This window comes from Salinimicrobium soli (assembly GCF_048323655.1).
GTDB classification, from domain to species: domain Bacteria; phylum Bacteroidota; class Bacteroidia; order Flavobacteriales; family Flavobacteriaceae; genus Salinimicrobium; species Salinimicrobium soli.
On record NZ_JBLUWW010000002.1, the window covers coordinates 346,029 to 461,371 of the forward strand.

A 115,343-nucleotide genomic window follows, 5' to 3' on the forward strand; every position below is an offset into this window, starting at 1 on the left:
CACAGGTAAATCCAAGAGAGATCAACCTCTTTTATATGGCAGAAGGTTTGCGGGAGCGGATCCTGGAAAAGGATGGAAGGTTTTTTGTCCACGACACACAACTTTCCTGGAGCAGGGAGGAAATGCTGGAACTTTTGGAGCAGCATCCCGAACGCTTTAGCCCAAATGTTATCATGCGCCCCTTGTATGAGGAAGTGGTGCTGCCCAACCTTTGTTATATAGGCGGCGGCGGAGAGCTGGCTTACTGGTTTGAGCTGAAGAAGTACTTCGAAAAGGTAAATATTTCTTTTCCGGTTCTTTTACTTCGGAATTCTGTATTGATCCAAACCGAAAAGCAGGACCAAAAAAGGCAAAAACTGAATATATCCTTAAAAGAATTATTCCTTAAACCTCATGAGCTGATCAATCGGAAAGTGAGGCAGATATCCAATATTGATATTGATTTTTCTCCTCAAAAAGAACATCTGGTTAAGCAATTTCAGGAGATGTATGAAATTGCCGAAAAGACTGACAAGTCATTTCTAGGTGCTGTAAAAGCACAGGAAGTGAAGCAGCTAAAAGGACTTGAAAACCTGGAGAAACGCCTGCTGAAGGCTCAAAAAAGAAAACTTCAGGATGAGGTCTCCCGAATAGCCATGCTTAAAGAAGATCTCTTTCCGAATAAAGGATTACAGGAACGGCATCACAATTTCTCAGAATTCTACCTTGAGTACGGAGAGGACCTTATCCCGGCCTTAATACAAAATCTTAGACCCCTGGAATTAAAATTCGACATACTAACCCTATGAGTAAAATGCATAAAATTGACATCGATTTGGTGGAGATGACCCTCGATGTCATGAAATATACAATTGACCGGATTTCAAATGTTACGCCTGAACTTGGCGCCCCAAAAAAAGAAGAAGATCTCTATAAAATTATTGGCGAAACCATTACCCCTAAAGGAATAGGAGGGGAAGTGGCTTTCAAGATGTTCCGCGACACCCTCGTAAAGGCGACCGTGCCAATTGACCATCCGAGACACCTGGCTTTCGTTCCAGCCGCTCCTACGAGGGCAGCTATTATGTTTGACCTTGTCACCTCTGCTTCCAGTATTCATGGAGCTTACTGGATGGAGGGAGCAGGAGGGATCTTTTGTGAGAACCAGGCAATGAAATGGCTGGTTTCCCTTACAGGGCTTCCTGAAAGCGCGTTCGGCGTGTTCACCAGTGGTGGAACAGCAGCCAATCTTTCGGCACTGGTTGCAGCAAGAGGAGCCTGGCGAAAAAAGGATCCTACCAATAATGGAGTAAGGGCCTTGTTAATGACCTCTAACGGAGCTCATTCTTCAGTACAGGCAATGGCAAAAGTGATGGATGCAGATGTGGTGTTGATCGACTGTCCTGATGAGAACCTTCGCGGGAAGGTCTTACAAGAGGCAATCGACGGTCTGGAAGAGAAGGATCGAAAAAGGCTTTTTGCAGTAGTAGCTACCGGAGGAACTACCAACGCCGGAATTATTGATGAACTGGATTCTGTGGCTGCGGTATGTGAACGGGAAGACGTGTGGTTCCATGTAGACGCTGCCTACGGTGGTGGTGCCCTTGCTGCACCTTCGGTAAGGCATCTTTTTAAAGGAATAGAAAAGGCCGATAGTATTACGATTGATCCGCATAAATGGCTTTTTTCTCCTTATGATTGTGGGGCTGTGATCTATAAGGATATGGAAGTGGCAGCCGATGCGCATTCCCAAAAAGGGGCTTACCTGGAGATCTTCAAAGACGAGGGTGCCCAGGGTTTTAATCCTTCAGATTACCAGATACAACTCACCCGTCGTTTGCGCGGACTGCCATTGTGGTTTTCGCTTGCTATGCACGGGACCGACAAGTACCGGGATGCCATTGAGAGAGGAATAGAACTCGCCAAGATCGCAGAGAAGAAGATCCAGGAAAATGAGCTATTGGAGATGGTGAGACCTGCGAGTCTTTCAGTAGTATTATTCCGAAGAAAAGGCTGGAAGGCCGAAGATTATAGAGACTGGACGTATAAAAATCACAAAGAAGGGATCGCCCTGGTCACTCCTACCAAATGGAGAGGAGAGAATGGGGTGGAGACAATTTCCCGTTTCTGCTTCATTAATCCTGACACTACCGAAGAAGATATAGATATCATTTTGGAGACCATGAAATAAGTCTCGGGCAGCAGAAGGAAAATTCTGCTAAAAAACATGCTTTTCATCGATAATATTTGCTGTTGGTCGAAATATACCCGACCTTTGCGGTATAAATACCCTACCTCGTGGAAATGTTTTTGCTGGCTTGTGCCGTCTTCCTTTGTTCGCTATTTCTGGTGTTACTCATTAGGACCAGGATGAGCATTAAGGCAAATCAGGATCTTATTGACCAGGAATTGCAAAGAAACAGCGCGGAAAAGAAGGATTAATTTCTTTTTTCTCCGGGCTACTTTTTTTTCCGGTCCTTTAAAAACAGAATTTCTTTTGGCACAGCCATGAAAATTGGCTCAAATTCCTATTTTTGCACATGCAAAACAACGTACTCATTTTAGATTTTGGGTCGCAGTATACCCAGTTAATTGCGAGACGGGTCAGAGAGCTCAACATTTACTGCGAAATTCATCCCTACAACAAGATTCCTGAAGAAATAACCAATTTTAAGGCTGTGATCCTTTCCGGAAGTCCATTTTCGGTAAGAGGCGAACAGGCTCCGCATCCCGATCTTACAAAGATCAGGAAGAAGGTGCCGCTTTTAGCTGTTTGTTATGGTGCTCAATACCTTGCTCATTTTAACGGCGGAAAAGTAGAGGCTTCAGAAATCAGGGAATACGGAAGAGCAAATCTTTCGGTCATCAAAGACGGGGAAACTCTCTTTGAAGGCATAAAGGAAAATTCCCAGGTCTGGATGAGTCACAGTGATACCATTAAAGAACTGCCCGAGAATGGAGTGCGGCTTGCAAGTACTGCAGATGTACTTAATGCTGCCTACCGCATCGACGGTGAGGAAACCTACGCTATACAGTTCCACCCGGAAGTGTATCATTCTACTGACGGAAAACAATTGCTGGAGAATTTTCTGGTGAAGATCGCGGGAGTAGAGCAGGAGTGGACTCCTGAAGCTTTCGTAGATATGACCGTTGCTGAGCTAAAGGAGAAAGTGGGGGATGACAAGGTAGTACTTGGATTGAGCGGCGGAGTAGATTCTACTGTGGCTGCTGTGCTTCTGCACAAAGCTATCGGTAAGAACCTGTATTGCATCTTCGTTAATAACGGGTTACTACGAAAAGGAGAATTCGAAAGCGTACTTGATCAATACAAACATATGGGGCTTAATGTGCGAGGGGTAGATGCCTCGGCACGTTTTTTGGAAGCCCTTGCTGGGATCTCAGATCCTGAAGGAAAGAGAAAGGCGATTGGAAAGACCTTTATTGAGGTTTTTGATGATGAAGCCCATCGTATTCAGGATGTGAAATTCCTGGCTCAGGGAACTATTTATCCTGATGTTATTGAATCTATATCTGTAAAAGGGCCTTCAGCGACTATAAAATCTCACCACAATGTGGGAGGTTTGCCAGATTTTATGAAATTGCAGGTGGTGGAACCACTGCGAATGCTGTTCAAGGATGAAGTGAGACGTGTGGGTGCTGAATTGGAGATCGATAAAGAATTGTTGGGAAGACATCCTTTCCCGGGACCTGGTCTGGCTATCAGAATCCTTGGAGATATAACTCCGGAAAAGGTGAGAGTGCTGCAGGAAGTGGATGCGATCTTTATCAACGGACTAAAAGAATGGAAGTTATATGACAAGGTCTGGCAGGCGGGTGCGATCCTGTTGCCGGTAAGTTCAGTAGGAGTAATGGGAGATGAACGCACCTATGAAAAAGTGGTCGCTTTACGTGCTGTGGAATCCACAGACGGAATGACTGCAGACTGGGTGAATTTACCTTATGATTTTTTACAAAAGACTTCCAACACAATAATTAACCGTGTAAAAGGCGTTAACAGGGTAGTATATGATATAAGCTCCAAACCCCCGGCCACTATTGAGTGGGAATAAAATTTGACCTATGAAGAAATTACTTGTTCTTTTCCTGTTTTTCCAGATGTTGACTACAGCTGCTTTTGCGCAGCAGTATAAATATCACATAGTGAAACGCGGAGAAACTACTGCAGACATCGCCAGGATGTACAATATTACTGAAGCCACCCTCTTCAAGTATAATCCCGATGCGCGAAACGGCATTAGTCCCGAGACCAAACTGGTGGTTCCGCTAACAGAAAGTGTCAGGCAGGAGAACGTGAAATTTGAAATTCATAGGGTTAAGAGAAAAGAGACCCTCTTTAGTCTTTCACAGCAATACGGGGTGGAAATTGAAGATATCAAACGCTTTAATAAACATCTCTACTCTCAGGAATTGAAAAGGGGAGAAAAGATCAGGATCCCGGTAAACCTTCCGGTGGTGGAAAAGGAGGCTACAGAAAAATCTGTTGGAAACCCTTTAGATCTTACTATTAAAGAGCATGTGGTTCTTCCGAAGGAAACCCTCTACGGAATTTCCCGCAAATACAATATTACCATTGCTGACCTTCAACGCCTGAATCCGAACCTGGAGAATCTTCAGCCGGGAATGGTGCTTAAGGTAAGAAATGGTTCTTTTGAAAAGGTTGTGGATGTTGAAGGCGATCTTTTTAAGTATTACCAGGTAAAGCCGCAGGAAACCCTTTACAGGCTTACTAAAAAATTTGGGATCAGCAAAGATTCACTGATCGAATTGAATCCGGCTTTGGCCGACGGATTGAAATCGGGTATGGTATTGCGGGTTCCAAATGTTGAGCTGTATGAGGAAGGGGATTTTTCCGAAGAAAACCTGGTGAATCTGGAGAACCGGCTTAATAATTTCAGGACAAAGAACCTGGTGGTGATGCTGCCTTTTAATCTTGATAAGGTCGTGAAGACTGACACCAGCAGTAATTCTGCTGAAAGAATTAGAAAGGATAAAGTGATGCAGATCTCCCTGGATTTCTACAGCGGAGTTCTTATGGCAGTTGATTCAGCAAAATCCCTGGGCATAACTACAAATCTTCGATTTTTTGATACTGAACAGAAGGCCGAGAAGGTACGTTCTATTATTAATACCAATGATTTTAGTAATGTGGATGCAGTTATTGGTCCGCTGCTTCAGTCGACTATTGAAGCTGCAGCTTCTTCTCTTGAAAGACAGAATGTTCCGGTAATTTCACCACTTACCAAGAAACAGGCGGGTTCTATGGGCAACTTTTTGCAGTCCAGGCCTACAGATGAAATGCTGAGCGAGGCAATGATCTCCTATATTTCAAGGAACGCTTCCGGAAAGAATATTATAATTATTGCAGATGCTGCCGCAAGTGCTAAAAAAAGCCGACTATTAGCAGCATTTCCAGATGCCAAAACGGTGAACCCGAGAGAAGGTAGTTATCTTAATGAAGCAGAACTGGCAGGTGCCCTGGTTGCAGGAAGGCCTAACTGGGTGATCCTGGAAGCGAGTAAGATTGGGGTGCTGAGCAATGCTACTTCTTACCTCAATTCTATGGCAGACAAATTTCCTATCACTCTTATGACCACTGATAGAAATAATTCGTTTGACAGTGATAACGTATCAAACCGTCACCTTGCGAAATTAAAATTCCACTATCCTTCGGTTGACAGGGCTTTTTCTCCGGAAAAGAGCAGGTCTTTTGTAAAGAAATACGAGGAAAAATACGGTGTAATTCCTAATATCTATGTTATCCGCGGATTTGACGTGACCTATGATGTTTTATTGAGGTTGGCTTCCGCAGAAGATCTTTACGCTTCCATTGCACAGGAAGGGATGACTCAGTATGTGGAAAACAAGTTTGACTACGAAATGCGTCCCACCGGAGGTTACCAGAATAAAGCTATTTATATTATGGCTTATGACAAGGACCTTAATCTTAACGTGGTAGAGTAATGACGTCAAAAGTGACTTATCTGGGCGATCTTCGCACGGAATGTGAACATTTGCAGAGTGGCCGTAAGATCATTACCGATGCTCCGTTGGACAATCAGGGACAGGGGGAAGCTTTTTCTCCTACAGATACTGTTGCCACGGCGTTGGCCAGTTGCATGTTCACCATCATCGGGATCAAAGCCCGGGACAATGGACTGGATGTGACCGGAGCAGTGGCAGAAGTCACCAAGGTCATGGCAGCCGATCCCCGTCGCATTTCGGCCATTAAAGTCGGCATTACCTTTCCGCGGACTTATTCGGAAAAAGATCAGAAAATATTGGAAAGGGCTGCTAAAACCTGTCCTGTTCTATATAGCCTTCATCCCGACATTGAACTGGATGTACATTTTTCCTATAACTAAAGCCCTGTGAAAATCCCATTTTTGAGTCTGCTATTAGGAATGGTCTTAGTGCCGGTTTTGCAGGCGCAAACTCCTGAAAAGAAACTGGCCTGGAATAACACTCCTCTTAGCTGGCAGGATTTTGAAGGGGTACCTGATGCTTTAAATCCTTTTGATGCCAATACCAATTCCGGCTTTTCCTATTCGTGGTCCCTTTCAGTAAAAGGAGGAGAATCTGTTTTTCTTTATGAAGTGAAAAGTTGGTTCTTTCCGGAACTTTCCTGGGTAAAGAACGGAAAGAAGTCACAGGAGCTTTTAGACCATGAACAGTTGCATTTTGACATTTCTGAATTGCATGCGAGAAGGCTGCGCAGTACACTGGAAGAGCTGAAAATCGATCCTTCTTCAGATGTAAAAAAGCAACTCAGGGTGCTTTACGAAAGAACGGAAGCGGCAAGGATTGAGATGCAGGAGCAGTATGACGCTGAAACGCGGCATGGAGAAAATACTGCAGCCCAGCAAAAGTGGGCGAAAAAGGTTAAAACTGATTTAGATTCTCTAAGCGGGTTTAGAACTGAAGATCAGTAACCTCGGCCTTAGCCTCATTGAATTCACTGATCATATCACGAAGGATCTCTGCGGCAGGTTTAATATCGTGTATAAGTCCGGAAACCTGGCCTATTTCAAGTTCTCCTTCTTCAAGATCACCTTCAAACATGCCCTTTTTGGCTCGCGCTCTGCCCAGCAATTTGATCAGATCATCTTTGGTAGGATGTTTAGAATAGAGCTCATTTATCTGTTCAAAAAAGTGATTTTTGAGCAGTCTTACGGGAGCAAGTTCTTTTAGTGTGAGAATAGTGTCTCCTTCCTGAGCCTTTACTACCATCTCTTTGAAAGCCTGATGTGAAGAAGCTTCGTTGCTAGCTACAAACCTGCTGCCCACCTGTACCGCATCAGCGCCCAGAACCATAGCGGCGAGCATTCCCCGCCCAGTGGCAATACCGCCTGCCGCGATCAACGGTATGCTGATCTTTTCGCGCACCATAGGGATCAGCGTAAAAGTGGTGGTTTCGTCCCGTCCGTTATGACCTCCGGCTTCAAAGCCTTCAGCTACCACGGCGTCTACTCCGGCTTCCTGCGCCTTAAGAGCAAACTTTACGCTACTTACCACGTGAACTACGGTAATTCCTTTTTCTTTTAAATGGGCTGTCCAGGTTTTGGGATTTCCCGCAGAAGTAAAAACTATCGGAACTTTTTCCTCAATAATTATTTCCATGATCTCCTCCAGATTGGGGTAAAGCATGGGAACATTTACCGCAAAAGGTTTATCGGTCGCTTTTTTGCATTTTTGAATGTGCTCTCTAAGGATCTCCGGATACATGGAACCGGCACCAATAATTCCCAATCCTCCTTCATTACTAACGGCACTGGCAAGTTTCCAGCCGCTGGCCCAGATCATGCCAGCTTGAATAACAGGATATTTTATATTGAAGAGTTCGGTAATGCGGTTGGCCATAAATTTGGGGTTAAGATATTACACCAGATCCCAGCAATTCTTCTCCGTCATACCAGGCGACGAATTGTCCTTCGGTGATCGAAGCCTGGGGTTCCTGGAAAACAATATATAATCCGGTGTCGGTTTGGTGCAAAGTAGCTTTTTGAAGAGGTTGCCGGTAACGAATTCGCGCGTCAACTTCCATTTCTTCGTTTGGTTGCAGCTTTAGGTCTTCCCGTATCCAATGTATCTCATCCTGGGCCACAAAAAGTGCCTGTCGGTAAATTCCGGGGTGATCTTTTCCCTGTCCGGTATAAATTACATTTTCTTCTACGTCAGTTTCAATAACGAAAAGAGGCTCGGGAGTTCCACCCACAGCCAGACCTTTTCGCTGTCCTTTTGTAAAATAATGTGCACCCTGGTGTTTCCCAACAACTTTTCCGTCATTCGGGGAATAGGTGTATTTACGGGAAAGGTAGGCGAGCTCTTCTTCTTTATTAGAAAAAGCAGCTTGTTCTTCACGGTATTTTTCTTCGGAAGCATCTATTTCAACGATAGTTCCTTCTTTGGGTTGTAATTTCTGCTGAAGGAATTCCGGAAGGCGAACCTTTCCGATGAAACAAAGTCCCTGAGAATCCTTTTTTTCAGCGGTAACCAGGTTCTGTTCTGCAGCTATTTTACGCACTTCGCTCTTCTGAAGCTCGCCAATAGGGAACAGGGTTTTTGAAAGTTGCTCCTGGGATAACTGGCAAAGGAAATAGGATTGATCCTTGTTCGCATCTTTACCGGACAACAGTTGATACGTAGGTTTTCCGTCTACTGAAATCTCTCCTTTTCGGCAATAATGCCCGGTGGCCACAAAATCGGCACCCAGGGAAAGGGCAATTTTCATAAAGACGTCGAACTTAATTTCGCGATTGCAAAGTACATCGGGGTTAGGCGTGCGCCCACGCTCGTATTCGTTGAACATATAATCAACAATGCGCTCCTTATATTCTGCACTAAGATCAACCGTCTGGAACGGAATGTTCAACTTTTCGGCAACAAGCATGGCATCATTGGAATCATCGAGCCAGGGACATTCCTTGGAAATGGTCACGGAATCATCATGCCAGTTCTTCATAAAAAGACCGATCACCTCATACCCCTGTTCCTTCAGCAAATATGCTGCAACACTGGAATCTACTCCTCCCGATAAACCAACAACTACTCGTTTCATGCTTTTAATTCCTTTCAAAAAAGCCTTTTTTCACCTGCTTTTCTGCGAGGCAAAATTACATAAAATATGCCACTTTGAAGGGCTCCGGAATTTCCGCTTTATGGAAATAAAAAAGGTGACTAACGGCCACCTTTGAATATATTAAGAATTAGATTCTGCCTATCTCTGGAAGGTAAGGGTCACCGGAAAAGAATTATAGCTGGTAATAAAAGTGAATTCATTCTTCCCATTGAAATTGACGGTTCCTATAAAAGTTCCAAGATCAGGAATGGTGACGGTATAAGTCCCATTGGTATTTTCTTGCCATTCGCCTGACGATTCTGAGGACTGGCAGTTATTTTCAGGGTCATACACGGTCCAGTCCGTAGTATCATCCTGGTTAAAGGTAATAACAGGTTTATTTGGGCAGGCTGACAGGTCATAGACCTGAGAAGGTGTAACACTTACGAGAGTCCAGGTGGCAATCAGGGAAGGATTACCTGCGTCGTCATCATCGCTGCAGGAGGTGAAGCCAAGAAGACTTACTGCTAAAAATAAGATAAGGTACTTTTTCATATTAGATTAGGTTTTTTGTTATCTAAATGTATTCAAAAAATCCAGAGATGGAAAATGTTTTGATTTATCCCTACTTTCTTTCGAAAGTAAAGATCACAACCTGCTCATTTATTTGAGTAATAAAGTTGAAGATGTTGATGCTTTCAAATTCCACATTACCTTCAAGAAGACCATAATCCGGAAAAATTTCCATGGTATAGAGGGAATCTTCAAGAAACTCCCATTCACCCTGAGAGTTCATTTCTGTACAATCAGAATCTGTATCAAAATAAGTTGTCTTGATTACATTTTCCTTTAAAACAGAAATTTGTGTTTCCTGCAAACAGGCATCGGGGTCATAAAACTCTGATCTATTAATATCTATAAGAGTCCATTTTCCGACAATTTTTTCACCGGGTTCTTTGTCATAATCTACGCTACAGGAGTAGAAAATTGAAACAAAGAGGAGGAGGAAGAGGGGCAGTATTCTTTTCATTTATTCATTTTTAATGCAGTTCAAATTTAATGGATTTGTACTGAACTAGTGGAAAAGGAAGGGCTCTAATTTGTACTGTTAATAAAAGATTTGGGGTTTAAAAACAGAACAGCCGGCACTTGCCGGCTGTTTCATTGATTTTTTATATTACTGTCTTAATTGGAACGCCTGAAGCGAAGAACAGCACTGGTGGAGGTTGTCATTGTAAAGACATCATCAGTTTCAAAAATTACAGTTCCCTGGATTGCTTCTAGCGGTGGAATAACTACAGTGTAAGAATTAGATCCTGTTTTCTCCCATGTACCAGTGACGTCCAGGAGATCACAATTATTTTGCTCGAGGTAAAGTGTTCCGTCCAGGCTTCCGTTGGCATTGAAAGTTATGGTCGAGTTTGGAGAGCATGCCTGGGGGTTAAGAAGATCGGAAGGGGTAACATTTACAAGGATCCATGTCCCCGTAATTACCCTGGGGTTTTCATCATCATTGCTGCATCCGGTTATTGTTGCAAGTCCTGCGAGCAGGAATAAGATCAAATACTTTTTCATAACGTTGGTTTTTGGTTGTACTTAAATATAACCAATTTTAGAGGAAAATATTTTATAAATGCCTAAAAATAAGTTAATTAATTGAGGTTTTAGGGCTTTTATAGAGGGGGTTGGTTCGAAATAATTAGGACACTTTTGTCTTATTCCCCCTTTAAAATTACCCCTCCTTACTAAAAAAATGATTTCTCTTCTTTCAGCTCTCCATTCTCATAGTACCTCCAGATCCCAAAATGTTTATCCCTTTTATAATTGCCTTCACTTAAGAGTTCTCCCTTTCCGTTATAGAACTTTGCAGGGCCGTGCAGTTCTCCATCCTCATATTGGAGATCTTCCAGGACCACTCCTTTTACCGAATACAGAAACCGCTGTCCATGTAGAAGTCCTTTTTGGTAGTTCGATCTTTCGGCCAGAGTCCCATTGTCATAGTAAACCAGTTTTTCCCCTTCCAAAACTCCATTTTTGTAATTTTCGAGCATCATGAGCTTATCCGAGTCGTCATGATAATACTTCCAGGTACCTGTTCTTTCCGTTCCAAGCATTTTTCCTTCACTAACGATCTTTCCTTTCTGGGTAAGGAAGGTAACCACTACCGTGTCTGAGCCCGGTTGAAAAAATTTGGTAGCTACCGGATTTTTGTGTCCCCTCTGGTAGAATTTAAAAAGCCCTTTCTCTTTTCCGTGAACAAACTCCCCTTCATATTTTAAGTGAGTGGAGTCTTTATCATAATACCCTTTAATATATCCGTTTCTTACTGCGGATTCCTTCTGCGCCAGGGAAGATAAAGGGCAAAGCATTATTAGAAATGAGGTTGCCAAAAACAATTTTTTAAACATCTTCGTGTAGGTTTTGAGTGGTTTTAATAGACAAAATATTTATTGACAGAAATAAAATAATTTATTGTTTAAATAAATTTAACTAAACTTAAACAGAATTGAATGTTCTTATGTTTTACTTTTACGGTATAACTTAAAAATAGAAATATGAAAACTTTTTCAAAATTAGGTAAAATCACTGCAGCGGCATTGTTGTTTTTTAGTTTTGCTTATTGCAGCGATGATGATGATGCTATGAGGGACGTGGAGGTAAAATCGAATACCATTGTGGACTTTGTAGCTGCTAATGACAATTATTCTTCCCTGGGAGCGGCCCTTGAGGTTACAGGATTGAATGCGACCCTTGACGGGACAACTAACTTTACAGTTTTTGCGCCCGATAACGATGCTTTTGCGGCCTTTCTGTCAGCAAACAATTTTAGTTCTCTGAACGAAGTTCCTACAGAACTTCTAAGACAGGTACTTCTAAACCATGTACAGTCCGGAGAGATCATGTCTTCTGCACTTTCTACCGGGTACATTGAAAGCATGGCAACCAGTACTGTGACCGGAGAAAAACTCAGCATGTATATCAATACTGAGAGCGGAGTTTCCATTAACGGTGTTGCGAACGTTGTGAGCGCAGATATTGAAGTAGATAACGGGATCATTCATGCGGTAGATGAAGTTATAGGTTTGCCTGATATTACCACTTTTGCTACCGCAGATCCTACTTTCGAGATCCTGGTAGCCGCTTTAACACGCGAAGATGACTTTACTTTCGTGCAAACTTTAATGTCCTCTTCATCTCCTGCACCGTTTACTGTTTTTGCACCAACAAATGATGCCTTTGTGGCCTTACTTGGTGAGTTGGAAATGTCAAGTCTGGCTGATATTCCAACAGATGTATTGTCAGCTACTTTAACTTATCACGTTGTTGCCGGAGCTAATGTTACTTCTGGCGACCTTACAGATCAAATGGAAGTCTCCACCCTGGCGAACCAAAGTTTTACTGTGAACCTGGGAGATCCTGTGACAATAGTAGATGCGAATGGACGTCCGTCAACTGTATTGGCTACAGATGTACAGGCTAACAATGGAGTGATCCATGTAATTAATACTGTGTTATTACCCGAATAGTTAATACAGTAAGCCCCCTAAAACCTGTTTTTCAACAGAAAAGCCCGGAATTTTCCGGGCTTTTTATATTTATAAGGTTGGAAAAATTATTTCTTTCCTTTTTTCTGCTGCTCTGCCTGCTCCATCATTTCCTGCATTTTACGGGCGAACTTTCCTTGTTTTTTAGGTTTTTTCTTATTCTCCTGTATCTTGGCGTGGATCTTATCTTCATCTATAATGAAGTTCTTGATCACCAGCATGATCCCTATCGTAATAAGGTTTGAAACAAAATAGTAAAGTGAAAGTCCACTCGCATAGTTATTAAAGAAGAACAACATCATGAGGGGAGACAAATACATTATGAATTTCATATTTGGCATTCCCGGCTGCTGTGTGTTTTGCATGTTCTGTCCGGTAGTCATCATCATGTAAATGAAGATCGCAATTGAAGCCAGAATAGGGAACAAACTCACGTGATCTCCATAAAACGGGATGTGGAATGGTAAGCGAGCAATGGTATCATAACTCGACAGGTCATCTGCCCATAAAAATCCTTTCTGACGTAACTGGAAAGCACTCGGGAAGAACTGGAACAGGGCATAGAATACAGGAAGCTGCATCAGTGCCGGTAAACATCCGCTCATAGGACTGGCCCCTGCCTTGCTGTAAAGCTTCATGGTCTCCTGTTGCTTCTTCATTGCATTATCCTTGTACTTCTCATTGATCTCATTGATCTCCGGACGTAACACCTTCATCTTAGCCTGGCTTAGGTAAGATTTATAGGTTACCGGTGAAAGCACGATCCTTACAACTATGGTCATTACTATAATAGCAATACCGTAGCTTGGAAGGAAGGAACTCAAAAATGCAAAGAACGGAATGAAAACATATTTGTTGATCCACCCGAAAATACCCCAGCCTAACGGCATAATCTCATCCAGGTTTCGGTCGTAGTCATTCAGGATCTTGTAATCACTGGGCCCGTAGTACCAGTTCATATTGTAGTTAAGTTCACCACCCTTTAATTCCAATGGAAGAGTAGAGGCGAAGGCCTTAGTGTATAAAGTATCGACTTCCTCATCCTGTACAAGATTTTCGGAAACAAATTTTCCGGTCTCAAAAGGAGTGTCAGTTAACAGGATTGAGGTGAAGAAATGCTGCTTGTAAGCAACATAGGAAATATCTTCTTCCTCATCTTCTGAACGATCTCCCTGCCCCAGATAGTCATCATCGCCACCGCCATATTCATAGACAAGTTCGGTGTACCTGTTTTCATAGGAGATACTCTTGGCGTGACGGTAACCTTTCAGTTTCCAGTCAAGAGTAACAGGTTCAGATTGGCTAAGTACGTTGTTCAAACCTTGAGAACGCACAGAGAAATCCATCATGTATTCTCCCGGTTTAAGGACATATCTGTACTCAAGATATTCCTGAGGAGAAACCTTTAGTTTCATAGAAACCACAGTGTTTTCGCCACTTTTGGATACCGAAGGTTCGAAATAAAGATCTTTGGTATTGAGCACCCTTCCGTCGTTGGTGCTGAATTTCAGGTTGAATGAGGCATTCCCATCCCTTATCAGGTAAATGGGAATAGAATCATAGGTCTTGAAATTTTTAATTTTTGCCTCGGAAATATATCCTCCCTTATTTTCAAAGGTGAGCTCCAAAAGATCATTTTCTACCGTAGTAGTACCATTTTCTTTTGCTGAAGGCAGGGTGGCCGAATAACCGAATGCGCCTAACCTGCTTTGAGCCTGAGCCACAGCAGCAGAGTCCGATGCCTGAAAGCTTGCCACCTCAGCTTCATCGGGGGCAGTTTCTGGGGGAGTGACTACTACTTCTTCTTCAGGGATTTCCTCAACCGCTTCGGGAGCAGTTTGATTCATGTACAACATCCAGATCAGAATTCCTCCAATTAAGATGAATCCTATCAACGAGTTGATATCTAACTTTTTTTCTTCCATTCTAAGGTTTAAATAAAATTGCGGACTTTTCCGCTGTCATTGTGCTGGTCAACTTTCTGACCAAAAGAGGTTACTGTGCCATCCTGGCACCTTTTTTTTCTTTTGAATATTCTTTAGCTGCCTTTACAAAAGCTACAAATAGCGGGTGCGGATTTGCTACTGTACTCTTGTATTCAGGATGATATTGTACTCCAACGAACCATGGATGCTCCGGGATCTCAATGATCTCCACCAGTCCTGTTTTAGGATTGATCCCTGTACTTTTCATTCCGTGGGATTCCAGTTGGGAGCAATATTGGTTGTTGTATTCGTATCTGTGTCTGTGTCGCTCTTTGATAAGGGTATTTTTATACACCTCGTAAGCAATTGAGTCTTCTTTGATCTCACATTCCCAGGAACCAAGTCTCATGGTTCCTCCCATATGTGTGATATTTTTTTGCTCTTCCATAAGATCGATCACCGGGTGCGGAGTCGCCTTGTCCATTTCGGTAGAATTCGCGTTTCTCAACTTCAATACGTTGCGGGCAAATTCAATAACGGCCATTTGCATTCCCAGACAGATGCCTAAAAATGGCAGGTTATTTTCCCGTGCAAAACGAACGGCATCGATCTTTCCTTCAATTCCTCTTTCTCCAAATCCGGGAGCTACCAGGATTCCGTCTAAATGAGAAATAGTTTTTTCAATGGTGGTGTCATTGATAAATTCTGAATGTATACTCTCAATGTTCACCTTTACTTCATTGGCTGCACCGGCATGGATAAAAGCTTCCAGAATTGATTTATAAGAATCCTGAAGTTCCACATATTTCCCAATAAGACCAATGGTCACTTCATGTTTAGGATTCTTATGTCTTTTCAGGAATTCGTTCCATTGTGTAAGATCAGGAGCTTTATCATCGGGTAAAGCAAGTTTCTTCAGGGTCACCGTATCAAGACCTTCTTCCAGCATCATGTTTGGAACATCGTAAATGGTAGAGGCATCTATTGACTGGATAACCGCTTCCTGCTTCACGTTACAGAACAACGCCAGCTTCCTCCTAATGTCGTCAGAAAGTTGATGTTCTGTGCGGCAAACAAGGATATCAGCTTTGATCCCGCTTTCCATCAGGGTCTTTACGCTGTGCTGTGTAGGTTTGGTCTTCAATTCTCCGGCAGCAGATAGGTACGGCACCAAAGTAAGGTGGATCACCAGCGCGTTGTCATCGCCCAGCTCCCACTTTAACTGTCGAACCGCTTCTATATATGGCAGGGACTCAATGTCACCCACTGTACCACCTATTTCGGTGATCACAATGTCGTATTCATGATTTTTTCCGAGTAATTGTACCCGTTCTTTGATCTCGTTGGTAATATGAGGGACAACCTGAACCGTTTTTCCAAGGAATTCTCCGCGGCGTTCCTTTTCAATAACGCTTTGGTAGATCCTTCCGGTAGTTACGTTGTTGGCCTGGGAAGTGTTTACATTCAGGAAACGTTCATAATGCCCAAGGTCAAGATCGGTTTCCGCTCCATCTTCGGTCACATAACACTCCCCATGTTCATATGGGTTGAGCGTTCCGGGGTCAACATTGATGTAGGGATCCAGTTTCTGAATAGTGGTCTTATAACCGCGCGCCTGCAGTAACTTTGCCAGCGAGGCAGCAATGATGCCTTTTCCCAGAGAAGAGGATACACCGCCAGTGACAAAAATATACTTGGTTTCAGCCATTTTAGAGAGGTATTTGGTGCGTTTTTTATTCAGGGCGCTAAATTACGAAGAAGAAAAGAAAAAGAAACCATCTAAGACGGAATATGTTATGAAAATATTAAGGTTATTTTCCTGCGGAATGAGCTTTTTTCCTATCGTGGATATCGCTGCCTGATACTGCGCAGGATCTGTTCCATTCCGTTGATCTTCAGATCCAACACCTGCTGCAGCTGGTCTCCCAACTTATTCTGCGGAAACCCTTTTTGTCTGAACCACAGGAGGTAGTGCTCGGGAATTTCGGAAAGGAATCGGCCTTTATATTTCCCAAAGTGCATTTTTGCATGGGCAAGGTCGAGCAGGGCTTTGTGATCTGGCTGTATTTGCATCCTGCGAATTTGAGAAAAAAATGCAGGTAATTTTTCCTTTTTTGGAAATTTAATGGGAGCCGGGAAAGGTTAAAGTCTTGGTAATTCAAATTAACGATTCCACCTTTTTAGGGCATTTCATTATCTTCCCAAAAACCCGATTTTATGGCCGTTATTGGATCACTCATTAAAGGACTTATTCACGCTACCGATGCTGTTACTTCTGAACCTGACGGAATTGAAGCGCAGGAGAAGGTGCTGCGGGAGTTATTGAAAAAGGCTAAGGATACTGCTTTCGGAAAGCATTATAATTTTGAAGAACTTCTGAAGTCGGACGATCTGCGGAGGGAATATGCTTCAAAAGTGCCCTTTTTCGATTACAATAAGATCAACAAAGAATGGTGGCAAAAGATGCACGAAGGAGAGGAGAGTGTGACCTGGCCGGGAAAACCACCGTATTTCGCCTTAAGTTCAGGGACGACGGGAAAGTCAAGTAAAAGGATTCCCGTGACCGAGGATATGGTGGAGGCAATTAGGCAAACGGGAATCAAACAGGTAGCCAGTTTAGCCAATTTTGATCTCCCTTCCGATTTTTTTCAGAAAGAGATCATGATGTTGGGTAGTTCTACAGATCTGGATAAGAAAAGTGACCATGAGGAAGGGGAGATCAGCGGCATTAGTGCCAGTAATATTCCTTTCTGGTTCCGGAATTTTTACAAGCCGGGAACCGACATAGCCGATATTGAAGATTGGGACGAGCGCGTAGCGGAGATCGCCAAAAATGCCAAAAACTGGGACATTGGGGCAATCACGGGAATTCCTTCCTGGACAGAGCTAATGATCAAAAAGATACTGGAGTACCACGACGCGAAAAACATCCACGAGATCTGGCCGAACCTGCAGGTGTATTCCACCGGAGGGGTCGCCTTTGAACCTTATGAGAAGACCTTTGAACAATTGTTCGCCAGGCCGGTAACTGTAATAGATACCTACCTGGCTTCCGAAGGTTTTATGGCTTTCCAGGCACGCCCGGAAACCCGTTCCATGAAACTGGTGCTTGACAACGGCATCTATTTCGAATTTGTGCCTTTTAAACCTGAATACATCGAGGAAGATGGTTCTTTAAATCCCGACGCACCGGTAGTGCCATTGGAAAAAGTGGAAGTCGATCAGGATTATGTGTTGGTTATTAGCACAGTCTCAGGAGCATGGAGATATCTGATAGGGGATACCATCAAATTTACCGATGTGAAGAAAAAAGAGATCAGGATCACCGGACGCACTAAATTCTTCCTGAATGTGGTGGGATCGCAGCTTTCTGTCAATAAAATGAATGATGCTGTCAAAGAGCTGGAACAAAAATTTGGGATCACCATTCCGGAGTTCACTATTTCCGCAGTAAAAAAAGATGGAGAGTTCATCCATAAATGGTACCTGGGAGTGGAGGAAAACGGGAAGGTGAAAAATGAAGAGATGGCCAAAGCTTTGGATGAGTTGTTGAAAGATGCCAATAAAAATTACGGCGTAGCCCGAAAAAAGGCATTAAAAGGGGTAGAAGTTGTTCAGGTGCCGCCTTCAGTTTTCTTCGAGTGGAGCGGTAAGAACAAGAAAAAAGGGGGACAGGTAAAAATGGAAAAAGTAATGAAGGAGGAAAAGTTTGCTGATTGGGAAGAATTTGTGCAGCAACAATTATCCTAACCTCCAGATTCTGCTTTTTCAAGATCCTCTTCCAGCTTATTCACCAGAACAATGATCTCTTCCGGACTCAAATAAAGGCGGGCGATTCGCTCTTTATACGCATCTGACAGTGAACTGTTGTTGAGTATAAAATCTTTGGTGGCCAAAATGTAATCTCCCATGCCGTGTGTGACAGCAAAAGTATCTGCTGCTCTTTCGGCTTCCTTGATGTAATTGGAGGATGTGATATATCTTAACCCAAAAATGATCAATCCTGCAGCAGTTTTTTCCCGGTAATCCATTATGTGTCCCAACTCATGGCCCAGCCAGCCTATAAGTACTTCAGAAGGAACTTCTTCCATGGAGACTTCTTCCTCTTCGATCACAAATTTACTGCTTATGTAAATGTTGTAGCGCCTCTTGTTCTTCCCTTTAAAAAGATTGCTCAGCTGAGGTTGTGCCTGCATAAAAGACTTTTTGATGTTGTCTTTGAATTTAAATTCTATGTGCACATTCTCAAGTTCGGGGTAATAGGAAAGTGCCTTTTTAGCCTCTTTTAAGATCTTGGATGGAATTACTTTATTATCCTGGTAAACTACTTTTTCTTTCATATCTTTTTTAGCTGCACAGCCATTAAGCGCCACTAAAAGTGGCATTGCAATCACTGTAAGTATAATTCTTTTGATCAAGGTCATAAGGTTTTTAGCAGTCTTTTTCTCTGAAGACCGCTCTCTATAATTTAAAAAATTCCGAAGGGCTAAAAAAGAAAACCGCCTGAAAATATGGCGCAGCAGCTTGTTTTTGAGTAAATTAAACCCGTTAACCAACTTTCAATCATTATGCCGGAACTACCCGAGATCACCTTGTTCAAGAGTTATTTTGATGAAACTTCCCTGCACCAGAAGATCAAGAGTATAGATTTTTTGCACACGGGCTCATTACAGTCTTCAAAAAATGATTTTGTCAAAGCCCTGGAGGGAAAAGAATTTACTGAAACTCGAAGGTTGGGAAAATACCTGCTGATCAAAACCTCGGGAGATAAAGTTCTGGTGATGCATTTCGGAATGACCGGAGAACTGGAATACTACAGAAATCAGGATCCTCCAAAATATGCCCGGGTGATCTTCAATTTTTCTGATGATGCCCATCTTGGCTATTTATGCCGAAGAAAACTCGGGAAGTTGTTCCTCGCCGATAGTGAAGAGGAATTTAAAAAAGAACATTCTCTTGGAACCGATGCGCTGGAGCTGAAGGAGAAGGATTTTATGGAGCTTTTGGAAGACAAGACCGGAAGCATCAAAGGGGTTCTTACAGATCAACACACTCTTTCGGGGATCGGGAATGTCTATTCGGATGAAATGTTGTACCAATGCGGAATTCATCCGAAAACCAAAACCGATACTCTTGATGAGGACCAGAAAAAACAGCTTTTCAAAGAGATGAAAAATGTCCTGAAACTGGCTATCAAGAAAGAAGGGAAACGCTCTGAATTTCCTTCTGATTTTCTTATTCGTCATAGAAAGGAAGGGGAGGATTGTCCGAAATGTAAAGGCAAGATCAAAAAGATAAAAGTTTCCGGGCGCAGTACCTATTTTTGCCCATCCTGTCAAAAGGAAAGATCCTGATCTTCTTGCTTAAAAAGGTCAGATTTCCAGCTCCATTCCGTCGTGAGCACAAATGAGTTCAATTTCACCAGACAGCGCTTTGATCTTTTTCTTTGCTTCCGAAATATCTTCAAAGAACCAGTTTCCGTAGTGGGTAAAAACTATCTTATCGGTTACAGGTTTCAACAGGTTTATAAGGTTTGGAATTCCTGTATGCCCAAAAATGCGATTTCCCTTTCTGTTTATCCTGCCACCTTTTTCTACAAACGAAGCCTCGGTAATGACAAGGTCAATTTTCGGAAAGTCTGAAAAGTTAGCTTTTTCGATCCAGGCTACATCTCCTGTGATAAAAATTTTCTTTCCGTTCTTTTCAATCAGATAACCACAGGATTTGAGACTTAGTGCATGGATGACAGGCACGGGAGTAAAGGAATAGGTTCCCACCTCAAATTTTCCGGAGATCACTTTTAGATCAGGTATCAGCTCATTTTTTTCGGGTCCAAAAAGGGGAATTTCAGGAGTGAATTTTTCATTGTCAAAAACGAAGAATGCATGATCAGGATGAAAATGGGTGAACACAATTGCCTTCGGATTATTTTCCAGGTATTGCTTTTCTCCAATGTCCACCAGAATTTTGTCATCGATCAAAATTCCGCTGTAATTTTTATGATGAGGGGCAGAAGGTTCTACTTTTCCCCGTGTGCCAAGGATCTTTAACTTCATTGAGGCCACTTTTTAAATTCCGAAGGGATAGGTGTCGGGCACCTGATGGCCATCCGGTTTGAGGTGTAAGGGGTGGAGACCCTGCGTCTGATCAAGAAAGAGGAAAGCATCATAGCGGTCTGAGAGCCGGGTAGGCACATAATTACCGCGTTCGTGGTGCGGATCATACACTACGCCCACGGCCCGGTGTCCCATTCTTTCCTCAAAAATTTCTTTTAATGGCGAGTCATCATCAAAAATGAGCATCTTGTCTTTTGCGCCGTTCTGGTGTAAAAGTTTTTCCACGCTTCCTTCAATGCCTTTTGGTAGTTCCATTTCCTTCATTTCGGCACCCCAAAAACTACCGGCGACCACAGAACCTTCATATGAACCGAAACCTACAAGGACTACTCCTTCATCCTGATGTTGCTGCCTTACCAGCTGCCCCACGTTATGCATACCGTGAGCGGCCATATCGGTTGCCCGGGCATCTCCTATATGAGTGTTGTGCTCCCAAACAATGACCTTGGCATCTTTGTGTTCACTTTGGGCATTATGATATTTCATCAGTGTATTCAAGGTTTCTACCATATGAGAGTCCCGCACATTCCAGGAGGAACTGTCAAAACTTGCCATCGCTTCGTAATATTTTTCGGCATTTTTGAGGACCAGGGAATTGAGTTCGGCGTTCAATCCGGCTTCAGGTTCATTTTCGTAAAAATCGGTTTTTTGACGCACCTCTGTCAATAACTGAACCACCTCATTCCGGCATTTTTGATTGAGTCCGCGATAGGCGGTAACATAGGAATCATTCTTGCGATAAGGTTCAAAACAATCTGCAGCCTGTCTGGCAAGCACCGCCGTATCCGGATCTTCTTTTTCCAGATATTTGACAATGATCTCCATAGATTCCCAGAGGCTGTAAACATCGAGCCCGTAAAACCCGACCTTTTTCTTTTGTTCCAGGTGTTTGTTATGTTTTCTCAACCAGGTAGCGAAGGCGGCAATTTCCCAATTAGCCCACATCCAGGTGGGCCAGCGCTTGAACTGACTGAGGACATCTTTAATGGAAACTTCGGAATCAGTCATCCCTTTGATCCACCGATTGATCTGGAAACAATCGGGCCAGTCGCCTTCCACAGCTACAAAAGAAAAGCCTTTCTCTTCTATCAGGCGTTTGGAAATTTCGGCTCTCCAGGTATAATATTCGTGGGTACCGTGGCTGGCTTCGCCTAGCAAAACGTACCGGGAATCTCCTATTCGCTCCAAAAGGGGATCGAGATCCTCAGCATTTTCCAGCGGCCTGATATGTTTGGTGGAGGCATCAGGTTGAGACGTGAAATTTGAAATCCAGTTTGCCATAGCAGTATAAATTATGTTTTAAATTAATTTACGAAATATTGAGGGGCTGCAGCCTTCAGCAGGTGAGGCTTTAGAAAAGTTTAAGTCCTTCTCACAAAATTTTAAGGTGGTTTTAGTTAATTTAGTGATATGCAGGAACTTCAAATAGGCGTTGGCTTACTTATCATCGTCTTTACTTTTCTTGATTTTTTTCATACAACTCTCTCGGGTAATGGTTTCGGTTGGCTCTCCGGAAAACTTAACCGGGGCCTCAACATTATTATCCTTCAAAACCGAAGCAGGCAAATTTTCGGATTTTCTGGACTTATTCATCTACTGGTGACCACCTTCATGTGGTTCTCCTTGCTGTTGTTGGGGACCTTTATCATATTTACCAGTAGCCAGGATATGGTGGTGAATGGATCAACATTTGTTCCCGCAACCTATATCGAGCGTTTCTATTTTACCTGTTACCTGCTTTCTACGGTAGGGATCGGGGATTTTATTCCGGGGAACAGTACCAGCGAATTACTTGCCGGAATCTTGTCTTTTTCAGGATTCATTTTGATCACCACCGGACTAACCTATCTGCTGAGTGTTGTAAACGCGGTGCTGAATAAGAAGGAACTTTCTTTGTCTATTGCCACTTTAGGTCAGGATTTAGAGGAAATGTACAATTACTTTAAAAATGAAGATGACCTGGCTTCCCTGATGTCTGACAGTAGTGACCTGCGCCAGCAGATACTGAGAAATTCCAGTAGTTATCTCGCTTTTCCCATGGTTAACTTTTTTCTTACCAGGGATAGAGAGTTTGCCGTAATTGTCCAGCTGGCAAGGCTGTATGAAGTATTGGTGGTCCTGCGAATGGATTGGCAGGAAGGCACACGGCAGTATTCTAAGATCTGCAGTATTATAAAAGCACTTGAATATTATCTCCAATTGGGACTCGAAAAACCTGAGTCTGCATCAGACTGTAAAGAAAAACTGGATACCCTTAGGAGTTTTTGGATGGAGAAAGGGCACGTCTACAAGAGTTATAAATTAATAGATAAACAATTTACAGCCAACCTCGAGTATGCCGGCTGGCAATGGGAAGACGTGTACAAATATTCAGATCAGGAATAAAAAAAAAGCGGCAAAAATGCCGCTTTAAAAATGCCTTTTTTGAGCATCTATTTCTTTTGAAACTCTTCTTTTAGACGCTCCTGCAAAGCAGCATCCTGTTGAAGACGGGTCGCTATTTGCTGATATCTTTCTATAGTAAGCCCATTACTTGTGATCATGTCTTCCATCTTTTGCTGGAAAGAGACCTGCATTTTTTCAATTTCAGAAATGACATCTTCGTACTTCTCCTGCTCTTCGGCAGTGGCGTCTACTTCTGTATCAGGATCCAGGGTGGCTTTGTGGATCTCGTTGAACCGCTTGATCTCCAGATCTTCGCTTTTTATTACTTCCTGCATCTTCAATTGCGCCTCCTGATTGGTCATTCTCATTTGCTGGAAAGTCTGTGCGAATTTTGTCAACTCCGCGTCAGTCACTTTTTGCCCTTCCTGGGCCATTAGTGCAGTCGTGCTGAAAATAAAAATCAACAACATTCCTGCAATTCTCTTCATTCTAGTCATATTCAATTTTTTATAGTTCAGGGGCAAACCTAACAGGAATGATGGGAAAAGCCAAAAAATTGGGGAGTTAATCTGAAAAAGTGAGGTTTTAAAAAGGAAGAAAAAAGCTCCCTTTTTGGGAGCTTTTCATTTATAATCCGGTTTCTTCAAAATTAAAAGGCACCTGTCCGCGGGTAAGGTCTTCGAAGTTTTCCCTTTTTCTAATCAGGTGGGCTTCCCCATTATGCCACAGAACTTCAGGTGGTCTAAACCTGCTGTTGTAGTTGCTGGCCATAGAAAAGCAATAGGCGCCGGCGTTGTCAAAAGCAAGTATGTCTCCTTCTTTTATTTCGGCGATACGGCGGTTATTGGCAAAAGTGTCGGTCTCACATATATATCCCACCACTGAATAGAAGCGTTCTTTTCCTTCAGGATTAGAGATATTATGGATCTCATGCCTGGAGCCGTAGAGCATTGGTCTAATAAGGTGATTGAAACCGCTGTCAACTCCTGCAAAAACAGTAGAAGTTGTCTGCTTGATCACATTGACCTTCACCAGGAATTTTCCGGCCTCACTCACAAGAAATTTTCCGGGTTCAAAGGCAAGGGTAAGGTCTCTTCCGTAGTTGCGGCAGAATTCATTGAATCTTGCGGAAAGTTTTTCCCCAAGCTCTTCAATATTTGTTTCAATGTCTCCTTCTTTATAAGGTACTTTGAATCCGCTACCAAAATCAATGAACTCAAGATCTTTAAAGTTTTTGGCAGTTTCAAAAAGGATCTCAGATGCGTAAAGGAAAACTTCTATGTCCAAAATATCACTTCCGGTGTGCATGTGAATTCCATTGATGTTCATTCCGGTATTCTCAACGATCCTCAACAGGTGCGGAATCTGGTGAATGGAAATTCCGAATTTGGAATCAATATGGCCTACTGAAATGTTCGTGTTTCCACCGGCCATCACGTGCGGATTGATCCTGATGCAAACAGGCACTTTTGGATGTCTGGATCCAAACTGCTCCAGAATAGAAAGATTATCAATATTGATCTGCACCCCCAAAGTAGAAACCTCTTCGATCTCCTCGAGAGAAACTCCATTTGGAGTGTAGATGATTTTGGAGGGTTCTACTCCGGCTGCAAGCCCCAGCTTCACCTCCTGAATTGAAACAGTATCCAGGCCTGCGCCTAATGTTCGGAATAGTTTTAGAACCGAAATATTAGAAAGCGCCTTGACCGCATAATTGATGCGTAGCTGCTGCACATTTTGAAAGGCATTGGTAAGTCGCCTGTACTGTGAAATGATCTTTTCGGAATCATACACATAGACAGGGCTGCCAAATTCTTCTGCTATATCTAAAAGGTTCTGGTTGTTCATTTTTCTGAAATTAAGGATGCAAAAATAACGGAGTTTGAAGCACTTCCTAAACTCCCTGTTTAAAATTAACCAATTCTAACAAATTGTTATTTTTGAGAGTATCCTTTTGAAATGTACTGCAAATTCGGTGCTTCGAAAGTGCCTCAAATTTATAACGAAAATAAAGCCGAAGAGCGTTCATGAGCTAAAAAGATTTTCGTAATTTAATATTGTAAATCAAATAGTTATGACTTCTAGGTTAGCATTGTTCCCCCTACAGAATGTTGTCTTTCCTGGTGAAAAACTACCGCTTCACATTTTTGAGGAGCGGTATAAACAATTGATCCAAGATTGCGAAACGACAGGGATTACCTTTGGGATCCCGGTATACCTGAACAACAAGTTGAAGTATGGAACTGAAGTAGAGTTGAAACAGGTAGTGAACAGTTATGCTTCAGGAGCAAAAGATGTGATCTGTCACGGGCTGCGGGTCTTCAGAATCCGTGAATTTGAGCATATGGAAAAAGGAAAGATCTACGCGGGGGGTGACGTGGAATTTCTTGAGGATATTGATGATCCCGATGAGGAACAAAAACAACAGTTAATAGACCTTATTGTTGAACTGTACCTGCATCTGGAAGTGCCGCCGCCGGTCATTGATTACGCCACCTTCCGAAGTTTTACATTGGCGCACAAGATCGGACTTTCCCTGCAACAGGAATATTCCCTTTTAAAACTGACTTCAGAGAAAGACAGACAGGCGTATATTATTAATCATCTGTGTATTACCATTCCAATAGTTCAGGAAATGAACAGAGCTAAACAAACCATAGAGCTCAACGGACATTTCCGCAATTTTGACCCGTTAGATTTCAGGGAATTTCGACTCAAGACCAGGTAATTATCAGAACCCTTTTTGAACAAGGCCTTCATTCAAAAAATATTGGCAGAATCCTATAATGTTTGTTACTTTTGTGGACCATAATAAACACAGAAGAAACCACCTCATTATGAATATACACGAATACCAAGGAAAAGAAATACTTAGCAGTTTTGGAGTGCGCGTACAAAGAGGGATCGTTGCCCAGGATGCTAAAGAAGCAGTGGAAGCTGCAAAGAAACTCACAGAACAAACAGGAACCGGTTGGCACGTAATTAAGGCCCAGGTACATGCGGGAGGCCGTGGTAAAGGTGGTGGTGTAAAACTGGCCAAGAACCTGCAGGAAGTTGAAGAGATCGCAGGACAAATTATCGGGATGAACCTTGTTACTCCTCAAACCTCTGCGGAAGGTAAAAAAGTTCATCAGGTACTGGTTGCAGAAGATGTGTACTATCCCGGAGACAGTGAGCCGGATGAGTTCTATATGTCTGTTCTTCTGAACCGTGGTACGGGCCGCAATATGATCATGTATTCCACCGAAGGAGGAATGGATATCGAAACTGTAGCTGAGCAAACGCCGCACCTTATCTTTCACGAAGAAATTGATCCTTCAGTAGGTTTGATGCCTTTCCAGGCACGTCGTATTGCTTTCAACCTAGGTTTGAGCGGTACTGCTTTTAAGGAAATGACAAAATTCGTAATGGCCTTGTACGAGGCTTATATAAAATCTGATTCTTCACTTTTTGAGATCAACCCGGTCTTGAAAACTAGCGACGATAAGATCCTGGCTGTTGATGCGAAGGTAACCCTTGATGATAATGCCCTTTTCCGTCATAAGGATTATGCTGAAATGCGCGACATTCGTGAAGAGAATCCTGTTGAGGTAGAGGCGAAAGCTGTTGGACTAAACTATGTGGACCTTGACGGAAACGTTGGTTGTATGGTAAACGGAGCCGGACTTGCAATGGCGACCATGGACCTTATCAAACAAGCGGGTGGAGAGCCGGCTAACTTCCTTGATGTGGGTGGAACAGCCGATGCCAAGAGGGTAGAGGAAGCTTTCCGTCTGATCTTGAAAGATGAAAATGTAAAAGCGATTCTTGTTAATATCTTTGGAGGTATTGTACGTTGTGACCGTGTGGCGCAGGGAATTGTAGATGCCTATAGGAACCTGGGAGATGCTATTCACGTACCTATTATTGTACGTCTACAGGGAACGAATGCTGATATCGCAAAAGACCTTATCGACAATAGTGGTCTTGACGTTTACAGTGCTGTTCAGTTCCAGGAAGCAGCTGATAAAGTTCAGGAAGTATTGGCTTAATCAACTTTAATATGAAATTAAGACCCCGGCATTAGTCGGGGTTTTTTTATGTTTGGTCGGGAAAAGTTAAAAATAAGTTAAGGAAATAAGCTGCTGTAACATTTCTGAAAGTCGCCGGTCTCTAAGGTAAATCAATTAATCAAAAAACATTTTTAAACTGAACCTTTATGAGACATTTTAAACTTATGCTGATAGCTTTTGCGATGACAATGGTCTCAGCTTATGCAAACAATGATTACGGTAAAAAACAACCTGTTTCGGCTGAGATCCAGAAGATGCTTACTGATTCAGATCTAAGCTTTGATGAAAATTTTACAGTGACTATCTATTTCAAAGTTTCTGATGATCATCGTATAGAAGTACAGGCAGTACAGTCGCCTAATGAAGAGGTGAATGAATTTCTTCAGAAAAGACTTCAAAATCAAAAGTTACATGGTGCAAACTGGAACTCCGAAAAGGTATATGAATTACCGGTGAGAGTTCAAGCTGTAAGGTAACTCTATTGCAAATGAAAAAGCCCGGTCACAGGACCGGGCTTTTTTGTTTTAAGGATTTTCAATCTAATCTGTTTTGAAAAAAATAAAATTTTTTTGCGTCTTTTTCTTTAGGCTCCAGTCTCTATTAAAAAGACACTTAAACTTAATAAAACAAAAGTCATGAGAAATTTAAAACTGTATTTTGTCCTTGTACTACTAACTGTTAGTAATTACACCTTTGCCGGAAACCTTGCCGATGGTGAAAGAGAATCTCCAATTACTGCTCAAATCGCGAAGATGTTGGATCGTTCAAAACTTGTCATAGAAGAAGAATTTACTGTCACAGTGATCTTTCAGGTTAGTGAAGACCAAAGAATTGAAGTTAGAGCTATTTCCTCTCCAAATGATGAGGTGAATACTTTTCTGAAGAAGCGACTTGAGAATCAGAAGTTGCACGGACGCAACTGGAGTACCAAAATGATTTATGAGCTTCCTGTAAAGGTAGAGGCGAGGAGATGAGAAATTTGTTTAAAATACTTCCCGGCCTGGCCGGGATTTTTTTTGTTCAGGCCTCTGCTGCTGCAGGATTCAACCTGTTAAAAAAAAATTAAATTACCATTTACCATGTAACGTTCATGATTTTGAACAGTCTATATAGTAAATCAATTAATCAAAGATCAGTCAATCAATCTAAAAACGAACATCATGAAAAATTTAAAATTTTTGTTAGTCGCTTTTGCAATTACAATGAGTACCTCAGTTTTTGCCAACTCTTCCAGATTTATAAATACTGAATCTGTGACATCTGAAGTCGAAAAAGTTCTAAACGAGTCCTATTGCGACCTTCAGGAGGATCTTTCGGTAACTCTTTTCTTCTCTGTTTCAGAAAACGGAAGAATACAAAGCCTGGAAGTAGCTTCAGGAAATGAAGAAGTAGATCAGCTCTTAAAAGAGCGCCTTGAAGATCAAGAAGTTCCTGGAGATTACTGGAGGAAAGGAAAGATCTATGAACTCTCTGTAGTTCAGAAAGCAAGAAAATAGAGAAAACCCTCTAAACTTAAAAAGTCCCGGCCTTAGGTTCGGGACTTTTTAGTTACAGGTGTAAGCCACATTCTGTCTTTGGATTATTGTTCCAGCGACCGTTCCTTTCTTCTCCCGCCACAGTGCAATGGGAACATCCTATGGAATGAAACCCTTTTTCCACCAGGGGATGAAAAGGAAGATTGTGTTCTCTTATAAATTCATCGCGCTCTTCTTTTGAAACATCCAAAAGTGGGTAAAACTTTAGAATTTCTCCCCGGTTTTCAAAGATGTCTAATGAGGCACGGTGATCGCTTTGCCACTCCATAAGACCGCTGACCCACACGGTGTACTTTGATTTAATAAGATCCAGAGGTTTCACCTTATTTATATAGCAACAGAAATCTGGATTTTTAGTCCAGGTTTTATCGTTAGTGGTGAAATCGTGCTCTTCTTTTAAGGCGCTTATCGATTTTACTTTTAGTCCGTATAAACCTGAAAGTTTCTTCTGATATTCCAGGGTTTCTTCAAAATGATATCCGGTATCAATGAAGTAAACCAATTGGTTATTTCGTGTTTCTGAGAAGAGTTTTAAAAGGAAGGCTGAAGTGGCTGCAAAGGAACTGGTAAGCATAACCTCTGCTTCGCTAAAGTCGTTATACAGCTCTTCTATGCGTTGAAATAGGGTGAGGGGTTTATATTTTTTATTTAGAAGTGCCACTTCTTCAGCTGACACTTCGCGTTTTTCAGCTATTAGATCCATTGGGGGCAGGTTTGTCTTTTTTCTTCGGCATTGGTCCCCTTTTATAGATGACGAGTCCGTTCAAAAAATTTCGAAGAAATTGATCGCCGCATTCCATGTATTTGGGATGATCTTCACTTCTGAAAATTGCCCCAATCTCACTTTTGGTGACCTTGAAGTCGACCAAAGAGCAGATATGAACAATATCTTCATCCCGCAGTTTCAGTGCAACACGTAATTTCTTAAAAATGTCATTATTGGAAAGTGCCATAGGAGACCTGGTAATTTCGATCAAAAATACGGAAGTTTAATTATAACGCGATACTCCATACTCAAAACCTTTTAAAATGACATAAAGGCAGTAAAATTTCCTTTATAAATGCCATAATGTCTTGTTTTATCCATATTTTCCACGTGGTATTTAGTTTGCTAGGGAGTAAGTGTAGAAATAAAAAGTCAAACTTAAAACTTTATATTATGAGCTTAATTAAACGAAACGAGGCCAACTGGCTGCCATCAGTTTTCGACGATATGTTTAAAACTGATTGGTTAGGTGGAACCACCAATGTGAACAGTATTGGAACCAGTATTCCTGCAGTGAACATCCAGGAGACTGAAGACAACTTTATGGTTGCCGTAGCTGCTCCGGGAAAAACTAAAGAAGATTTCACTATTGAATTGGATAATGATGTGTTGACTATTTCTTCTGAAGAGAAAAAAGAAAGTGAGAACACAGAGAAGAACGGAAGGTATACCAGGAAAGAATTTAGCTACAGCAACTTCAAAAGGTCTTTCAGCCTGCCTGAAACTGTAGAAAGTGAAAAGATCTCTGCTTCCTATAACAACGGAGTACTTGAGATCATGCTTCCAAAGAAAGAAGAGGCAAAAGTTCAACCTAAACGTATGATCGAGATCGCCTAATTATAAGATCTCAAAAATGACAAAAAAACGCTTCTTTTCGGGAGCGTTTTTTTTGTTGCCTGATTTGGGCTAAAGCAATACCACTCCAAAATGACATTTTTGAATCCTCTTTTAATGAGAAATCTGAGCTGTTTTATAAAACTCAACGTATGACAAAGGTCATACTCTGTTCACCCTGATACTGCTAAATTAGTTGCGCAACTAAATCGTTTTAGAGAATGTCGCAAAAGATCGAGGCATTTCAACTATATAAATCAAATTTCAACAGATGAAAAGTTTATTATTAGGTAATGAAGCACTTGCTCAGGGTAGCATTGATGCAGGTTTGTCTGGTGTTTATGCTTATCCCGGGACCCCTTCAACTGAAATTACCGAATACATTCAAAGGTCAAAACTTGCAAAGGAATTAAAGATACATACCACCTGGTCTGTCAATGAAAAAACAGCCATGGAAGCTGCTCTGGGTATGTCTTATGTTGGAAAAAGAGCTATGGTGGTGATGAAGCATGTTGGTTTGAATGTGGCTTCTGACGTGTTTATGAATATGGCTGTTTCGGGAATAAACGGCGGATTGGTAGTGGTAGTTGCAGATGATCCTTCCATGCACTCTTCGCAGAATGAACAGGACTCCCGTTTCTATGGAAAGTTTGCCATGATCCCCATTTTGGAGCCTTCCAATCAGCAGGAGGCCTATGATATCATGTTGTATGCTTTTGATCTTTCCGAAGAAGTGAAATTACCGGTATTGGTGAGGATGGTAACTCGTTTATCGCATTCACGGGCAGATATAAAAACCAGAGAGAGACATAAACAAAACGATATAAATCTACCTTCAGACACCTCCCGTTTTGCCTTACTTCCCACTAATGCTAAGAAGCAGTTCGATCTGCTGGTCAATAAAAAGGAAGTTTTAGTCGAACATTCTGAGAATTCTCATTTAAACAAATTAAAGCTTAGTGAGGACAGAAGTCTGGGGATCATAGCCTGCGGAATAGCCCACAATTACCTGATGGAAAATCTGGAAGAAGATGAAACTTTTTCTTCTGTTCTTAAGATCTCACAATATCCCTTACCTAAAGAAAAAATTAAAGCACTCTATAAGCACTGTGATAAAATTTTAGTACTTGAAGAAGGCTATCCTGTTGTTGAAGAAATACTGCACAATTACTTCGATGAGAATGACAAAGTAAAAGGGAAGTTATCCGGGGACCTGCCGCGAACCGGGGAGCTGAACCCAAATATAGTTGGTAACTCATTAGGTTTTTACCAGGGTATTGCTAAGCCTGTTCCTTCTATAGTTACCCCCAGGCCCCCACAACTCTGTGAAGGTTGTGGACATATTGATCTTTTCAATACCATAAATGAACTAATACCTGAAATTGGAGACAAAAATGTTTTTGGAGATATCGGGTGTTATGCATTGGGCGCTTTACCACCATTGAATAGTATTAATACTTTGATCGACATGGGAGCATCTATCACCATGGCAAAAGGAGCTGCAGATGCAGGAATGGAAAAAGCGATCGCCGTTATTGGGGATTCCACCTTTACGCATTCAGGAATGACAGGGCTTTTAGACGCCGTTTATGAAAATACTCCTATTACGGTAATTATTTCGGACAACTCCGCTGTTGCAATGACGGGAGCGCAGGAATCCTCTGCAGTGGGTAGGCTACGTAAGATTTGTTTAGGTATTGGGGTCCATCCCGATCACCTTAAAACCATAGTCCCTCTGAAAAAGAATCATGAAGAAAATGTGGAAGTATTGCGAAACGAATTGAACTACAAAGGAGTTTCGGTCATCATTTCTGAAAGACCTTGCGTGAGATTATCGAGAGAACAGAAGGAAGTAATTAAAGCCAAAATTGCTTCATTAAATTAAAACAGAAATAACTACACAGATGAAAACAAATATAATATTGTCAGGTGTTGGTGGTCAGGGTATTCTAACTATTGCTGCAGTATTGGATACAGCTGCTTTAAGTGAAAATTTGTTTGTAAAACAATCAGAAGTTCATGGGATGAGTCAACGCGGCGGTGCCGTGCAATCACATGTAAGAATATCTGATAAAGAAATTTTCTCTGATCTCATTCCTGAAGGAAAAGCTGATCTTATCCTATCTGTAGAACCTATGGAACTACTGCGATATATGCCTTACCTGCACAAGTATGGATGGCTGGTTACCGATTCAGAATCTTTTATCAATACAAGTAATTATCCCGAAAAAGAGGATCTGTTCGATCAGATAAGAAAGCATCCTTATCATCTCATTGTAAATGCAACGGAGATTGCGAAAAAGATCGGGAATTCAAAAGTGGCTAATATGGTGTTATTGGGAGCGGCATCTGCTATTATCCCTTTATCTGAAAGCAGCATCCTAGAAGCTATCAAGGAACTTTTCCAACATAAAAGTGAAAGAATTATAAAACTTAATATCGAAGCTTTCAATGAAGGAAAAAAAGTAGCGGAAGGAATTACCAACTTACCTGCCGGTAAAGAAATTGATTAGAAATCCCCTTTTTGAGTAAAATAAAATCGGGATGAATACTGGAAAAGTTCATCCCGATTTGATTTATTCTTTGTCCGGCTTCCGTGGTTATTATAAAACCAATTGGTCCGGGGAAGTTGATTTAGATTTCTGAAGCACTTTTTTTATCGCTTCAGATAAAATAATGATTCCCTCTTCCATGCGATCTTTCGGGGTGTTTGAAAAAGAAAGCCGCAATCTGTCATCTTTTTTACTCGCAGGATCAAAGGTTCTGCCCGTTACGAATACCACGCCTTTAGTCACACTTTCCCTGAATATCTCTGTGGATCTTATATGAGAAGGCAGTTTGAGCCAGACGTAAAATCCGCCTTTCGGTTCATTCCAGGTAATTTCCTCAGGCATATAGGCTTTCAGGTATTTTTGAAGCAGATCTTTGCGTTCCAAATATTCACTTCTCAAAAATGTCAAATAAGGCCCGAGTTTTTGTTGTGCTAAAAATTCATTTCCCAGGATCTGCATGAAATTGGAGGTACAGGCGTCCAGGGCCTGTTTCACCGTTTCTGCTTTTTCAAAAATCTCTTCGGAAGAGAGCATGAAACCTAACCTGAAACCGGGACCGAGTATTTTGGAAAATGATCCGGTGTAAATGATCTCCACATCCTTTACACCATATGATTTCATGGCTTTGGTCAGGTGTTTTTCATCTTCTTTAAAGTAAAGATCGCTGTAAGCATCATCTTCAAGTAATATTATTCCCGTACCGGATAAAACTTCCAGAAGCTCTTTTTTCCTTTGTGGAGAGTAAATGATACCTGCCGGATTATGATAATTTGGCGTCACATAAAGGAATTTTGGTTTTCGGTCCAGGGATTCAATTTTACTTTTTAAAGCTTTTATGTCAATACCGTCCTTATCGATGGGGATGCTGTGGATCTCGGCTCCGGCAGTTTCAAAAACCGACAGGGCTCCAACGAAACACGGATTTTCTGTTAGAATAATATCTCCTTCGTTGACAAATTCCTGGGTCACAATAGAGATGGCCTGCAGCGAACCGGTAGTGATCAAAATCTTATTGTCATCAACCTCTAATCCTTTATTCCTTAAGTAAGCTTCCAGGGACTTGATCAGTGGAGGATAACCGGAGGTAGGACCGTATTGAAAACATAATTTTTTGAGGTCTTCAGGTAAGGAATTGTAGATCTCATCAATTTGTTCTACAGGAAAAAGGTCATTGTTTGGCATCCCGCCGGCAAAGGAAATAAGGTTTTTTCCGGAAGCCTGTTTCATTAAAAGTTTAATGTCTTCTGAATGCATGGAATTAACTGCGTTCGAAAATGCATACATACCCTGAAAGTTTTACGGTCTACTCAAAATAACAAAAAGGGAATCAAACAGATTGTGATGAAGGTCAGTTAATATCCTATTTGAAATTTCTTCCTTTACAGTAATTAAGTCTTGTGTCATATGCTTCATTCAAAATTAATTCATCCAAAAAGCATTGTTGTTGTTGGGGGATCGGACAATATTCACAGTCCGGGAGGAAGAGTTCTGAAAAATTTAATAGATCATAACTATGAAGGGCGGTTATTTGTGGTTAATCCCAAAAAGGACAGTGTTCAGGGAGTTACATCTTACAAGAACATAAATAAAATTCCCAAAGTAGATCTTGCAATTATTGCAATCTCTGCGAAGTATATTTTGGAAACCGTAATGGTCCTTACTCAGCAAAAGAATACTAAAGGCTTTATAATCTTCTCTGCCGGCTTCAGTGAAAAAGATGAAGCTGGAGAAAAACTGGAACAAGAGATCGCCCACTTGATCAATGAAGCTGGTGGAAGTTTATTAGGACCTAATAACATAGGATTGATCAACCAACATTATACCGGAGTCTTTACAACACCGGTTCCCAAACTGGACAAAAAAGGTGTTGATTTTATCTCGGGTTCAGGTGCAACAGCGGTATTTATTATTGAAGCAGCACAAAGTATGGGACTAACCTTTTCCAGCATATATACTGTTGGGAACAGTGCCCAGATAGGAGTAGAGGAGATCCTGGAATATTTAGATCACTCTTTCGAAAAGAAAACAAGCTCCAAAGTAAAGCTGCTTTATATTGAAAGCATTAAAGATCCGCGGAAATTCTTAAAACACACAGCTTCTTTAATCCGAAAGGGCTGCAAAATTGCGGCTGTTAAAGCCGGTAGTTCCGAAGCGGGAAGCAGGGCTGCTTCGTCACATACAGGGGCTATAGCCAATTCTGATGTTTTTGTTGACACCCTCTTCAAAAAAGCTGGAATAATCCGTTGCTACGGCAGAAACGAACTGATTACTGTTGCCGCCATTCTTTTGCAAAAGGAATCTAAAGGCAAGAATATGGCGATCATTACCCACGCCGGAGGGCCTGCTGTAATGTTGACCGATGTATTATCAAAGAATGCAATTAACATCCCTCATTTAGAAGGAGAAGCGAGCGAAGTTTTATTGGAACAGTTGTTCGACGGTTCTTCGGTCTCTAATCCCATTGATTTTTTAGCAACCGGCAATGCTCAGCAATTGGGTAGCATTATTGACTTTTGTGAAAACGATTGTCCGGAAATTGATGCAATGGCTGTTATTTTTGGGAGTCCAGGTTTAACAGGGGTAGAGGATGTGTATGAAGTGCTGGATAAAAAGATCAAAACATCCAAAAAACCTATTTATGCAATTCTTCCCTCGGTGGTGAATGTGAAAAACGAGATCGGGGAGTTTATAAAGAAAGGCAATATTGCTTTTCATGATGAGGTTTTATTCGGAAGCGCTCTAGCAAAAGTATATAATCATGGTACAATTGGTCAATTGGGCAAAGACCCTGATTTACAATTTTCCCGTGACATAAGAGAACTGATAGAAAGGTTACCAGCCGGCTATATGCCAACGGAAGCAGCCGTTGAATTGCTGGAATATGCGGGGATGAAATTTGCCAAACCTTATCAAGTAAGAAGTGAAGAGGAGCTGAAACTCATTTCGAAGTCTGTCAGTTACCCTGTCGTTCTTAAAGTAGAGGGACCGTTGCACAAGTCAGATGTAGGTGGGGTAATATTGGATGTTTCAAATGAAAAGGAAATTTACGACGGCTTCTATAAATTGATGAAGATCGATGGCGCAGTTGCTGTAATAATTCAGCCGATGATAAAGGGAATGGAGCTATTTATCGGGGCGAAAAAAGAGACTAATTATCCTCATGTCATTTTATGCGGACTGGGAGGTATATTCGTGGAAGTATTAAAGGATATCAGCGCCTCCATGATCCCTGTAACTGAAGAGGATGCTTTAAAAATGATCGCTGATCTAAAGGCTTACCCAATGTTAAAAGGTGTCAGAGGTCAAAGTGGAATAAACATCCAGTTGTTTGCTGAAGTAATTGTAAAGCTTTCCAATTTGCTGACCGTGGCCCCTGAAATAGCAGAAATAGATCTCAATCCTCTCATGGCCACCGAAAATGATCTGACGGCTGTGGATGTAAGGATCCGTTTAGAGAGACCGAAGGTTACATCTGTTCTTCAGGCTTAAAAGTTATTTTTTGCAGAACTTCATTTTTTACTTGTCCAGTAGGATCCAGCGGTTTCCTGCACTTTGGATCAGGTATTTCTGTCCGGGATTAATTCCGGTAACCGTTGAATTGGCGGTTATGTCAAAAAGGTCATTTCCATTGAGGAAATCAAAGGTTTTATAGGAATTGCCGGGCCAGTTTATAAGAAACAGGATCCTTCCCTTATTCGTAGCAGCATCAGGAATCGTCACACTGCTCACCTGATTATTGATCCGAAGGGTATAAGTTTCATCGGGTATAACATAAGATCCGGTTGCCGAGGTGGTGGAAGAGTAGGTTCCGAAATTTGGATGGCGCCAACTTAGAATTCCTGCAGCATCGCTAACCAAAACCTGATCGGCACTTCCTCGTTTGTCAGGAAAAATGTATTCTTCGGCAGGCGTGGCACCAATTCCAAGCCGCCCCACAAAGTATCCTGCAAATACCTTTTTTGGATCACTACCCAAAGCGGAACTATAGATGCCGTAAACCGTTCCGGTTCCCTGTATGGTTCCAATTTTATTGTAAATACCGTAATGGTCTTTGTGGAACCAAATGTTTTTCCAACACTGCTATAAATTCCATAGATCTCTTCATTGGTGTTCTGGCTCACCTCGTTGAAGATCCCGTAGTGAATTCCAGTACCATCTGAACTAACATTGCTTTTGATCCCGTATTTCTTATCGGAAGTCACAGATTTGTTGTTGCTCAGGATTCCGTAGGTAACGTTTTTCGTTGATGAACTGGCATTCTCTACCTCGAGTCCGGTCTTAGTAATGATGTCCTCTTCCGGAGTGATCATCACCTTCAATTTAACGTTTCCGGTCTCCCCGCCAATGCTAACATTTCCTTTACGGAAGATCGCATCCTGCTGATTCGTGCTTGGCTGAGTTGTGCCAACTTTGTAGAAATCTGAAAATGCCTTACCGCCAATACCTTCCCATTTTCCGGAGCTCGCATTCCAGAAGTAGAATCCGGAAGGAAATCCGGTTTGGGCATTGAGCAGAAAGACCATCATGCCGTGCTGGGCTGCCGAAGGTTCGGTGGAAGGGAAGGAGTTGATCCTCGGAATAAGGATACCATCTGTGGGTTGAGCCGAAGAAGGATTGGCGATGCTTACATCGAGCTGAGCTTTTGGATCTGTCGTGTTAATTCCTACCTGGGCTTTTGCCTGAAAAATAAACACAGACAGAAGCACCCCAATAATGAAGTTTCTCATGAAAATGGTTGTTTTAAGAGGGGAGGCGGTAAAATAAAAAGGTAGGGTCTGATAAATATAGTAAAAATATTTACCTGAAGGTCAACTACTTAAAAATATACTTAAGTAGCTTCCTGCACCTTTCCCTGGAGCATTTTTATCTCATCCCTCAGCTTCGCGGCAGTCATAAAGTCCAGCTCCTTGGCAGCAGCTTCCATGGCTTTACGTTTTTCCCTGATCCTTTTCTCCAGCTGATTCTTGCTGAAATATTCGGTTTCAGCTTCGGCAGCTTTAAGATCGGGCGCTACTTCATATTCGTATGGCTCTGGTTTCTTCTTCACCAGCATATTCTCGAAGGATTTCTTCAGGGCTTGTGGAGTAATATTATTCTCCGCGTTATATTTCAGTTGCTTTTCTCGTCGGTAATTGGTCTCATCAATGGTTTTCTGCATGCTGTCTGTGATCTTGTCTGCATACATGATCGCTTTCCCTTCCAGGTGTCGCGCCGCCCGTCCAATGGTCTGGGTAAGGGAGCGGTTACTTCTCAAAAATCCTTCTTTATCGGCATCTAAGATCGCTACCAAGGATACTTCCGGAAGGTCAAGTCCTTCCCGCAGGAGGTTCACCCCGACAAGTACATCAAAAAGGCCTTTTCGGAGGTCTTGCATGATCTCAACCCTTTCCAGAGTGTCCACGTCACTATGAATATAGCGGCAGCGAATGTTGATGCGGGTAAGATATTTGGTGAACTCTTCGGCCATACGTTTTGTAAGCGTGGTAACCAATATTCGCTGATCTTTTTCAATTCTCAGTTGGATCTCTTCTATCAGGTCATCGATCTGATTAAGGCTCGGTCTCACCTCGATCACCGGGTCAAGTAAGCCGGTTGGTCGAATCACCTGTTCCACATAAAGACCTTCCGTTTTCTGGAGTTCATAATCTGCAGGAGTAGCACTTACATAGATCACCTGGTTCTGGAGAATTTCAAATTCCTCAAATTTCAAGGGCCGGTTATCCATCGCAGCGGGTAGACGGAAACCATAATCTACCAAAGTTTCTTTTCGCGAACGGTCACCTCCATACATGGCGTGCACCTGCGGAATAGTCACGTGGCTTTCATCTACAACCATCAGATAATCATCGGGGAAGTAATCAAGCAAACAGAATGGCCGTGTTCCGGGAGGTCTTCCATCTAAATACCGGGAGTAGTTCTCAATACCTGAACAATAACCTAATTCCCTGATCATTTCCAGGTCGAAATTGGTACGTTCATCCAGTCGTTTTGCCTCTAGGTGTTTTCCAATTTCCTGAAAGTAATCCACCTGTTTTACAAGGTCGTCCTGAATCTCACGGATCGCTCCCTGTAAAACATCAGGGGAGGTCACGAACATGTTCGCAGGATAAATATTCAGCCGGTCGTATTTTTCAATAAGGTCATTGGTGGCCGGATCAAAAGCTTCGATCTCTTCTATTTCATCTCCAAAAAAGTGAATTCTGAAGGCGTTGTCGGCATAACTTGGAAATATATCCACAGTATCTCCTTTAATGCGGAAATTTCCGTGGGTGAATTCGGCTTCTGTTCGGGAATATAGACTTTGTACTAGTTTGTGAAGTAACTGAGTTCTGGAAATAACCATATCCCGTTCAATAGAAATGACATTCTTCTTGAATTCCACCGGGTTTCCGATACCGTAAAGACAGGAAACCGAAGCCACTACAATAACATCCCGTCTTCCCGAAAGAAGGGAAGAGGTGGTGCTCAAACGTAATTTTTCGATCTCTTCGTTAATGGAAAGATCCTTTTCTATATAGGTTCCTGAGGAAGGAATAAAGGCTTCAGGCTGATAATAATCGTAGTAGCTTACAAAGTATTCTACCGCATTTTCAGGGAAGAATTGCTTAAATTCTGAATATAACTGGGCGGCCAGGGTCTTGTTATGGGCCAGTACGAGAGTCGGTTTTTGTACCTCCTCGATCACATTGGCAACGGTAAAGGTCTTTCCTGAACCTGTAACCCCAAGTAGGGTCTGATATCGTTCATTACTATTTATACCCTGAACCAGTTGACTGATAGCCTTTGGCTGGTCACCGGTGGGTTTGAAGTCTGATTTTACCTTGAATTTCATACGGGTACTTTGTGGCCTGCAAAAATAGCCATTTTACATACCTAATCAAAAAGGAGGCCACTCCTAATGATTAGAATATCAGGCTTAAAGCTCTTTACAGATCCCGCTTTTTCAGAAGTAAGAAAGAAAAATAAACGAACAGGAAGGTCCAGACCATCACGATCAAGAGCTGGTACCAGTGTATGCCGTAGTCTTTGGTGATCTCTGAGCCCATTTGTGCTGCTGCTGCCTGTATGGCACCCAGTCTCGTAAAAGGTTCTTTAACCAAAAGGCTCATTGACTCCAGCGGAAAGAACTGGGCAATATTTTCTGCGATATTTGTACCCCTGAACAATTTGAATTCCATTACTCCGCGGGCAATGCTTTCCATGATCCACCAGATGAACAAAAAGCCCAACGCAAATGCCGATCTTTTTACCAGCACGCCTAAAAACATACAGAAGGCAAAGAAACCGACCAGTTTTATAAAATAGGCGAACAGGTATTCCATATCCGAAAAGATGATGGAGATCTCCGTATAATCCGAGAAGGAAAGACCAAGGATCATAGAAACTATGAACAGAAAAATCGTAGATAAAAAGGCGAAGCTTAATACGGTGAGGAACTTAGAAAGCACAAATTCCTTTTTGCTTAATCCGTCGATCAGGTTCTGTTTTAAGGTGCGGTTAGAATATTCGTTGGACATCATGGAAACGATCACAATGGCCAGGAATAACTTCAGGGTAGCAGCTACATAGCTGTTAAAATGCCAGATGAATGGAAAATTGAAGATTCCCATGTCAGCAACCCTTCCCCTGAACTCCCCAATATTGAACTCAATGGAGGCAATTAGAGAAATGAAAGTGATCAACACAAAATAGGTCGTGATAAGGACTTTGGCCGATTTGCTGTAACGCAGCTTATGAAATTCTATAGTGAGTAATCGTAACATTAAGCGGAAATTTGATTGGTTAACTGTAAGAACTGTTCTTCCAGACTTTCTTTGCGTTTTACAAGCTGTGAGAGAACCAGGCCATTATCAAAAAGATAGGTATTGAGTGCTTCAGCATCCATAGGTTCAGTCAGAAAAGCAGTAATAGAATCCCCTTTTTCAGTGATCTTTCCGAAGGATGGATGGGATTGTAACAGCGCTTTCAGTTTTTCATTATCGGCAGCTTTCAGTTCAAAAAATCCGAAGCTGGCGTTCATTTGATCTACCGGTCCGCCGTAAAGTTTTTCTCCCTTGCGAATGATCACCACATGGGTACAAACTTTTTCAACTTCGTCAAGCAGGTGAGAAGCCAGTAAAATGGTAGTTCCCATACTTGCAATAGTTGTAATGATCTCCCGAATCTGGTGAATTCCCTGCGGATCAAGTCCGTTGGTAGGTTCATCCAGAATAAGAATTTCAGGATCGTTCAACAGGGCAGAGGCGATAGCAAGCCGTTGTTTCATACCCAGCGAAAAAGTGCGGAATTTACTGTCTTTTCTCTCCAGTAGACCAACCAGTTCCAGTTTCTCTTCAATCTTATCAGGAGAGACATTTTTGATCTTACAAACCAGGGCAAGGTTTTGGGCTGCGGTCATATATGGGTAGAAATTGGGCCGCTCAATAATAGCACCTACTTTCTTCAGGGCATTGTGGGTACTTTGTTGTCCGTCAAACCATTGGAAATCTCCGCTGGTCTTATTGACCACGTTCAGAACAATACCAAGGGTTGTGGATTTTCCGCTCCCATTGGGTCCAAGAATTCCGTAAACGTTTCCTTTTTCAATGGTAAAGGAAAGGTCCTTCACGGCTGTAACCGGGCCGTACTTTTTGGTGAGGTTGGAAATTTGAAGGATTTTTTTCAAAATACTGAGGCTTTTATCATTCGACGCCTAAGTTAACGTTTTGTTACATGGCCAAACAAAAAGAAGTCTTATTTTTGAGGAAAACCAAGGAATGCAAGAAAAACTGATGTCAAAAAAGAAACCGTCTTTTCCCGTAAGTGAGCGGTTTCATAAATATCTGGCCAAGTACAACAGAAACATCAAAATTCCCGTTTTTTATGAAGACCTGCTTCGATTTTCAGGTTCCATTGTGGTCTATGATCAACATGAAGAAGATACCTACTGGGTGCGCTGCTACTACTCTGATCATGAACGAAACGACATTGATAACAGCCTGAAACAGGTTTATACGATCCTTCATTCTGACGGAAGCGACGATTCCCTGGAGTTTCTGAACGTGGATGCTATCGACTACTGTACCTTTGGAAATTCGAAGCCCTTTAGAGTAAAGATCCGGAATGTACTCAATGACAGTTTTACCTACTTCTACGTTAAAAAAGCTGATGCTTCCAGAGTGTATGGATTGGAATTTGAACATATACTTTCCCCGCACCGGATCAATTTCCTGGTCTACCGGGAGACTTTAATTGAAGCGCATATAGCAGGGATCCCGGGCGATGTTTTTATTGACGATCATTTACCGGAATGTGATGAGCGGGCCAAGACCCAGATCGCGAAACAGTTCGTAAAGTTCAACGAACGCTGTACTATCCGGTTGCTCGGAGATATGCGCTCCTATAACTACGTGATCATTCCCACTCATGATTTTGACCATGTTGAATATCAAATTCGGGCGATAGATTTTGATCAGCAGTGTTATGAGGGAAATCTGAAAGTTTACCGGCCACAATTCTTTAAGGAAAATTACAAGATGGTGCAGCTGGTTGCGACCAAACTGCAGAATTCATCTATTGAACAATATAGGAGGGAAGAACGCTCCCTCCTGGCCAAGCGTATTATCAATGCCCAAAGCAGGTACAAAGAATTAATGCGATGTATTCTTAATGACCAGATATCTACCCAGGAGAATGTTAAACACTTAAGACGGGAATTATACGAATTCTCAAATGACATGAAATTTAAACGGGCCCGTTCTATGGGACAGATATTGCGTACAGCACTTGAATTTGTTAAGAGAAACTACGAGGACGTGAATATGAAAAGACTCATATAATTCAAGATTCAGAATTAAACTATAAAAAGAATAGAGCCTCAAAAATGTCATTTTTGAGGCTCTATTTTCTAAGTTCTTTTGTTTTAAATCCTGAATGCTTTTAGCTTTTTTGCTCCTTATTGAAATAGACCAGGTAGTAATACATCTGTTTTTCTTCATCCCATCCTTTTTCCACAAATTTTTCAGCAGATTCCGGGTTAATGAAGTCCATTTTGATCTGGATGTTAGTATCCAGGTTGATGGTATTCTTAATTGATTTTCGGGCAGCAGTTACCGCTGTATTTGAAATAGGAAAACTGGTGAGGTCTTCGATCTTGTACTTCGGAGCTTTCTCAGTTTTATAATTCCGGAATTCCGGGATCAGATCAGGATTGTCGATTACTGAATTCAAAAATGCTGTTTCTTCAAACTCATCATTTTTCGCAAAGAAGTCTACACTTCGGTTCATGAACATCACTTCTTCCTTTTTATCTTCCGCAGGAAGGACCACGTCTTTAGCGAAATTCTGGCAAAACTTCAGATATTTCTTCGTGTGGAAATTCTCATCTGCCAGCACATCCACTCCGAGGAAATTCTCCAGCCAATACTTGGTGTCATACTTATTGGAATCCACGGAAAGGATCTTGTATCCTTCTTCGCGATTCTTATTCAGAATAAGTGCTCCTTTATCGAGCTTGTTCAGGTTAATTCCCTGCTGAATGATCATTTCCAGAATGCTCTCTTTTTCCTGGAACTGAAGGAAATCGTGCTTCAGTTCAGATTTAAAAATGCCAATTGCAGAGGTCTTTTCATTGTCCAGCAAAATGTTGTCGAAGTACACCACATAGACTTCCCCGCTCTTAATGTGTGGATGAGCAGACTGCTCGAAAAGTAGAGTAGTGATCTTTTTGGACTGCGCATGGATATCCTGCGGATTGTCAAAAATGTGGTTCGCGATCTCGTATAACGGATTGAAATCTACATCTACCTCATTGGAGAACTGGAAGTAATTTTCTTCTTTTTCCCGAAAAGGTTTCAGAAAATATTCCTTGATCAGCGGAGTGATCTCATCATTCAGCTGGAAAGGTTGGGCAGAGAGAAAAATATTCTCATTTCTGCTTTTATTACCTACCCTGTGAATGGAAAGTGAATCAATATGAGCGTTATATAAGTTGATCATAAAAATGTTATTTTTCTGCAATTAAAGGCACAGGTTCGCCGGGCCGGCCGGCAAGATAATTAAAAAGAAACTTAAAAAAACAGCTAAAAAAAGCTTTGGGAAAGATTAGTTCCAGTTCTCGTCAAAAGAGAGATCATCATAATCATCAACATCGAAATCCTCACCGCCAAAATCGTCATCTTCAGCCTGAAATTCTTTTTCGGGAGCAGCTGTAGGCAACTGTCCGTGCACGAACATCAGGTTAGGATAATCCATTTGTGGATCGGGTTCTGCGATCTCGGCAAGTTCCACCAAGAAAGTCCACATGCTCAGGAAATCATAGACGTAGATTAGTTTTGTCTGCTCTTCATTAACAACGTCGTCCAGGGTGGTTTCATTCATTAATCGAATAGAACTTTCGCCTTCTTCCATATCGAACTGGGAGATTTCCTCTCCCTGGTTCCAATCATCATCACTGATGTAGAAAGAAGCCATTTCGTTTCCGTCGAAACCAAAGGACTGTAAAATTACATTATGCAGATCTTCCAAAGTGTTGTCGGCCATAATTTCTATGTCCCGGAACACATCCTCTTCCGCATCAAGTATCACTCTAAATCTGTATAGCATTGTTCAAAAATTTGGATTGCAAAGATACAGTTTTAGATGAGAATTTTAGCCTATCTGCTAAATCTGTGAAGTGTAAAGGTCATAGCTGTAAGCAGGAAAAAGGCTGCAACCTGATGCGCTACTCCCAGCCATATAGGCACGGCATAGATGAGGGTGAAAACTCCTAATAAAAACTGTACAAATACCAGTATCACAAGGGAATTGATCCCATTTTTCTGCGGAATGGTTAGCGCAAGTTTTCTTGAGCGATACCAGATGTATAGCACAATTCCAACCACTATATAAGCAAGGTAGCGATGAACGAACTGCACTCCGCTTTTCCCTTCAATAAAATTTTTCCAAACAGGATCTTTCTCGATGAATACCGTCTCATGAATCCATTCGCCTCCGGTCATTTTTGGCCACGTATTGTGGATCCAACCGGCATCAAGACCTGCAACAAAAGCACCCCAAACTATTTGGAGAAGCAGTATGATCATTCCTACCCAAAGTAAATTCCTGAACCCTTTTTGAATCGTCTTCTTTTTCGGGTACAACAGGTCCATTGCTACCCAGAAGGCGTAGGCGAAGGTGATGAAGGCAGTCATGAGGTGAGCAGCCAGCCTGTAGTGGCTCACTGCCGGAATGTCAACCAGGCCGCTTTTAACCATGTACCAGCCCATAAACCCCTGGAAGGCACCAAGAGCCAGCAAGATCAATGATTTTTGGATGGTAGGTTTGCTAAGTTGTTTTGTGAACAGGAAGTAAAGGAAAGGAATGATGAACACCACCCCAATTAGACGACCAATCAGCCTGTGCAGCCACTCCCAGAAATAAATTCCTTTAAAATCTTCAAGATTAAAGTGATAATGGAGTTTTTGATATTCCGGATATTGCTTATAAAGTTCAAATGCCTCTACCCATTCTTTTTCATTAAGTGGGGGAATGGTTCCTGTGATAAGTTTGTAATCTGAAATTGAAAGTCCTGAGTTGGTAAGCCGGGTAATACCGCCAATTACTACCATTGTAAAGATCAGGAAACAGCCGGTCAACAGCCAATAAACTACTTTTTTGTTGTCTTTCATCGTACGTGGGGGATAAGCAGATTCATAGTTGAGGCTGTCGGCCCAAAAAGGTTATTTTGGTGACAAGCCTATTTGTTTTCCTTTTTTAAGCATAAAATTCTTTGCGGCTTCATATTCATTCGGGATCTCCCCTTCCAAAATAGCCTCTTTTATTGCATCTTTAATTATACCAATTTCACGGGACGGTTTTAGTCCAAAAGTTTCCATAATTTCTTCTCCCGAAACCGGAGGTTGAAAGTTCCTTACATGGTCCCGCTCTTCAACTTCCTTTATCTTTTGACGAACAAGCTTAAAGTTGTTGTGATATTTTCTGAACCTACGCGGGTTCTTAGTAGTAATGTCTGCCTCGCACAGTGTCATGAGGTCTTCGATATTGTCTCCGGCATCAAAAATGAGCCTGCGCACTGCCGAGTCGGTCACTTCCTGCGCCAGCACAATAGGTCGGGAACTCATTAAAACCATTTTCTGCACGAACTTCATTTTCTCATTCAGCGGCAACCGAAGTCTTTTGAAGAGTTTATAGACCATTTTTGAGCCAACAAACTCATGGCCATGGAAGGTCCATCCAAGTTTTTCATCAAAACGTTTAGTGGGCGCCTTACCTATATCATGAAGCAATGCGGCCCAGCGCAACCAGAGGTCATCGGTGTTTTCTGAAATATTATCTACCACCTCTAAAGTGTGCCAGAAATTGTCCTTATGCCGTTGTCCTTCAATTTCATCAATTCCTTCCAGAGCGGTAAGCTCGGGCAAAATGATCTTGAGTAACCCGGTGTTGTGTAAAAGGCTAAAACCTTCGGAAGGTCTTTCCGAAAGTAAGATCTTATTCAGTTCCTCCACTATACGTTCCCGGGAAATGATCTTGATCCTTTGCTTGTTACTGGAAATTGCTTCTAAAGATTCTCTTTCGATCTTGAAGTGCAATTGAGAAGCGAACCTGATGGCCCGTAACATTCGCAAAGGATCATCAGAATAGGTGATATCAGGATCCAGAGGAGTACGGATTATCTTTTCCTTGAGATCTTCGAGTCCGTTAAAAGGATCTATCAGCTCCCCGTAGTTCTTTTCGTTCAGACTTAGTGCCAGGGCATTTATGGTAAAATCCCTCCGGTTTTGATCATCTTCAAGAGTGCCGCTTTCCACTTCCGGATTGCGACTTTCTTCGGAATAACTTTCCTTGCGGGCACCCACAAATTCCACCTCCATGTCATAAGCCCGCAACATAGCAGTTCCGTAGTTCTTGAAGATCTGTACTTTTGGTTTGTGAGGTAAGAGTTCAGAGACCTTTTTTGCGAGTTCTATTCCGCTACCAACCGCAACAATATCAATATCCTTATGCTCCCCCCGGTCAAGGATGTAATCTCTCACAAAACCACCAATGACGTAGCTCTCCAGTTGGAGCTCTTCAGAAGCCAGAGAAATTACTTTGAAAATATTATTAGAGAGGGCCTGTTTATAGTTGTTCACGATCTGATTTTCTTTTCTTTCAAGCCTGGATGATCCTGATTAGAGAATAATTTTTGTTGTCTTCTTTTTTTGCCACGAATTCACTAATATCTAATGTATGATTCTCCGCTGATCAAGCAGCCCTTTAATAGTTGCCAAAATTATTAGCCTTACCTAAGTGATTATACACCTCGAATAAAGCGTCTATAATAATTTTCTTCTTTAAAGAGAATATTAATCCTATTTATATTCGTGTATTCGTGGCGTTTTACTTGACATTAGTTATTTCCTTATCACCTGTACCTTTCCGTCGTTACTAAGCTTAATAATAGCAGAGGGTTTAGGGGTTTTTCTGGACTGCTGCAAATTTACTACATAGTCCACACCTTTTAAAATTTCCGGAGATATTTCAGCAAAGCTTTGAGGAGTTTCTTCCCCGCTGATGTTGGCCGAAGTAGAGACCAATGGTCGCTTCAGTTTTTTAATTAATCGCTGGCAAAATTCATCTTTTGTCACCCTTATTCCCAATGTATCATCAGCACCCACCAGGTTCTCGGCTACGCGAATAGGTTTGTCGTAAATAATGGTTGTTGGTTTAGCGGCGTACTTCAAGATATCATAAGCCACTTCAGGCACTTCTTCCACAAACTGGTTCAGCATTTTAAAATCAGATACCAGGCAGATAAGCGCTTTGGTTTCGCTGCGTCTTTTGAGTTCAAAGATCTTAGAGATTGCATCGGCATTTGTGGCGTCACATCCTATTCCCCAAACCGTATCTGTAGGGTAGAGTATAATTCCTCCTCTTTTTAACGCCGCATAGGCGTTGTCCATTTCTTCATTAATGTCCATTGATCACTTTTTTATATTCTTCCAGGGTTTGTTTCGCCATCTTTTCAGCGGTAAACCCTTTTAATAATTTATTTTTTGAAATTTCGGTAAAGGTCGGGATTAACTGCGGATTATCCTTCAAAAACAACAGGTTTTCACCTAATTCGCGGTGGTCATAGCATTCAGCTAAAAGTCCGTTGACCTTATGTTCAATTACTTCGGAAATTCCTCCCGCCCTGGTACTTACTACCGGAACTCGGTGGTAAAAGGATTCATAGATCACCTGTGGAATGCCCTCATTTTCTGAAGTCAACAAGGTCGCATCAAACTGCGGAATAAAATTGGAAGCGTCCGGAAGGAATCCCAGCATGGAAATATGTTTCTCAAGATCCCATTTTTCGATCAGCTCCTGAAGAACCGGAGTTATTCGGCTGAATCTACCCATTTGGACAAAATGAAGATTCTCCTGTTTCTTCTCCTTAACGAGGTATCTAACTGTTTTCAGAAAAGTTTCCAGGTCTTTTGCTTCAATATGATTGGCAACATTTCCGATAATTACTGTCTCTTCCTGAAGCCCTAATTTATCGCGCAGCCTGAAAGGAGTCTCTGTGCTTTTATTATCAATGCGAGTGCCGTGGTAGATAACCTTCAGCCTTTCTAACCGCTCCAGGTATTCAAAAGTGAGATTTTTTGTAGTCTTTGATACACAGAGGATCTTCTGAAGCTTTTTGTAATTGTACTTATAAAGGGTGCCTTTGTTCTGCCGAATGGGGAAAGAAGTTTTTTTGCTGAATACCAATGGAGGGAGTTCATAAAAATGATCTGCAATTATCGCCAGTGTAAGAGCTTTCGGATCGTGAATGTGGATAAGGTCAATGCTCTCTTTCTTACAGGTCGAAATTATTTTTAGCGCATACCTGAAGTCAAAGTTTGAAAGAAGGGGAGAGGTATAATACCTGAAATTTTGCTTTTTGAGACGATGCTCAAAACGGCTTCCTTTTCTACACAGAACAATATTTAAAACTTCGGAATGGTTTTTAGCCATCTCCAGACACAGATTCTCAATATGTTGTTCCCCGCCGCCCCAATTTCTTACTGCCGATAAATGAAGGATTTTCATAAAGCTTATTTGTGCCTGTCTTTTTCAAATGGCTTAATTGCGAAGGTATAATAAATTCAAATATTCTTTTTGCAGATAAACGGATTCAACTTTGGTAGGAAGAAACCTATAACTTCTGAATTTTAAAGTTAAAGCACAATTAAAAAACTAACTTTGCTGAAAAGTGCGGGAAACAATATGAAAGTAATCATAGATGAAGCATATTCTTCTTATAAAGAAGAAATTCTTCAGGCTCTTGACAATTTTGAGAAGGAAGGTCGGGAAATTGGCCCGGGAAAAAGAAATACTGTAAAAGCAGTGTCGCTTAATGAAAAGGAACTGAACATCAAGTCTTTTAAAGTTCCCAATACTGTCAATAAAATAGCCTATCGGTTCTTCAGAAAATCAAAAGCGGAAAGATCTTTTTGTTATGCTCAGGAACTTTTAAAGAGAGGAATAAGTACCCCCGCTCCCGTTGCTTATGTTGAAGAAGTGACTTCTGTGGCCTTTTTGAAAAGCTTTTATGTAAGCGAGCATCTGGAGTATAACCTCACATTCCGGGATCTGGATCTAAAAAAAGAAGGTCATGAAGAGATCCTAAGGGCTTTTACCCGTTTTACCTTACAGCTACATGAAAAAGGTATCGAATTCTTAGACCATTCCCCCGGAAATACGTTGATCCAGATCAACGATAATGCATATAAATTTTATCTGGTTGACCTTAACAGGATGAATTTTAGAAGTTTGAATTTTACCGAAAGAATGCAAAATTTCAAACGGCTATCCAGAGAAAGAGACATATATGAGGTAATGGCAGATGAATATGCAAAACAAACAGACCGCTCTTCCTCTGAGGTTTTTGATCAAATGTGGCATTTCAATCAGCGCTTTTTTACAAAACGGGAAAAAAAGGCAGTGATAAAGCAAAAGTTAAAGAGAATTTTTTAGAGGTAGAGAATCTTTTCTCGAAAATTTTACCCCCCTGATTTTAATAAACCTTAACCTCTTACTTTTTACTTAATTGGTTTTCTATCCATGAAAGTATGTACTCTAATATTTCATCACTTGCCATGTCCAGGCTTTGAAATGTGATGAAAAGTTTCTTTGGATCATGTATATACCATTTCAATTTTAACCTGGTCAACCATAGATTTTTATAGGATCGGAAGTATGTTAACTGTGAATTGTTTCGGTAATGACCAGTATTATTTTTGAGTTCTAAATGTTCAGATAAGGAGGAGATAAGAAATTGATCTTTATTTCTAAACCTGTGCTGTATATTATTTCTAAGTAAAGAATTTTTTTCAAAAAAGTTTGTCAGTGTAGACTTCCTCACACTAACCGGCGTATGGAAACGTCTCACATACTTTTCCATTCGGGCCAGTTTGGCGCTATTCTGCTGTAGTTTCTTGAAACTAATTTTTTCCTTTTTTTCGGGAATACCAAAATAACTCAAAACTTCACGGTAGTATTTCCTAAAAGTTTTATTTTCATTGAAATCTTGCCATTTACCTCTTACAATGGGTTCTCCATTAATAAAGAAATCATCTACCGATACTTCTTTCATTATAAAAGTATCATCATTAAAAATGATAAAGTGCTCAGATAAATTGGGAATTTTAAATAGCATGGATATTATAGAACACGAGTTGAAGGTAGGTAGGTATTCTTCATATCCGCTAAAAATAATTTTATGATCAACAAGTTCCAGATTTACTCCTTTATCTTGGGCTAAGGACTTTAGGGAATCAAATGACGCAGGCCTTTGATCATCGGTTACTAAAAATATATTCTTAATGAAGGGGGCGAACTTGATTATCGATCTAATCGCAATGTCTATTTCTCCGATGGAATTGTATCGTTTCAGATGATTTTCAGAAGAGAAATTGATCTTAGATTCAGAAAAAGTATTGATCTTTTCCTGCCAATTTTTATCATTTCCATCTACCCAAGTTAAAACGGCATCAACTTGAATATTGTGAGGTTCTGTCATTCGATATGAGTTTAACCCGGAGAATTCAGGGTTTAATTTGAATTATTTTTTAAAAATAAGAAATATTCTTAGTTAACAACTGAACTGTCGGATTAAGAAAAACTCATTAGAATTCCGGGAAACTGAATAACACAAAAAGTCTCTACAATTTTAATAGGTTGAAACTGACTCCATAATATTTGGAATAGGATTAAGACCCAGTTCTTTTCTCACCTTGAATTTCCTGATTAGGTTTATTGGTTTCTTTTTTAAATAGGACCTATCGCTATTTAAAAATTCAATACAACTAGTGATTACACGCTGGCTTGAATTACCATCGTAGTAAGGGTGAGTAAATTCAATATAATTTTGAATTGCCTCCATAACTGGTTGCGGCCTGGTCAAAGCTTTGGATAAGGCACCTTCAATTTCAGAAACTTCAGTAACATTAATAAGATGTGCTCCGGGCTTATTGTTTTTAAATGTTACCACAGGTTTCTTTTGAAGTATAAACTCGGTAATTGCAGAAGTTGTATCAGAGAACATAATATCTGCCGTTTTAAATAAGGGAATTATGTCTGTTGTATCATAGTATGTAAGGTTTTCATTCTGCATAGCCTTAAAAACTTCGATTTTTTCCTTAGGCAGTTTTGGATGTAAAACGATCTTGAATTCCCATTTTCCTGTTTTAGATAATCGTTTTATCTCATTTATCACCTCTTCCACATAGGTAATACTGTATTTAGGGGAAAAGGTGGAAGAGATCAATATTACAGGTTTCTCAGTTGATGTTTTTTCAATTGGGAACAAAGGATCTACCTTGGACCAACCTGTTTCGATTACTTCAAAATGCTGGTATTTTTTCTGTAATTTCTTGAAGGGTTCTGTGGTAGAAGGTCCCTGCGTGCAGTACAGATCAAAGAATCCTCTAATTCTGAAATGCCCTTTTTTGGCACTATGTTTATTTGCAAGAAACCCATGAAAAACCTGGACTTTAATTCCAGGGATAAAATCGGCAATGCTGTCTGTTATGCTTAAAACCACGTGAGGCTGGTAAGCTATAGCTTCCTGGATGTTATCCAAAACCTGTTTTTCTTTACTGAAAAGTGATTTTGTTTCCTCTTTATCCGAAAACCATTTTACTTCATATCCTCTTCTCAATATTTCCTTTTCCAGAGGTTCTCCAATTGGAAATGCATAGGAATAACTGATGTAAATAAGGAAACGGTAATTCATACTTCAAATTTTTTTAGAAATCTTTTAAGATCGGGTGCAATTAGATCCGGACTGAAAAGCTGATAATACTGCCGATTCAATTTTTTGATCTCGCTGTTTTTTTTATTCTGAAAAAGCTCCGGATAGTAATCCTCAAGATGTACCGAAACCTTGTCTTTGTCCTTATTAAAAATCCCCCAGTAATTCTTCCTGATCGAAGGAGAGTGTATTGAAAAAGTTGGTATGCTCAAAGCCTTAGCAATATTAGCAGCTCCACCTTCATTGCCTATAAAAAGGTCACAATTTGCGCAAGTAGTTATGTAGTCTTCCAGTTTCTCAGTGTACAGGTTTAGAAAAATTCTCGACCTGGTAGCCGGAGAGCATAAACTCACAATGTCCATGGCCTCAATTTTTTGTTCGGGGGAGAAATTGAGCAAAATCTGAGCATTTTTCAGCTGTTCTACTGTTCTGTCCAACAGAGAAGCCATAAATTGAGGCGGATAACTCTTGTTTTTCGAGCTTCCCAGTACACCACACATGATCACGGGATTTTTCTTTTCAATTCCGCCTTTTTCCAATCGTAGACCCGCTTCTTTTTTTCTCGATTCATCCAGGTAAATCTTTGGCCGCAAATATTTAGGATGATCCTGAAAAAGACCCTGTAAGAACTGCATTCGATTTTCAATCGCAAGTCCTGCATGGGAGTCCGGTTCTTTTATTTGTTCAAAAGTGAGGGAATAAAAATGACTGGTATACTTTTTTTCATAGCTCAACCTTTTTTCGGCTGCCGAAAACAAAGAGATAAGACCGGTGCTTATTTTAGAGTAAACATCAATAACATCGGTATACTCCATCTGCCTGATACCTCTTAAAAAGGTCAGGAACTTAATGGGATTTTTATTAAGACCGGGTTCGTAGAGGATGCATCTGTCGATATATGGATTGTTTTCCACCACCGGCAGGGTGTGTTTGTAGATGAGGTAGTGCAATTCAGCATCAGGATATTTTTTTCTCAAAGCCTCGAACAAAATAGAAGAGGTGAGCACATCACCTATCATTTGTTGCTGAATCACGAGTATCTTCATGTAGTGGGGGAATAAGAACTTCCGGAGTAGAAAAGCTCCGGAAGCCACTTTTTAAACTGCGACGTTGTATTCTCTTAAGGCGTCGTTCAGGGAAGTTTTTTTGTTGGTGCTTTCCTTTCGTTTTCCAATGATCAGGGCACAAGGCACCTGGTACTCTCCTGCGGGAAATTTTTTGGTATAACTTCCGGGGATCACTACGGAACGCGCCGGAACAATTCCTTTCATTTCAACCGGCTCGTCACCGGTCACATCAATAATTTTTGTAGATGCAGTGAGCACCACATTGGCTCCCAAAACTGCTTCCTTTTCAACTTTTACTCCTTCTACAACTATGCTTCGGGATCCTAAAAAGGCATTGTCCTCAATGATCACCGGTGCAGCCTGTAAAGGTTCCAGCACTCCGCCAATACCCACACCACCACTAAGGTGTACATTTTTACCTATCTGTGCGCAACTTCCAACGGTGGCCCAGGTGTCTACCATAGTACCTTCATCTACGTAAGCTCCAATGTTCACATAACTTGGCATCATGATCACGCCTGAAGATATGTAGGCTCCGTGCCTCGCGACAGCATTGGGAACCACACGAATTCCTTTTTCTTTATACCCGGATTTCAACGGAATCTTATCATGGTATTCAAAAATTCCGGCTTCCAGAGTTTCCATTTTTTGGATAGGAAAATAAAGGACTACTGCTTTCTTCACCCATTCGTTCACCTGCCATCCATCGTTTGTAGGTTCGGCAACGCGAAGTTTACCGGCATCCAGAAGCTCAATGACTTCCCTTATGGCTTTGGTTGTCTTTTCTTCCTTTAGCAGATCCCGGTTTTCCCAGGCTTCATTTATAGTTGTTTCTAATGCTGTCATTTCTTTCAATTTTTGGCAAAGATAAGAGCTTAAAGGCAATTATTGGACTACTCCCGATTTAAACCTTATCTTTGCAAAAAAATTATGGGAAGGATCCTGGCGCTTGATTTTGGTAGTAAAAGAACGGGAATTGCCGTCACCGATGAACTTCAGATCATCGCTTCGGGATTGACCACAGTTTCTACTTCAGACCTGCTTGCATTTTTGCAGGATTATTTTTCCAAAGAAAATGTGGAACTAATATTGCTGGGAGAACCAAAGCAAATGAACAACACTGCCTCAGAAAGTGAGGTAGGAATTCAGGAGTTCATTAAAAAGCTGCAGGAAAAGTTTCCCGAAAAAAAGATTGAGAGGGTAGACGAGCGGTTTACTTCAAAAATGGCTTTTCAAACCATGATCGATAGTGGCTTAAAGAAGAAACAACGGCAAAATAAAGCCCTGGTGGATGAGATAAGTGCCACCATTATTTTGCAGTCCTATCTTTATAAATAGAATAGAATAACAGATTTAAGATTAAGTTTAAAATTGAAGATTGTAGATAAATGATTTTACCCATAATAGCATACGGAGATCCCGTTTTAAGGAAAAAAGGAAAGGAGATCACCAACGACTATCCAAAATTGGATGAGCTAATTGAAAATATGTGGGAGACCATGTATGGAGCATACGGAGTGGGATTGGCTGCCCCGCAGGTTGGCTTACCTATCCGTCTTTTTATTGTGGACGCTTCTCCGTTCGCTGAAGATGAAGAACTTTCCGAAGAAGAGAAAAAGGAATTGGAAAACCTGAAGAAGGTTTTTATTAATCCTGTTATTCTTAAGGAAGAGGGAGATGAGTGGGCTTTTAATGAAGGCTGTTTAAGTATTCCGGATATTCGGGAGGATGTGTTCCGTAAACCAAATATCACCATTGAATATTACGATAAGGACTTTAACAAGCATACTGAAGAATTCAGCGGACTGGCAGCAAGGGTGATTCAGCACGAGTATGACCATATTGAAGGAATATTGTTCACAGATAAACTCAGCAGCCTTAAAAAGAGGCTGATAAAAGGGAAACTGGCTAATATTTCTAAAGGAAAGATCAGTGTAGATTACAGAATGCGTTTTCCGGAACTCAAAAAAGGCAGATAATTAATTTGTTTTTTAGGGACTACATGTGATATTTGCTGTCCTGAAAATTTAAAAAATACCTATGGAATTAGATAAAGTGATGTCGATCTCGGGAAAACCGGGATTATATGAATTGAAAGCCCAAACCCGCGGCGGATTTGTTGCAGAATCCATGCTTGACGGAAAAAAGATATCTGTTAACCTTCGGCACAATGTGAGCCTTTTGAGCGAAATAGCTATCTATACGTATACTGAAGAAGTCCCGTTAAGAGAAGTGTTTCAGAAGATCAAGGAAAAGGAGAATGGAGGAGAGGCTATCAGTCACAAGGAATCAAAGGCAAAACTGGAGGAATACTTCAGCGAAGTACTTCCAGATTACGATGAGGACCGTGTGTATGTGAGCGACATCAAAAAGATCGTCCAGTGGTATAATCTTTTAGTGAGCAAAGGATATACAGATTTCAGTAAAAAAGAATCTGAAAAGACTTCTGACGAAGAAGAATAGATCAAAATACACTTTTTTGACAGCCGTAAACTTCCGAAGCCTTTAAAAGCTCCTGAATTTTACGGCTTGTTTTTTATGACAAGTTCTCAAAAAAGCTTCTTAACTTTCCTTTTTTTAAAACCTATAACTGATGAATTCCAGACAAGAGCAGCTAAAAGCACTGGACCGCTTACTTACCATAATGGATGAATTGCGGGACCAATGTCCGTGGGACCGCAAACAGACCATGCAGTCGCTGCGCCACCTAACGATAGAAGAGACCTATGAACTTGGAGACGCTATTCTGGATAATGATCTGGAGGAAGTGAAGAAAGAGCTGGGGGACCTTTTGCTTCATATTGCCTTCTATTCAAAAATTGGTAGTGAGACCAATGATTTTGATATTGCCGATGTCGCCAATGAGATTTCTGAAAAGCTTATTAGCAGGCATCCTCATATCTACAGCGACACCAAGGTCGAGAATGAGGAAGATGTGAAGCGAAATTGGGAACAATTGAAACTCAAGGAGGGAAAGAAAAGTGTCCTGGAAGGTGTGCCTGCATCCTTACCGGCACTGGTAAAGGCCAGTCGTATTCAGGATAAAGTTGCTGGAGTAGGATTTGATTGGGAAGAACCGCAGCAGGTTTTTGAAAAGCTAAAGGAGGAATTGGAAGAACTGCAGCACGAAGTAGACGAAAATAACAGGGAAAAAATCGAAGCTGAATTCGGAGACGTCCTGTTCAGTATGATCAATTACGCCCGATTTCTAAAAGTGAATCCTGAGGATGCTTTGGAAAGGACCAATAAGAAGTTCATTAAACGCTTCCAATACCTGGAGAAAAAAGCAAAGGAGCAGAACAAGAATTTAAAAGACATGACCCTTTCTGAAATGGATGTTTTTTGGGAAGAAGCAAAGTTGCTATAGCTCGAAAAAGGTCAAAAAAATAACCCCTTAAAAATGCCATTTTTAAGGGGTTATTTTTTTTATTGCTGGTAAGATCTACTCGTAAAGCGATTTCACTTTTTGTAGTTTTTCTTTCCAGATCTTAAGTTGTTCCTTGTGATTTTCGATATTCTTCTTCACTTCCTGTACAACGGGATTGTCTTCGTCTACATGGGCAAAGAACTGAAGGTTATTCTCGAGCTGAATGATCTCTGACTTGGTCTCTTCGATCTTTTTAGTCAGGAAGTAATGCTCATTGTTCAATTTCCTGTCGTCATCAGAATCTTCCAGCGCCTGCACTTTGTTCTCGTACTTAAGCATCTCTGTCTGCTTTTTATCCATGTCGAGTTTATCAAAGGCATGGTCAAGGGCTTTATTGAATTTGCCCTCGATATATCTCTTGTTGTGAGGTACCCTTCCAAGATTCTTCCATTCTTCAATAAAACTCTTGATGACCGGAAGGTCTTTTTTGCGATCGCCGCTTAGTTCCACATTTTTCAATCGGTCAAGAACCTCTTTTTTCTTATCGAAGGCTTCATTTTCCTCTTTATTCTCTTCATTACGGGAAGCGTGTAGCTTATCAAAATAATGATTACAGGCTGCCTTGAACCGCTTCCAGATCTTATCGCTGTCTTTCCGCGGAACATGCCCAATCTTTTTCCAGTCACTCTGGATCTTTTTCATAAGCGGGGTAGTAGCCTTGAAGTCTTCATTGTCTTTTTTGTCTTCGGCTATTTTAACTAACTCCAGCTTTTTCTCCAGATTATCATACTGTTCTTTTTTCTGGTTTTTATAGAAGGAATTCTTGTTGCGGTTGAACTTTCTAACAGTCTCCTTGAATTTCTTCCAGGTTTGGTCGTTGACCTGCCTTGGCACTTTTCCGGCGTTAAAGAACATCTCACGCAGGGCCTCCACCTCTTTGATCTTCTCCTGCCACTGGCGGTGAGTGGTATAATCAACATCGGCTATTTCCCTGATCTTTTCAATGATCTCTTCTTTCTTCTCCAGATTCTTTTCGAACTCTTTTTCAAGCTGCTCAAAATATTCCTGTCGTTTGTCGTGGATCTTTTTGGTGGCGTCACTGAACTTTTGCCAGATATCTTCTCTGAATTCCTTTTCCACAGGACCAAGATCTTCCTTCCACATTTTGTGAAGCATCTGGAGTTCTCTGAAAGCGCGGTTAGTATCCGGTTCCTGGGTAAGTTCTTCGGCCCTGGAAATGATCTTTAACTTTTGTTCCAGGTTGTGTTTGAAATCGAGATCTCGAAAATCACGATTCAGGTGCAGAAAGTCATAGAAGTTCTCTACATGGTGGTGATAGGTATTCCAAACAGTATTGTATCGGTCCCTTGGAATGGGTCCGGCAGTTTTCCACTTGTCCTGTAATTCTTTAAAATGTTTGTAGGTAGTATTGATATTCTCCTCAACATCTATGAGGCTTTTAAGCTCTTCAATGATCTCAAGCCTTCTTTCAAGGTTCTGGTTAAGATCCTGCTTTAACTGCTGGTAATATTTATTTCGTTTTTCCTTGTAATCGAAATACAGGGAATTAAATTGCTTTTTAAGCGGAGTAGAATGGTGGAAGTCGATAATATTTCCGCCTTCAGCAAGAAACTCTTCTTTTTTCTCTTCTACTTCTTCGTCGAATTTCGCGTTGAATTCGGTCTTGATCTCCTCAACATGTTCCTTGATCGCCTGTACTTTTTCCTTTTTCAGGAGCTTTTCAAGTTCCTGAACCAGGGCTTCCTTGCTCATGGCATGGTAGTCTTTCTTCTCGATCCCGTGCCGTTCGCCTGCACTCTCGTCTTCACTGTCTTCGGCCACTGCTTCATCTACCTCGCTTTGCGCATCTTTTGGCTTGGAGCTTTTTTCTTCGGAAGCTTCTTCTTCAACTTCCTCGTTCTCTTCAGCTGCGGAAGAACTTTCTTCTTCGGAAGGCTCTTCTTTCTCTACCTCTTTTTCGTCAGCTGTTACGGCCGTTTCAGAAGTTTTTTTCTTGTCATCCTCCTCTTCATCAGCTTCTGTAGTGGCTTCAGGAGAGTTTACTTTTTCAGCAGTCGTTTTTTCTGAAGTTGATTCTGCTTCTTCGACCATCGCGTCAGCAATAGCATCACTTTCGGCAGATTCTTTATCTTTTTTTGAAGGTTCAGCTTTTTCCGGTTCCCCCTTGACTTCATCTTCTTTCTGCTCTTCTGCTTCAGAAGATGTTTTTTCCTCTGCAGGCTCATTTTGCGGCTCCTCTTCTTCTGAAGTCTTTTCCACAATATGCTCTGCGGGTTGAGGTGCTTCCGTTTGCTCCTTTTCTACCTTTTTTTCAAGGTTCTTCTCTTCATTATTCGGAAGGTTTTCTTCTGGCAGGTTCTCTTTCTCAGACATATCTTTCAATGTTAGGGTTCATCAATACTTAATAAGTCTGAAAGATAATAACTCCCGCAAAACCTAACAAGAGTTTAGGGGTATTTGTAAACCGAAATTCTGCGGAAAAATCAGGATCTATTCCAGATCTCCCAGGCCTTTTCTGCCTGAAACTCCAACATTTTCTGACCGTTTACCACGGTAGCGCCCTGTAACTTGGCCAATTCCATCAATTTAGTGACCGGCGGATTATAAATAAGATCGAAAATAAGATGGGCCGGAGTGAGGAGTTGTACTGGAAGTTGAGGATATTCCGAAGTGTTTGGGAAGGTGCCCAGTGGCGTGCAGTTAATGATCAGTTGGTGCTCCTTCAACACCCTTTCATCCAGTTGTTCATACGTAAGGCGTTCTTCTCCACCAGCTCTGGAAACGTAGGTGAAAGTAATTCCCAAAGAGCTTAGTGCATAAGCAACTGCCTTGGATGCACCACCTGTACCCAGAATTAAGGCTTTTTGATGCTGTGATCTTAAATACTGCTGAAGGGCTTTTTTAAAACCGAAATGATCTGTATTGTATCCGGTTAGTTTTCCTTCCGGATCTATTTGGATGGTATTCACAGCACCAATCTCTTTTGCCACCGGATCTATCAGATCCAAAAAGGGCATAATTTCCTCCTTATATGGAATAGTGACGTTCAAACCTTTCAGCTCCCGATTGTTTCTGAGAACCTCCGGAAATTCATCCAGGGACTGCAGGTCAAAATTCTCATAAGTTGCCGCTATGCTTTCCCTGCTGAATTTCTCTCTGAAATAATTCCGCGAAAAGGAATAGGAGATATTTCTTCCAATTAGTCCGAACTTAATCATACGCCTCTTCTTTATTTTGATTTTCATACCACGCGAGCCACAGGACAATAAGGGCTCCAAAAAGGATAAAAAAGATGGCCAGCCAGGTGCTGCCGTCATTCAGATAAGGAAGATACCGGTCGTAATTGTCTATGATCTTATTACCGGTTCGGTCCAGGAGAAAAGTGCCATCGGCATCGAGCCTGTATTCTGCTTCTTTCCATGGCCATACCACTCCAAGGGAGCCGGTTATAAATCCGATAATAACCGCATAGGTTGCATTTTTAAAATGCTTCAGGAGATATCCTAATACGTGAGAAAGCGACACAAGTCCTGCGATCGAGCCAGCGGTAAAAACGAGCAGGACCTGCAGCATGCGCATGCGCTGTTCATTCTCAAGAAATGACCAGTCCCAGACCATGACCTGCGTAAGAGTCTCATAAAGGGCATTTACCGAATCTACCAGGAGTAGCACATAGTTTCCGAGAAGTATTAGAATAAAGCTTCCGGAAAGTCCCGGTAAGGTCATTCCCGAAACTCCAATTATTCCGCAGAAAAAAACGAACCATAAATTGTCATTTTCAGCAGCAGGTTCAAGCCAGCTAATACTTACTCCTGCAACAATTCCCAGGATGGCGAAAAAGATATTCCTTCTATTCCATTCCCCAAAATCCTTACTGATGTAATAGATCGAACCCAGGATCATTCCGAAGAAAGTGGCCCAAACATACAATTCATAATGAGTGATAAGGAAATCCAGGAGCTGGGAAACGCTGAAATAACTAATGACCATTCCCAGCACCAGCAGCAGCAGGAATTTGGAATTGGTGTAATAATAAAGGCTTCTGAAACGCCCGTTGACCAGGAGTTTTAAGGAATTTAAATTGATACGCCTTAAAGAGAAAATGAACTCTTCGTAAAAACCGGCCACGAATGCGATGACCCCGCCTGAAACGCCGGGAACCTTATTGGCAGCTCCCATGGCCAGGCCTTTGAGTACAAGAAAGAATTTATCGCTAAAGGTCCGGGTTTTTTGCATTTTCCTGCACAGGTTTTTTTACGGCCAGGCTCTCTAAGATAAGAATAACGAGGAATCCGGCAAGCATCAGGAAAAAAGCCTGCATGGTGTGAGGATTGCCGTCAAAATTCCAGGGCAGTACTGATTCTTCCCTGATCACTACAGATTTCCCTCCGTAGGTCGCAGTTTCAAGCACATGCTTCCAGGGCCAGATCTTATTGAGGGAACCGGCAATAAAGCCTGTGAGGGTGGCAAGAGTGAGCGTACTGTAATTGAGGAACAACCACTTCAGTAATTTCGAAAAAGAAAGGATCCCAAAAATGGCTCCTATGGCCACTATTCCTAAAGTTTTAAAGTCGAAATTGTGGGTCGCTTCACTAATGGTCTTATAGGCGCCCACCAGGACCAGAATATACGCACCGGAGATACCGGGAAGTATCATGGCGCAAATAGCCAGGGCACCGGCAAAGAACAGGAACAGATCACTTGCCGCTGCCGCCATTGGAGGCAGGGTAGTAAGGTAAAAAGCGACCGCCGCACCAATAATCAGGAAAAGAAATACGTTGAAAGACCACTTCGGAATTTGTTTACCCACGTAATAGATGCTGGCAAGAACAAGTCCGAAGAAAAAAGCCCAAATGAGTATAGGATGATGCTCCAGCAGGTAGTTTGCCAGCCTCATCACCGTAAAAATACTCAGGAGAATACCTGATAACAGCGCAACGAGGAAATTTCCGTTAAGGGCTTTCCACATGGCTTTAAAGCCTTCGGTTTTCCAGGTTCGTAAGAGGGGAATATTGACTCCGCTGATGGTACTGATCAATTCTTCGTAGATCCCGGAGATAAAGGCTATGGTGCCACCGGAAACGCCGGGAACCACATCAGCGGCTCCCATGGCAATTCCTTTTAGTGATATAATGAGGTATTCTGAAAAACTTCGTCGCATTTGCTCTAATTAGAAGTGCGCAAAGTTACAGAATTAACTGCATGATTTTAGATGGGTCCTGATTTTATCCTTGATCGATTTTCTGGCGAAAATAGATGGGAATAATTCCTCTATGATGATGTAATATTCATAATCCATCTTCAGCGCATTGTTCAGGTGGAAATACCCTTTTTCAGCCTCGTGCAACATAAAGTACAATCCGGCAAAACGGTATTCTATTTCTGCTGTTTCAGGATAGAATTCTACTGCCTGCAGCAGGTTTTGCACAGCAGCTTCAAATTCTCCAAGGTCAATAAGGATATCACATCTTTTGATCCAGGTTTCCAGCTCATAGTTTCCAAGCTCCAGGCTTCTTCGGTACCCTCTTTCAGCTTCCTCAAGTTGTTGCAGCTTGTTATTGATACGGGCATAGCGCTTCCAGTACAACACATTCTCTCCATCAATATTGATGGCTTTGTTGATGTAATAGAGGGCTTTCTGGTAATTTCCTTTCTTATAAAAGAAATCGGTGATCGCGATCCAGCCTTTATCCAGCAATGGATCTTCATGAACCGTCTGACGGTAGTTCTTCAAAGCCAGGTCATCATTTCCCAACTTCTCATAACATTTACCAATCCTTAGATATGCAAAGGAAGTAGGGTCATCCAGGTCCAGCGTGATCTTATAGTTTTCGATGGCCTCATTGTAGCGACCTAATTTCTCAAGCACCTTTCCTTTTTCAAGGTAAGCTCCAATGAAATAGTCATCACTAATGATCGCAAAATCAAAAGCCGCAAGTGCCTTTTTATAGTTCTTAAGGTCGAAATATTGCTTTCCAAGCTGATGCCATCCTACTTCACAATAAGGATTTCTATCCAGGAAGTTGTTCAAAAATTCGATAGCGCCATTCTTCTGCTCTAAAAAGTCAAAGCAATACATGACATTGTAGAGGGATGAGTAGTCCTCTTCATCCGCCTCCAGGCATTTGATGAAGTTCTGTTTTGCATTCTCAAAATCTTCAAGGAAAAGATATTCCATTCCCAGTAGGGAATAAACATCTGCCTCATCATAAGTGATCTCCAGGGCGTGCTTTAGCATATCGATCGCTTCGGAATGCTGGTCCTTTTTAGAAAGTATGTTGGCTTTTTGGATATACACTTCCTCATTGGAAGTCTCCAGATCGTAAATTTCATCCAGTAATCTCTCGGCCATGTCCAACTTGTCTTCAAAAACGAGGATCTCGATCTTGAGGAGCTTCAAATTCACAGAGCCGGGATGCTGGGATAGACCCAGTTTTACGGCTTTCTTGGCCAGGGCAATCTTTCCGTTTTCTAAATAGAAATGGATAATGTTCTCAAATTCATTAGAGTCGAAGAACAGTACATCATTTGTCTTTAGCATCGATTCGAAACGAGTAAGGGAAAAATCGTTTTCTTCGTTGTGGCTTAATTGCATAAGCAGGGTTTGTTACTGATTTCTACAGTATTAAAGTTAAAAATGTTAGGCAGTAGCTGGGGTTAAATCTAAATTTGTTGTTAACAAAGTAATTAACAGCATCTTGGAACTACCTAATTTCGCTAAGTATAGCAAGAATAATGCCGCAACCTTTTTTAACTTCTTCTTTAGATATAGTTAAGGGAGGAGTGATCCTTACCGCCTTTTTTTCGAAGAGTAGCCAAAAGAGGATTAAGCCTTTCTCCTGGGCTCGCAGCACCAGTTCGTTGGCAATTTCTTCGGAAGAAAGAATGATAGCCAGCATGAGGCCTTTTCCACGGATTTCGGTGATCAAAGGATGCACCAGTAATTCCCTGAAAAGTTCCTCTTTTTCAAGGGCTTCTGCCATAAGTGCAGTTTCGGTCAATTCCCGTAGTGTAGCCAATGCTGCGGCTGCAATAACAGGATTTCCCCCAAAGGTGGTGATATGACCCATTTTTGGATTGTCACTCAGGCTGTCCATGATCGCTGTGGAGGAGGTGAAGGCTCCAATTGGTAATCCGCCGCCCATTCCTTTGCCCATGACAACTATGTCAGGTGCCATTTCAAAGTTCTGGAATCCGAATAACTTTCCGGTACGGCCAAAGCCGGGCTGGATCTCATCGAGTATCAGTAAGGCACCTACCTCTTCGCAGCGCACTTTTACCTTTTTCAGGTAATCATTTTTCGGAAGGATGAATCCGGCGCCTCCCTGAATTGTTTCCAGAATGACTGCTGCGGTCGAGGAATCTATTTTTTCAAGGTCTTTTTCCTCATTGAAGTCAATGAAATCTACATCTCCAATCAGCGGACGAAAAGGTTTCTGACGTTCTTCATAGGTCATCAGGCTAAGGGAACCCATTGTATTTCCGTGGTAAGCATTGCGGGCTGCCAGAATTCTGGTCCTGCCTGTATAACGACGGGCCAGTTTTAAAGAACCTTCAATAGCTTCGGTGCCCGAATTTGTCAGATAGGTCTTTTCCAGCGGTGCCGGTAAGTTTTCAGCAAGAAGTTTACACAGTTCTACCGCCGGCCCCTGGGCATATTCTCCATACACCATGACATGCAGGTACTTATCGAGCTGCTGTTTAACAGCTTCGACCACCCGCGGATGCCGGTGCCCGAGACTGCAGGCTGAAACACCTGCCACAAAATCGAGATATGCCTTATTATCTGTAGAATAGATGTAAGAACCTTCGGCGTGAGAAACTTCAAGAGCCAAAGGAAAGGGCGAGGTTTGCGCCTGGTATTTAAAAAAGTCTTTTTTCAATGGTTTAATCCTTTTTTGCTTTTGCAGGAGTGGATCGTTCTTTAAGAATAGAATCGGAAGCCGTCTTCCTGAGCGGCTTTTTAAGCGCCGGATTTGTGGCTCCGGTGTTCTTTTGAACCGGAATAAGCGAATCTTTTGCTTTTCTCATTTCGGGAAGTGGAAGCGTATCCTGTGGGCGATTCTTGAGATCATCCGGTTTTAACCTTGATTTTTCATTGAGCAGTAGCTCTTCGCTCTCTCCACGTTCTTCAAAAAATTCCTCTTCTTCTTCAGGTAATGGGATCCCCTGGATCTTGACCAGTTGATAGGGTGGTTCACCTTTAAAAAGATCCTCTTTAGAATTCAGCCGTTCCTCTCCACGCCACTCTAATCCTTTCAGTTTCCGTTCATTTTCAGGCAGATCCTGTTCAGGGTAAAGTACTCCATCTACCTGATTTAAATAATAGACATCCTCTACTTTTTGATCTTTCAGGAGCACCTTAATGGAACTCGAAACCGTTCTGTTAATACCAATAAGATCCTTATTATCATTGCGCATGTAGTAGATGGTTTCGGTATTTTTCACGAGATCCACCTGGGTAAGTTGATTTTCTGTAAACTTCCCATACATCTCCTTGCCCTTAAGTTGATTATATCCGCTAACGCTGTCCTTTTGTATCATAAAGGCATTGTCATAGACCTTCAGGGAATCCAGTTGTTCAGTTTCGACATTATTCAGCAGGTGAATGGTGTCTCCCGTTAGCTGGTTGTTTTCTGACCAGATCACAGGATTACCTATCATTTGGGTGAGGCCGGTGCTTTCACGCACATGAATGGAATCACTTTTACCACTCATATTGCTTTTGAAAAGTCTGACATCGTAATATCCTCTTATCACCCGTTGATCGGGCTTCCCGGTGACCATAAGAGTATCGCTGTGGATGTAAACCGAATCTTTTTCCTGAAGCGTAATTGCGAGCGCTTTTTTGGTGATGAAAACGGAATCTTTCTCCCGGAATACTTCCGCATAATGCCCTTTTATGATACTCTTATTGATGGTATCGGTAACTTTGATGTTGTTGGTGGCCGAAGCGAAGTTGGTGTTCCGGTTAAAGTAAAGGCTATCCCCCTCTAAAATGCGGTTTTCATAGTCTATTCTGGAATTCTTGACAAAATAGCCTGTATCTCCCCGGGTATCATAAAATCCCCGTTCACAGTAGATAACGGAAGCTTCACTGGTGATCGTCGACGGTCCGTACATATAGGCGTGTCCGCTCTCGGAATAAAAATCGAGTTGCGCAGATTCCAGTACATAATCCGGGTTGGTAATGACCACGTTAGAGGCAAAGGAATATTTTTCATCCTCGAGGTAGTATCTTCCAATTCGGCTGCGCAGCACACTGGCCGTATCCCTCACCACTCCACCACTGCGGTAATAAGCCTGTTGTTTTGTTCGATCAAAGAAAAGAGTATCAGTTTGCAGACTGGTCTGCGGATTTCTCATATTCACGTTTCCACTGGCAAATGCAAATTTTGTAGTTCCATTGTATTCGGCGTACTGACTTGTCATGGTCACCGTGTCACCCTGTTCCATCCGAACGTTTCCGTAGGCCTTGAAAAAGTTCTCTTCGGCATAATGTATCGCCTGGTCACACCAGATCTCGATCCCCTGGTGGGTAAAGTGCACCTGATTGGTCACCTTACTCAGAATAAAGGCACCGGGATATTTTTCCTCATTTTTGATGGTTCTGTCACTTTCGTATTCAATCCTTTTTGCCTGGGCAAAAGAAGAAGTTCCCCAGCCAAGCAGGAACAGGAAAATGAAAATAACGCGCACTTGTTTCACGGAAATGAATTAGGATTCAAAAGTAGTAAATTCCGAAGTATCTCAGCTCAAATGCCTCCGAGGCTTTTAAGAAGCCGTTATTCTTCGGAAGTGGCCCATTCCAGAGCGGCTTCCATTTCAGAAAAACCTTTGAATTGCCAGCTGGAATTCAAACGCCGGGAAAGCTCTACATATTTTTCAAGTTTGGAAACAATCTCCGTTTCTTTGGCGATGTACGCGACTTTGACGTGGCGAATCCTGCGGTCTGCTCCAATGTCGTGAGCAGCAGTTTGGGCAATGTGGTTGTCATTCCATTCCACACTTTTTACCTGCGCGGCGTCAATGATCTGAAATCTAGAACTATCGCTTCGTTCATCTGCATAGAATTCGGCATTGGCACGGGAGATTTCTTCTGCGGAAACATCGTCTGAGAAGGTCCAGATGATCCCGTCGGTATTCCAGGTAGTTACGTAAGGCATGATATTAATTTAGGGGCTAGTAATCTATTTATATTCTCTATTTCAGAGGTGGTTAAAATTAAAAAATACCTGAAATTAATCCTATTGATCATTTTAGAACAATTTCTGAACCGGGTAAGATGCGAAAGTTGCATTACATGGCTCCAATAGAAGGGGATTTAGGAATTTCCAAGTAGGTGTTTTTGTTTTAGATCCATCCATTTCTGAGTATCTCCTTCAATTGAGTAGGTCTTTGAGTTTTTGAATAAGGAGGTGATCCAGCCTAAGATTCCCCCTCCAGCTGCTCCAAGTACTCCTCCTCCAAAAGCTCCCTCGCCCTGGGTATAGCCAAACCAGGTATCTGGTTCTGCCGTAGCCACACCTGCAGCACCCAATGCCACGGCTCCTATAAAAGCTCCAATGAAGATATTACTTCCCGCAGAATGTTTAGTCTTGATCTTACCAATTTCACCGGTCATTATCTCCACCTGATCTTTTCTTGAGATCAGGACCAGGCTGGAATCGGTGACCTTCAGAACCCGTCCTTTGTTGATCTTTTTGCCCTCCAGGTTATAAACTCTTACAAACGGAAGATCATTATAAGATTTTTCCTGGGAGTAGACCTGTACGCTGAAAAACACCAACAAAAACAATATTACAGTAGTTCTCATAATATTGGGAGTTAAGGTTAATTATAAAAGGGGGGAGATTATTCTCGAATAATTTTTTTTCCGCATTTTTTTTGGGGAGAGGAGGGTGTGGGAAAAGATAATTATTAAAGATAAAGATTTTTTGCGAATGCTTAAAGACTGATGTTCTCAGTTACATCCTTCCCGATCCTTTATGGCTGGAAAATAAAAAAGGTGCTGAAAATTTCAGCACCTTTAAAAATGTCATTTTTGACAGCTTATCTTTCGATGGTTTGCAGCCTGTCAGGACCTACCGAAACTACTTTTACAGGAATCTCCAGCTCTTTTTCAATAAAACTGATGTATTCCATAAGTTCTTTTGGAAGCTCAGCTTCACTGGTAGCTTTGGTAAGATCTTCACTCCATCCTTTAAAATGGGTATATATAGGAGTGACGTTTTCAGCTTCAATATTATATGGTAAATGAGTGATCTCTTCACCACGATAGTTGTAGGCAGTACAGATCTTCAGGGTTTCAAATCCGCTGAGAACATCGGCTTTCATCATTGTAAGCTGCGTCACGCCGTTTATTTGAACGGCATATTTTAGAGCAACCAGGTCTAACCAGCCACAACGTCTTGGTCTACCAGTGGTGGCGCCGAATTCCCGGCCTACGCGGCCCATTGTTTCTCCGTCTTCGTCAAAAAGTTCAGTTGGGAAAGGTCCGCTTCCCACTCTCGTGGTATACGCTTTAAAAATTCCGATCACTTCGCCGATGTGGTTAGGAGCAACTCCAAGTCCCGTGCAGGCACCTGCAGCCGTAGTGTTGGAAGATGTAACAAAAGGATAGGTTCCGAAATCAATATCCAGTAAAGATCCTTGTGCTCCTTCGGCCAGGATAGATTTACCGTCTTTTTGAGCACGGTACAAATATTCTTCACTGTCAATGAATTCCAGAGTCTTTAAAGTTTCAACTGCCTTAAAGAATTCAGTTTCCAGTTCCTCCAGGTTGTATTGTACATCGGAATTGTAAAAACTGATCATCGCCTCGTGCTTATCAGCCAGGTGACGGTATTTTTCTTTCCAGTCACTCAACTCAAGATCTCCAACACGAATTCCGTTCCTTCCGGTCTTGTCCATATAAGTCGGACCAATGCCTTTTAGAGTCGAACCAATCTTTGCTTTTCCTTTAGAGGCTTCACTTGCCGCATCCAGTAACCGGTGAGTTGGCAGGATAAGGTGGGCTTTTCTGGAAATAAGAAGTTTCTTGGTATAGTCGACACCGTTCTTCTCCAGATTGTCCAGTTCTCTTTTAAAGATCACCGGATCGATCACAACACCGTTTCCTACGACATTCTTAGCGTTGTCATGAAATATTCCCGAAGGAATAGTGTGTAGTACATGCTTTTTTCCGTCGAACTCGAGGGTGTGCCCGGCGTTTGGCCCTCCCTGGAAGCGGGCGATGATGTCATATTTTGAAGTGAGAACGTCAACAATTTTTCCTTTTCCTTCATCTCCCCATTGTAATCCAAGAAGTAAATCTACTGCCATAAAAGTGTAATTATTCGGTTGTTTTTTTGTTTCCGTAGAAATATAAAGAATGTTTGGTTATTTCGATGTCAAAGACCTCTTCAATGGTCTGTTTGATAGACTGGATGCGTGGATCGCAGAATTCGATCACTTCTCCGGAGTCTGTAAGTATTATATGATCATGATTGCGGTCGAAATACGATTTCTCGTACTGAGCCTGATTATTTCCGAATTGATGCTTTCGCACCAGTCCGCACTCCAGAAGAAGTTCAATAGTGTTGTAGAGAGTAGCCCGGCTAACGCGGTACTTCTTGTTTTTCATTTTGATGTAGAGCGACTCAATATCAAAATGTTCTTCGCTGTTGTAGATTTCCTGAAGAATAGCAAATCTCTCAGGTGTCTTACGGTGCCCCTTTTCTTCGAGGTACTTGGTAAAGACATTTTTAACTACTGCCTGATCGTTCTTATTGACTACTTTCTTGCTCATGATATGGGTGCAAAGGTATAAGATTATTCACGCGTCACCTTATCTATACCGTTTATTTTTTTGAGGTGTTCCATTAATTTTTTCAGGATATTGTTGTTCTTCACAATTACCGTGATGCGGCCCGTGAAAAGTCCATCGGTACTTTCAAAATTAATATTCCGTATGTTAACATTCATGTTGTTGGAGATCTCCATGGTCACATCGTTCACCAGTCCAAGGTTGTCTATCCCGGTAAGTTTAATGACCGCTTTAAATTCTTCCTGTGAAGAATCTTTCCACTTCGCCTGAATGATGCGGTAGGCAAAATTGCTCTGCAACTGGATGGCATTAGGACAATCCTTTTTATGTACCTTAATACCTTCGCTCACGGTTACAAACCCAAACACACTATCTCCCGGAATAGGATTGCAGCAGTTCGCCAGTTTGTAATCCAGTACTTCTTCTTCCCTTCCGAATACCAGCTGGTCATACTGGGCAGTGATCTCGTCCCGGTCAATATCTGAGACTGTAGGAGACTTCCTGATCTTGTTCTTAAAGAAACTAACCAGGGCATTGCTCCTGGAAGCCGCGTACTCTTTTAATTTCTGGTTGTCTATGGTGCCCACTCCAACCCGGTAGAACAGGTCCAGACTTGTCTTAAGTTTAAAGAAAGTGACCAGTTCATTAATGGTCTTCTCGTTAAAAGGTATTTTCTGTGCCCGTAGTTTTCGGGTAAGTACAGCTTTTCCTTCTTCGGCAATATTCTTTTTCTCTTCTTTTAAAGAAGATTTGATCTTCGCACGTGCCCTTGCCGTAGTCGCATAGTCAAGCCAGTTCGAGTTCGGTTTTGCTTTTTCTGAAGTTATGATCTCTACCTGGTCACCACTTTTAAGCTCCGTACTCAGTGGAACCAGTTTTCCGTTAACCCGTGCCCCGCGGGTGCGCAACCCAATTTCGGTATGTATGCTGAAGGCGAAGTCCATGGGTGTAGCTCCTTTGGGCAGGGATTTAAGATCTCCCTGCGGAGTGAATACAAAGATCTCTTTAGAATAAAGGTTCAACTTGAACTGTTCCACAAAATCCACCGCGTTTACTTCGGAACTTTCAAGGGCTTCCTGAAGTTTGTTCACCCATTCTTCAAGACCGTCTTCCTGATTTCCCTGCTTGTACTTGTAATGAGCAGCATAGCCTTTTTCGGCGATCTCGTTCATCCGTTCACTTCGAATCTGGACTTCTACCCATCGACCTTTCGGGCCCATAACCGTAATATGCAGCGCCTCGTAACCTGTGGATTTTGGTGAGGAAATCCAGTCGCGGAGTCGGGTAGGGTTGGGCCTAAAGTGATCTGTGACTATAGAATAGATCTTCCAGGCAAGGAACTTTTCGTTAGAAGCATCGGTATTATAGATGATCCTTACCGCGAACTTATCGTACACTTCGTCAAAGCTCACGTTCTGGTTCTTCATCTTTCTTCTAATAGAAAAAATCGATTTTGGTCGACCTTTAATAGTGTACTCAATATTTTCTTTGTCCAGGGAATTCTTGATAACATCTGTAAATTCCTTGATATAGGCATCCTGTTCTTCTTTACTCTCCCTTATCTTCTGAAGGATCTCGTTATAAACGTCAGGTTCTGTATACTTCAGCCCCAGGTCTTCCAGTTCGGTCTTAATGTTATACAAACCGATCCTGTGGGCGAGAGGAGCATAGATGTAGAGGGTTTCCGAAGCAATTTTCTCCTGCTTGTCAGTCCTCATAGAATCCATGGTCTGCATGTTGTGCAGCCTGTCGGCGATCTTGATAATGATCACCCGAACGTCGTCATTCAGGGTAAGCAGCATTTTCCGGAAGTTCTCTGCCTGCAGGGAAACGTCTTTGTCGTGCTGTAGGTGTGAGATCTTAGTAAGACCATCTACAATTCGTGCGACCGTTTCTCCAAACATGCGCTCAATGTCCTCCAGGGTATATTGAGTATCTTCCACCACATCATGCAGGAGTGCAGCGGCAATAGAAGTCGCATCCAGCCCAATTTCCGAAGCTACGATCTTGGCAACGGCAATGGGGTGGAAAATATAAGCTTCCCCAGATTTTCGGCGCTGGTCTTTATGGGCATCAACGGCCACATCAAAAGCCTGGCGAATCAATTTCTTGTCGTCATCACTCAGGGTTTGATAGCTTATTCGCAACAGTTCTTTGTACTGCTGAGCAATCTCCTTATTTTCTTTTTCTATAGCGGCATCCGTCATCATAAAATAAAAATACAATTAAGATTGAAGACAGGCAATATATTTATAGGGATAGATTTCTGAAGCGCTGGTATAGCGGCGGGTGAGAATAATGAACAAACACATAGGCAGGGTGAGGAGTAAGGTTGCTCAAACTCTTCTTTGACAATTTCTTAAGCCCTGAAATCAGCGGTTGAGCTGCATAGGTGTTCTTAGCAAAATTATCTGCCTGGTATTCAAATTTTCTCGAAAGGTAATTCATCCCGATTCCCAGAATTTCAGAAATAGGACTGTAAAGAATTCCGAATGCCAGCAAACCTATATGAAACGCGGGTTGATCAACTCCCAAAGCTGCGGAAAGTACAGGGCTTCCCACAAAAAGCGACAGTAACCATAGCATGAATCCAGTGGTAAGGATGCTTATTGCCAGGTTCAGAATAATATGGTTTCGTTTGTAATGTCCTACTTCGTGAGCCAGTACAGCCACTATCTCTTCCTCTTCGAGATCAGTGATAAGAGTGTCATAAAGGGTCACTCGTTTTTCTTTTCCGAAGCCTGAAAAATAAGCATTGGCCTTAGTACTCCTTTTTGAACCGTCGATCACAAATATCTTCTCAAGGCTAAATCCTTCCTTCTTTGCATAGGACTCGATCTTTGCCCGCAACGAGCCTTCTTCTAAAGGAGACTGTTTGTTGAATAGCGGAACGATAAGCCGTGAATAGAACATATTCATAAAAATGCTGAAAACCGCGACCAGCGCCCAGGCGTACCACCAGAAGTTCTCCCCGGCGAATTGATAGAACCAGATTATTAATGCCAGAATTCCTCCACCAAGGATCAACATCATAAGCCAGCCTTTGATCTTATCGAGAATGAAAGTTTTCACGGTAGTCTTATTGAATCCAAACTTTTCTTCGATCACAAAGGTGCTGTACCAGGAAAACGGAAGGGATAGGAAATCTAATCCAAGAATAATAATTCCAAAAAAGATGAGTCCAATAAGTATTTCATTATCGGTAATATATCGGGCAATACCATCTATGTAAGCAAAACCATCTGTAAACAGTAAGATCAATATCACAGCGGTAGAAAACGCGGAGGAAAGGATTCCGAATTTATATCTCGTCCTTTTATACCGTTGTGATTTTTCATATTCTTCCTCATCAAAAACATCTCGTAAAGATTCGGGAACAGGATCTCCAAAATGTTTGGCATTCAAAGCATCAAGAACTTTGTCGACAATGAAATCGACCACAATTATAGTGACGATCAGATAAAAAAGTGTTTGTGCGTCCAATTTTTAAAATTTTGAAGAACCGCTAATATACTTAAAGTCGCGGCAAAAATTATACAGCTTAGGAATTCAAAATACCAAAAAGCTTTTAATTGAATTTACGCTGTCGTTTCGCTTCAAAAATGAGGATTCCGGCGGCCACTGAAACGTTCATGGAATCTATTTCTCCCTGCATGGGTATTACTATATTTTGGGTAGAATCCTCTAGCCATTCTTCGGAAAGGCCGGTAGCTTCGGTGCCCACCACTATTGCACTGGCACCCGTGAAGTCAACACTGTCATAGGGAACGGAAGCCTGTAGAGCTGCTCCAAAAATGCCAATTTTACGGTCCTTTAAAAATGAAATTATTTCAGAAGTTGTTCCCGTAGCGATCTGTTGGGTGAAAACACAACCTACACTGCTCCTTATGATGTTGGGATTGAACATGTCGGTCTTAGGATTGGCAATGAAGACAGCATCAACCGCCGCAGCATCGGCAGTGCGCAGCAAGGCCCCAATATTTCCGGGTTTTTCGGGAGCTTCGGCTACCAGGATCAACGGATTATTTATCTTCAGTTCAATTTCCTGCAATGAAAGATCTTTGGCTTCTCCTATGGCTAGCAGGCCTTCGGTGCTTCCGCGGTAGGCGATCTTTTCATACACCGATTGAGTTATTTCGGAAATATTTACTTCGGAAGAAGTCTCCTTTAATACAAAATTCAATTCTTCCGCAGAAAATAGGTCCGGGCAGTAGTAAAGCTTCTTTAACCGGTAACCACCTTTGAGGGCCAGTCCGATCTCTCGAACCCCTTCCACAACAAACGAATGTTGCTTTTTACGTGCGCGGGATTTTTCCTGAAGCTGCAGCAGTTCCTTTACCGCCTGATTCTGCAGACTCGATATCTGTTTATGCATGGCACAAAGATAAGAAAGTGATGATTGGACCGGCAGTTTAAAATCTTAGCATCGAAAAAAGTTAAATATCCTTAAAGTTTTTAGCAATATGAGAGTTAAGGCGGTAACGGACTTTATGAAGTGCGGAAAAAGAGTTAATTTAAGAGGGAATAAACTAAAAACCAATAAGATGAGCTCTCGAGGAAATGAAAAAACTTTACCTGTAAAACATATCATGAAAATTGCGGGTTTCATACTGGCAGCAGTTCTGGTCACCGCCTGTTCAAAGAGTATTACTTTTCCAACTTCTGAAGTTGTGCCCGCGGCAGAGGCTGTACTTAATGTGGATAAAAACAAAAGTGATAATTACGAGGTCAAGCTTGACATCGATAATTTGGCTAGTCCGGACCGTTTGACTCCTTCCCGTAGAAATTATGTTGTGTGGCTGGTCACCCAAAAACATGGAACCATCAATATTGGCAACCTGCGGGTTAGCAAAAAGAACAAGGCTTCTCTGGAGACTGTCACTCCTTACAAACCGATTCGGGTCTTTATAACTGCCGAGGACACGCCAAAAGCAGTGCTGCCCTCAACACAGGTGGTGCTCGACTCCGGAAAATTTAAAGTATAAAAAAAGCTCCCAACCGGGAGCTTTTTCATTTAAACAGGTATTTTATTGAGTGTATTTGTCGCTGTACCTTTTTCCCAGTTCAGTTTGATGGCTTTCGAGGCTAATGTCGCGTCCCTGAATAAAGGCTTTGGTAACTTTATTAGTTCGCATGTCCAATGCATCTCCTTCACTAATGAAAACAGTGGCATCCTTCCCAACTTCCAGAGTTCCTAAAGTGTCATCCACACCAAGGATCTTTGCCGTATTGCTGGTGATCATCTTAAGTGCATCCTCTTTGTTAGCTCCAAAAGCTACAACCGTACCCGCATAAAAAGGCAGGTTTCTTGAGTTCATTCTCTCCATCTGTCCGCTGGTTTCCAAACCAACCAACACTCCTTTGTCATTCAGGAGCTTTGCCATTTTGTATGGCAGGTCGTAATCCTGGTCTTCCAGATTTGGAGTGCTGTGAACACGTCCTATCAGTACCGGGATATTGTTCTTTTTAAGTTCGTCTGCAACCTTATAGCCATTGTAGGCTCCTACTAGAACAACATTTTTGAGATCATTTTCTTTTTTGAAGTTTATAATATCAACGATCTCCTTTTCTCCATCAGCATGTATATAGATCTTACTTTTACCCGAAAATACCGGGTCCATAGCTTCGAAAGGAAGATTGGTCCTGTCGCGAGGACCGGCGAGGTAGGCCTTTGAATTTTTAAAGAAGTCCTTTAGCTTTAATACTTCCTCTTCATATTTGTTATTTGGTTTTATTCCGGGTTCTTCCCCTTCCCACCAACGACCTCTGCGTACACTGCTGGGCCAGTTTACATGTACCCCGTCATTTTCTTTAAGAACTGCATCTTCCCAGTTCCAGGCATCAAACTGGACTACTGAAGATGTTCCGGAAATTCTGCCGCCGCGGGGAGTGATCTGTCCTATCAAAACTCCGTTTGGCCTCATACTTTCCACCACCTGGCTTTCGGCATTATAAGCAATTATACTCCTCACATGTGGAAGCATTTCGCCTAGTTCGTCTTCATCGTCAGATTGGGTCACCGCATCAATTTCCACTAATCCGAGCGTACTATTGGGAGCAATAAAACCGGGGTAAACATGTTTACCCTGAGCCTCAATAATGGTCCCGCGGTAAGGCATCTTTGTGGTATTAGCATCGGTAATGGTTCTTATTTTCCCGTCCTCTAAAATGATCAGGCTGTTCTCGATCACCTCTCCGTTCCCAATGTGCGCAGTGGCACCCACAATAGTTATGGGGGTGGTTTGCTTTGGAGCCGGTGTTTGCTGAGCAATAAGCGAACCTGTAATTAACAACAGGACCGGCAGGATCATATATTTAATATTTTTCATCTTTTTCTTCAATTATAAAGTGTCACAATGCATTTCTTCTTTCTTGGAATCTTTGACCGGCTGAGTTTTTAAACCGTTGTTCTTTTCCTTCAGCATTTGTGTGGTAAGCAGGTTCTTTTGTTCCTCTACCTCCTTACGCAGCTGCTGATCTCTCTCCAGATCAAAGTAAACTTTTCCTTCAATAATGGTCTTTTCCGGTTTCGCGTACACTGAAAGTGGATGTGCGTCCCATAATACCAGGTCTGCATCCTTGCCTTCTTTAATACTACCTACACGATCATCTATATGAAGTAGTTTGGCCGGATTAAGGGTTACGAATTTCCAGGCTTCTTCTTCGGAAATGTCTCCGTATTTTACACTTTTTGCGGCCTCCTGATTCAACCTGCGGCTCATTTCGGCATCATCACTGTTGATAGCTACCGTAACTCCTGCATTGTGCATAATTGCAGCGTTTTGTGGAATAGCATCCTTCACTTCGTATTTATAAGCCCACCAGTCAGAAAAAGTTGAGCCTCCGGCACCGTGTTCAACCATTTTATCGGCCACTTTATAACCTTCAAGGATGTGGGTGAAGGTGTTGATATTAAATCCGAAGCGTTCGGCCACCTTCATTAGCATATTGATCTCGCTTTGTACATACGAGTGAGCAGTGATATTGCGTTCCCCATTGAGGATCTCTACCAGCGTTTCCATTTCAATATCCTTGCGGTAAGGTTTGCCACTGTTCTTTAACTTCTGATATTCCTGTGCACGGATGAAGTAATCTACAAAGACCTGTTCCACACCCATACGGGTTTGGGGGAAGCGTGAATTGCTACTCCGGTTGGCCTGTTTTACGTTTTCTCCCAGCGCAAACTTGATGAACTTCGGGGAATTGTCGAAGAGCATATCTTCAGGATTTTCACCCCATTTCATTTTCAGAATTGCCGACTGACCTCCAATAGGATTAGCCGATCCATGTAGTAATTGCATGGTAGTCACTCCCCCGGCAAGGTTTCGGTAGACACCTATATCATCAGGGTCTACAACATCTTCCATCTGTACTTCTGCGGAAGAATTATGTCCGGCTTCATTCACTGCAGAGGCTGCAAGGTGAGAGTGCTCATCAATAATTCCGGTCGTTAGGTGTTTGCCAGTGGCGTCTATTACCAATGCGTTACCTGCATTCAGGTTTTTACCTACTTTGGCGATCTTTCCATTTTTTACCAGCACATCTGCGTTTTCAAGTATTCCCTGTTCTTCATTGGTCCATACAGTGGCATTTTTGAATAACATATCCTGTTGCTTCGGAAGAGACTTAAAGCCAAAAGCCATATTTGGATAAGTGACGGGAAGTACCTCGTGGGTCTCCACGTCCTTTTTCTTCTCGTCCTTTTTCTTTTCAGCTGCTTCAGTACGGTTGGCAGTAAAGGAGGTTTCAGAACCATCCGGTAAAATGGCTTTCCCTTCAAGGGTTTCTGCCGGAGCTGAAACTTTCGCCACTAGCCTGGTATAGGCTGTTTTGGTAGTATCAGGTGAAGAAAGCAGAACATTCAGCCAGTCATTACTGTAAGTGACCTTGGAGCCTATTTTCTTGTTGTCAAGATTTACTTCGGCTTTTGGTTTTGAAGGCTCCCCACTGATTTTCATCTTATAGGTGTCACCCGCAAGTTTGACATCATAGGTTCCGTTGAGGTTCACCACGCTCATGTCCTCGATAACTGATTTTTTTCCCTGTACCCAATTTTCGTAGATGGTTGTTTCTTTGTTAAACACATCTCCTGAAGTGATCAAAAAATTAGCCCAGGCACCTTCTTTTAATGTTCCAAGTTTGTTCTCCTGGCCGATCAATTTTGCCGGAGTAGTGGTAAGGGCTGCTAAGGCAGTCTTTTTGTCAAGTCCGTATGCAATCGCTTTTGCCAGGTTCTCCTTAAAATTCTTTTCGGCTTCCCAGGAGGTAAGCACAAACGGAATTCCCTTTTCTGACATTTTCTTCAGGTTTGCAGGAGCCTGGTTCCACTCCTTCATATCTCCGAGGGTGGCGTAGCTGGCCAGGTATGGATCTTCCAGGTCAAAGGGTTCCGGGAAATTCAAGGGAACAATTATAGTAGCTCCTGTATTTTTGATGGCGTCCAGACGCTCAAATTCTTTACCGCTGCCCAGGATCACATATTGTACATTAAATTCATCTCCAACCTTGTCTGCCCGTAATTCATCCAGAAGATTATCTGTCTTAAAGATCTGAAGAAGATTTTTGTTGGCATTAAAAGCTTCTAAAGAAAGGTCTTTATTATCTACTTTTCCTTTTGAATACCAGTCGGCATCGAGGTAAGTCTGGCGAAGCAAAGCCATAGCCCCCATTATAGAGGTGGGATACATTTGTTTTGATTTGGCGCTTTTTTCCCAGGAGAAATATTGTGCAGATTCTTCATCCAGGATGCGATCTCCTTCAGTTCCTTCGGAATTCAGGGTGACAAGCATTCCGGTTCCACGAACAATTCCATCCGGAGAATGAGTATTTACTACTCCAAAACCTAATTTCCGAAGGCTTTCGGCAGCTTTAGCATCATACTTAAAATTTTCAACCGCATTGGTCTCCGGTCTTATGTGATCATTCCAGTAATATCCTTCCCGGGAAGCATCGTACTGCGGATTTCCACTAAAGGGACTTCCGCCGTTGCTTTTTGGTTTCTCAATTCCGAAGTGGGTGAAGAGATCAATAAAGGAAGGGTATACTTCTTTTCCCTTGAGATCAACTACCACAGAGTTCTTAGGAACATTCACAGATTTTCCCACAGCCGTGATCTTTCCGTTTTGCACGGCTAACATTCCATTCTCAATAACGGTGGATGGATCAACATGGATTCTGGCATTTTTCAACACCGTGTAATTGGTGTTGACATCGGCCTTGACGGCGTCATTTTTAGGGAAGTACTCCTGTGCCTGCAGGCCGAGGGAGGCACTGAACAGAACACACATTAGCAATTTTAATTTCATAAAAAGTTTAGGAATTTGGTGATAAATAAGTTGGAAGGTAAGGTAATAAAAAAAATGAACAGCAGCAGCTAAGGCTCTAACGGCCTGTTCTTGTAATAGTTGACCAACAGGGCGACCACGTAGCTATAGCTTCGCATTCCCTCCGGCTGATTATTGGCTTTCAGGAAATTATTGTAGGTCATCATAAAGACCGGTTCAAAGGGGTTTTGATGTCGCTCCCAGAATTCGCGAACTTCCAGGTAATTAAGTGTGATCCCGTAGTTGAGGTCTTTCAGCAATTCATTGGTGAGTTCAGGTTCCCTTCTAAAAAGTTCGCTCAGGCAATAACCTAAAGCAAAAGTGTAGCCCGAATACCTGAAATAGATATCGGGGTGATTCATGGTTGACAGACAGGCAAGGAAATTTGCTTCGTTCTCCTTAGCAAACCCCAGTTGGTGCCCAATTTCATGACTTGCAGTTGTTGGTAATTTATAGGGAACAATAATGGTGTTCACCTGTCCTTCGTTGGTGAGCGGATTTAAATAGCCATTGAAGCCCATATAAGTTAAGGGAAGGCTGTAAAGGGAACGTTTAAGGCTTACCCGCCGGTAATCGAGTTCCGGAAAATCATCCTGCACGTTATCGTAACCTATCACGGCCATTTCTAATAATCCCGATTTGCTGTAGGGCATCACCACCTTTGCAGAATCATTCGCAGTGATGGCTAATTGTAGCTCATTAGATCTTGAAATCAGATGTTTGGTTAACTCTACCAACTCTTCGGTAGTGTAATCGTTATCTATACCCAGCGTTTTATGCAGGGGGAGCCGGTAATAATTGAACCCCCAAAAAAGGTTAAAGCAGGCATAGATAAGGGAAAGAGTGGCAAACAATTCCAGGATCCAGCGCTTGGGATCTTTAAATCGCTGTTTGAATCTGAGGACAACCCAGCGGATCAACATTATTATAAGAAGTCCGTATAAAAGATCGCCCAGGGAAAAAGGTAAAAAACCCAAACCGAGTCGCATAAGGGAGGAAGTGTATGGGTAAATTCCTTTGCTATACCATTGTTCCACAAATGCAGAATGCGAAGATAACAGCTTGATCAACAGGATTTGAGCCGGTAGGAGTAACGCTAAAATAAGGGCTGATCGTTTCTTCACCTCTCAAAAATACGAAAATTTGAAACCGTTCTGTAGGTATAATTTTACGTGTTGCCGGTGCTTTCCACTTATTCGAGAACCCTTATATTTGCTCAAATACAAATCCAAAATACCAATGAACGAAGAAATAAGAGCTTTGGAACCAAAGCCACTCTGGAATAAATTTGCTGACCTAAACGATGTTCCCCGACCTTCAAAAAAGGAAGAAAGGGTGATCGAATTCATGAAGAACTTTGGAAATAAACTTGGGCTTGAAACCCAGGTTGATGAAGTCGGAAACGTTATTATCAGGAAGCCGGCCACCAAGGGAATGGAAGATCGCAAGGCAGTTGTACTGCAATCTCACCTCGACATGGTCCATCAAAAGAACAACGATTCCGATTTTGATTTTGATACGCAGGGCATTGAGATGCATGTGGAAGGAGATTGGGTCAAAGCCAATGGTACCACTTTAGGAGCTGATAACGGTTTGGGAGTAGCCACCATGATGGCGATCCTGGAAAGTGATACGATCGAACACCCTACCCTCGAAGCGCTTTTTACGATAGATGAAGAGACCGGAATGACAGGAGCTATGGGTTTAAAACCCGGAATTTTAAAAGGAGAAATTCTGTTGAACCTCGATACAGAAGAAGATGATGAAATAGGCATTGGATGTGCCGGGGGAGTAGACATTACCGCAAAAAGAACCTACAAAGAGGAAGAAGTACTTAAAGGAGCTACTGCTTATAAAATAGTAGTAAAAGGTCTTCAGGGAGGACATTCCGGAATGGACATTATTAAAGGTCTTGGGAATGCCAATAAACTAATGAACCGACTGCTTCATAACGGATTCGAAAAATACGGAATGAGGATCGCCTTCATAAATGGTGGTGGTTTGCGCAATGCCATTCCGCGTGAGAGTGAAGCTGTGGTTACGGTCGATAAGGTTCAAAGAGAGGAATTTCTTTCTGAAACAAAAGAATTGGTGAGCCAGATAGAGCAGGAGTACAAAACTCTGGAGCCAAAACTAAAAATTGAAGTAACAGAAACTTCAATGCCTGAAAAAGTGATGGAAACCGGGGTACAGGAACTTCTTACCCGCGCTGTTTACTCAGTACACAATGGGGTTTACAGAATGAGCCCAGAGATGGAAGGTTTGGTAGAGACCTCAAACAACCTCGCCAGGGTTTCTGTTGAGGATGGAAATATCGAGATACGTTGTCTTACCCGTTCCTCGGTAGAATCATCAAAGACAGATCTTTCTAATGGAATTCGTGCAGGATTAGAGTTGGCAGGATTTGATGTGGAGCTTTCCGGAGCATATCCCGGCTGGGCGCCAAATACAGATTCTCCGATCTTGAAGGTTCTAGATGAACTGTATCAAAAACTCAACAACAAGAAAGCCGAAGTTGCTGCCTGTCATGCGGGACTGGAATGCGGAATACTGGGGCACAATTATCCCGAAATGGATATGATCTCTTTTGGTCCGACTATTCGGGGAGCACATTCTCCAGATGAGAGGGCAAGTATTTCTTCAGCTCAAAAATACTGGAAATTCGTACTTGAGGTATTGAAGAATATTCCGAAGAAAGCGGCGTAACTCCGACTTTGCTTAAAATTAAAAGGCAGCCAAAAATGTCATTTTTGGCTGCCTTTTTTTGTTCTTGAGTGGGGTCTATTTAACCGATACCATTTCAATTTCAAAGATAAGATCAGATCCTGGTGGAATTACAGGAGCAAATCCGCGCTCTCCATATCCAAGGTGGGAAGGAATGTAAAGAACGACTTTATCACCTACTTTCATTTGCTGAATACCTTCTTTGAACCCCGGGATCATTCGTGCTTCAGGGCTGTAAGGTACCGGCATAGGAGTGTATCCCTGCATTTCCTCTCTGCGCTGATTGAAAATTCCGGCTTCTTTGGCAACCTCGGCTATGTTAGTGTCGAATATCTGGCCATCAGCCAAATATCCCTGGTAGTTTACCATCACAGTATCACCCAATTTTGGTTGAGGGCCTTCGCCTTCTTCCAAATATGTGATCTGCAGGCCACTCTCCAGTTCTTTGGCGTCAGGTTTTAGTTCTTCATATTTCTGAGCCTTCTCTTGTTTTTGCTCAGCCATTTTCTGCTCTTTAACCTCTTGCTCCTTTTTAAAATCTTCCAATTTATCGGCAAGGACATTTGGAGCGTCAAATTTTTTGGCTTTATCCCCTTTTCTGATGATGTTCACTTCCTCCATTACAACATCCTGAACCGGTTTGTCTCCCGGTGCTGTCTCTACAGTCCCAATAGCATCTACAACATCCTGTCCCATCACGATCTTTCCGAAGACTGTGTGCATGGTATCCAGCCATGGGGTTTCTTTAAGGGTAATAAAGAATTGGCTTCCGTTGGTATCGGGACCGGAATTGGCCATAGAAAGAATTCCTTTTGATTCGTGTTTTAAAGTATCAACGATCTCATTCGGAAATTTATACCCGGGACCACCGCTACCTGTTCCTTCGGGGTCTCCTCCCTGGATCATGAAATCTTCGATCACACGGTGAAACTTCAGATTATTATAAAAAGGTTTTCCCTTGTACTGGTCATCCACCATAGTGCTGGTACCTTCAGCCAGGGAAACAAAACTGGCTACGGTCATAGGAGTAGCCTCGTAAAAAAGTTCGGCAACAAAAGTTCCTTTATTGGTTTTGAATTCGGCGTACATGCCGTCTTCCAACTCAGGATATTCCTCATTACATGAGGCAAGGGTTAAAAAAATACTGCAAAGAAGCAATAGACTGATTTTCTTCATTTTCGATTATTTGTTTTGATTGTTATTTTCTGTGGTGATCTTATTTAGGGTTACGGTGGAGATCACCGGAACATCTGATCCTATTTTCTTTTTGTCGCCGTAATAGCCATAGGCCTTGTGGGAAGGGAATAGAAAGGTGACCGTCTCGCCTTCCTGCATCAGCTTCAATCCCTCGCGGAGCCCACTGAATAATTTCTCTTTGTCCATCACGTAAGTGCGGCTCTGGAGTTCATCTTTAGAGTAAATGACCTGCCCGTCCAGCGTTCTGAGGTCGTAGTTGAAAACTACCTCGTCCCCAAATTGAGGTGTGGGTCCAGCCAGGGTATCTTTTTTATTGTAGTAATACCAAAATCCGTTGGGGGAAGAGATATAGTTGTTGGAGGAATCGGCTTCAATGATCTGCTGAATGAGATCTTCCTGCGCAGCTACAATTTCTTTATTTCGTTTGATGGACTCATTAATATAGGAACCCGATTTCTGGGTCACGGGACGTCGGGCTTCCGGAGATTTACAGGAAATGAAAAACATAATCCCAATCATCATAAGGGCCAACTTCATTGCATGCTTTCTCATTCGATTTCTCATTGTATTTGCTGGTAAAGACTTCGCTGCTTATCCCGCCAGGCTTGTCCTGTATTCGGGTAAGATACTAATAAATTTCTCAACGGTTTCTTTTAGCGGAAGGTCACTTCTTCCGCCGGCAGCGTTAATATGGCCACCTCCATGGAAATATTTACGTGCAAAATCATTGACCGAAAATGTGCCTTTTGATCGGAGGGAGATCTTGACAATATTTTCAGCTTTGTTCTCTATAAAAATGGCTGCGAAAATAATTCCGGAAAGGGATAATCCGTAATTCACGAAACCTTCAGTATCTCCTTTTCTGTAATTATAACGATCGAGCTCCTCCTGGGATAAGGTGATATAAGCTGTTCTCAATTCTTCCACCACCTGCAGATTTTGCAGGGCGACCCCTAAAAGTTGCAATTGATTGTAGGAGCTGGTGTCGTAAACATTCTCATGAATACTGGTATTATCGGCTCCTTTTTCAATGAGATCAGCCAGCACCAGATGTGTTCTGCTGGTGGTAGAACGATATCTGAAAGAACCGGTATCTGTCATGATACCTGTATACAAACAGGTGGCGACCTGCGGAGTTATATGATCTGTCAGGCCAATGTTCTCAAAAAAGTGATAGACCATCTGGCAGGTGGAGCACATGGTGACATCGCTATAGGTGACCACAGCGTAATCGTCTGGTTGCTGGTGATGGTCGATCATAATGAAATCGGCAGTTGCCGCTTCGAGGCTGTCTGTCATTTCTCCCGCTCTCGAAAGATGGTTGAAGTCCAGGGTAAAGATGATCTCAGCCTGACTGATAAGTTCGTCACAGCGGCTTTTTTCCTGTTCATATATGAGTACTTCTTCCTGGTATGGCATCCACTTCAGGAAATCTGGGTAATCATTGGGCGCGATCAATTCCACATCGTGATCAAGGGTTTCCAGAAGTATTTTAAGTGCCAGGGTCGAACCCATTGCATCGCCGTCCGGCCCCTTGTGCGGGACGATCACGATCTTTCGGGGGTGGGCCAGTAACTCTTTAACTTTTGAAATATCCTTGTCTGTCATAGAGAGCGAAGATACTATATTTTCAATATTTTGATGAAAGCCTGTAGTGAAATCTGGCTTTTCAATAGCTTCGGAAAATGGCATTCTTCAATTAAAAATTGGAAATGGCTTTAGTTTGACTATTTTTGCACCAAAATTAAAATTGAAGTAATGGCAGGAAACAGAACTTTCACCATGTTAAAGCCCGATGCAGTTGAAAAAGGACACATTGGAGCTATTTTAGATCAGATCACAGCTTCCGGGTTCAGAATTGTGGCAATGAAACTTACCCAAATGACCCGTCGTGATGCTGAGAAGTTTTACGAGATCCACAAAGAGCGTCCTTTCTTTGGAGAATTGGTTGAATTCATGACCCGTGGCCCAATTGTAGCTGCTATTCTTGAAAAAGAGAACGCTGTTGAAGATTTTAGAACTCTTATTGGAGCTACCAATCCTGAAGACGCTGCTGAAGGTACTATCAGAAAGAAATATGCAGCTTCTGTAGGTGAGAACGCTGTTCACGGAAGTGACAGCGACGAAAATGCCAAGATTGAAGGAGAGTTTCATTTCGCCGGAAGGGAAATGTTCTAATTCCTCTTTATAATACTATTCAAAAACCACCTTTTTCGAGGTGGTTTTTTTATGCCTTTAATTCTCAGTTTCCTGAAAATACTTCCGGTGCCTGATGAGCGATCAAACTGCAGGCAAGGCTGATCATATTGATATTTTCATGCTCTTTCCAGGTTGAAGACTGCTGATGCTCCTCCTGTAGCCAGAATTCTTCTATTTCCAGGGCCATCGGCCTGTACTTTTCCAATTCTTCTATTTCTGAATTAAATCCTTCGGAAATTTCATCGGAATTCAGGACTGTCTGCAGTCCGAGGCTCAGTCCGCATTCCCTGAAGGCCAGTCTATATTCAGCCGACTCATCATTGGAGAAAGTTCGGGAGAAAGAGGTTAAACTCTCAATGACCTCCTTAACAAGGTCGGAAGGTTTACTGCCATCCGGAAGGGTAAAGCCGTGGCTTGCGAGGTCTTTGGCTTTGAGGCTGTTCAGTAGCAGGCCACCTATTCCCAAAGCATCAGGATTTGACCAGGTCCTTCCACTGCACATGCTTTTGAATTTTTTTGCAAGAGCATCAAGGTCAGAAGCTTTTCCCGGAAGTCTGGCCTGGATACTTTTGGTGCAAAGCAATCCTTCTAAAGGATCGTGTGCACCCATACTGGCTACCAGGGGTCGTGTAAGTTCTGTATTCATTTTCCAGTACATGGCATAGCCGGTTCCGGTTTCGTAGATAAACTTTTCTGCGGCAAGCATCAGCTCCAAAGCCCAGTACGCGTATTTTTCATCGCCAGTTTCCTTATCTGCCTGCAACAGAGCCATTACCCAGCGGCTGAGGTAGTGAAAATACTGGCCATCCCGTTCCCATTCCAGGGAAGAGTTGTAAGATTCATGCTTTTGTCGTTCAGGAAATTTTTTTCCAATGCGGAGTCCGGCGACGGTTGGGTGCAACAGTCCTTGTTCGTGATTTAGTCCGCTTATCCAGCCTTCCCGTTCATCCTGCGGACGGTATTTTCCGAGATTTTCGTGTACCAGGTCGATGAGTCGTAAAGCCAGTTCAAAATACCTTTTTTGACTGGTGAGGTGATACATTCCGAAGAAGGCTTTTACCGCAAAAGCATCTGTCCAGAGATAGCGGTGCAAGTTTTGGGAGCCGGAGGATTCAATTTCGGTCCTTTCGGCGAAGTCGTTCAATAATTTTTCGGCGGTAGTTATATAGTCATCATTTGCCATAACTTCCTCCTTTATCTGCTTTTCCCGTCATAGGAACAAAACGCACGGGCAACAGGTGTTTTTCTTCAAATTCATTTTCTCCTGTTTTGTGCAGCAGTAATAGTTGCTGATTGATCCGGCCAACCGGCGCCAGAATTCTGCCTCCAATCTTCAGCTGGTCCTTTAAGGGTTGAGGAATAGAGGGTGGGGCAGCAGTGAGAATAATAGCGTCAAAAGGTGCTTCTTCGGGCCACCCGGCAAAGCCGTCTCCATAACGGGTATGAATGTTCTCAAATCCTGTTTTTTCCAGGTTCTCTTTGGCCAGTTTTGCCAGCCACTCAATGATCTCCACACTGTAGATCTGGGAGGCGAGCCTTGAAAGCACCGCAGCATTGTACCCGCAACCGGTACCTACTTCCAGAACTTTGTCATTTTTGTTGAGTCGGAGTTGTTCGGCCATGTAGGCCACAATGTAAGGTTGGCTAATGGTTTGGTTCTCTCCAATGGGAAGGGGGCGGTCTTCGTAGGCATTATGTTGTTTGTCTGCAGGGACAAAAAGAGCCCTGTCAACTTCTTCCATTGCCCTAAGTACATCAGGATCTGAGATCCTTCGGCCTTTCAGCTGTACTTCGATCATTTCTTCCAGAGTGACCATGCGAAAATGCTTCAGAATTCACCCAATAAGTTACTAAAAAAGGAACTTTTTCAGAAAATTTCCGAAGTAAAACAGCAGTCAAAAATGCCTTTTTTGGGAAGTTTTCTAACGGAGGATCAGCTTCTTTACCAGTTCACGTCCTAATTCCTGGTTGAGCATCTTTATGATCTTTTCTTTTCCATAGCTCAATTCCTCCCTAAGAACGGAAGAACTCAGTTGCACGTACAGTGTATCGCGGTCAAGTTTGATCGCCGTTGTGTATTTTTCAATGGCAGGCCCCATTTGACTATTCCACACATCGCGCACGTGAACCTTATCCAGGCCCTTTTGAAGTTTGTTGTCAGAAACAAATTCCTGTAAAGCTTCGCTGATGCTGATGTGGTCATTAATTCTCCTGGCCATAGTCACTGGAATAAGGGGTAAAACGTTTATAGGTGTAAATGATCCCCTGTTGATTGAGGATCACCAGTTCATTTTCTTCGGAAGAAAGTACAGATTCCTTCCATTCGTTGTAGGGAGTTCTATAGTACAAATTAATACTGTCATTTTCAACCTTTACCTCAAAATTTTCGCGATCATCTGAAGTTAAAAAGCCACCGCCCAATTGTGGCCTGACTTTCTTTCGGAAGCCTTCGTTTTCCTCCACCTGAATGTAATCCACGATCTCACTGAATTTAAATTCCTTGGTAATACCTTCGGGTAATTCGGCTTTTTGGATCTCCCAGTAGCCATTTAAATTATGGATCTTTTCTTCCGTAGAAGTACATGAGAAAAGAAAAAGGGTCAGGAACAGAGTTAAAAAGTGCTTTTTCATAGTCGGAACATCTTATAGGTTTGTCCGGTCTCCATTACTACTTTTTCAGTGCGGTCACCGTGAGTATCGCTTATGAACAGTTGCCCTAATTGATTGGTGGCAACAAGATCAACGATATGGGCCACACGGTTCTCGTCGAGCTTATCAAAAATATCATCCAGCAACAAAATAGGAGAGACCTTGCTGAGATCTTTTATAAAATCAAATTGTGCCAGCTTGAGGGCGATCAAAAACGATTTTTGCTGGCCCTGTGAACCAAATTTTTTAATGGGATGACCTTCTATTTCAAAGTTGAGATCATCTTTATGTGTCCCGACACTGGTATACTGGAGGGCCATGTCCTTTTGAAGGTTGTCTTCCAGCAGAGAACCGAAGGAGCCTTCCTCCAGCTGACTTTTATAAGTTATAGACACTTCCTCCCTTTCGTTACTGATGGTGGCATACCGCTTCTGAAAAATAGGAATAAAGGTGTTGAGGAAGGCCTTGCGTTTTTCGTACAACACGTTGCCCAGCTCCTCCAGCTGCTCGTTATAAACTGAAAGTGTATCGCGGTCAAAGGAGTTGTTGGCGGCAAAATATTTGAGCAGGGAATTTCGTTGGGCCAGGATCTTTCCGTAGTTGATTAGGCTGTTGAGGTAGAGATTATCACTTTGGGAGATGACTCCGTCCATGAATTTCCGGCGGGTCTCGCTTCCTTCAATTATGAGGTCCCTGTCTGCCGGGGAAATGATAACCGTGGGAATAAAACCAATATGTTCACTGAACTTCTCGTAAGGTTTATTGTTCCTTTTAATAATCTTTTTTTGCCCTTTTTTGGCACTCACAATGATCTGTTCTTCCCGATCATTCTTCTCGAATTCACCTTCAATGACAAAGAATTCTGACCCATGGCGGATGTTTTGACTGGTAATGGGATTGAAATAACTCTTTCCGAAGGAGAGATGGTAAATACTGTCCAAAACATTGGTTTTTCCCACTCCGTTATTACCTACCAGGCAATTAATTTTAGCGTCGAATTCAAAATTGGCCGACTCAAAATTTTTATAATTTAGTAAAGAAAGATTTTTCAGAAACATAAACAGCTGCTATTCAGCGAAGTGGTTTTTAGTTTTCCCATTGTTTTCAGGACCTCTAAGGGGATGCAAATTAGGATAAATTATCCATTTTTTTTCCTTTTCCTTTTAAAGAAAAATTCTATTTTTGCCCTTCAATTAACAGTTTTTTATGGCAACGTACAAGAAAAGAGGACATAAACCCAAAGCTAAGGACGATCAGCATTCAGTTGAAGACGGTTCAACAACTGCAGAAGTATTTAACACCCTTGATGAAGGAGCGAGTAAGACCGAAGAATGGGTTGCCCGTAATCAAAAGTACATCTACATTATCATTGGTGTTGCTGCCGTGGTGATCCTTGGGTACCTTGGGTATAACGAATTTATCCAGGAGCCAAAAGAGGCTGAGGCTGCGAACGAAATGTTCCAGGCACAACAATATTTTGATGAAGCTCTTGATGCACCGGCTACAGAGAGTGATTCACTATTCAATCTAGCTCTTACCGGAGGTCAGGGAAAATTTGGATTTGAAGACATCGTAAAGAACTACGGAAGTACAAAAGCAGGTAACCTGGCGCATTATTACGCGGGAATGGCTTACCTGAATACAAACGAATATCAGAAAGCTATAGATCATCTTGATGATTTTGATAGCGACGATGAAATTCTTGGTCCTCTTGCCAAAGGAGGGATCGGTGATGCTTTCCTTCAGTTAGAGCAACCTGAAGAAGCGCTTGACTATTATGTGGAAGCTGCTAAATTAAGAACCAATAATTTCACTACTCCAAAATTCCTGATGAAAGCTGCAGTAACAGCTATTCAGTTAGGAAAAGGAGGTGCTGCGGAAGATTATCTCACCCGCATAAAAGAAGAATTTCCTGATTCTCCCGAAGCCAACAGAGTGGCTATTTATTTAGGGCAGGCTCAGGCAATGCAATAAGTATGGCTACAGAAGGAAAAAACCTTTCAGAATACGACAGAAACTCAATCCCAAACGCGAAGGAATTCAGGTTTGGGATTGTTGTTTCTGAATGGAACCACGAGATCACCGAAGGCATGTATGAGGGAGCAGTAAAAGTGCTGCTGGAAAATGAGGTGATGGAGCGAAAGATCGTGCGCTGGAATGTTCCCGGTAGCTTTGAACTTATCTATGGCTGTAAAAAGATGCAGGAGAGCTATGATATGCTTGACGCGATCATTGCCATAGGAAGTGTGATTGAAGGGGAGACCCGGCATTTTGACTTTGTATGCGAAGCCGTTTCACAAGGCATTAAAGATCTGAATGTACAAAGTGACATTCCCGTTATTTTCTGTGTGCTAACAGATCATAACATGCAGCAGGCCATTGACCGCTCTGGCGGGAAACATGGTAACAAGGGAGCTGAGGCTGCGGTAGCGGCCATAAAAATGGCACAGCTTCGAAAGGACGCCCGCTTCTAAAACCTGCTTTCACGCGGCACTGTTTTTGTAGTTGATAGTTTGCATCAGGAAACTTCGGAAGTCTTGCGCAATTTCAGTAAATTTGAGTTTTCCGGAATTAAAAGAAAAGCAGTTTGAAAATCAACTTCTACAAAACGAGAAAGAACCAGCGTTATAATTACACTCCGCGGTATTATAAGGGCAAGGATACTGGGAACATCTACAGTTTTGATTCCAAATTCCATAAGTATAAAGAGACTACCAACGCCATTGACTTTGGCTCTCAGTGGGCTGAAGCCCGTAAGTCCAGCCGTAATCGCGGTAACCGTGAGATCAATTTGCGGGTGCTGGTGATCATTGCTATTCTCGTGCTTATCTTTCTCTGGATCATCGATTTCGATTTATCCATTTTTACCAATCCGTAGTAAATGAATGATGTAATTCATCTTTTACCAGACCATGTTGCAAACCAGATTGCTGCAGGGGAGGTAGTGCAGCGTCCTGCTTCGGTCATCAAGGAGTTGCTTGAGAATTCCATTGATGCGGGCGGCCAAAATATCAAGGTCCTTGTCAAAGAGGCCGGAAAGACTCTTATCCAGGTGACCGATGACGGAAAAGGCATGAGCCTTACCGACGCCCGAATGTGCTTTGAACGGCACGCCACTTCCAAGATCAATACAGCAGAAGACCTTTTTAGCCTGAAGACAAAAGGATTCAGGGGAGAAGCCCTTGCATCTATAGCGGCTATCGCCCATGTGGAGATGAAAACTCGCCCAGGTGATGAAGAACTGGGAACCTGTATTAAGATCGAAGGCAGTGAAGTAGTTTCGCAAGAACCTTGTGTAACGCCGGAAGGCACCACCATTTGTGTAAAAAATCTATTTTATAATATTCCTGCCCGCCGTAATTTCCTGAAAAGTGATACGGTAGAATTACGACACATTATTGACGAATTCCAGAGGGTAGCCCTGGCGCACCCCGGAATTCAATTCTCTCTTTTTCACAACGGCAGTGAACTCTTCCAGTTACCCGAATCTAATTTAAGACAACGTATCGTCAATATCTTTGGAGGAAAGACCAATGAAAAACTGGTTCCGGTTACAGAGGAGACAGATATTATTGGGATCAACGGTTTCGTAGGTAAACCCGAGTTTGCCAAAAAGAGCAGGGGAGAGCAATTCTTTTTTGTCAATGATCGCTTCATTAAAAGTCCATATTTGAATCATGCCGTAACGGCTGCTTTTGAAGGACTTTTGAAAGACAAAGCCTATCCGAGTTATTTTCTGTACCTGCAGGTAGATCCTAAGAGTATAGATATCAATATACACCCTACCAAGACCCAAATTAAATTTGATGATGAACACGCCTTGTATACTATTCTTCGCAGTTCCATCAAGCACAGTCTAGGCCAATTCAATGTGGCTCCCGTTCTCGATTTCGACAGGGACTCGACTTTGGATACTCCTTACGAGTTCTCAAGAAAAGGAGTGACCACGCCAAAAATAGAAGTGGATCCAAACTTCAATCCTTTTAAAAGTGAAGGTAGTTCAGGATACAGTTCAGGGGGATATCGCAAAGCTAATTCCACAGGAAGTTGGGAAAGTCTGTATACAGGTTTGGAATCTGAAGATTTGAAGTCTCCCGATTCTTTTGAACAGGTGGAGTTTGAAAGCGATGAGGTGACCGGAAAACTCTTTGACAAGAGTGAGCATGATGGCGGAGGCACCACCTTCCAGCTGAATAAAAAGTATATAGTCACGACCTTAAAAAGCGGATTACTGGTCATTGATCAACACCGGGCACATAGCCGTATCTTATATGAAGAATTGTTGAAGAATATTACGGTCTCTTCGGCTGTGAGTCAGCAGTTGCTGTTTCCGCTTCAGCTGCAATTCAGCACCAATGAGATCGAATTACTTAGAGAAATTAAAGAGTCCCTGGAACAAACAGGATTTATCTTTTCTGAATTCACGAAAGATTCCGTAGAAATTACCGGTATACCCACGCAGATATCTGAAAGTGAGGTAGCAATTCTACTGGAGCAATTACTTTCAGATCTTGAAAATGAGGTTCCGGGAGCCGGTTTTTCGCAGGTGGACATATTGTCCAAATCCCTGGCGAAAGGCATGGCTGTAAAATCGGGGACGAGCCTGAATCCGCACGATCAACAAAATATTGTTAATAGTTTGTTTGCCTGTAAAGAGACGTCATTATCACCATATAATAAACCTATCTTTATAACTTTAACTGTTGACGAACTGGATAAAAAGTTTATGTAAATGGGAAGAATGACCGAAACCGTAAAGGTTCTATTGATCATCAATATTATTTTTTTTATAGGAACCATGAGCCTTGGAGAGCCGGCTTACCGATTGTTCTCATTATGGTTCTTCAAAAATGACAATTTTGGGGTCTGGCAGGTGATCACCCATATGTTCATGCACGGCGGCTTCATGCATATTCTTTTTAATATGTATGCCCTCTGGGCCTTTGGAAGTCCCATAGAACAAATGCTGGGGAAAAATAAATTCATTTTCTTTTATTTTTCTGCCGGAATTGGTGCCGCCATAATACATTCTTTAGTAAATTATTATCACTTTGAGACGGGTTATACAGAACTGCTGAATGCGGGAATGGATCCACAAGGAATAAAGACCCTTTTGGAGACCGGACAGTATTCCACCGGTATTCTTAATTCGGTTTCAAAAGATGTGCTGCAGGAATTCTATATGGCCTACAACACTCCGGCGGTGGGTGCTTCGGGCGCAATATATGGAATACTGGTAGCGTTTGGAATGATGTTTCCAAATGTTGAATTGTTCCTGTTGTTTGTTCCGGTGCCTATTAAAGCAAAGTATTTTATCCCAGCTTTGATCGCACTTGACCTGTTTTCAGGTTTTACAGGATATTCTATATTTGGAGGAGGAATTGCTCATTTTGCGCACGTAGGCGGGGCACTCTTCGGATTTATAATGATGTGGTACTGGAAAAAGAACCGGTTTAACCAAAACAGGTGGGACTAACATGAGAAGGTCTGGGAATTTTAAATACAAGCTTAAAATGGCGACAGTGACCGAAAAACTGATCGCTATTAATGTGGCTGTGTTTATTCTTTTCTTCTTTTTCAGAACGCTCGCTTTTCTTTTTCAGATGCCTTCAGACTTTTTGCTGGAATGGTTTGTATTCCCGAAAGAGATCTCCGAATTCATAGTGAAGCCATGGTCGATCATTACGTATGCCTTCCTCCATAGCGGTATCTGGCACATACTCTCCAATATGTTGATCCTGTACTATGCAGGCATTTACTTTCTCAATTATTTCTCTGCCAAAAAGCTGCTCAATTTCTATTTTTTGGGAGCTATTTTTGGCGCTTTGGTTTTTATGGCCAGTTATAACCTGTTTCCGGCTTTTCAGGGAATGGGACGGTCTTACTTACTCGGAGCATCGGCAGCGGTAATGTCAGTTTTGGTGGGAATTGCCACTCACATTCCGCATATGCGTATCAGGCTTATCCTGATTGGAAGTATTAAATTCTGGTGGATCGCGGCATTCTTTGTGGTGCTGGATGTGATACAGATCCCAATTAGTAACCCTGGTGGTCACCTTGCACATTTGGGCGGTGCAGCTTTTGGTTACATCTATGCCAGCCAATTGGGCAGAGGCAATGATTTCGCGATCGGTTTTGAGAAATTTATGGATTGGATAGCTTCGCTTTTCTCGCCAAGTAAAAGGGCTGATAGGCGCAGCAATCTCAAGACAGTGCATCGAAGAAAAAACACGTCCAGTAGTTCCACGTCTTATACTTATGGCTCCCAACGCAATAAACGTGAGGAGCAGGAAAAAATTGATGCTATTCTTGACAAGATCAGCAAAAGCGGTTATGATAGTCTTACCAAACAGGAAAAAGATTATCTCTTCAATGCTGGAAAGGACTGATCCATGAGAGACCTCAACTGGTTTGACAAATTCCTGTTCTTTCTGAATTCGCTGTTTGCGGCGGCTTTACTGTTTTCCTATCTGCTACCGTACATCCCACCGAGTACCTTCGCATTGCTTTCGGTATTTAGCCTTGGTGTGCCGTTCCTTATAATCGCCAATGTCATCTTCTTTTTGTTTTGGTTGTTCCGGCTTCGAAAGCAAATGTTATTGTCGCTGATAGCACTTCTCTTCGGATTCAATCATCTCACTTCTATTTATGAAATTTCTTCTTCCGAAGATTTAGATGGGCATGAGAATATATTGAAGGTCCTAAGTTACAATGTGCGGCAGTTCAATGAATATGGATGGGCAAAAGACGTAGATATTCCGGCCAAGATCTCAGAATTCGTGAAAGATCGGAATCCCGATGTAATTTCCATGCAGGAGTATTTTAGTGGTGAGTTGATGATAGCTAATAGTTTTCCGCATAGATACATAAAGAAAAGGGGAGAGGGAGCAGAATTTGGACTGGCCATACTTTCGCGCTATCCAATCATTAATTCCGGTTCTCTTGACTTTCCCACTCAGAGCAACAACAACGCCATCTACGCCGATATTCTCAAAGGAAAGGATACCATCAGGATAATCAATGTGCATTTACAGTCTTTCAGTGTTAAACCCGATATGGATAACCTGGAACAAAAGCATACCAAAAAGGTATTTTTGGGCATGGGGCAGACCTTTGTGCGGCAACAGCGCCAAATGGAGATTGTGATCGACCTGGTGAAGCGAACGCCTTATAAGATGATCCTGATGGGCGATTTCAATAATACTGCCTATTCCTATATCTACAGGGAGATCAAGTCTGAGGATCTGTATGATGCCTATAAGGAAGCAGGGAATGGTTTTGGACAAACCTTTGATTTCAAATTTTTCCCGCTGCGAATCGACTTTATTTTAGCTGCCGAATCACTGGAAGTGCTGAATTTTGACAACTACAAAGTGCCTTTCTCAGATCATTATCCTATCACCGCAACCTTTGCGTTAGACTAATTTTATTTCCTGAGTTTGAAGATAATTCAGCGCATTGGGTCCTTCATTGAAGAGTAGGTCCACAATACTTAAGTCATTCAGGTATCCGAATTTGTTTGAAAAAACCTGGGTATAAGGCTCAAACCGGAATGGTTTTTCTCCTTTTGCATGAACCAGGAAACGGCCGTCGATAACTTCTTTGGGTTCAAGAATGAACTCCTCAGTCTTTGAAAACGGGAATTCCTCCAATTGCAGGCACTCCAGAGTCAGGTTTAAACAGTCATAATTGAAATCGAGCAGGAAATCATACTTTTTATGGTAGAGCGGAGCGAATTCATCTTCATAGAATTCAAAGAAAGGAGAAGTGCGATAAACCGTCTGCAGCGATCTCCAGTGCTGTTTCTGCCAGTCAAAATCATTCTCGATCTTTACTTCCCTGTATTTTTGATGCTGAGATTTATTTCCGGAGTGCTTGATAGGAATATTCAGCAATAGTCTGCCGTTAGCTCCATAGATATACATCCTGTTGCGGTAGGTCTGCTTTTGGTAATTGTCTTCGTTCTCAAAGATCACCTCTTCAGCCTGAACCATCGCAACAAATTGCGAAATAGGTCCAAAGTAGCAGGGATGCAACAACAACGGATCCATAAATGCCTAACTTTTTTTCTTTTTTCGGAAGAATGAGTACCCGATCCAACCCACCAAAAGGATCAGAAAATACGGAAAATAAGAAACTGGTTCTCCTTTACCGCCCACGGTGGTGAACATTCTGTCCCAGCGTATCTTATCGAAGCCGGAGGCATTTTGATCAAGACTTAGCCAGATGAAAACTGGTTTTCCTACCAGGTGGTTTTCAGGAACGTAACCCCAATAGCGGCTGTCCTCACTGTTGTGACGGTTATCACCCATCATCCAGTAGTAATCCTGTTTGAAGGTATAGCTGTCTATAGGTTCTCCATTGAGCAGCACCTGGGTGCCATTAACTGAAAGTTTGTTGTCAATTCCCATTTCCCGACCTTCATAGTTCTCTATGATCTGGCGGTACAATGGAAATGAATTGATATCGATCTTGACTGTGGCTCCTTTCTTCGGAATGTAAATAGGTCCAAAGTTATCCCGGTTCCAGTTGACTTTTCCGTTGTTGGGGAAGATCCCCGGATCTTTTTCTCCTGCCGGACTGATCTCCCGTTGAATGCTGGCGACATTCGGGTGATTCTTCAGTCGCTCGTAAGCTTCTTCGGAAAGAGATTGGATAAAGAACTGATTGGTGTTTGGATCATAATAGAATCCGTCGGTAATATCATACACCTTGTAAAGCGTATAAGGATCAAAACCCTGGCCCTTTGTGGTTCCTGAATAAGAGTACTGTGGTTTTGCCCTTTCCGGAAGGTCAAGGGGTTGATTATTTACAAATACTTTCCCATCAACGATCTTCAGGGAATCCCCCGGAAGCCCTACCGCACGCTTTACGTAATTCGATTTTTTGTCTACAGGTTTGTCATATCGCATTCCCGATCTGTCCCTGAACATGCGTACCGTATCAACTGGCCAGTTGAAGACCACTATGTCGTTACGATCAACATCCTGAAAGCCGGGAAGTCGGAAATATGGAATATGCGGACTGTTCAGGTATGATTTGATTCCAATTCCGGGAATGGTATCATGTACCATAGGAAAGGCAACAGAAGTAATCGGAGTTCTGGCACCGTAATGAAATTTGCTTACAAATAGATAATCACCTACCAAAAGTGTTTTTTCAAGCGAGGAGGTAGGTATCGTGAATGGCTGCATCACGTAGGTATGGACAATAGTGGCGGCCACAACGGCAAAGAGGATTGAACTGATCCATTCCCCTGCAGCACTTCCCGGGTGCAACGAACGGTCAGCTCTGTAAGTTACATCAGCCGAGTAGTTGACGTAGAAAATGTAAAATCCGAGGGTTATAATGACCAGTATGGTATCAAGTGTTGAGGTCTTTCCAAAGCTCCTGATGGTCTCCACCCAGATTACCGGGAACATAATGAGGTTTACAATAGGAATGAAAAGCAGGATCACCCACCACCACGGCCTTTTTAAGATCTTCATTAGTACTACCGCATTGTAGACGGGAATGGCTGCTTCCCAGGCTTTGCGACCGGCCTTTTGATATAATTTCCAGGTTCCGAGAAAATGGATTAGCTGAACAATTAAAAGGAACAGGATCCAGTGTATTATAGTCATGAGCTATTGTTTGTGGTTATAGGTATAGAAGATGAATAATTTGTTACATTAAAACAAGACGTCTTTCATGCTGAACACACCCTTCTTATCCTTCAGCCATTCCGCAGCTATGATGGCCCCAAGGGCAAACCCGTCGCGGGAATGGGCAATATGTTCAATTTTGATAGTGTCTACTTCGCTTTTGTACGAAATTATATGAGTGCCCGGTACATTCTCTATGCGCTTTGCAGTCACCGGAATCTCATCTTCTGAAGCTTCATCAAGTTTCCAACCCTTTTTGTCGCTGTTCTCAATGATCTGTTCGGCAAGACTTATAGCTGTACCACTGGGCGCGTCCAGTTTTTGAGTGTGATGTATCTCCTCAATGTCTACGGAATACTCTTTGAAACTGTTCATCATTTGCGCCAGTTTCTTATTCAGTTCAAAAAAGAGATTAACTCCCAGGCTGAAGTTGGAGGCGTAAATAAAAGCAGCATCTTTTTCTTTACATAGCTTTACGGCCTCATTGTACCTGGAAAGCCAACCTGTAGTTCCCGAAACTACCGGGATCTGTTGGTCGAAACAGGAAGTAATATTTTTAAAAGCAGCATCGGGGATGCTGAAATCTATGGCTACATCTGCCTTTTTGAGATCGTACTTCTGCACATCATCAGAAATTCTAAGTACCACTTCATGACCGCGTTTTTCAGCGAGCCTTTCAATGGTCTTCCCCATTTTTCCGTATCCTAAAAGAGCTATTTTCATTTAAAAATTGAAGTTTAAACTTAGGCCATATCCGGGCTTTCCACTATACCGGTCGAAATCGAAAGCAGGTTTTAAAGAGAGGTCCTCGCTTACATTGAACTGCTGCAGGTGTGCATCAACATTGGCATCAATGATATTGAGCGCATAGAGGCCAAGGGTAACCAGGATCGAGATCTCCTTGTTGCGCTGGTAGAAACGTTGTCCTTCTATGAGTCCGTTGGTGGAAACAATTGGATTGCCGTTAGCATCTGAAAATTCATCATCAGTCCTGCCGGCCAGCCTGCTTTTGTAAGCTTCCCTGTAGCGGTCATATTCGTCATCATTCCTAAAATAGAAATATACTCCGCCACCAAGAGCGGCATATACCACCGGGATCTTCCAGTATTTTCCGTTGTATGCCTGTCCCAGTCCGGGTAGAACGGCAGAATAGAATGCTGCTCTTGCGGGGGACAGCGGGTCGTAAGCTTTATAAGCGGGTTCTTCTACTACCAACTGCGGGTCCACCAGGAGAGAGTCCTGTTGCGCAAAGGTCTTACCGGCAAAAAGAAGGAGGAAAAGGAGTAATATGAGATTTTTACTCTTCACCCTGGATTATTTTTTTCAATCGGTTGAGGTCTTCTTCCGAAGAAAAAGGTATGATGAGTCTTCCGTTTCCTTTTTTAGCCACCTTCACATCTACTTTGGTACCAAGCCGTTCTGAAAATTCCCTGATACTTTTTTTGATGTTCTTTGGAAGGGCAGGAGCTGAAGCAGTAGTTTTTTCAGCCGGTTTTCCTTCCTGAAGGTTTCGTACCAGTTTTTCAGTTTCCCGTACAGAAAGCGAGTTGGCAAGGATCTTTTCGTAGATCTCCAGCTGGGTTTGACCATCTTCAACATTGATCAGTGCCCGGCCGTGACCCATAGAAAGGAAACCATCACGCATTCCGGTCTGGATGATCGGGTCCAGTTTTAATAACCTAAGGTAGTTTGCTATGGTAGAACGGTTTTTTCCGACACGTTCGCTCAGCTGCTCCTGAGTAAGATTGATCTCATCAATAAGTCGCTGATATGAAAGAGAGATCTCGATAGGATCAAGATCCTGCCGCTGAATGTTCTCCACCAGCGCCATTTCCAGCGATTCCTGGTCATTGGCGATCCTGATGTAGGCAGGGATGGTTTCAAGGCCTACCAGCTTCGAAGCTCTGAATCTTCTCTCACCAGAAACCAGTTGGTACTGGTTATAGGCAAGTTTTCGAACAGTAATGGGCTGTATGACTCCCAATTCCCTGATGGAAGATGCGAGTTCTCTCAACGATTCTTCATTGAAGCTGGTTCGGGGCTGAAAAGGGTTTACTTCAATAGCATCCAGTTCCAGTTCTACTATGTGTCCAACCAATTTGTCGGCATTCTTATCTTCCGCCGATCGAATATCATTTTGAGGATCCTTCAGCAGTGCTGAAAGCCCTCTTCCCAAAGCCTGTTTTTTGGTCGCCTTCGCCATCTTCTTCTAACTGTTTTTCTTGATAATTTCGTGTGCCAGGCTCAGGTAATTAGTTGCTCCCTTACTTCCGGCATCATAATTAATAATACTTTCCCCGTAACTGGGGGCTTCACTTAAACGCACGTTTCGCTGAATGATTGTCTTAAAGACCATCTCATCAAAATGCTTTTGAACCTCTTCCACCACCTGGTTGGATAACCTTAGTCTTGAATCATACATGGTGAGTAACAGGCCTTCAATATCCAATTTTGCATTGTGGATCTTTTGAACGCTTTTGATGGTATTAAGAAGTTTTCCGAGGCCTTCAAGTGCAAAATACTCGCACTGGATTGGAATAATGACCGAGTCTGCTGCCGTAAGGGCATTCAAGGTTAAAAGCCCAAGGGAAGGTGCGCAGTCAATGATGACGTAGTCGTAAGAATCACGCAAATGGCCAATGGCCTTTTTGAGCATGTATTCCCGTTCGTCCTGGTCAACCAGTTCTATCTCAATAGCCACCAGGTCAATATGCGCCGGAATTATATCTAGGTTAGGGGAATCGGTCTTCATGATTGCCTCCTCAGCTTTGACAGAATGCTCCAGCAACTGGTAGGTTCCCAGTTCCACACTTTCTACATCTATTCCCAGGCCAGAAGTAGCATTCGCCTGTGGATCGGCATCTATCAATAAGACTTTTTTCTCAAGCACCCCTAAGGAAGCTGCCAGGTTAACTGAAGTGGTCGTTTTTCCTACGCCTCCTTTTTGATTTGCAACGGCAATGATTTTACCCATTAAATTCTCTTGAATTTTAAAAGGTAAAAATACAATTTATTATAGGTTTACGAAAGGTAAATTGTTAACAGGTTTTTAGTAGGAATTTAAGCAGTATCAGGCAGTTACATCTGCTGAGCGAAAATTTTTAATAACTTGGCATGGCTTCAGGTTCCAAACCTGAAATCCTCCGGACCTTTTTAGCTGCTGCCGGTGATCTAGCTTCCTTTTTTCGCCTTGATCATGGCTTCCAGTTGATCCCACATCTGCTCCGGAATGGCCTCCAAAAGGTTGAATTGTCCTGCCCCTTTTAGCCACTCTCCGCCATCTATGGTAATGACCTCGCCATTGACATAAGCTGAAAAATCAGAAACCAGGTAGGCTGCGAGATTCGCCAATTCCTGGTGTTCCCCAACTCTTTTCAGGGGCACTTTTTTCGCGAGATCAAATTTCTCTTTCAGGTCTCCCGGTAATAGTCGGTCCCAGGCTCCTTTTGTTGGGAATGGTCCGGGTGCAATTGCATTGAACCTTATTCCGTACTTTGCCCATTCTACGGCCAGAGAACGGGTCATTGCCAATACTCCGGCTTTGGCAGTTGCACTTGGCACAACATAGGCCGAACCTGTCCACGCGTATGTGGTTACGATGTTCAGTACGGTCTTGTTCTTTTCACCTTTGTCTATCCAATGTTTACCAAAGGCAAGAGTACAGTTCTTACTTCCTTTTAAAACGATATCAATGATGGTGTCAAAGGCATTGGCACTCAATCTCTCCGTCGGCGAAATGAAGTTTCCCGCAGCGTTATTTAAGAGGATGTCGACAGATCCGAATTCCTTAACTGTATTTTCCAGCATCTGTTCTACCTGCTCGTAATGCCTTACATCACACTGTAACGGAAGACACTTCCCGCCGGTTTCTTCGGAAAGCTCTTTGGCTGTGTTTTCCAACTTCTCGAGATTCCTTGAAGTAATAGCCACTTTTGCTCCCAATTCGAGGAAGTAGCGGGTCATGGCTTTTCCAAGGCCACTGCCTCCTCCGGTTACTACTATGGTTTTACCTTTTAAGGCATCGTCTCGAAGCATTTTCTGTGTGTAATCCATTGTTTAGAACTTAGATGTTAGAATGTATTTTAGGCTTTTAGCCACAGATGTACTGGTTAATTCTCAGTTATTAATGTTTATTAATGTGCCTCAAAAATGACATTTTACAGGCAGTATTCCAGTAAATATTGAATCCTAAATTTTGAATTCCGAATTAACGGAGATTCTTCCTTCGTCGGAATGACAAGTTTATGCCTGCGAAGGTTCGTCGATTAGGATTTCCAGCAATTGAATGGCTGCATCGCTGATCTTGGTTCCGGGGCCAAACACTGCTGCGGCACCGGCGTCGAAGAGGAACTGGTAATCCTGTGAGGGAATTACACCTCCTACAATGACCATGATATCTTCACGTCCATATTTTTTTAGCTCCTCAATTACCTGCGGTACGAGGGTCTTGTGACCTGCGGCAAGTGAGGAAACTCCCAAAATATGCACGTCGTTCTCAACTGCTTGTTTAGCGGCCTCAGCCGGAGTCTGGAACAAAGGTCCGATATCTACATCAAAGCCTACATCGGCATAGCCGGTGGCTACTACTTTTGCTCCGCGGTCATGCCCATCCTGACCCATTTTCGCGATCATGATACGGGGTCTGCGCCCTTCCTGTTCGGCGAACTCATCGGCCATTTCCCTCGCCTTCTTAAAGGAGGCGTCGTCTTTTATCTCTTTTGAATACACACCGCTAAATGATTGGATCTTTGCTTTATAGCGTCCGAAAACTTCTTCCAGAGCATCACTAATTTCTCCTAAAGTGGCTCTTTCCCGGGCCGCGTCTATTGCTAAAGCTAGTAAATTTTCCTCACCTGAGCGGGCCGCAGCGGTAAGTTTCTCAAGGGTCGCCTTTACTTTTACAGAGTTGCGCTCTGCCTTGATCTTCTCCAGTCTTTCTATTTGTTGACGACGTACCGTTTGATTGTCAACTTCCAGGGTTACAATTGGGTCTTCTTTTTCCCGTCGGTACTTATTTACCCCCACAATTATATCCTGACCGCTGTCTATACGTGCCTGTTTCACTGCGGCAGCTTCCTCGATGCGTAACTTCGGAATTCCTGCCTCTATCGCCTTGGTCATTCCCCCTAATTCCTCAACCTCCTGAATGAGGTCCCACGCCTTTTGAGCGATCTCGTTGGTAAGGCTTTCCACGAAATAACTACCGGCCCATGGATCTACTGTACGTGTAATATTTGTTTCCTGTTGCAGGTGTAGTTGGGTGTTTCTGGCAATTCGAGCAGAAAAATCGGTTGGTAGGGCAATAGCCTCATCAAGCGCATTGGTATGAAGGCTTTGGGTACCTCCAAAGGCTGCTGCTGCCGCTTCAATACAGGTCCTGGCAACGTTGTTGAATGGATCCTGCTCGGTAAGGCTCCAGCCACTTGTTTGGCAGTGAGTTCTTAAAGCAAGGGATTTTTCATTTTTCGGGTTGAACTGTTTTACCAGCTTGGCCCAAAGCGCTCTCGCCGCCCGCATTTTTGCGATCTCTGTAAAATGATCCATGCCAATGGCCCAAAAGAAAGATAATCGCGGCGCGAAACTGTCAATATCCATTCCTGCTTCCAGACCTTTTCTGATATACTCCAGCCCGTCTGCGAGGGTATAGGCCAGTTCAATTTCACTGGTCGCACCCGCTTCCTGCATATGGTATCCTGATATACTAATGCTGTTGAACCGGGGCATATTTTTAGAAGAGTATTCAAAAATGTCAGAAATGATCTTCATTGAAGGAGTAGGAGGATAGATGTAAGTGTTCCGAACCATGAACTCCTTTAAAATGTCATTTTGAATGGTCCCTGAAAGTTGTTCCGGTTTTACGCCCTGTTCTTCCGCAGCTACGATATAGAACGCCATGATAGGCAACACGGCTCCGTTCATGGTCATAGAAACGGACATCTTATTGAGCGGGATCTGGTCGAACAGCACCTTCATGTCTTCCACGGAATCTATAGCGACCCCTGCCTTACCCACATCGCCAACCACCCGCTCATGGTCACTGTCATAACCGCGGTGTGTAGCGAGGTCAAAAGCTACAGAAAGTCCTTTTTGTCCTGCAGCCAGGTTTCTCCGGTAAAAGGCATTACTTTCTTCGGCCGTTGAAAATCCGGCGTATTGCCGAATTGTCCATGGACGGGTTACGTACATGGTGCTGTAAGGTCCTCTCAGGTACGGCGGAATTCCCGCTGCAAATTTCAACTGATGCAGGCCTTCCACATCTTTTGATGAATAGGTTTTTCGAGCACTCTCTGCTCCAGATGCAGGAGCCCCGGGTTTGTTTTTTATTTCGAGGTGTTGTAGATCTTTTCTGCTCATGGTCGGTTAAATTCCGGAAGGTTAATTTTCACTTTTTAAGCGCTCGAGTTCAGATTTTTCACTCAGACGCTTCTCCAGGATCGGTGACAGCAATGTCTTTCTGGGTTTGTGCTTTAGGAACGGGTATAATTCAAGTTCCTCTTTCATCCTGTCCTGTTTATTCGGGAATTTATTGGATCCAATGAGCACGAGCTCTCCGGAATCATACTGTTCCTGTTCCTTCTCGGCACTTTCCGATATTTTCTTTTGAATAATTCCCTCCTTGAGTTGGGAAAGAAAGCCGCCTCCTTTTTCAATAGATTTGAAAATTTCCAGAGCTTTTTCGGCTAATTCGTTCGTAAGATTTTCTATGTAATAACTTCCCTCGGCCGGGTTGCTCACTTTTTCAAAATAACTTTCATGCTTCAGAATAAGCAACTGGTTGCGGGCGATCCTGTTTCCGAATTTGTTGTTCTTATGGTAGATGGCATCATAGGCCATATTGCATACACTATTGGCACCTCCTAAAATTGCGCTCATGCACTCGGTGGTGGTGCGCAACAGGTTCACATTGTAATCATACAGGGTCTTGTTGCGCCTGGTTGGCTGTGCCAGGATGTGGCATTCTTCATTGAATCTATATTCTGTTGCCAGGTTGGAGTACAGCAGGCGAAGAGCCCTCAGTTTTGCTATTTCAAAAAAGTAGTTTGGCCCAACCGCCACCTTAAATTGTAGAGGTTTTTCCAGGGAAATTCCCTTTTCTGAGCAGTGGTTAAGATACTCATTGGCATGTGCCAGGGAATATGCCAGCTGCTGCGGAATATTGGCACCTGCATTTTGGTAAAGCCCAAGGTCTACAGAAAGTCCTCCTTTGAGGTTAGCGGAATTTCTTAAAAGTGAATCCAGCACCTCATGATCTTGCTGTAAGTTGTGGTACCAGTTGCCCGTGCGGGCCAGGTTTCCAACGATGTCAAATTGAAGATAAACCTGTGATCCCACTGGTAAAAAAGAATTCAGGTTGCCCAGAAATTTCTCTGAAGCGAACTCCACCTTAAGAAAGACCGGAACGGATTTAAGATCAAGGTCCTTAAAAAGGGAGTTTAAGCCTACTTCTTCTGAAGGTAAAATAAACCAGATGGCTTCAGCTCCTTTTTGAAGGGCCTCCAGGGCTTTCTTATTAGCTCTCTCGACATCGGCAACATAAATTTGCTCGGTTATATTCCAGCATGAGGGAGGATGTACTTTTAAAGAAGTAGGGGATTCGTCTGGATGATAGAACGGTTTTACATCTATACCGTCCTGAGAATGCCAGACCAGGGTCTGGTTGTAATCTGCACCTTTAAGGTCGTATTGGATCTTTTGTTTCCACTGTTTTGCCGATACCTCTCCAAATTCATCGAATAATTGCTTACTCATTGTATTTTGATTTAGTGGCTTGCAGATACTGTTTCGGGAAGTTATTCCTCTTCCTGATACTCTATAATAAAGATCTCTTCATTTTCCCGCTTCATGTAGTATTCATTACGGGCAAACTTTTCGAGTTCGAGCGAATCGCTCAGTTTGTCTATAACGGCTTTGTCTTTTGAGATCTCGTTCAGGTAATATTGCTTGTTCTTTTCAAGGGCATCAATTTCAGAATTGAGCTCATGGTGAATAAGCCAGGAATTACTATCCAAAAAAAGCATCCAGAAAAGGAATGCGACCAGCACCAGCAAATACTTATTGCTGGCAACACGGAACCATTTCCTGTTTCTAAGCTCTCTTAATTTCATTACCCGAAAGATACGAAATTAGAGTAAACGTTGGCGTATAATTGTCTGAACAATATCAACAGCTACAGTATTGTACCTGTTGGTTGGAATAATAATGTCAGCAAATTCTTTGGTGGGTTCAATAAACTGCTGATGCATTGGCTTTAAGGTGGTCTGGTAACGGTTTAGAACCTCATCCAGATCCCTGCCTCTTTCTGCGATATCGCGCTTCAATCTTCGAATCAGTCTTTCATCACTATCGGCATGAACGTAGATCTTGATGTCAAACATCTCCCGAATGTCGGGATGAGTGAGGATTAGGATCCCTTCTACAATGATCACTTTGCGGGGAGCTATCTCTATGGTTTCTCCCGTGCGGTTGTGTTGTTTAAAAGAGTAGACCGGCTGCTGAATGGTTTTGCCGGACTTAAGATCTTTCAGGTGAGAGACCAGGAGATCAAAATCAATAGATTTTGGGTGATCAAAGTTTATTTTTGTTCGCTGCTCATAGGTGAGGTGACTGGTATCCTGGTAGTAAGAGTCTTGTGAAATTACATCAACTTCTTCGTTCTTTAACTCTTCAATGATCTGGTTTACAACTGTGGTTTTTCCGCTGCCGGTACCTCCGGCGATTCCTATGATCAACATTTTACTGATTTTAGGGCAAAGGTAAAACTTTCGGTTCTTACTATTTTCAGATTATTTTTCTATAGCCGCAATTTCTTTTGCTGTTTCGGAAGAATTTCGGTACCGAAATTCTTCCGAAGAAATGCCTGAAAAGATTAGGCCTGCTTCGGAAGTAATTTCACAATTCCTTTATTTTCAACCGAAATATAGATGAAACCATCAGGTCCCTGCACTACATCTCTTACGCGTCCTATTCCTTTAAGCAGTCTTTCCCTGCCTGTAACTTTTTTTCCGTTCAGGCTAAGGTGCTCCACATATTGAAATTTTAATGAGCCTGCCAAAAGATCTCCTTTTAACTCCGGATATTTATCAGAGGTCACGAACACAAATCCGCTGGGAGCAATAGAAGGCAGCCAATAGTACATAGGATCTTCAAATTGAGGACCAGTTCTTTGATCTGTAATGGGCGTGTCATCATAATTTTTTCCATAAGTCACCACGGGCCAGCCGTAATTAGCACCTTTTTTGACCACATTGATCTCGTCCCCTCCCTGTGGGCCATGCTCATGGACCCAGATCTCGCCTGTTTCAGAATTATAGATCATGCCCTGGGGATTGCGGTGGCCGTAGGAATAAATGGCTTCTTTGGCATTGGATTTTCCCACAAACGGATTGTCTGATGGAATGGAACCATCTTTGTTTAGACGGTAAACCTTACCGTTGTCACGGCTAATGTCCTGAGGGTTTTCGTCCCGACTTCCTCTATCCCCGACACTAAAATAAAGATAGCCTTCATCATCAAAAGCGATACGCGAACCAAAATGTTGACCTTTTTCGGTATTTGGGGAAGCTTTATACAGGATGGTCTTGTTTGTTAGCTGATTATTTTCAAGTTTGGCTCGCATTAGGGCGGTATTTCCTCCGCTGCCTTCCCCTTCTGGTGAAGAGTAGGTGAAGTAGATCCAACCGTTAGAATCATACTCAGGATCTAAAGCGACATCTAAAAATCCACCCTGCCCCCGGTAATAAACTTGGGGAGCACCCTGTACCATAAGTTTTTGTCCATTTTTAAAATGGATAAGATCTCCACTTTTTTCAGTGATAAGCATGCTGCCATCAGGCAAAAAGGCCATTCCCCAGGCTACCTGCAGGTCAGGTACTACCATTTCGTACTCATAATTGGCGTCGGTTACCTTATCTTCCGGAATAGTGATGGGTTCAGCACGAGCCTGTACTGAATCGGTCCCGGTCATTACTACTTCCTCCTCTGCGGAAGTTTTTTCGTTTTCCCCACAGGAAATAAGGCTGATACATGCAAAAAGGCCGAAAAAAGCTGATTTGATCTTCATTTTTTCAATTTTTGAAATTCGATAACTTCAAAGATAGCAAGATTTTCATCAATCAATTTAATTTGGCAGATTCGACAGTTATTTGATCATAACCACTTCCAGGTGACCTGTTACGCCGGCCTTTTGCATTACTTCTTTCAGCTCCTCATTTTCGATCATTTTTTGTGCCTTGTCCAGATCGTTAGTTTCAAAGACCATGTACACAAGATCGGGATCACCTATCTTGGGTCCGCAAACTACCTCTTTAAGTCCGGCTTCATTTCTGCGTTGCACATCTTCATCGTAGATCTTTTTCCATGACTGGAAGTTTTCTACTCGGTGGGATAAAATAATTACTGACATAATAAATGGTTTTAAATTTAATGGGGAGGAAATTTTATAAGAGGGGGAATGGAGGGAGTCTTAAAGCTAAGGAAAAATTATCTTTTTTGAGAGATTTATAAAAAGACTTTGCTGCTAGATTTTTGTAATGTCGAAGTGAGGTTCTGTATTTAACAGAGAGGTTTTTATTGAATTCCATTTTTCGGGATGCAGGCTGGAAACATATACAGAAGATTTAAGGGAGACAGAAAAAAAAGATTTAAATGCTTTGAGCAAGGGATCGTTTTGAGTTGAGCCATAGTGAATGAGATGTTGGCCATTTGATCTTGCCATTTTGTAGATATCAAAAAGTAAAGCTTTAAAAATTTCAGGATCATTTTCCCTGACCCAAACATCAGTTAAATAGACCTCATTAAAGGAACGGCCTGGTCTTGGAAGACCTTTGTTTCCTGTGAGTTTTGAAAGAAGGTTGTAAATAAAATAGATCAACAGGAATTTCTTTTTATAACGAAGTACCCTGGTGCGTTTTAGACCTTTCATGTTCCAGGCCCCGCAGATACCTACTAGCCGGTCTGCTTTATAGGCAAGAAAATAATCCTGGATGCTAAACCCATAGTTGCCGCTAATTTTTTTTTCAAAGCGTTCCCTATCGAAAACCTGGGCCAGATCTTTTTTTTCATTCATCACGCATTTTAAAATGGCCTTTTTGTCACCTTCCTCTGCTGTTCTAATGGTCAGGTCTGTTTTGAAGTCCTTTCGGCCGGTAATTAATAATGTCCTGGTGAGGGTTGGAGATAATTTCCTGAAGCCCGGGATGTTCCTGTATCTGTGGTTGCTGAAATAAGAATCAGCTTTCTTATTCCCTTCAAAAATAACGGTATACCCAATGCTTTTTTTCTGAAGGCAGGTGGAGATCATATATTCAACCAGTTGTTTATAGTAGCCTTTCCCTCTTTCCCGCGGCACAATACAGAAGTCTCCAAAGTAGGACAAAGTATGTTCAGTTTCATTGAAGTACCCTTGATACTGTAAATGCTTTCCAAAACCAACCAATTTATTGGAAACAAAAACACCGTAGTACCGATAATCCTGAGACCAAAGTTCGTTGAGCAAGAAAAGGTTTGGTGAACGGTCAAAGGAAATTTCAATGACGGGGGTTTTCATGGGAGATGCGGCCAGAATTTCCAGCATTTGATCGTTATAACTTCTATCCAATTCCCGTATTGTGATCATAAACCGTAAGCTTTAGCTTTTGCACCAATACCTGAATAAAAAGGGAAGCGGCATAACTCCCTATATTTTTTATTTAGTTCTGGTTCTATCTTCCGGAAATTTCCTGATGCCTTTTGGGTAAGCGGATCTTTATGAATGTAACGGAATAACCAGTTTGAATCGCAGGCATTTTTAGAAACTATTTTTTCTATAAGTCCATCCATCTCCTTTTCTTCCAGCCAGTCACTAAGATTTGAAAGTGAAAGGTTTTCGAAATTCAATTCTTTTGATTCTCCTATTTCTTCCTGAATAGAGCTTTTAACAAGCCTAAGTTTGTGAGCTTGAGACCTTAAATGCTCATAAGTGTCACGGTGAAGGTATTGTGGGTACGCCTGCTTAAATGGTATTTCTCCCAGCATATAGAACTGCAGGTAAAAATTTTTTCGCGCTGGTGTTCTGGTGAAGAAATCACGAAACCTGGAATAAAAAAAGCCTGCCATGTCTTTTCGCTCATTTAAAAGCCCCTTTGGATTGAGGCCTCTTCCCTTATATAGCTGTGGAGAGAAAGCTATCTTAAAAAGCCATTTTAGAACAGCCTTGTCTAGATAGCGGTCAAAATAGGTTTGCTGCTCCTTCGGGTCGTCAAGCTCCATGAATTTCAAGATCCTCTTTCGTCCCATTACTATGGTCGCAAACCTGCAAAAGAATCGGATATATTTTTCAAATTTTCCCGACCATACTATTCCGTGTTCTATGTGCTTGAAATTTTCTTTCCAAAATTCCACATCCTCTTTCAGAAGCCCGGGAATAAGCTGATGGAAAAATATTTTTCGTTGTTGAGGGCTTGATCTGTTAAAGCCTAAGAACTCAGCAGCCTCTTCTGGTTGTAATTTCATCACAGCAGCTAGTTTTAAATTGCAAAGCCTTATTTGATTTAATGACATATCAACTGCCGTGACGGTAACATTTTCTAAAGCAATCAAGGAGAGAGGCACCTCACCAGCACTAGCCAGGCACAACAGGTTGCTGTTTGAAAGTGATAAGGTCTTCACTTCCAGTAAAGGATCATCCTGTGAGATACCGAAGTCGAACAAACTTTCCACCTATTGCGCTGATTTAAAATTTTTGACCAGATCGGTCTTACTAATAAAACCATGTTTCTGCGCTATTTTTTCAACGCTCTTGAAACCTTCATATGTTATTTCACCTCGTAGGTTAAAAGGAATGTCTTCAAAAACATTCAGGAATGTTTCAGCAAGGCAACATAAGGCAGTACCGGGAGGGGAGCAGGAGGTGAGCACCACATCCTGATCACATGGTAATTGTATTGAGGCTGAAAAAGGCAGTACAGTAACATTCTTCAAGCTTTTTATGTCAGTAGAAACCGCAGAAGGAATCGACAGATCGCAGATGACCACCGGTTTCTCCCTCGAAACATTAGCGGCAGTAATAATGGGATCATTGGTGTTTACAGCTACTAAGATGGCATCACACTCCCGTAATCGATGTAAAGAGGTATCTGCGGAAAAATCTATGGATGAATCGACAGAATATTCCGCGACCGACTTTTTTAGCCTTTCAGAAGCCTTTCCTATCAGGATGATCCTGGAAATGGAAAAATGATCTTCATAAAGCAGGCTTCTACAAAGTATTTTGCCAATATTTCCTGCAGCACCTACAACTCCTATAGTTAAGTTGTGGTCATCCAGGTGTTTCAGAACTGCACTTTTAAAGTTGTTATAACCTACAACAGCGGTAAGCGTATTTCCTGTCATTAACCTGGAATTAGAGGACTCAAGAAGGTTTTTGCCATTATTGGTCAGTATGGAGGTGTAACCACCAAGACCAATAAATTTTGCTCCTCTGTGACCGGCAAGATCAACGGCCTCCTGAATGCTTTTTATGACCTTTTTCTTTTTTGAAGTTCGGTGATATTTTTCCAGGCTTGCGGCATCTAATGGAATAACTACAGTGCTTAGGTGGATCTTCCCCTCGTACAGGTTTTTTGAGTAGGCGACAAAAGGTTTTAGATCCATTACTGTGGCCACTTTTTCAAAAAGTTGCCATAGGGCGGTATCTGAAGCAGCTATTAAAGATCGGGTTAGCATTCTCAACTCCTGTGTAGGATAGGCAAAATGTACAATGAAGGCAACCTTCACAGCTCCCGGGGCAGGAGTTTCCAAACTGCAGTCCAGATAACCGTATTCGGGGACCTGTCCTTTGTTATCCTCGTAAGGATCCTCATTGATCAGGTGTTTTATAAGATGATAAAAATCTCCTTTTTGCAGGCTAAGGCAAAGGTCTTCAATTGCAGAAAACATTTTTTCCAGATCCTGTTTTTGGATATGCACAGAAGGTTCTATCCTTAGAACATCGGGTGCGGAAAGCGACGGGAGGATCCTGAGCTGGTGCCTGTTTAGTAAATAGGAAGACAGTACGTAGCCAAGCAGCTTTTGTTCTTGCAAGACCCGCAGGAAGAGGTCATTTTTAAAAGTTCGGAATTTTATGCCCAACATTAGTCCCTTCCCATTTACAGAATGAATTATTTCAGGATATTTTGCCTGAATTCCCCGAAGACCTGAAATAATTTTTTCACCTTTTATTTTTGCCTTTTTTGAAATATTCTCTTCTTCAATGATCTTGAGGGTTTCCAGCGCCGTAAAAGCCGCAAGGCTCCCATTGGAAAATGTGGAGACATAGTATTTTCCAAACTTCTCGTGGTACCGGTTTTTTTCTATTGAAATTGAAGCTATTTTTTCAAAATTTCCGCCAAGAGCTTTTGAAAATAGATAATAGTTGCCTTCATAATTTTCACTTGCCAAAAAAGAGCCGGTCCTGCCAAGTCCACACTGGATCTCGTCAAAGATGATAGGAAAATTCATTTTGCTTATAACCTCAGGTAAAACAGGGTTTATTTCCCTAATGCCACCTTCTCCTATCACAGGCTCGAGCATAGCCCCAATAACAGCAGGGAAAGAATAATCTTCCGTTTTGACTACACCTTCTTTTTGTATGAGCACTTCAAGCTTAATGGCAGATCTTTGAAAAGCATTTTCCAATTGACTTTCAAGATCCTCAGAAGTGTCATCAATAAAAATGGATCCAATAGGGAGAATGCCTTTGAATTTGTTCCGGTTTTCCTCGTTTCCCATGAGGCTGCGGGCAGAAGAAGAGTTCCCATGAAAACCGCTTTTATTGCTTATCATGAACAGCCGGGAATTTTCTATTATTTGATTATTGAGCCTCCAGGTTTTCCTGAAAGCTTCGGGTGCTAAAAATGCAAATTGGAGCCTTTGTTTTTCTTCAAGCTTCTCGAGCTTTTCCTTCCACTCCAGGTAGGCGTGGTGAATGGCCATATCCACTACTTCAGAACCAGTAGACCCAAACAAAGTGTAGAAATTTTTTCCCGTGTACTTGGAAAGCAGCAAGTTGATCTTTTGTGCAAGTTTTGATGGGTAATATTGATCACTAAACTGGTCAGATAAAGGAATCTGCCCGGAACTCAAAAAATCAATGATGCGGCTTCGCAGTCTCTCATTATTATGCCCGAGTAAATTGGAGCCGTAACCTCCGGTAAGGTCAAGTATTTTACGTTCGTTTTTTTTAGTGACCAGGTGATCACCTTCCGCAGTACTATAAGAATAATCCATTTTTAAAGCAGTAAGCATTTTTCCCAGGAATGGATTATGGAACCTGGTGAAATCGGTTTCCCTGTCTGTGATCTTTTTTAAGTCAGTAATACCCGCGCTCGACGTATTGTCTGATGTCAGTCGGGTGATCAAATCTCCATAGACACCGGATATCTTGTTTTCTGAAATTACACCTTTGGCATTTAAAACCGGATCTAAGCGTCCCACTGCAAATCTTTTGATGGTCTTATGCTGAAAGTCTAAAGGATCCAGCGTTTTGTAGAGCCTTTCGTTGATCATCTCGATCATGTGCTCAAGAGATTTTTGGCTTTTGGTGCCGGGACTTTTATCATCCTGAATCAATAACGCTGCCAGGCCGGGCCTGAATTTGAGGGGGAAAAGTTTAATACAAGCACATGTATGTTTCAGCTCCGGGTAATTCTCAAGTACTTTCTTTACTACAATTTTTACCCCAAATTCATCACTCAGGTAATCCTCTTTTTCCCTTTGACAATAAATCAATTGATCGTCCTTATAGCTTACAATGTCCCCAAGAAAAATGTACCTGTCTTTAAATTCCTTTTTTTCATCCTGTAAAAGCCAGCTTCCGCCGTAACTGCTGTACATGTACAGCCGGTAATCTTCTTTGTTCTCCCTTTTCTTGAGGCCCAGGGAAACACCTGGAAAAGCAGATCCCAGGCTTTTTCCAGGTAGATCTTTTATTACTGTTGAGGTGATCTGTTGGGTTTCGGTGGTGCCAAGGGCATTATGTACCTTTAAATTAAAGGCCTCAAAAATCTTCAGTTGTAGCTCCTCATCCAGGGGTGCTCCGCAGGAAACCAGGGTCTTAAGGTTTTTACTTAATGAAGTTTTTAAATCTGGAAAGGTTCTGCTCATCTCCAGCAGTAACCTAAAGACTGCCGGTCCTCCCGTAATGTGCTGGGGTTTGGCCCGGCCTAAAAAATATCGGACAGTTTCAGGTCTTTCTGTGAACCAGTCAGTATTGATAAGAATTATAGGCTGCCCGAGGTAAAGACCATTCATGAAAGTTCTTATGCCCATTGTATGGGTGAAAAGAGGGGTGAAGCTACGGCCTCCCAGTTTACCCGGTGCAAAAAGTCCGGCAGCTTTCCATGCAGACAGGTTCCTTAGAAAAGCTCCATGTTCATAGGCAATTATCTTTGATGCTCCCGAGCTGCCCGAAGTAGTGATCAACAGTGCAATATCTTCTGAAGATACTTCTTCAAAAATGGCTTTGGCAGAAGATTTTTCGGAAGCTGAAAGAAGTGGTTTTCGGGACCTGAACAAAGCATCGAGATCAAGATCTTTACAGCTGTCTATGACGGGAATATTCTTTTTACCACTAAAGTTTCTTAGTTCTTTCAAAACCAGCTTCTGCCTGTGCTTATGCGCAAGTTTAGAAAGTTCTGCTTCCGGAGTGATTACAAAATCAATATCAATCTGGTCGAACCATTTTTGTAGATCGGCTTGCTCAATGTACATAGGTAGAAAAACCCGGGCACCGTAGGCCGCCAGAGCAATGAACAGGATTGCTGTATAGGCTTCACTATTTGTTTCAACACTGGCAAGAAATACTGTATCTCCTCTGCGAATATTGGTTTCATCAAATTTCTGGAAGAGATTAAAAACGATCTGTTTTAATTCGGCTAAACTAATCTCGATCAGTTCTTCTCCCAGATGGCTTATGATAAGCCTGGAGGCCGGGTCCCGGTGAGGCAGGTCTTCAAATAAAAGTTGACCCAAATTCCGGACTCCTGTAGTGTTTTCCTGAAAACCGTTTCCAAGAATAACATCAAAATATTCGGTCTTATGACGATCGATCACTTCAGTTTTCATGGCTCACAAATTTTTGAAGTATGGAAGGCAATACCAGGAGGTCGAGGATCAATGCAGAGATAATGGCCAGTATGCTCAGGAAACCAAAGTATCTAACTGGAGGAGCTTCAGAAAAAAGAAAGACAGAAAACCCTCCCGACAAGACTATAGACGTAACTAAAATACCTGGTCCGGCTTTTTCCAAAGCCATTTTCCAGTCATTATTCTTCCTGAACCAGTACATGTAATGGATCGTGTCATCTACAACGATGCTTAACAAGAGGCATCCTATGGGAATAGTTACCATATCAAGTCTTATATTCATCCAGCCCATAAAACCCAGGATTATAATAATTGGCAACAGGTTCACCAGGATTGCTATAATTGAGACCTTCCAATTTCGCAGAAAGATGAGGAAAACGGCAGAAATGAGAGCGACCGCCCAAAAAAGACTCTTTTTAAAGCTGTTAAAGAGATCAGTAGCTACCCTGGCATAAAGCGTCATAAAACCGGTGATTTCCGGTTTTCCGTTCTTGAAAGTACTGCTTGAAATTTTGTCGATCCTTTGGATGAGGTCCAATCCTTCAATTGTAGACATGAGTGGTACTAAAAAGGAAATTCTGAAGCTATGGGGATTTGATTTTGACTGATAACCCAGTTTCTTTTTACTCACAAAAGGCGGTATTTGCCGGTAAGAGAGTACAGCACCAATTTCGGGAAGCGAATAAACACTATCAGTCCATTTTACTATGTCCCGTGACTCTAATTCTGTTGTCTCGACCACATATTCCAAAGGAAAATAAGGCCCGACATTGGACTCTATAAATTGATGGTCCAGATAAGCCATGCTGTCCTTTGAAAGTACCGAAAGGCTGTAAATCTCAGCCTTCAGCTGGAACAAACCAGGAAGACTTACAAGTATTACAGCCAGCAAAGAGACTAACGTAATGCGAAAAGGTATATGCCCCAGCCGCCTTGTTACTTTGAAAAGCTTTTTAGGAGAATAATTATTCACTTTGGGATAGAACATGCAAAAAGCAGAAGCCAGAACTCCAAACAAACCTGACAGACCAAGAAATGCAAAGTCTCGCAACAAGGTCGTATCACTAAAAGCAAAAGCCATAAAGCCGAAAGAGGTTGTCAGGATCACCCATAGACTTGGAATTAGCACCCCACGAAAATTTCCGTTATGAGCTAATATATGTATTGACAAAGAGGTGCTGTAGAAAAAGATGATGACAGGTATGATGGTATGGGCAATACCAATAGGAACGT

At 42.2% G+C, this 115,343-nt stretch carries 109 protein-coding genes (2 of these 109 cut by a window edge); 35 read left to right on the plus strand and 74 right to left on the minus strand.

What is annotated here, in order from left to right:
* From bshC to ACNORC_RS07020, 6 genes are all read left to right on the plus strand, one after another.
* Positions 1-788 carry the end of a bacillithiol biosynthesis cysteine-adding enzyme BshC gene (gene bshC, locus ACNORC_RS06995; RefSeq protein WP_418334907.1) on the plus strand. It extends 823 nt beyond the left edge of the window, so 788 of the gene's 1,611 nt are visible here — the last part of the coding sequence; its start codon lies off the left edge, out of view; the stop codon is at positions 786-788.
* Between the two features lie 5 nt (positions 789-793).
* Positions 794-2,170 (plus strand): pyridoxal phosphate-dependent decarboxylase family protein, encoded by a 1,377-nt coding sequence (locus tag ACNORC_RS07000; protein ID WP_418335381.1) that lies wholly within the window; start codon positions 794-796, stop codon positions 2,168-2,170.
* Positions 2,171-2,519: 349 nt separating this feature from the next.
* Positions 2,520-4,049 carry a glutamine-hydrolyzing GMP synthase gene (gene guaA / locus ACNORC_RS07005; protein WP_418334908.1) on the plus strand — a complete coding sequence of 510 codons (1,530 nt, stop codon included), beginning with the start codon at positions 2,520-2,522 and terminating at the stop codon, positions 4,047-4,049.
* Between the two features lie 10 nt (positions 4,050-4,059).
* Positions 4,060-5,961: a LysM peptidoglycan-binding domain-containing protein gene (locus ACNORC_RS07010; RefSeq protein WP_418334909.1), complete on the plus strand. Its 1,902-nt coding sequence runs from the start codon at positions 4,060-4,062 to the stop codon at positions 5,959-5,961.
* The gene (locus tag ACNORC_RS07015; RefSeq protein ID WP_418334910.1) at positions 5,961-6,362 is read left to right on the plus strand and encodes an OsmC family protein; all 402 of its coding nucleotides are present in this window, start codon (positions 5,961-5,963) and stop codon (positions 6,360-6,362) included. Before ACNORC_RS07010 ends, ACNORC_RS07015 begins: the two co-directional genes overlap by 1 nt.
* A gap of 21 nt (positions 6,363-6,383) precedes the next feature.
* A complete protein-coding gene (locus ACNORC_RS07020; protein ID WP_418334911.1) occupies positions 6,384-6,929 on the plus strand; it encodes a DUF922 domain-containing protein in 546 nt (181 codons plus the stop codon).
* Here ACNORC_RS07020 and ACNORC_RS07025 read toward each other — a convergent pair.
* The 6 genes from ACNORC_RS07025 to ACNORC_RS07050 all read right to left on the minus strand — a co-directional run bounded on the left by ACNORC_RS07025 (position 6,910) and on the right by ACNORC_RS07050 (position 11,445).
* Positions 6,910-7,857 (minus strand): NAD(P)H-dependent flavin oxidoreductase, encoded by a 948-nt coding sequence (locus ACNORC_RS07025; protein ID WP_418334912.1) that lies wholly within the window; start codon positions 7,855-7,857, stop codon positions 6,910-6,912. The two genes, ACNORC_RS07020 and ACNORC_RS07025, sit on opposite strands and share 20 nt — an antisense overlap.
* 10 nt (positions 7,858-7,867) lie before the next feature.
* Positions 7,868-9,055, minus strand: a complete 1,188-nt coding sequence (mnmA, locus tag ACNORC_RS07030; RefSeq protein WP_418334913.1) for a tRNA 2-thiouridine(34) synthase MnmA — start codon at positions 9,053-9,055, stop codon at positions 7,868-7,870.
* 159 nt (positions 9,056-9,214) lie between these two features.
* A complete protein-coding gene (locus ACNORC_RS07035; protein WP_418334914.1) occupies positions 9,215-9,610 on the minus strand; it encodes a lipocalin family protein in 396 nt (131 codons plus the stop codon).
* A gap of 70 nt (positions 9,611-9,680) precedes the next feature.
* Positions 9,681-10,085 (minus strand): hypothetical protein, encoded by a 405-nt coding sequence (locus ACNORC_RS07040; protein ID WP_418334915.1) that lies wholly within the window; start codon positions 10,083-10,085, stop codon positions 9,681-9,683.
* A 155-nt stretch (positions 10,086-10,240) separates the two neighbouring features.
* Entirely contained in the window at positions 10,241-10,630 is a 390-nt protein-coding gene (locus tag ACNORC_RS07045; protein WP_418334916.1) for a lipocalin family protein, read from the minus strand.
* A gap of 170 nt (positions 10,631-10,800) precedes the next feature.
* Entirely contained in the window at positions 10,801-11,445 is a 645-nt protein-coding gene (locus ACNORC_RS07050; protein ID WP_418334917.1) for a toxin-antitoxin system YwqK family antitoxin, read from the minus strand.
* Positions 11,446-11,610: 165 nt separating this feature from the next.
* On the opposite strand from ACNORC_RS07050, the gene ACNORC_RS07055 reads away from it, so the two are divergent.
* Positions 11,611-12,582, plus strand: coding sequence for a fasciclin domain-containing protein (locus tag ACNORC_RS07055; protein ID WP_418334918.1), 972 nt, complete (start codon positions 11,611-11,613; stop codon positions 12,580-12,582).
* 86 nt (positions 12,583-12,668) lie between these two features.
* Here the strand turns inward: ACNORC_RS07055 and yidC are convergent, their stop codons facing one another.
* The 3 genes from yidC to ACNORC_RS07070 form a co-directional block, all read right to left on the minus strand.
* Positions 12,669-14,525, minus strand: coding sequence for a membrane protein insertase YidC (gene yidC / locus ACNORC_RS07060; protein ID WP_418334919.1), 1,857 nt, complete (start codon positions 14,523-14,525; stop codon positions 12,669-12,671).
* A 70-nt stretch (positions 14,526-14,595) separates the two neighbouring features.
* Entirely contained in the window at positions 14,596-16,233 is a 1,638-nt protein-coding gene (gene pyrG / locus ACNORC_RS07065; RefSeq protein ID WP_418334920.1) for a CTP synthase, read from the minus strand.
* 131 nt (positions 16,234-16,364) lie between these two features.
* Positions 16,365-16,598 carry a DUF3820 family protein gene (locus ACNORC_RS07070; protein ID WP_418334921.1) on the minus strand — a complete coding sequence of 78 codons (234 nt, stop codon included), beginning with the start codon at positions 16,596-16,598 and terminating at the stop codon, positions 16,365-16,367.
* Between the two features lie 144 nt (positions 16,599-16,742).
* Between ACNORC_RS07070 and ACNORC_RS07075 the strand changes: the two genes are divergently transcribed.
* Positions 16,743-18,275, plus strand: a complete 1,533-nt coding sequence (locus tag ACNORC_RS07075) for a GH3 family acyl-acid amido synthetase (protein ID WP_418334922.1) — start codon at positions 16,743-16,745, stop codon at positions 18,273-18,275.
* Here the strand turns inward: ACNORC_RS07075 and ACNORC_RS07080 are convergent.
* Positions 18,272-18,943 (minus strand): hypothetical protein, encoded by a 672-nt coding sequence (locus ACNORC_RS07080; protein ID WP_418334923.1) that lies wholly within the window; start codon positions 18,941-18,943, stop codon positions 18,272-18,274. The two genes, ACNORC_RS07075 and ACNORC_RS07080, sit on opposite strands and share 4 nt — an antisense overlap.
* A gap of 150 nt (positions 18,944-19,093) precedes the next feature.
* Here ACNORC_RS07080 and ACNORC_RS07085 point away from each other — a divergent pair, with 150 nt between their 5' ends.
* Complete coding sequence (locus tag ACNORC_RS07085; protein WP_418334924.1) at positions 19,094-19,879, plus strand: Fpg/Nei family DNA glycosylase; 786 nt, start codon at positions 19,094-19,096, stop codon at positions 19,877-19,879.
* 18 nt (positions 19,880-19,897) lie between these two features.
* Here ACNORC_RS07085 and ACNORC_RS07090 read toward each other — a convergent pair whose 3' ends face one another.
* Both ACNORC_RS07090 and ACNORC_RS07095 read right to left on the minus strand, forming a co-directional pair.
* Entirely contained in the window at positions 19,898-20,581 is a 684-nt protein-coding gene (locus tag ACNORC_RS07090) for an MBL fold metallo-hydrolase (protein ID WP_418334925.1), read from the minus strand.
* A gap of 12 nt (positions 20,582-20,593) precedes the next feature.
* Positions 20,594-21,922, minus strand: a complete 1,329-nt coding sequence (locus ACNORC_RS07095) for an erythromycin esterase family protein (protein WP_418334926.1) — start codon at positions 21,920-21,922, stop codon at positions 20,594-20,596.
* A 129-nt stretch (positions 21,923-22,051) separates the two neighbouring features.
* Between ACNORC_RS07095 and ACNORC_RS07100 the strand changes: the two genes are divergently transcribed.
* Complete coding sequence (locus ACNORC_RS07100) at positions 22,052-23,026, plus strand: ion channel (protein WP_418334927.1); 975 nt, start codon at positions 22,052-22,054, stop codon at positions 23,024-23,026.
* A 47-nt stretch (positions 23,027-23,073) separates the two neighbouring features.
* On the opposite strand, the gene ACNORC_RS07105 is transcribed toward ACNORC_RS07100, so the two are convergent.
* The gene (locus ACNORC_RS07105; protein ID WP_418334928.1) at positions 23,074-23,523 is read right to left on the minus strand and encodes a DUF4168 domain-containing protein; all 450 of its coding nucleotides are present in this window, start codon (positions 23,521-23,523) and stop codon (positions 23,074-23,076) included.
* Positions 23,524-23,653: 130 nt separating this feature from the next.
* A complete protein-coding gene (lysA, locus tag ACNORC_RS07110) occupies positions 23,654-24,874 on the minus strand; it encodes a diaminopimelate decarboxylase (RefSeq protein WP_418334929.1) in 1,221 nt (406 codons plus the stop codon).
* Positions 24,875-25,100: 226 nt separating this feature from the next.
* Between lysA and ACNORC_RS07115 the strand changes: the two genes are divergently transcribed.
* The 5 genes from ACNORC_RS07115 to ACNORC_RS07135 all read left to right on the plus strand — a co-directional run bounded on the left by ACNORC_RS07115 (position 25,101) and on the right by ACNORC_RS07135 (position 28,574).
* Positions 25,101-25,754, plus strand: a complete 654-nt coding sequence (locus ACNORC_RS07115) for an LON peptidase substrate-binding domain-containing protein (protein WP_418334930.1) — start codon at positions 25,101-25,103, stop codon at positions 25,752-25,754.
* A 109-nt stretch (positions 25,755-25,863) separates the two neighbouring features.
* Positions 25,864-27,057 (plus strand): ADP-forming succinate--CoA ligase subunit beta, encoded by a 1,194-nt coding sequence (sucC, locus tag ACNORC_RS07120; RefSeq protein WP_418334931.1) that lies wholly within the window; start codon positions 25,864-25,866, stop codon positions 27,055-27,057.
* Between the two features lie 167 nt (positions 27,058-27,224).
* The gene (locus tag ACNORC_RS07125) at positions 27,225-27,554 is read left to right on the plus strand and encodes a hypothetical protein (RefSeq protein ID WP_418334932.1); all 330 of its coding nucleotides are present in this window, start codon (positions 27,225-27,227) and stop codon (positions 27,552-27,554) included.
* 159 nt (positions 27,555-27,713) lie between these two features.
* A complete protein-coding gene (locus ACNORC_RS07130) occupies positions 27,714-28,052 on the plus strand; it encodes a hypothetical protein (protein ID WP_418334933.1) in 339 nt (112 codons plus the stop codon).
* A gap of 186 nt (positions 28,053-28,238) precedes the next feature.
* Positions 28,239-28,574 carry a hypothetical protein gene (locus ACNORC_RS07135; protein WP_418334934.1) on the plus strand — a complete coding sequence of 112 codons (336 nt, stop codon included), beginning with the start codon at positions 28,239-28,241 and terminating at the stop codon, positions 28,572-28,574.
* Between the two features lie 52 nt (positions 28,575-28,626).
* Here the strand turns inward: ACNORC_RS07135 and ACNORC_RS07140 are convergent, their stop codons facing one another.
* Complete coding sequence (locus ACNORC_RS07140) at positions 28,627-29,316, minus strand: phosphoadenylyl-sulfate reductase (RefSeq protein WP_418334935.1); 690 nt, start codon at positions 29,314-29,316, stop codon at positions 28,627-28,629.
* Entirely contained in the window at positions 29,300-29,566 is a 267-nt protein-coding gene (locus tag ACNORC_RS07145; protein ID WP_418335382.1) for a DUF1456 family protein, read from the minus strand. Before ACNORC_RS07145 ends, ACNORC_RS07140 begins: the two co-directional genes overlap by 17 nt.
* 206 nt (positions 29,567-29,772) lie before the next feature.
* Between ACNORC_RS07145 and ACNORC_RS07150 the strand changes: the two genes are divergently transcribed.
* The 3 genes from ACNORC_RS07150 (at position 29,773) to ACNORC_RS07160 (ending at position 32,726) form a co-directional block, all read left to right on the plus strand.
* Positions 29,773-30,216, plus strand: coding sequence for an Hsp20/alpha crystallin family protein (locus tag ACNORC_RS07150; protein WP_418334936.1), 444 nt, complete (start codon positions 29,773-29,775; stop codon positions 30,214-30,216).
* Positions 30,217-30,484: 268 nt separating this feature from the next.
* A complete protein-coding gene (locus tag ACNORC_RS07155) occupies positions 30,485-32,098 on the plus strand; it encodes a thiamine pyrophosphate-dependent enzyme (protein ID WP_418334937.1) in 1,614 nt (537 codons plus the stop codon).
* Between the two features lie 19 nt (positions 32,099-32,117).
* Positions 32,118-32,726 (plus strand): indolepyruvate oxidoreductase subunit beta, encoded by a 609-nt coding sequence (locus ACNORC_RS07160; protein ID WP_418334938.1) that lies wholly within the window; start codon positions 32,118-32,120, stop codon positions 32,724-32,726.
* Positions 32,727-32,816: 90 nt separating this feature from the next.
* Here ACNORC_RS07160 and ACNORC_RS07165 read toward each other — a convergent pair whose 3' ends face one another.
* Entirely contained in the window at positions 32,817-34,049 is a 1,233-nt protein-coding gene (locus tag ACNORC_RS07165; protein WP_418334939.1) for an aminotransferase-like domain-containing protein, read from the minus strand.
* A 120-nt stretch (positions 34,050-34,169) separates the two neighbouring features.
* Here ACNORC_RS07165 and ACNORC_RS07170 point away from each other — a divergent pair, with 120 nt between their 5' ends.
* Positions 34,170-36,254: an acetate--CoA ligase family protein gene (locus ACNORC_RS07170; RefSeq protein ID WP_418334940.1), complete on the plus strand. Its 2,085-nt coding sequence runs from the start codon at positions 34,170-34,172 to the stop codon at positions 36,252-36,254.
* Between the two features lie 27 nt (positions 36,255-36,281).
* On the opposite strand, the gene ACNORC_RS07175 is transcribed toward ACNORC_RS07170, so the two are convergent.
* The 5 genes from ACNORC_RS07175 to ACNORC_RS07195 form a co-directional block, all read right to left on the minus strand.
* Positions 36,282-36,623: a hypothetical protein gene (locus ACNORC_RS07175; protein ID WP_418334941.1), complete on the minus strand. Its 342-nt coding sequence runs from the start codon at positions 36,621-36,623 to the stop codon at positions 36,282-36,284.
* Positions 36,596-37,492, minus strand: coding sequence for a phage tail-like protein (locus tag ACNORC_RS07180; protein WP_418334942.1), 897 nt, complete (start codon positions 37,490-37,492; stop codon positions 36,596-36,598). Before ACNORC_RS07180 ends, ACNORC_RS07175 begins: the two co-directional genes overlap by 28 nt.
* Before the next feature lie 101 nt (positions 37,493-37,593).
* Positions 37,594-39,597 (minus strand): excinuclease ABC subunit UvrB, encoded by a 2,004-nt coding sequence (uvrB, locus tag ACNORC_RS07185; protein WP_418334943.1) that lies wholly within the window; start codon positions 39,595-39,597, stop codon positions 37,594-37,596.
* A gap of 94 nt (positions 39,598-39,691) precedes the next feature.
* Positions 39,692-40,528 carry an ABC transporter permease gene (locus ACNORC_RS07190; protein ID WP_418334944.1) on the minus strand — a complete coding sequence of 279 codons (837 nt, stop codon included), beginning with the start codon at positions 40,526-40,528 and terminating at the stop codon, positions 39,692-39,694.
* Positions 40,528-41,430 carry an ABC transporter ATP-binding protein gene (locus ACNORC_RS07195; RefSeq protein ID WP_418334945.1) on the minus strand — a complete coding sequence of 301 codons (903 nt, stop codon included), beginning with the start codon at positions 41,428-41,430 and terminating at the stop codon, positions 40,528-40,530. Before ACNORC_RS07195 ends, ACNORC_RS07190 begins: the two co-directional genes overlap by 1 nt.
* Positions 41,431-41,521: 91 nt before the next feature.
* Between ACNORC_RS07195 and ACNORC_RS07200 the strand changes: the two genes are divergently transcribed.
* Positions 41,522-42,583 (plus strand): hypothetical protein, encoded by a 1,062-nt coding sequence (locus ACNORC_RS07200; protein ID WP_418334946.1) that lies wholly within the window; start codon positions 41,522-41,524, stop codon positions 42,581-42,583.
* Positions 42,584-42,683: 100 nt separating this feature from the next.
* On the opposite strand, the gene ACNORC_RS07205 is transcribed toward ACNORC_RS07200, so the two are convergent.
* The 6 genes from ACNORC_RS07205 to ACNORC_RS07230 all read right to left on the minus strand — a co-directional run bounded on the left by ACNORC_RS07205 (position 42,684) and on the right by ACNORC_RS07230 (position 48,806).
* On the minus strand, positions 42,684-43,742 hold the full coding sequence (locus ACNORC_RS07205) for a nucleoid-associated protein (RefSeq protein WP_418334947.1): 1,059 nt from the start codon (positions 43,740-43,742) through the stop codon (positions 42,684-42,686).
* A 105-nt stretch (positions 43,743-43,847) separates the two neighbouring features.
* A complete protein-coding gene (locus tag ACNORC_RS07210) occupies positions 43,848-44,348 on the minus strand; it encodes a plasmid pRiA4b ORF-3 family protein (protein WP_418334948.1) in 501 nt (166 codons plus the stop codon).
* Between the two features lie 50 nt (positions 44,349-44,398).
* Positions 44,399-45,412 carry a COX15/CtaA family protein gene (locus ACNORC_RS07215; protein WP_418334949.1) on the minus strand — a complete coding sequence of 338 codons (1,014 nt, stop codon included), beginning with the start codon at positions 45,410-45,412 and terminating at the stop codon, positions 44,399-44,401.
* A 51-nt stretch (positions 45,413-45,463) separates the two neighbouring features.
* Positions 45,464-46,879, minus strand: coding sequence for a CCA tRNA nucleotidyltransferase (locus ACNORC_RS07220; RefSeq protein ID WP_418334950.1), 1,416 nt, complete (start codon positions 46,877-46,879; stop codon positions 45,464-45,466).
* Positions 46,880-47,140: 261 nt separating this feature from the next.
* Positions 47,141-47,707: an L-threonylcarbamoyladenylate synthase gene (locus tag ACNORC_RS07225; protein ID WP_418334951.1), complete on the minus strand. Its 567-nt coding sequence runs from the start codon at positions 47,705-47,707 to the stop codon at positions 47,141-47,143.
* Positions 47,697-48,806: a glycosyltransferase family 4 protein gene (locus ACNORC_RS07230; RefSeq protein WP_418334952.1), complete on the minus strand. Its 1,110-nt coding sequence runs from the start codon at positions 48,804-48,806 to the stop codon at positions 47,697-47,699. Before ACNORC_RS07230 ends, ACNORC_RS07225 begins: the two co-directional genes overlap by 11 nt.
* Before the next feature lie 177 nt (positions 48,807-48,983).
* On the opposite strand from ACNORC_RS07230, the gene ACNORC_RS07235 reads away from it, so the two are divergent.
* A complete protein-coding gene (locus tag ACNORC_RS07235; protein ID WP_418334953.1) occupies positions 48,984-49,733 on the plus strand; it encodes a lipopolysaccharide kinase InaA family protein in 750 nt (249 codons plus the stop codon).
* Positions 49,734-49,791: 58 nt separating this feature from the next.
* Here the strand turns inward: ACNORC_RS07235 and ACNORC_RS07240 are convergent, their stop codons facing one another.
* The 4 genes from ACNORC_RS07240 to ACNORC_RS07255 form a co-directional block, all read right to left on the minus strand.
* The gene (locus ACNORC_RS07240; RefSeq protein ID WP_418334954.1) at positions 49,792-50,778 is read right to left on the minus strand and encodes a stealth family protein; all 987 of its coding nucleotides are present in this window, start codon (positions 50,776-50,778) and stop codon (positions 49,792-49,794) included.
* A 150-nt stretch (positions 50,779-50,928) separates the two neighbouring features.
* Positions 50,929-51,993, minus strand: a complete 1,065-nt coding sequence (locus tag ACNORC_RS07245; protein ID WP_418334955.1) for a CDP-glycerol glycerophosphotransferase family protein — start codon at positions 51,991-51,993, stop codon at positions 50,929-50,931.
* On the minus strand, positions 51,990-53,057 hold the full coding sequence (locus ACNORC_RS07250) for a glycosyltransferase family 9 protein (protein ID WP_418334956.1): 1,068 nt from the start codon (positions 53,055-53,057) through the stop codon (positions 51,990-51,992). Before ACNORC_RS07250 ends, ACNORC_RS07245 begins: the two co-directional genes overlap by 4 nt.
* A 51-nt stretch (positions 53,058-53,108) precedes the next feature.
* Positions 53,109-53,924, minus strand: a complete 816-nt coding sequence (locus ACNORC_RS07255) for a 2,3,4,5-tetrahydropyridine-2,6-dicarboxylate N-succinyltransferase (RefSeq protein ID WP_418334957.1) — start codon at positions 53,922-53,924, stop codon at positions 53,109-53,111.
* Between the two features lie 84 nt (positions 53,925-54,008).
* Here ACNORC_RS07255 and ruvX point away from each other — a divergent pair, with 84 nt between their 5' ends.
* From ruvX to mazG, 4 genes are all read left to right on the plus strand, one after another.
* Positions 54,009-54,416, plus strand: a complete 408-nt coding sequence (gene ruvX, locus ACNORC_RS07260) for a Holliday junction resolvase RuvX (protein WP_418334958.1) — start codon at positions 54,009-54,011, stop codon at positions 54,414-54,416.
* A gap of 50 nt (positions 54,417-54,466) precedes the next feature.
* Positions 54,467-55,057, plus strand: coding sequence for a peptide deformylase (def, locus tag ACNORC_RS07265; RefSeq protein WP_418334959.1), 591 nt, complete (start codon positions 54,467-54,469; stop codon positions 55,055-55,057).
* A 61-nt stretch (positions 55,058-55,118) separates the two neighbouring features.
* Positions 55,119-55,541, plus strand: a complete 423-nt coding sequence (locus ACNORC_RS07270) for a DUF5606 family protein (protein ID WP_418334960.1) — start codon at positions 55,119-55,121, stop codon at positions 55,539-55,541.
* Between the two features lie 130 nt (positions 55,542-55,671).
* Complete coding sequence (mazG, locus tag ACNORC_RS07275) at positions 55,672-56,445, plus strand: nucleoside triphosphate pyrophosphohydrolase (RefSeq protein WP_418334961.1); 774 nt, start codon at positions 55,672-55,674, stop codon at positions 56,443-56,445.
* 75 nt (positions 56,446-56,520) lie between these two features.
* On the opposite strand, the gene ACNORC_RS07280 is transcribed toward mazG, so the two are convergent.
* From ACNORC_RS07280 to ACNORC_RS07345, 14 genes are all read right to left on the minus strand, one after another.
* A complete protein-coding gene (locus ACNORC_RS07280) occupies positions 56,521-58,839 on the minus strand; it encodes a DUF349 domain-containing protein (RefSeq protein ID WP_418334962.1) in 2,319 nt (772 codons plus the stop codon).
* A gap of 110 nt (positions 58,840-58,949) precedes the next feature.
* Positions 58,950-59,684, minus strand: coding sequence for a shikimate dehydrogenase family protein (locus tag ACNORC_RS07285; protein ID WP_418334963.1), 735 nt, complete (start codon positions 59,682-59,684; stop codon positions 58,950-58,952).
* Complete coding sequence (locus ACNORC_RS07290; protein WP_418334964.1) at positions 59,677-60,702, minus strand: DUF368 domain-containing protein; 1,026 nt, start codon at positions 60,700-60,702, stop codon at positions 59,677-59,679. Before ACNORC_RS07290 ends, ACNORC_RS07285 begins: the two co-directional genes overlap by 8 nt.
* Positions 60,680-61,627 (minus strand): DUF368 domain-containing protein, encoded by a 948-nt coding sequence (locus ACNORC_RS07295; protein WP_418334965.1) that lies wholly within the window; start codon positions 61,625-61,627, stop codon positions 60,680-60,682. The genes ACNORC_RS07290 and ACNORC_RS07295 overlap by 23 nt, the downstream gene beginning before the upstream one ends.
* 33 nt (positions 61,628-61,660) lie before the next feature.
* The gene (locus ACNORC_RS07300) at positions 61,661-63,061 is read right to left on the minus strand and encodes a tetratricopeptide repeat protein (protein WP_418334966.1); all 1,401 of its coding nucleotides are present in this window, start codon (positions 63,059-63,061) and stop codon (positions 61,661-61,663) included.
* Between the two features lie 109 nt (positions 63,062-63,170).
* Positions 63,171-64,349 (minus strand): aspartate aminotransferase family protein, encoded by a 1,179-nt coding sequence (locus ACNORC_RS07305; RefSeq protein WP_418334967.1) that lies wholly within the window; start codon positions 64,347-64,349, stop codon positions 63,171-63,173.
* A 4-nt stretch (positions 64,350-64,353) separates the two neighbouring features.
* On the minus strand, positions 64,354-66,165 hold the full coding sequence (locus ACNORC_RS07310; RefSeq protein ID WP_418335383.1) for an OstA-like protein: 1,812 nt from the start codon (positions 66,163-66,165) through the stop codon (positions 64,354-64,356).
* 86 nt (positions 66,166-66,251) lie between these two features.
* Positions 66,252-66,632, minus strand: a complete 381-nt coding sequence (locus tag ACNORC_RS07315) for a hypothetical protein (protein ID WP_418334968.1) — start codon at positions 66,630-66,632, stop codon at positions 66,252-66,254.
* Between the two features lie 158 nt (positions 66,633-66,790).
* On the minus strand, positions 66,791-67,282 hold the full coding sequence (locus ACNORC_RS07320) for a hypothetical protein (RefSeq protein WP_418334969.1): 492 nt from the start codon (positions 67,280-67,282) through the stop codon (positions 66,791-66,793).
* A gap of 236 nt (positions 67,283-67,518) precedes the next feature.
* Positions 67,519-68,790: an adenylosuccinate synthase gene (locus tag ACNORC_RS07325; RefSeq protein ID WP_418334970.1), complete on the minus strand. Its 1,272-nt coding sequence runs from the start codon at positions 68,788-68,790 to the stop codon at positions 67,519-67,521.
* Positions 68,791-68,800: 10 nt separating this feature from the next.
* A complete protein-coding gene (locus ACNORC_RS07330; RefSeq protein ID WP_418334971.1) occupies positions 68,801-69,256 on the minus strand; it encodes a Fur family transcriptional regulator in 456 nt (151 codons plus the stop codon).
* A gap of 23 nt (positions 69,257-69,279) precedes the next feature.
* Positions 69,280-71,481 carry a RelA/SpoT family protein gene (locus ACNORC_RS07335; RefSeq protein WP_418335384.1) on the minus strand — a complete coding sequence of 734 codons (2,202 nt, stop codon included), beginning with the start codon at positions 71,479-71,481 and terminating at the stop codon, positions 69,280-69,282.
* Between the two features lie 43 nt (positions 71,482-71,524).
* Positions 71,525-72,757, minus strand: coding sequence for a M48 family metallopeptidase (locus ACNORC_RS07340; RefSeq protein WP_418334972.1), 1,233 nt, complete (start codon positions 72,755-72,757; stop codon positions 71,525-71,527).
* 85 nt (positions 72,758-72,842) lie between these two features.
* A complete protein-coding gene (locus ACNORC_RS07345; RefSeq protein ID WP_418334973.1) occupies positions 72,843-73,649 on the minus strand; it encodes a TrmH family RNA methyltransferase in 807 nt (268 codons plus the stop codon).
* A gap of 169 nt (positions 73,650-73,818) precedes the next feature.
* Here ACNORC_RS07345 and ACNORC_RS07350 point away from each other — a divergent pair, with 169 nt between their 5' ends.
* The gene (locus ACNORC_RS07350; RefSeq protein WP_418334974.1) at positions 73,819-74,259 is read left to right on the plus strand and encodes a hypothetical protein; all 441 of its coding nucleotides are present in this window, start codon (positions 73,819-73,821) and stop codon (positions 74,257-74,259) included.
* A gap of 42 nt (positions 74,260-74,301) precedes the next feature.
* On the opposite strand, the gene ACNORC_RS07355 is transcribed toward ACNORC_RS07350, so the two are convergent.
* The 3 genes from ACNORC_RS07355 to ACNORC_RS07365 form a co-directional block, all read right to left on the minus strand.
* A complete protein-coding gene (locus tag ACNORC_RS07355; protein ID WP_418334975.1) occupies positions 74,302-75,603 on the minus strand; it encodes an amidohydrolase family protein in 1,302 nt (433 codons plus the stop codon).
* Positions 75,604-75,615: 12 nt separating this feature from the next.
* Positions 75,616-78,579 carry an amidohydrolase family protein gene (locus ACNORC_RS07360; RefSeq protein WP_418334976.1) on the minus strand — a complete coding sequence of 988 codons (2,964 nt, stop codon included), beginning with the start codon at positions 78,577-78,579 and terminating at the stop codon, positions 75,616-75,618.
* A 68-nt stretch (positions 78,580-78,647) separates the two neighbouring features.
* Complete coding sequence (locus tag ACNORC_RS07365; RefSeq protein WP_418334977.1) at positions 78,648-79,721, minus strand: DUF3810 domain-containing protein; 1,074 nt, start codon at positions 79,719-79,721, stop codon at positions 78,648-78,650.
* Positions 79,722-79,836: 115 nt separating this feature from the next.
* Here ACNORC_RS07365 and ACNORC_RS07370 point away from each other — a divergent pair, with 115 nt between their 5' ends.
* Positions 79,837-81,303 carry an aminoacyl-histidine dipeptidase gene (locus tag ACNORC_RS07370; RefSeq protein ID WP_418334978.1) on the plus strand — a complete coding sequence of 489 codons (1,467 nt, stop codon included), beginning with the start codon at positions 79,837-79,839 and terminating at the stop codon, positions 81,301-81,303.
* A gap of 75 nt (positions 81,304-81,378) precedes the next feature.
* Here ACNORC_RS07370 and ACNORC_RS07375 read toward each other — a convergent pair whose 3' ends face one another.
* Genes ACNORC_RS07375 through ACNORC_RS07385 form a run of 3 tightly spaced genes read right to left on the minus strand, consistent with a single transcriptional unit; the run spans position 81,379 to position 84,126 of the window.
* Positions 81,379-82,497, minus strand: coding sequence for a peptidylprolyl isomerase (locus ACNORC_RS07375; protein WP_418334979.1), 1,119 nt, complete (start codon positions 82,495-82,497; stop codon positions 81,379-81,381).
* A gap of 6 nt (positions 82,498-82,503) precedes the next feature.
* Positions 82,504-83,070, minus strand: a complete 567-nt coding sequence (gldI, locus tag ACNORC_RS07380) for a gliding motility-associated peptidyl-prolyl isomerase GldI (protein ID WP_418334980.1) — start codon at positions 83,068-83,070, stop codon at positions 82,504-82,506.
* Between the two features lie 39 nt (positions 83,071-83,109).
* A complete protein-coding gene (locus ACNORC_RS07385; protein ID WP_418335385.1) occupies positions 83,110-84,126 on the minus strand; it encodes a DHH family phosphoesterase in 1,017 nt (338 codons plus the stop codon).
* Between the two features lie 150 nt (positions 84,127-84,276).
* Between ACNORC_RS07385 and ACNORC_RS07390 the strand changes: the two genes are divergently transcribed.
* Positions 84,277-84,696 carry a nucleoside-diphosphate kinase gene (locus tag ACNORC_RS07390; protein ID WP_418334981.1) on the plus strand — a complete coding sequence of 140 codons (420 nt, stop codon included), beginning with the start codon at positions 84,277-84,279 and terminating at the stop codon, positions 84,694-84,696.
* 64 nt (positions 84,697-84,760) lie between these two features.
* Here ACNORC_RS07390 and ACNORC_RS07395 read toward each other — a convergent pair whose 3' ends face one another.
* The 5 genes from ACNORC_RS07395 to recF all read right to left on the minus strand — a co-directional run bounded on the left by ACNORC_RS07395 (position 84,761) and on the right by recF (position 88,424).
* Complete coding sequence (locus tag ACNORC_RS07395; protein ID WP_418334982.1) at positions 84,761-85,900, minus strand: hypothetical protein; 1,140 nt, start codon at positions 85,898-85,900, stop codon at positions 84,761-84,763.
* Positions 85,890-86,534, minus strand: a complete 645-nt coding sequence (locus ACNORC_RS07400) for a protein-L-isoaspartate(D-aspartate) O-methyltransferase (RefSeq protein WP_418334983.1) — start codon at positions 86,532-86,534, stop codon at positions 85,890-85,892. Before ACNORC_RS07400 ends, ACNORC_RS07395 begins: the two co-directional genes overlap by 11 nt.
* Positions 86,535-86,639: 105 nt before the next feature.
* Positions 86,640-86,936, minus strand: a complete 297-nt coding sequence (locus ACNORC_RS07405) for a DciA family protein (protein ID WP_418334984.1) — start codon at positions 86,934-86,936, stop codon at positions 86,640-86,642.
* Positions 86,920-87,348, minus strand: a complete 429-nt coding sequence (locus ACNORC_RS07410; protein ID WP_418334985.1) for a lipocalin family protein — start codon at positions 87,346-87,348, stop codon at positions 86,920-86,922. The genes ACNORC_RS07405 and ACNORC_RS07410 overlap by 17 nt, the downstream gene beginning before the upstream one ends.
* Complete coding sequence (recF, locus tag ACNORC_RS07415) at positions 87,345-88,424, minus strand: DNA replication/repair protein RecF (RefSeq protein WP_418334986.1); 1,080 nt, start codon at positions 88,422-88,424, stop codon at positions 87,345-87,347. Before recF ends, ACNORC_RS07410 begins: the two co-directional genes overlap by 4 nt.
* A gap of 148 nt (positions 88,425-88,572) precedes the next feature.
* On the opposite strand from recF, the gene ACNORC_RS07420 reads away from it, so the two are divergent.
* The 7 genes from ACNORC_RS07420 to ACNORC_RS07450 all read left to right on the plus strand — a co-directional run bounded on the left by ACNORC_RS07420 (position 88,573) and on the right by ACNORC_RS07450 (position 94,790).
* Positions 88,573-89,340: a tetratricopeptide repeat protein gene (locus tag ACNORC_RS07420; protein ID WP_418334987.1), complete on the plus strand. Its 768-nt coding sequence runs from the start codon at positions 88,573-88,575 to the stop codon at positions 89,338-89,340.
* 2 nt (positions 89,341-89,342) lie between these two features.
* Positions 89,343-89,840, plus strand: coding sequence for a 6,7-dimethyl-8-ribityllumazine synthase (ribH, locus tag ACNORC_RS07425; protein WP_418334988.1), 498 nt, complete (start codon positions 89,343-89,345; stop codon positions 89,838-89,840).
* 113 nt (positions 89,841-89,953) lie between these two features.
* Entirely contained in the window at positions 89,954-90,244 is a 291-nt protein-coding gene (locus ACNORC_RS07430; protein WP_418334989.1) for a hypothetical protein, read from the plus strand.
* A 3-nt stretch (positions 90,245-90,247) separates the two neighbouring features.
* Positions 90,248-92,098, plus strand: coding sequence for a DNA mismatch repair endonuclease MutL (mutL, locus tag ACNORC_RS07435; RefSeq protein ID WP_418334990.1), 1,851 nt, complete (start codon positions 90,248-90,250; stop codon positions 92,096-92,098).
* Entirely contained in the window at positions 92,099-92,842 is a 744-nt protein-coding gene (locus ACNORC_RS07440) for a rhomboid family intramembrane serine protease (protein ID WP_418334991.1), read from the plus strand.
* Positions 92,843-92,879: 37 nt separating this feature from the next.
* Positions 92,880-93,755 carry a rhomboid family intramembrane serine protease gene (locus ACNORC_RS07445; protein WP_418334992.1) on the plus strand — a complete coding sequence of 292 codons (876 nt, stop codon included), beginning with the start codon at positions 92,880-92,882 and terminating at the stop codon, positions 93,753-93,755.
* A 3-nt stretch (positions 93,756-93,758) separates the two neighbouring features.
* Positions 93,759-94,790, plus strand: a complete 1,032-nt coding sequence (locus ACNORC_RS07450; protein WP_418334993.1) for an endonuclease/exonuclease/phosphatase family protein — start codon at positions 93,759-93,761, stop codon at positions 94,788-94,790.
* Here the strand turns inward: ACNORC_RS07450 and ACNORC_RS07455 are convergent.
* The 17 genes from ACNORC_RS07455 to ACNORC_RS07535 all read right to left on the minus strand — a co-directional run.
* Positions 94,782-95,417, minus strand: a complete 636-nt coding sequence (locus tag ACNORC_RS07455) for a WbqC family protein (RefSeq protein WP_418334994.1) — start codon at positions 95,415-95,417, stop codon at positions 94,782-94,784. The two genes, ACNORC_RS07450 and ACNORC_RS07455, sit on opposite strands and share 9 nt — an antisense overlap.
* A 6-nt stretch (positions 95,418-95,423) precedes the next feature.
* Positions 95,424-96,989, minus strand: a complete 1,566-nt coding sequence (gene lepB / locus ACNORC_RS07460) for a signal peptidase I (protein ID WP_418334995.1) — start codon at positions 96,987-96,989, stop codon at positions 95,424-95,426.
* 48 nt (positions 96,990-97,037) lie between these two features.
* Positions 97,038-97,733 carry a 4-hydroxy-tetrahydrodipicolinate reductase gene (gene dapB, locus ACNORC_RS07465; protein ID WP_418334996.1) on the minus strand — a complete coding sequence of 232 codons (696 nt, stop codon included), beginning with the start codon at positions 97,731-97,733 and terminating at the stop codon, positions 97,038-97,040.
* Positions 97,734-98,318 (minus strand): DUF5683 domain-containing protein, encoded by a 585-nt coding sequence (locus tag ACNORC_RS07470; RefSeq protein WP_418334997.1) that lies wholly within the window; start codon positions 98,316-98,318, stop codon positions 97,734-97,736. It abuts the gene before it with no gap.
* Positions 98,308-99,213 (minus strand): ParB/RepB/Spo0J family partition protein, encoded by a 906-nt coding sequence (locus ACNORC_RS07475; RefSeq protein WP_418334998.1) that lies wholly within the window; start codon positions 99,211-99,213, stop codon positions 98,308-98,310. The genes ACNORC_RS07470 and ACNORC_RS07475 overlap by 11 nt, the downstream gene beginning before the upstream one ends.
* Before the next feature lie 6 nt (positions 99,214-99,219).
* A complete protein-coding gene (locus ACNORC_RS07480) occupies positions 99,220-99,984 on the minus strand; it encodes a ParA family protein (RefSeq protein WP_418334999.1) in 765 nt (254 codons plus the stop codon).
* 197 nt (positions 99,985-100,181) lie between these two features.
* Positions 100,182-101,063, minus strand: a complete 882-nt coding sequence (locus ACNORC_RS07485) for an SDR family oxidoreductase (RefSeq protein ID WP_418335000.1) — start codon at positions 101,061-101,063, stop codon at positions 100,182-100,184.
* A 189-nt stretch (positions 101,064-101,252) separates the two neighbouring features.
* Entirely contained in the window at positions 101,253-103,364 is a 2,112-nt protein-coding gene (gene scpA, locus ACNORC_RS07490) for a methylmalonyl-CoA mutase (RefSeq protein ID WP_418335001.1), read from the minus strand.
* A 21-nt stretch (positions 103,365-103,385) separates the two neighbouring features.
* The gene (locus ACNORC_RS07495; protein WP_418335002.1) at positions 103,386-104,759 is read right to left on the minus strand and encodes a methylmalonyl-CoA mutase subunit beta; all 1,374 of its coding nucleotides are present in this window, start codon (positions 104,757-104,759) and stop codon (positions 103,386-103,388) included.
* A 41-nt stretch (positions 104,760-104,800) separates the two neighbouring features.
* Complete coding sequence (locus ACNORC_RS07500) at positions 104,801-105,115, minus strand: FtsB family cell division protein (RefSeq protein ID WP_418335003.1); 315 nt, start codon at positions 105,113-105,115, stop codon at positions 104,801-104,803.
* Positions 105,116-105,133: 18 nt separating this feature from the next.
* Positions 105,134-105,751 (minus strand): uridine kinase, encoded by a 618-nt coding sequence (gene udk / locus ACNORC_RS07505; RefSeq protein WP_503473627.1) that lies wholly within the window; start codon positions 105,749-105,751, stop codon positions 105,134-105,136.
* A 125-nt stretch (positions 105,752-105,876) separates the two neighbouring features.
* Complete coding sequence (locus ACNORC_RS07510) at positions 105,877-107,070, minus strand: PQQ-dependent sugar dehydrogenase (protein WP_418335005.1); 1,194 nt, start codon at positions 107,068-107,070, stop codon at positions 105,877-105,879.
* Positions 107,071-107,148: 78 nt separating this feature from the next.
* A complete protein-coding gene (locus tag ACNORC_RS07515; RefSeq protein ID WP_418335006.1) occupies positions 107,149-107,412 on the minus strand; it encodes a hypothetical protein in 264 nt (87 codons plus the stop codon).
* Positions 107,413-107,526: 114 nt separating this feature from the next.
* On the minus strand, positions 107,527-108,624 hold the full coding sequence (locus tag ACNORC_RS07520; protein ID WP_418335007.1) for a GNAT family N-acetyltransferase: 1,098 nt from the start codon (positions 108,622-108,624) through the stop codon (positions 107,527-107,529).
* Positions 108,621-109,706 (minus strand): DUF3419 family protein, encoded by a 1,086-nt coding sequence (locus ACNORC_RS07525; protein ID WP_418335008.1) that lies wholly within the window; start codon positions 109,704-109,706, stop codon positions 108,621-108,623. The genes ACNORC_RS07520 and ACNORC_RS07525 overlap by 4 nt, the downstream gene beginning before the upstream one ends.
* Positions 109,707-114,089: an aminotransferase class III-fold pyridoxal phosphate-dependent enzyme gene (locus ACNORC_RS07530; RefSeq protein ID WP_418335009.1), complete on the minus strand. Its 4,383-nt coding sequence runs from the start codon at positions 114,087-114,089 to the stop codon at positions 109,707-109,709.
* A protein-coding gene (locus tag ACNORC_RS07535; protein WP_418335010.1) for an efflux RND transporter permease subunit crosses the window boundary here: on the minus strand, positions 114,079-115,343 show its 3' portion. Its footprint extends 634 nt past the window's final position; only the last 1,265 of its 1,899 coding nucleotides appear in the window; its start codon lies beyond the right edge, outside the window — the gene reads right to left on this strand; its stop codon occupies positions 114,079-114,081. The genes ACNORC_RS07530 and ACNORC_RS07535 overlap by 11 nt, the downstream gene beginning before the upstream one ends.

Coding starts and splice junctions, on each gene's coding strand:
- yidC (WP_418334919.1), bottom strand. CDS start 14,525: ATGGAAGAAAAAAAGTTAGATATCAACTCGTTGATAGGATTCATCTTA.
- sucC (WP_418334931.1), top strand. CDS start 25,864: ATGAATATACACGAATACCAAGGAAAAGAAATACTTAGCAGTTTTGGA.
- ACNORC_RS07100 (WP_418334927.1), top strand. CDS start 22,052: ATGCAGGAACTTCAAATAGGCGTTGGCTTACTTATCATCGTCTTTACT.
- guaA (WP_418334908.1), top strand. CDS start 2,520: ATGCAAAACAACGTACTCATTTTAGATTTTGGGTCGCAGTATACCCAG.
- ACNORC_RS07455 (WP_418334994.1), bottom strand. CDS start 95,417: ATGGATCCGTTGTTGTTGCATCCCTGCTACTTTGGACCTATTTCGCAA.
- ACNORC_RS07000 (WP_418335381.1), top strand. CDS start 794: ATGCATAAAATTGACATCGATTTGGTGGAGATGACCCTCGATGTCATG.
- ACNORC_RS07295 (WP_418334965.1), bottom strand. CDS start 61,627: ATGCGACGAAGTTTTTCAGAATACCTCATTATATCACTAAAAGGAATT.
- ACNORC_RS07240 (WP_418334954.1), bottom strand. CDS start 50,778: ATGACAGAACCTCACAATATTCAAGTTGATGCCGTTTTAACTTGGGTA.
- mnmA (WP_418334913.1), bottom strand. CDS start 9,055: ATGAAACGAGTAGTTGTTGGTTTATCGGGAGGAGTAGATTCCAGTGTT.
- ACNORC_RS07160 (WP_418334938.1), top strand. CDS start 32,118: ATGAAAACAAATATAATATTGTCAGGTGTTGGTGGTCAGGGTATTCTA.
- ACNORC_RS07215 (WP_418334949.1), bottom strand. CDS start 45,412: ATGAAAGACAACAAAAAAGTAGTTTATTGGCTGTTGACCGGCTGTTTC.
- ACNORC_RS07530 (WP_418335009.1), bottom strand. CDS start 114,089: ATGAAAACTGAAGTGATCGATCGTCATAAGACCGAATATTTTGATGTT.
- ACNORC_RS07025 (WP_418334912.1), bottom strand. CDS start 7,857: ATGGCCAACCGCATTACCGAACTCTTCAATATAAAATATCCTGTTATT.
- ACNORC_RS07095 (WP_418334926.1), bottom strand. CDS start 21,922: ATGGCAAACTGGATTTCAAATTTCACGTCTCAACCTGATGCCTCCACC.
- ACNORC_RS07255 (WP_418334957.1), bottom strand. CDS start 53,924: ATGACAGCATTAGAAACAACTATAAATGAAGCCTGGGAAAACCGGGAT.
- ribH (WP_418334988.1), top strand. CDS start 89,343: ATGGCTACAGAAGGAAAAAACCTTTCAGAATACGACAGAAACTCAATC.
- ACNORC_RS07165 (WP_418334939.1), bottom strand. CDS start 34,049: ATGTATGCATTTTCGAACGCAGTTAATTCCATGCATTCAGAAGACATT.
- ACNORC_RS07180 (WP_418334942.1), bottom strand. CDS start 37,492: ATGAGAAACTTCATTATTGGGGTGCTTCTGTCTGTGTTTATTTTTCAG.
- ACNORC_RS07355 (WP_418334975.1), bottom strand. CDS start 75,603: ATGAAAAATATTAAATATATGATCCTGCCGGTCCTGTTGTTAATTACA.
- ACNORC_RS07500 (WP_418335003.1), bottom strand. CDS start 105,115: ATGAAATTAAGAGAGCTTAGAAACAGGAAATGGTTCCGTGTTGCCAGC.
- ACNORC_RS07070 (WP_418334921.1), bottom strand. CDS start 16,598: ATGCAAATACAGCCAGATCACAAAGCCCTGCTCGACCTTGCCCATGCA.
- ACNORC_RS07170 (WP_418334940.1), top strand. CDS start 34,170: ATGCTTCATTCAAAATTAATTCATCCAAAAAGCATTGTTGTTGTTGGG.
- ACNORC_RS07245 (WP_418334955.1), bottom strand. CDS start 51,993: ATGAATTACCGTTTCCTTATTTACATCAGTTATTCCTATGCATTTCCA.
- ACNORC_RS07270 (WP_418334960.1), top strand. CDS start 55,119: ATGGAATTAGATAAAGTGATGTCGATCTCGGGAAAACCGGGATTATAT.
- ACNORC_RS07010 (WP_418334909.1), top strand. CDS start 4,060: ATGAAGAAATTACTTGTTCTTTTCCTGTTTTTCCAGATGTTGACTACA.
- ACNORC_RS07400 (WP_418334983.1), bottom strand. CDS start 86,534: ATGGTCACTCTGGAAGAAATGATCGAAGTACAGCTGAAAGGCCGAAGG.
- gldI (WP_418334980.1), bottom strand. CDS start 83,070: ATGAGAAAGCATGCAATGAAGTTGGCCCTTATGATGATTGGGATTATG.
- ACNORC_RS07150 (WP_418334936.1), top strand. CDS start 29,773: ATGAGCTTAATTAAACGAAACGAGGCCAACTGGCTGCCATCAGTTTTC.
- mutL (WP_418334990.1), top strand. CDS start 90,248: ATGAATGATGTAATTCATCTTTTACCAGACCATGTTGCAAACCAGATT.
- ACNORC_RS07040 (WP_418334915.1), bottom strand. CDS start 10,085: ATGAAAAGAATACTGCCCCTCTTCCTCCTCCTCTTTGTTTCAATTTTC.
- ACNORC_RS07475 (WP_418334998.1), bottom strand. CDS start 99,213: ATGGCGAAGGCGACCAAAAAACAGGCTTTGGGAAGAGGGCTTTCAGCA.
- ACNORC_RS07225 (WP_418334951.1), bottom strand. CDS start 47,707: ATGGACATTAATGAAGAAATGGACAACGCCTATGCGGCGTTAAAAAGA.
- ACNORC_RS07145 (WP_418335382.1), bottom strand. CDS start 29,566: ATGGCACTTTCCAATAATGACATTTTTAAGAAATTACGTGTTGCACTG.
- ACNORC_RS07375 (WP_418334979.1), bottom strand. CDS start 82,497: ATGAAGAAAATCAGTCTATTGCTTCTTTGCAGTATTTTTTTAACCCTT.
- ACNORC_RS07345 (WP_418334973.1), bottom strand. CDS start 73,649: ATGCATAAACAGATATCGAGTCTGCAGAATCAGGCGGTAAAGGAACTG.
- ACNORC_RS07090 (WP_418334925.1), bottom strand. CDS start 20,581: ATGAAGTTAAAGATCCTTGGCACACGGGGAAAAGTAGAACCTTCTGCC.
- ACNORC_RS07300 (WP_418334966.1), bottom strand. CDS start 63,061: ATGCAATTAAGCCACAACGAAGAAAACGATTTTTCCCTTACTCGTTTC.
- ACNORC_RS07205 (WP_418334947.1), bottom strand. CDS start 43,742: ATGATCAACTTATATAACGCTCATATTGATTCACTTTCCATTCACAGG.
- ACNORC_RS07285 (WP_418334963.1), bottom strand. CDS start 59,684: ATGATTAAGTTCGGACTAATTGGAAGAAATATCTCCTATTCCTTTTCG.
- ACNORC_RS07350 (WP_418334974.1), top strand. CDS start 73,819: ATGAGCTCTCGAGGAAATGAAAAAACTTTACCTGTAAAACATATCATG.
- ACNORC_RS07075 (WP_418334922.1), top strand. CDS start 16,743: ATGGCCGTTATTGGATCACTCATTAAAGGACTTATTCACGCTACCGAT.
- ACNORC_RS07135 (WP_418334934.1), top strand. CDS start 28,239: ATGAAAAATTTAAAATTTTTGTTAGTCGCTTTTGCAATTACAATGAGT.
- ACNORC_RS07200 (WP_418334946.1), top strand. CDS start 41,522: ATGCAAGAAAAACTGATGTCAAAAAAGAAACCGTCTTTTCCCGTAAGT.
- ACNORC_RS07130 (WP_418334933.1), top strand. CDS start 27,714: ATGAGAAATTTAAAACTGTATTTTGTCCTTGTACTACTAACTGTTAGT.
- ACNORC_RS07235 (WP_418334953.1), top strand. CDS start 48,984: ATGAAAGTAATCATAGATGAAGCATATTCTTCTTATAAAGAAGAAATT.
- lepB (WP_418334995.1), bottom strand. CDS start 96,989: ATGACTATAATACACTGGATCCTGTTCCTTTTAATTGTTCAGCTAATC.
- ruvX (WP_418334958.1), top strand. CDS start 54,009: ATGGGAAGGATCCTGGCGCTTGATTTTGGTAGTAAAAGAACGGGAATT.
- ACNORC_RS07045 (WP_418334916.1), bottom strand. CDS start 10,630: ATGAAAAAGTATTTGATCTTATTCCTGCTCGCAGGACTTGCAACAATA.
- ACNORC_RS07125 (WP_418334932.1), top strand. CDS start 27,225: ATGAGACATTTTAAACTTATGCTGATAGCTTTTGCGATGACAATGGTC.
- pyrG (WP_418334920.1), bottom strand. CDS start 16,233: ATGGCTGAAACCAAGTATATTTTTGTCACTGGCGGTGTATCCTCTTCT.
- ACNORC_RS07440 (WP_418334991.1), top strand. CDS start 92,099: ATGGGAAGAATGACCGAAACCGTAAAGGTTCTATTGATCATCAATATT.
- ACNORC_RS07420 (WP_418334987.1), top strand. CDS start 88,573: ATGGCAACGTACAAGAAAAGAGGACATAAACCCAAAGCTAAGGACGAT.
- ACNORC_RS07325 (WP_418334970.1), bottom strand. CDS start 68,790: ATGGCAGTAGATTTACTTCTTGGATTACAATGGGGAGATGAAGGAAAA.
- ACNORC_RS07155 (WP_418334937.1), top strand. CDS start 30,485: ATGAAAAGTTTATTATTAGGTAATGAAGCACTTGCTCAGGGTAGCATT.
- ACNORC_RS07520 (WP_418335007.1), bottom strand. CDS start 108,624: ATGATCACAATACGGGAATTGGATAGAAGTTATAACGATCAAATGCTG.
- def (WP_418334959.1), top strand. CDS start 54,467: ATGATTTTACCCATAATAGCATACGGAGATCCCGTTTTAAGGAAAAAA.
- ACNORC_RS07395 (WP_418334982.1), bottom strand. CDS start 85,900: ATGGCAAATGATGACTATATAACTACCGCCGAAAAATTATTGAACGAC.
- ACNORC_RS07335 (WP_418335384.1), bottom strand. CDS start 71,481: ATGACGGATGCCGCTATAGAAAAAGAAAATAAGGAGATTGCTCAGCAG.
- ACNORC_RS07320 (WP_418334969.1), bottom strand. CDS start 67,282: ATGAGAACTACTGTAATATTGTTTTTGTTGGTGTTTTTCAGCGTACAG.
- ACNORC_RS07360 (WP_418334976.1), bottom strand. CDS start 78,579: ATGAAATTAAAATTGCTAATGTGTGTTCTGTTCAGTGCCTCCCTCGGC.
- ACNORC_RS07410 (WP_418334985.1), bottom strand. CDS start 87,348: ATGAAAAAGCACTTTTTAACTCTGTTCCTGACCCTTTTTCTTTTCTCA.
- ACNORC_RS07510 (WP_418335005.1), bottom strand. CDS start 107,070: ATGAAGATCAAATCAGCTTTTTTCGGCCTTTTTGCATGTATCAGCCTT.
- ACNORC_RS07055 (WP_418334918.1), top strand. CDS start 11,611: ATGAAAACTTTTTCAAAATTAGGTAAAATCACTGCAGCGGCATTGTTG.
- uvrB (WP_418334943.1), bottom strand. CDS start 39,597: ATGAAATTCAAGGTAAAATCAGACTTCAAACCCACCGGTGACCAGCCA.
- ACNORC_RS07290 (WP_418334964.1), bottom strand. CDS start 60,702: ATGCAAAAAACCCGGACCTTTAGCGATAAATTCTTTCTTGTACTCAAA.
- ACNORC_RS07280 (WP_418334962.1), bottom strand. CDS start 58,839: ATGTCTGAGAAAGAGAACCTGCCAGAAGAAAACCTTCCGAATAATGAA.
- ACNORC_RS07390 (WP_418334981.1), top strand. CDS start 84,277: ATGGCAGGAAACAGAACTTTCACCATGTTAAAGCCCGATGCAGTTGAA.
- ACNORC_RS07140 (WP_418334935.1), bottom strand. CDS start 29,316: ATGGATCTAATAGCTGAAAAACGCGAAGTGTCAGCTGAAGAAGTGGCA.
- ACNORC_RS07485 (WP_418335000.1), bottom strand. CDS start 101,063: ATGGATTACACACAGAAAATGCTTCGAGACGATGCCTTAAAAGGTAAA.
- ACNORC_RS07370 (WP_418334978.1), top strand. CDS start 79,837: ATGAACGAAGAAATAAGAGCTTTGGAACCAAAGCCACTCTGGAATAAA.
- ACNORC_RS07210 (WP_418334948.1), bottom strand. CDS start 44,348: ATGCTATACAGATTTAGAGTGATACTTGATGCGGAAGAGGATGTGTTC.
- ACNORC_RS07495 (WP_418335002.1), bottom strand. CDS start 104,759: ATGAGTAAGCAATTATTCGATGAATTTGGAGAGGTATCGGCAAAACAG.
- ACNORC_RS07515 (WP_418335006.1), bottom strand. CDS start 107,412: ATGTCAGTAATTATTTTATCCCACCGAGTAGAAAACTTCCAGTCATGG.
- ACNORC_RS07405 (WP_418334984.1), bottom strand. CDS start 86,936: ATGGCCAGGAGAATTAATGACCACATCAGCATCAGCGAAGCTTTACAG.
- ACNORC_RS07385 (WP_418335385.1), bottom strand. CDS start 84,126: ATGACAGACAAGGATATTTCAAAAGTTAAAGAGTTACTGGCCCACCCC.
- ACNORC_RS07450 (WP_418334993.1), top strand. CDS start 93,759: ATGAGAGACCTCAACTGGTTTGACAAATTCCTGTTCTTTCTGAATTCG.
- ACNORC_RS07105 (WP_418334928.1), bottom strand. CDS start 23,523: ATGACTAGAATGAAGAGAATTGCAGGAATGTTGTTGATTTTTATTTTC.
- ACNORC_RS07445 (WP_418334992.1), top strand. CDS start 92,880: ATGGCGACAGTGACCGAAAAACTGATCGCTATTAATGTGGCTGTGTTT.
- dapB (WP_418334996.1), bottom strand. CDS start 97,733: ATGAAAATAGCTCTTTTAGGATACGGAAAAATGGGGAAGACCATTGAA.
- ACNORC_RS07085 (WP_418334924.1), top strand. CDS start 19,094: ATGCCGGAACTACCCGAGATCACCTTGTTCAAGAGTTATTTTGATGAA.
- scpA (WP_418335001.1), bottom strand. CDS start 103,364: ATGAGCAGAAAAGATCTACAACACCTCGAAATAAAAAACAAACCCGGG.
- recF (WP_418334986.1), bottom strand. CDS start 88,424: ATGTTTCTGAAAAATCTTTCTTTACTAAATTATAAAAATTTTGAGTCG.
- ACNORC_RS07115 (WP_418334930.1), top strand. CDS start 25,101: ATGACTTCTAGGTTAGCATTGTTCCCCCTACAGAATGTTGTCTTTCCT.
- ACNORC_RS07035 (WP_418334914.1), bottom strand. CDS start 9,610: ATGAAAAAGTACCTTATCTTATTTTTAGCAGTAAGTCTTCTTGGCTTC.
- ACNORC_RS07190 (WP_418334944.1), bottom strand. CDS start 40,528: ATGTTACGATTACTCACTATAGAATTTCATAAGCTGCGTTACAGCAAA.
- ACNORC_RS07230 (WP_418334952.1), bottom strand. CDS start 48,806: ATGAAAATCCTTCATTTATCGGCAGTAAGAAATTGGGGCGGCGGGGAA.
- ACNORC_RS07315 (WP_418334968.1), bottom strand. CDS start 66,632: ATGCCTTACGTAACTACCTGGAATACCGACGGGATCATCTGGACCTTC.
- ACNORC_RS07250 (WP_418334956.1), bottom strand. CDS start 53,057: ATGAAGATACTCGTGATTCAGCAACAAATGATAGGTGATGTGCTCACC.
- ACNORC_RS07015 (WP_418334910.1), top strand. CDS start 5,961: ATGACGTCAAAAGTGACTTATCTGGGCGATCTTCGCACGGAATGTGAA.
- lysA (WP_418334929.1), bottom strand. CDS start 24,874: ATGAACAACCAGAACCTTTTAGATATAGCAGAAGAATTTGGCAGCCCT.
- ACNORC_RS07480 (WP_418334999.1), bottom strand. CDS start 99,984: ATGGGTAAAATCATTGCCGTTGCAAATCAAAAAGGAGGCGTAGGAAAA.
- ACNORC_RS07330 (WP_418334971.1), bottom strand. CDS start 69,256: ATGAGCAAGAAAGTAGTCAATAAGAACGATCAGGCAGTAGTTAAAAAT.
- mazG (WP_418334961.1), top strand. CDS start 55,672: ATGAATTCCAGACAAGAGCAGCTAAAAGCACTGGACCGCTTACTTACC.